Here is a 115,343-nt window from a genome sequence, read left to right as displayed (position 1 = left end):
TGGTCTTGCCGATGCCGGGCGCGCCGGTCAAGGCGTGCACCGGCACCCCGCCCTCCAGCGGCCGCAGCTCGCCGGCGATCCGGGCCAGCAGCGCCTGGTGGCCGGTGAACTCGGGCAGGTCCGGCGGTAGCTGCATGGGCAGGCGGGCGCGTTCGGCCGAGGACAGCGGGCGCACCGGGGTGGGTCCGGTCAGGCCGGGGTCGGCGCGCAGGATGCGGCGCTGCATCTCGCGTAGTTCCGCGCCGGGGTCCAGGCCCAGTTCGTCGGTGAAGCGGCGCACCGCGTCCTGGTACAGCTCCAGTGCCTCGGCCTGCCTGCCGGAGCGGTAGAGCCCCAGCATGATCAGCATCCGGGCGCGTTCCCGCAGCGGCTCCTCGATGATCAGCGGGGTGAGCGCGGAGACCGCCTCGACGTGCCTGCCCAGCTCCAGGTCGGCCGCGGCCAGGTCCTCCACCGCGGTCAGCCGCAACTGCCGCAACCGTTCGCGTTCCCGCTCGGCGTACTCCCCGCGCACCCCGGCCAGGGGCAGGCCCTGCCAGAGCGCGAGCGCGGCCCGCAGCGCGGTGGCCTCGGCCTCGAGTTCGCCGGTGCGGCGGGCCTCGCGGGCGGCGGAGAGCTGCTGCTGGAAGTCGGCCAGGTCGAGCTGACCGGGTTCGGTGGCCAGCGCGTAGCCCCCGGCCACCGACCGGATCACCGAGGCCGGCCGGGCATCGCCGAGCGCGCGGCGTAGCCGGGAGATGTAGGAGCGCACCATCCCGCCGACCGCCGGCGGCGGCTGAGCACCCCACACCGCCTCGACCAGCACATCCTGGGTGGCCACCGCGCCCTCGTGCAGCAACAGCACCCCCAGCAGCGCGCGTTGCTGCGGCGCGCCCAGATCGGTCTCGGCCCCGTCCAGCCAGGCACGCACCGGACCCAGCAACTCGAACCGCAGCCGTCTGCTCACCGCCCCCACCCTAGGCCCGATCGGCCTAGTGCCCGGCCCCGCCGCCACCGTCGACTTGGGCAAAGTGGTACGCCCAATTGGGCCAACTTGGCGTACGACTTGGGCCAACTGGGCGGCGGGGTGGGTTGGTGACCGGGTCTGGAGCTGGGCGTCAACAAGTCGTTCGCGGGGAGTGTGCACGTGGCTGGTCAGGTGGTCGGCATGACAGCGACCGAGTACACCGCCGCCGTGACCGTGACCGGCGAGGGCCGCAACGGCGGCCGCGCCGTGGCAGCCGACGGCGCCCTGGACGTCCGTTTCGCCATCCCGAAGGAGCTGGGTGGCGCGGGTGGCGCGACCAACCCCGAGCAGCTGCTCGCCGCGGGCTGGGCCTCCTGCTTCCTGGGCGCCACCCGCCGCGCCGCCACCGCCGCCAAGGTGCCGCTGAAGGATCTCGCCGTGGTGGCCGAGGTGACCCTGCACCACGACGGGGCTGGCTCGTTCACCCTCAGTGCCGCCCTGCACCTGGAGGTCACCGGCATCGACCAGGACACCGCCGAGCAACTGGGCCGGGAGGCCCACCAGATCTGCCCTTACTCGAAGGCACTCGGCCCGACCATCCCGGTGACCATCGACGCCACCGTCGCCTGAGCCGCCGCGCTCAGCCGGCCGTCGCCGCGGCCGGCTGGGCCCCGAACCGGACAACCGGCAGTCTTGTTCACTTCCGCTTTGTGGCAGATCTGGTGCGAATCGGGGTAGGGGTGGTGTAAGGCAGCCCACCCTTTGTAGGTTCCCTACAAAGCGACGGCCCCGGCATGCGCGATCCGGGACATAGGTTCGCGCGACTCGGATCCAGCAGGGTATGTACTCGGTGCAGGCGACGCTCCGGGACCCGGACGTCGCCTTCCGCACGCGCGTATTTGGGAGGCTCTGCCGGTGTTCAGTCGTGTCGCCATCGTCAACCGTGGAGAGGCCGCGATGCGGCTCATCCACGCCGTCCGGGATCTCTCGGCGGAAACCGGGAAGCGGATCGAGACGGTCGCGCTCTACACCGACGCCGACCGCAACGCGACCTTCGTCCGGGAGGCCGATCTCACCTACCCGCTCGGCCCGGCCGCGAACCGCCCCTACCTCGACCTGGCCGTGCTGGAGCGCGCGCTGGTCGAGTCCGGCGCGGACGCCGCCTGGGTCGGCTGGGGCTTCGTCGCCGAGGACCCGGCCTTCGCCGAACTCTGTGCGAAGGTCGGCGTCACCTTCGTCGGCCCCAGCGCCGAGGCCATGCGCAAACTCGGCGACAAGATCGGCGCGAAGCTGATCGCTGAGGAGGTCGGCGTGCCGGTCGCGCCGTGGAGCCGCGGCGAGGTCGCCACCCTGGAAGACGCGCTGCGCGCCGGGGACGAGATCGGCTACCCGCTGATGCTCAAGGCCACCGCGGGCGGCGGTGGGCGCGGTATCCGGATGGTCGCCTCCGGTGAGGATCTGGCCGAGGCCTACGAGCGCACCAGCCAGGAAGCGTTGCGCTCCTTCGGTTCCGGCGTGGTGTTCCTGGAACGCCTGGTCACCGGGGCGCGGCACGTGGAGGTCCAGGTCATCTCCGACGGGGAGACCGCCTGGGCGCTGGGTGTGCGCGACTGCTCGGTGCAGCGGCGCAACCAGAAGATCATCGAGGAGTCCGCCTCCCCGCTGCTGTCCCCGGCACAGACCGCCGAACTGAAGGCCTCCGCCGAGCGGCTGGCCGTGCGGGTGGGCTACCGCGGCGCCTGCACGGTGGAGTTCCTCTACCACCCCGGCGAGAAGCTGTTCGCCTTCCTGGAGGTCAACACCCGGCTCCAGGTCGAGCACCCGATCACCGAGATCACCACCGGCACCGACCTGGTCCGCCTCCAGCTGCACGTGGCCGGTGGCGGCAAGCTCGAAGGCGAGCAGCCCGCCGAACTCGGCCACGCGGTGGAGGCCCGGCTCAACGCCGAGGACCCGGACCGCGACTTCGCCCCCGCCCCCGGCCGGATCGCCCGCCTGGTGCTGCCCGCCGGACCCGGCATCCGGGTGGACACCGGCGTCAGCGAGGGCGACACCATCCCCGGTGACTTCGACTCGATGATCGCCAAGATCATCGCCTACGGCCAGGACCGCGAGCAGGCCCTCGGCCGGTTGCGCCGGGCCATGGCCGAGACCACGGTGATCATCGAGGGCGGCGCGACCAACAAGAGCTTCGTGCTCGACCTGCTCGACCAGCCCGAGGTGATCGACGCCAGCGCGGACACCGGCTGGATCGACCGGGTGCGCGCGCAGGGCCGCCTGGTCAACCACCGGCACTCCGCCATCGCACTGGCCGCCGCCGCCATCGAGGCATACCTGGACGAAGAAGAGGTCGGCCGCCAGCGGCTGCTCTCCACCGCGCACGGCGGCCGCCCGCAGGTCCAGCACGAGGCCGGTCGCCCCCTGGACCTCAAGCTGCGTGGCGTCGGCTACCGGGTCTCGGTGGCCCGCACCGGCCCGAACCGCTTCCGCGCCGGCATCTCCGGCGGCGGCGACGTGCACACCGCCGAGATCGAGGTGGAGCGCTTCGACGAGCACTTCGGCCAGATCGTGGTCAACGGCCGCCGGTTCCGGCTGGTCTCGGCCACCCACGGCCCGATCCACCTGGTCGAGGTCGACGGTGTCACGCACCGGATCAGCCGCGACGAGGGCGGCGTGGTCCGCGCCCCCGCCCCCGCGCTGGTGGTCGCCACCCCCCTGGCCGCCGGTGACGAGGTCGAGTCCGGCGCGCCGATCCTGGTGCTGGAAAGCATGAAGATGGAAATGGTGCTGCGCGCGCCGTTCCGGGCCAGGGTCCGCGAATGCCCGGTGTCGGTGGGCAGCCAGGTCGAGACCGGCACCCCGCTGCTGCGCCTGGAGCCGCTCGCCGAGGAAGGCGCCGAGGAAGCCGCCGCCGAGGAGACCGGCACGGTCGAGATCGACCTGCCCACCGAGCGCTCCGGGGTTTCCGCGGCACACCGGGCCGAGCGCGGCCTGCAGGACCTGCGCAGCCTGCTGCTGGGCTTCGACGTCGACCCGCACGACAACGGCCGGGTGCTGGCCGACTACCTGGCCGCCCGCGCCGAACTGGGCAGCAGGCCGCTGCCCGGCGAGCTGGACCTGCTCACCGTCTTCGCCGACCTCTCCGAGCTGAGCCGCAACAAGCCGGGCAACGAACTCGAGGTCGAACCGCACAGCCCGGTGCACAGCCCGCGCGAGTACTTCCACAGCTACCTGCAAAGCCTGGACGTGGAACGGGCCGGGGTCACCGAGGACTTCCAGGCCAACTTGCGCCGGGTGCTCGGCCACTACGGCGTCACCGACCTGGACCGCACCCCGGAGCTGGAGGCCGCGGTCTTCCGGATCTTCCTTGCCCAGCAACGGATGTCGGTCGACGTCGCGATCGTCTCCGAACTGCTGCGCCAGTGGCTGGCAGGCGCCGCGCCGCTGGAATCGCTGCGGGAAAGTTCCGGCCTGGCGCTGGAACACCTGGTGCAGGCCACCCAGGTGCGCTTCCCCGCGGTGTCCGACCTGGCCCGCGGCGTGGTGTTCCGCTGGTACGCCCAGCCGCTGCTGCGCCGCACCAGGGCCAAGGTCTACGCCGAGATCCGGGACGAACTGCGCCACCTGGACCGCAACCCGGACGCCGCCGACCGCGCCGAGCGGATCCAGGCCATGGTCGCCTGCTCCGAACCGCTGGTCCGGCTGATCGGCCAGCGCATCGGCCGCCCCGGCCGCGATCACGCGCCACTGCTGGAAGTCCTGACCCGCCGCTACTACGGCAACCGCGGCCTGTCCGAGGTCACCGCCACCGACACCGCGGGCTGCCGGTTCGTCACCGCCGAGCACACCGGGGACGACGGCGCGGCCCGGCTGGTCACCACCGCGGTGGACATCGCCGCGCTGCCCGAGGCCATCGCCGCCCTCGGCGGATTCGCCAACGGGGTGGCCGAGCACGCGCTGGTCGCCGACCTCTACGTCACCTGGGAGGACCAGCCGGACGCGGACGCGATGGCGGTGCGGCTGGGCGAACTGCTCGCCGCGCACCCGCCGCCGGTCGCGGTCCGCCGGATCACCACCACGGTGGCCGGCACCAGCGGCGCGGTCATGCACCACCACTTCACCTTCCGCCCCGAGGCCGACGGGTTCGCCGAGGACCGGCTGATCCGCGGACTGCACCCGCAGATCGCCCAGCGGCTGCAGCTGGAGCGGCTGCGTGAGTTCGACCTCACCCGGCTGCCCTCGGCCGATGAGGAGATCTACCTGTTCAAGGCGGTGGCCAAGAGCAACCCGGCCGACGAGCGGCTGATCGCGATGGGCCAGATCCGCGACCTCACCCCGCTGCGCGAGTCCGAGGGCCGCCTGGTCGCGCTGCCCGCGGTGGAGGACGGCGTCAACGCCTGCCTGGGCGCGATCCGCAACATCCAGGCGCAGCGCCCGCAGAACAAGCGCTTCGACACCAACCGGATCATGATGTACGTCTGGCCCTCCACCGAGCTGGCCACCGACGAGCTGAACCAGCTGGTGCAGCGGATCCTGCCGACCGCGACCGGCGCCGGGCTGGAGGAGGTCCAGTTCCTGGCCCGCCGCCGCAAGTCCAGCGGCGAGCTGACCGAGGTCTCGGTGCGGATCACCCTGGACCCTGGCAACGGCGCGCGGCTGCACGTGGGCGAGCCGGACACCGAACCGGTGCGGCCGCTGGATGACTACCGGCAGAAGGTGCTGCGCGCGGCCCGCCGCGGCAACACCTACCCGTACGAGCTGACCGACCTGCTCGCCGGGCCCACTGGCGCCTTCGTCGAGCACGACCTGGACGAGCAGGGCGTGCTGGTCCCGGTGGAGCGGCCCAAGGGCAAGAACTCCGCGGCGCTGGTGGCCGGTGTGGTGCGCACGCCGACCGAGCGGGTGCCCGAGGGCGTGACCCGGGTGCTGCTGCTGGGCGACCCGACCAAGGCACTCGGCGCGCTCTCGGAACCGGAGTGCTCGCGGATCATCGCCGCGCTGGACCTGGCCGAGCGGATGCAGGTCCCCCTCGAATGGTTCGCGCTGTCGGCCGGTGCGCGGATCTCGATGACCTCGGGCACCGAGAACATGGACTGGGTGGCCGCCGCGCTCAAGCGGATCGTGGAGTTCACCCAGGCCGGTGGCGAGATCAACATCGTGGTCGCCGGGATCACCGTGGGCGCACAGCCGTACTGGAACGCCGAAGCCACCATGCTCATGCACACCAAGGGCATCCTGGTGATGACGCCGGATTCGGCGATGGTGCTCACCGGCAAGCAGTCGCTGGACTTCTCCGGTGGCGTCTCGGCCGAGGACAACTTCGGCATCGGCGGCTACGACCGGGTGATGGGGCCCAACGGCCAGGCGCAGTACTGGGCGCCGAACCTGCCCGGCGCGCGCGATGTGCTGATGGGGCACTACGACCACACCTATGTGGTGCCGGGCGAGACCGCGCCGCGCCGGGCGGTCACCGGCGACCCGGCCAACCGGGACGTCACGCCGTACCCGCACGCGATCGTGGACAGCGAGTTCAAGACCGTCGGGGAGATCTTCTCCAGCACGCACAACCCGGACCGCAAGAAGCCGTTCGACATCCGCACCGTGATGCGGGCGCTCTCCGACCAGGACCACCCGGTGCTGGAGCGCTGGGCGGGCATGGCCGACGCGGACACCTCGGCGGTGCAGGACGTGCACATCGGCGGCTGGCCGGTCTGCCTGATCGGCATCGAGTCCAAGTCGGTGCCGCGCCGCGGTTTCCCGCCCACCGACGGCCCGGACACCTACACCGCGGGCACCCTGTTCCCGCGCTCGTCCAAGAAGACCGCGCGGGCGATCAACTCCGCCTCGGGCAACCGGCCGCTGGTGGTGCTGGCGAACCTGTCCGGCTTCGACGGCTCGCCGGAGTCCATGCGCAAGCTGCAGCTGGAGTACGGCGCGGAGATCGGCCGGGCGATCGTCAACTTCGAGGGCCCGATCGTGTTCTGCGTGATCTCCCGCTACCACGGCGGCGCGTTCGTGGTCTTCTCCAAGGCGCTCAACCCGAACATGACCGTGCTCGCCCTGGAGGGCTCCTTCGCCTCCGTGCTCGGCGGCGCGCCGGCGGCGGCCGTGGTGTTCTCCGGCGAGGTCAACAACCGCACCGCCACCGACCCGCGGGTAGTCGAGTTGCAGGCGCTGGTCTCGGCGGCCAGTGGCGCCGAACGGGCCGGGCTGACCACCCAGCTGGCCGAGGTGCGCTCCTCGGTCCGGGCGGAGAAGCTCGGCGAGGTAGCGGCGGAGTTCGACCGGGTGCACAGCATCCAGCGCGCGGTCGAGGTCGGCTCGGTGGACGCGATCATCAGCGCCGCCGAACTGCGGCCGCGGATCATCGAGGCCATCGAACACGGCATGAAGCGCTGAACCCCGTCCCGGCAGCCGACCGCGCGGTCGGCTGCCGGTGCGTAGCTTTGCGGATTTCCCCGACGACGGTCGATGTGCCAAGTTCTCGGGGTGCCCGAGACCACGGTCGTGACCACCCGGCGCCTGCTCGCCCACGCACTCGTGCAGGTGCTCACCGCGGGTGTGGTGGGCGCGGTGGGCGTGATCTTCGGCCTGTCCGTGGTGGTGGCCAGCGTGCTGGTGCTCGGCCCCGCGGGTGCGCTGGTGGGCCTGGTGGTGATCCCGGCCGGGATCGCGCTGCTCTACCTGATGGCCACGCTGACCCCCGCCGCCTCCGCGCTGACCGACACCAGAGCCGGCCGGATCTGCTGGTCGGTGCTGGTCGGCGGCGTGGGCGGGCTGGGCTGGTGGCTCAGCGTCACGGTCAGCGAGGGCGTGCTGAGCGCCGGCCGCACCGGCCTGCTGCTGGGCGGGGTGCCCTTCGCCCTGGTGGCCGGAATGCTGTTGCGCCGCTGGTACCTGTCGCTCGGGTTCCTCGCGCTGACCCTGGCCATCGCCTACGGCTTCCTGCACATCCTCGCGGCCGCCAGCCCGGAGCTGAGCGAGCCCGACCGCCGACTGGCCGCCGCCCGCCACACTCGCGCCGAACTGGCGATCACCGATCTCCCCGGCTACCACCGGACCCTGGGCGACCGCGGCTGGCAACTCACGCCCGTCGACCCGGCGGCGAACCGGCCCGAGCACCGCGTCTCGATCATCGGCAGCACGAGCTGGGATCCCGGTTCCTGCGCCACCCAGACCAGACCCGGCGGGCCGCTGCGGGAGTGTGTCGTGGAACAGCCCGGTCTGGAGTACCGGCGGGGGGAGGACTGGCATGAGTACCGGCGGGACGGCGTGCGGGCGGCGGTGCGTGGGGGGCTTGGGGTGGATCGGGGCGTGCTGCGGGAGGCGGCGTCGCGGGCTCGGGTGGTGACGGACGCGGAGATCCTGGCGTTGTTCCCGCCCGCGCCGCCGGAGCCGGAGACGGTGGTGGAGGCGGTGCGGAAGTTCGCCAGGTGGATCGCGGGGTAGCCCGTTCGTTCGCGCCGACGGATTCCGCGTCCCAGATTCGTCCGCTGCCACGAGGTGCCCGCCTCCGCCCGTGCCTAGCGTTGGTCGTGATCCAGGTCACGTCAGGGCGAAGGGCGAAGGGCGCGGATGTCGAAGCTTGCGGAGATCGACGGCTGGCTGCGGGAGCGGCTGCCGGAACTGCTGGTCGCGCACGAGGTGCCGGCGGCGAGTGTGGCGGTGCTGGCCGGGGACGCGGTGGTCGAGGCCGCGGCCGGGGTGCTGAACCAGAACACCGGGGTCGGGGCGACCACGGATTCGGTGTTCCAGATCGGGTCGATCACCAAGGTGTGGACGGCGACGCTGGTCCTGCAACTGGTGGATGACGGGCTGGTGGAGCTGGACGCGCCGGTGCGGACCTACCTGCCGGAGTTCCGGCTGGCGGCGGAGACCGCGGCGGCGCGGATCACGGTGCGGCAGTTGCTCAGCCACACGGCGGGCTTCGAGGGCGACATCATGACCGACACCGGGCGCGGGGACGACTGCGTGGCGAAGTACGTGGACCAGCTCCGGGACGTCGCGCAGGTCTTCGAGCCGGGGGAGTTGTTCGGGTACAACAACGCCGGGTACTCGGTGCTCGGGCGGATCGTGGAGGTGCTGCGCGGGAAGTGCTGGGAGGACTGCCTGCGGGAGCACCTGTTCCAGCCGCTGGGGCTGACGCACGCCGCGGCCGGGCCGTACGAGGCAATCCTGCACCGGGTCGCGGTCGGGCACCTGCGGCCGGATCCGGCGCGGCCGCAACGGGTCGCGCCGGTGTGGGGCATGTTGCGCTCCAACGGTCCGGCCGGGTCGATGCTGGCGATGACCGCCAGGGACCTGATCGCCTTCGCCCGGATGCACCTCGCCGACGGCCTCGCGGCCGATGGCGCCCGGGTGCTCTCGGCGGTGAGCGCGCGGGCGATGCGGGCGGTGCAGGTGGAGTTGCCGGAGCTGCGGGTGGTGGGTGATTCCTGGGGGCTGGGCTGGGAACTTTTCCACCGTCCACAAGGGACAGTCATTGGACACGACGGTGGGACCATCGGGCAGTCCGCGTTCCTGCGGCTGGCGCCGGAGCACGGGGTCGCGGTGGCGTTGCTGACCAACGGGGGCAATCCGTTGGGGCTGGCCGAGAACATCGTGACCCGGCTGGTGCGCGACCTCACCGGGGTGGAGCTGCCAGGGCTGCCCGAACCCGATCCGGCCCCGGCCCCGGTCGAGGCGGCGCGGTACCTGGGCAAGTACTCCTCCTCGGTGGTGGACCGGGTGGTGAGCCAGGACGCGGACGGGCGGCTGTGGCTGACCATGACGCCCAAGGGGCTGATCGCGGAAATGCAGGGCCGTGGGGAGCAGCGGAAGGAGCTGTTGCCCTGGCAGCGGGATGTGTTCCTGGTGGCCGAACCGGCCATCGGCGGGTACCTGCCGCACGCGTTTGTCGGGGATGACGGGCAGGGGCGGGCGAAGTTCCTGCACACCACCCGGGCGGATCGGCGGGTGTCGGCATGAGCGACATCGTCGAGCGGATCACCGAGGTGTTCACCGCGGCGGGCGCCCGGGGCTTCGTGCACGCCCGCGAGGTCGGGGTGGCCGGTGGGGCGGAGGTCTCGGTCGGCGCGGACGAACCGGTGGTGCTGGCCTCGGTGTTCAAGATTCCGGTGGCGGTGGCCTACGCCAGGGAGGTCGCGGCCGGACGCCTAGATGAGACCGAGCGGACCGTGGTCACCGCGCGGTACCGGATCGGCGGGATCGGCACCGCGGGCAGTGCGGACGACGTCGAGATGAGCTGGCGGGACCTGGCCCGGTTCATGATGATCATGAGTGACAACGCGGCCACCGACGTGATCTATCAGCGGGTCGGCCAGGCCGCGATCGACGCCGTGCTCAGTGATCTGGACCTGCGGCGCACCCGGCTGATCGGCGACTGCCAGGGCCTGTTCGACTCGGCGTACGCCGAACTGGACATGGACGGCCTGGACCTGGAGCAGGGATTTGCCCAGCTCCCACCGGAACTGGTCTGGAAACTGTCCATTGTGGACCCCGAGCGGACCACCTCCTCCATCCCGCGGGAGATCACCGCGCTGCTGGACGCGGTGTGGACCGATCACGCCGGACCCCCGGAAGCCTGCGAGCGGGTCCGGAAGATCATGGCGGAGCAGATCTGGCCGCACCGGCTCACCTCCGGGTTCGCCTCTGAGGTCAAGCTGGCGGCCAAAACCGGCACGCTGCCCGCGGTCCGCAACGAAGCCGGGGTGATCACCTACCCGGACGGGCGCCGCTACGCGGTCGCCGTGTTCACCCGCGCGCACACCCTCGACGAGCGGTTGCCCGCGGTGGACGCCTCGATCGGCCGGGCCGCCCGGCTCGCCGTCGACCACCTCCGCGCCGGTTGACACCCGACCCAGTCCGGGAGAAGACAATGAGATCAGTGCGCACCGCGATCGCCGTGCTCGGCATCGCCGCCCTCGGGGCCGCCGGCTGCGGCGCGCCGGGTGATTCGACCGCAGGGAACCGGAAACTGGCCGAGGGCAAGACCTTCACCATCGCCATCGCGGTGGAGCCGGGCACCCTGGACCCCGCGATCACCTCGCTGGCGGTGGCCCGCGGCGTGGGCGCCTTCCTCTACAGCAGGCTGATCACCCTCGGGCCGCGCGGCGAGTTCCTCACCGGCCTCGCGGCCAAGTGGGAGGCCGACACCAAGACCGCCAAGTTCACCCTGCGTCCCGGCATCACCTGCTCCGATGGCGCGCCGCTGACCGCGCAGGACGTGGCCGCCAACATCGCGCACATCGGCGATCCGAAGAACAACTCGCCGCTGATCGGACTCCAGGTGATGCCCGGCACCACGGCCACCGCGGACCCGGCCACCGGCACGGTGACGGTGACCAGTGGCAGGCCGGATGCCTTCCTGCTCAACAACATCGGCACCCTGCCGATCGTCTGCGGCAAGGGACTGGCCGACCGGTCCAGGCTGGCCAAGGGCGAACAGGGCTCGGGCATGTACGTGCTGTCGGAGATCGTGCCCAACGACCACTACACCCTCACCCGCCGCAAGGACTTCGCCTGGGGACCGGGGGACTGGCCGCCGAACCAGCCAGGACTGCCGGACAAGATCATCTTCCGGGTGATCCCGAACGAGGCCACCGCGGCGAACCTGTTGGCGTCCGGGCAGATCAACGCGGCCACCGTGCTCGGCCCCGACCAGCAGCGGCTGACCGCGCTCAAACTCGCGCACGCCGACCAGAAGGTGCCGATCGGGATGCTCTCCTTCAACCAGGCCGCCGGGCATCCCGGTCAGGATCCGGCGGTGCGCCGGGCCCTGATCCAGGCCGTGGACCTCAACGAGATCGGCAAGGTGCTCACCAACGGCGCGGGCAAACCCTCCCGCGGCGTGGTCACCTACGACGGACGGCCGTGCACCGGGGACAACGTCACCGGCAACCTGCCAGCCCCCGACCCGGCCGCGGCCGCCAAGGCCCTGGACGCCGCGGGCTGGCCGGCCGGACCGGACGGGATCCGCAGCAAGAACGGGAAACCGTTGGCCATCAAGGTGATCCAGCCCACCGTGCTCGGCCCGACGCTGGCCGCCGCGGCGGAACTGATGCAGCAACGCTGGCAGGCCGTCGGCGCGCGGGTGCAGATCCAGCCGGTGGACGCCGCCGGAATGAACCAGGCCCTGTTCAGCACCGGGGACTGGGAGGTGTCCATGGCACCACTGACCTTCACCCTGCCCAGCCAGCTGCTCCCGTTCTTCTCCGGCACCCGGCCACCGCAGGGCGTGAACTACGGGCACCTGGACAACAAGGAGTTCACCGATCTCTCCCGGCAGGCCGCGGCCCAGCCCGGCGCCAGCGGTTGCGCGCTGTGGGAACGGGCCGAGGCGGCGCTGGTGAAGTCCCTGGACATGGTGCCCTACTTCGATTCGGTGCGGCCCACCTTCATGAAGGGCGCCGAGTTCTACCTCGCCGAGGGCATCGAACCGACCTCGATCCGGATGTTCGCCGGATGAACCGCGACCGGAGAGGCGGAGTCCGATGACCAGTGCGACAACGGTTCCCGTGGCCGCCGGGCGGCGGCGGGGCGGCCCGTGGCTGGCCTTCGCCCGGCGGCGGGTGCCGCGCTTCCTGCTCTCGCTGTGGGTGGTGATCACCGCCGCCTTCCTGATGATCCACCTGGTCCCCGGCGACCCGGTGCGCGCGGCGCTGGGCCTGACCGCCTCACCGGAACTGGTCGCCGCCCGCCGCGCCGCGCTCGGCCTGGACCAGCCACTGCCGGTGCAGTACTGGCACTACCTCGGCAACCTGTTCCGCGGTGAGTTCGGCACCTCGATGCTCAGCGGCCTGCCGGTGTCCGAACTGATCACCGACCGGCTGCCCGCCACCGTCGAACTCGCGGTGCTGGCCTTCCTGGTGGTGCTGGTGGTGGCGGTGCCGGTGGGCGTGCTGATGGCGGTGTGCACCAAGGGCGGCCGCCGCCGGGGCGCCGAACTCGGCTTCACCACCACCAGCGTGTTCCTGGCCGCCATCCCGGAGTTCCTGCTCGCGGTGGGCCTGATGAGCCTGTTCGCGGTGCAGCTGGAGTGGCTGCCGGTGGCCGGCCGGGAGCAGGCCGGGTCGACGGTGCTGCCGGTGCTGGCCATGGCGGTCGGTCCGGCGGCGGTGCTGGCCCGGATCGTCCGGGTCGAGCTGCTCTCGGTGCTGGGCAACGACTTCATCCGCACCGCGCGGGCGAAACGGTTGCCCGCCAGGCTGATCTACCTGCGGCACGCGCTGCCCAACGCGCTCACCGCCAGTCTCACCCTGGCCGGGATGCTGCTGCCCGCCCTGGTCGCCGGGACCGTGCTGGTGGAGAACGTCTTCGCCTGGCCCGGCCTGGGTTCGACCATCGTCAGCTCGATCCAGCAGCAGGACTACCCGGCGGTGCAGGCCATCGTGCTGGTCTACGGCGCGGGCGTGCTGCTGGTGAACCTGCTGGTGGACGCGCTGTTGGCGTTGCTTGATCCCCGTTCCGAGATCCGGGAGGCATGATGCGCGCGGGTAGATCCGGCGCCCTGGCGGCGCTGCGCACCCCGGTCGGCGCGACCTCGGCCGCGCTGCTGGTCCTGCTGGTGGCCACAGCGGTGTTCGCGCCGATGCTGTGGGCCGAGCGGGCCGCCGCGGTGGACACCAACGCCCTGCAGGAAGGGGCCTCGGCGAGTCACCTGTTCGGCACGGACACGCTGGGCCGGGACATCTTCCACCGGGTCCTGGTCGCCACCCGGCTGTCCCTGGGCCTGGCCGTGCTGGCCACCCTGCTCGGCGTGCTCACCGGCGTGATCCTCGGCGCGGCGCCCACGGTCCTGCCACCCTGGGCCGGCCGCCTGGTCACCTCGGCGGTGAACATCGCGGTGGCTTTTCCCGGGCTGCTGCTGGCGCTGTTCTTCGCGGTGATCTTCGGCATCGGCACCGTGGGCGCGGTGCTGGCCATTGGTTTCGCGGTGGCGCCCAGTTTTGCCCGGCTCACGCACACCCTGACCGCCTCGGTGAGTGGACGCGGCTACATCGCGGCGGCGCGGGTGTCCGGGGTGGGCAGGCTGCGGATCCTGGTGCGGCACGTGCTGCCCAACATCGCCGAACCGCTGGTGATCAACGCGACCATCGCGGCCGGCTCGGTGCTCACCGCCTTCGCCGGACTGTCTTTCCTGGGCATCGGTGTGCAGGCCCCGGCCTACGACTGGGGCAGGCTGCTCGGCGAGGGGCTCAACCGGATCTACCTGAGCCCATGGTCGGCCCTCGGCCCGGCCCTCGCGGTGATCATCGCGGGGCTGGCGTTCAACCTGTTCGGCGAGGCCGCCGCCGCGGCGGCCGGTGGCCGGGAACGCTTGGACCACAAGGCCGTGCCACCCAAGAAGTCCACTGTGGACAGTGTCGGGCCGGCTTCGGACGGGGTGCTCGCGGTGGACAACCTGCGAGTGTCCTTCCCTGGTCCGGCCGGATGGGTCATGCCGGTGCGCGGGTTGCGGTTCACCGTCCACAGTGGAGAGATGATCGGGGTGGTCGGCGAGTCCGGTTCGGGCAAGAGCCTGACCGCGCTGGCCGTCTCCCGGCTGATCGAGTCCCCTGGCGTGGTCACCGCCGACCGCCTGGACTTTCGTGGCACGCCACTGCTGACCCGCTCCGAACGCGAGTTGCGGCCGTTGCTGGGCACCTCCCTGGCCATGGTGTTCCAGGACCCGATGACCTCCTTCAACCCCACTCAGCGGATCGGCAGGCAGCTCGCCGAGGTCGCCGAACAGCACCACGGGCAGTCCCGGCGGGCCGCGCTGGAACGGGCGGTGGACCGGTTGGACTCGGTGCGCATCCCGGACGCGGCCAAGCGGGCCAGGCAGTACCCGCACGAGTTCTCCGGCGGCATGCGGCAGCGCGCGATGATCGCGATGGGACTGATGGGCGAACCGGCCCTGGTCATCGCGGACGAGCCGACCACCGCGCTGGACGTCACCGTGCAACGGGAAGTCCTGCGGCTGCTGGCCCGGATCCGGGCCGAGCATGACGCGGCGATCCTGTTGATCAGCCACGACATCACCGTGGTCGCGCAGACCTGCAACCGGGTGCTGGTGATGTACGCCGGACGGATCGTGGAGGACCTGCCCGCCGCCGAGTTGTTCACCGCGGCCCGGCACCCCTACACCAGGGCGCTGCTGGCCGCGGTGCCCGATCTGGACACCGACCGGGACGCACCTTTGGCCGTCATCCCCGGCCGCCCGCCCGAACCCGGGGATCTCCCGGAGGGCTGCCCGTTCGCGCAGCGTTGTGCCAGTGCCGACGAGCAGTGCCGCACCGAGGAACCCGCGTTGGTCCAGCTAGGCAGCGGAAATCGCCTGGGCTGCTGGCACCCCGAAGAGTCCGAAGTAGACGGACGTGCACCGGCTAACGTCAGCGGGGGAGGGACCGAATGAGTGAGCTGGAGTTCGACCGGGTCAGCGTGCACTACGGGAGCAGGCAGGCCGGACTGCGCGCGGTGGACGAGGTCAGCCTGACCGTGGCGCCGGGTGAGATCCTCGGCCTGGTCGGCGAATCGGGCTCGGGCAAGTCCACCCTGGCCGGCACCGCGGCCGGCCTCGTCCCGGTCAGCGGCGGGCAGGTCCGCCTGGACGGCCAGGACATCCGGCGGTTACGACCGCGGGAGCGCCGGTTGCAGATGGTGTTCCAGGATCCGTACTCCTCCCTCGACCCGCGGATGCGCATTGGCGAGTCCATCATGGAGGCCATGCCCAAGGGCGCGCACGGCGGCAAAGCCGGTCGGCAGGCCGAGGTGGCCCGATTGCTGGAACTGGTGAACCTGGACCCCGGGCGCGCCGCGATGCTGCCCGCCCGGCTCTCCGGCGGGCAGCGGCAGCGGGTCGCCCTGGCCAGGGCACTGGCCGGACAGCCCAAGGTGATCATCGCCGATGAGATCACCTCCGCGCTGGACGTCTCGGTGCAGGGCGCGGTGCTCAACCTGGTCCGCGCCCTGCACCGCGAGCTGGGCCTCACCATGCTGTTCATCTCGCACAACCTCGCCGTGGTGCGCTATCTCAGCGACCGGATCGCGGTGATGCGGCACGGCCGCATCGTGGAAACCGGTCCGGCGCAACAGGTTCTCGACGACCCCCAACACCCCTACACCCGCGAACTGCTGGCCGCCGCACCGTCCCGGCACACCAGGCTGTTCGCCGAGGAGGCAACCCGATGACCGAAGACCTGCACCGGCGCAGCGTGGTCGCGGACACGCACAACGACCTGCTCTGCTCGGTCGTCGGCCGCCCGGTCGAGCGCTGGTCGCCCTACTTCCGCGAGCAGTGGCTGCCGCAACTGCGCCAGGGCGGGGTGAACCTGCAGGTGCTGCCGGTGTTCATCGACGACCTGTACCGGCCCGAGGGCGCGCTGCGGCAGACCCTGCGCATGATCGAGGCCGCGCACCGCATCGCCGAGGGCAACCCGGACGCGGTCGAGTTGTGCTGTGACGGCAACGACATCGACCACGCCCTGGGCGCGGACCGGATCGCGCTGGTGCTTGCCCTGGAGAGCGCGCCGGGCATCGGCGAGGACGTCGAACTGCTGGAAACCCTGTCCCGCCTTGGCGTGCGGATCGCCTCGCTGGCGCACTTCGGCCGCACCGCGCTGGCCGACGGCAGCGGCGAGGACCACACCGGCAGCAAACTCACCAGGGCCGGGATCGCCGCGGTGGCCGAGATGGAACGGCTCGGCATGCTCTTCGACGTCAGCCACCTCGGCGCGGCGGGCGTGGACCACGTGCTGGAACTGTCCACCCGCCCGGTGATCGCCACCCACTCCAGCGCCCGCGCCCTGCGCGATCACCACCGCAACCTCACCGACGAGCAGCTCCGGGCCATCGCCGCCAACGGGGGCGTGGTGTGCGTGAACTTCTTCGCACCCTTCCTGCACGAGACCGACTACCGGATCGACCGGCTGATCGACCACATCGAGCACATCGCCGGAGTCATGGGCGTGGACAAGGTGGGCCTGGGACCGGACTTCGTCAAGGAGGTCCTCGCCGACGTCGTCATGCCCTGCTGCGAGGCGGCCGAGGTCGAAGGCGTGCCCACCGACCAGTTCCTGCCCGGCCTGGAAGGCCCGGCCGGACTGCCGCTGGTCACCGAGGCGCTGCTGGCCCGCGGCTGGGCCGAGGACGACATCGTGAAAGTGCTGGGCGGCAACGTGCTGGCCCTGTTCCGCGCCCAACTCGGCCGCCCCACCCACTGACGAGGAGCTGTCGCACCATGAGCAAGCGAGTCACCATCGAGGACCTGTACGGGTTCGCGCTGCCGGAACAGCCCGCGGTCTCCCCGGACGGCACCCGGATCGTCTACGTGCTGCGCACCACCGACCGGGCCGCTGACCGCGATATCCGTACACTGTGGACGGTCCCGGTCGCGGGCGGCGAACCCCGGCAGCTCACCAGAGGCACCGCCGACGGGTCACCCGCCTGGTCCCCGGACGGCACCCGGATCGCCTTCCTGCGTGCCCAGGACGGACCGGCCCAGCTCTGGCTGCTGCCCGCCGACGGCGGCGAACCCGAACAGCTCACCACGCTGCCACTGGGCGCGGGCGCCCCGGTGTGGCGACCGGATGGCGGCGCGCTGGCCTTCAGCACCGCGGTGGACCTGGCCGCCACCGACGGCGAGGACGAGGCCGCCCGCACCGCCCGCGGCACCGCCCCGGTGGTGTCCGATCGCCTGGGGTACAAGGCCGACGGCACCGGACTGCTGCGCACCTACCGCAGCCACCTGCATGTCCTCGACCTGGCCACCAAGGAAGTCCGGCAGCTCAGCACGGGCGACTGGCACGCGAGCAGCGTGGCCTGGTCCCCGGACGGCGCCCGGCTGGCCTTCGCCGCCGCCCAGGACGTCGACGCCGACCTCAGCTTCCGCACCCCGGTGCACGTGCTGGCCGCTGATCAGCCTGGCGCGCAACCGGAATTGGCCGGACTGCCCACCGGCGTCGCGGGCACGGTGAGCTGGACCGCCGACGGCGCGGCACTGCTGGTGACCGGCCGCGACGACACCTCCGCCGGCCACCAGAACCTGCTCCGGGTGGACCTCGGCGGCGACGTGCACGACCTGTCCGCGCCCTTGGACCGCAACGTGATGGCCGGCCTGCCCGGCTACCCCGGCGGCACGCCGACCCTGATCGACGAGGGCCAGACGGTGCTGTTCTGCGCCAGGGACCGCGGCTACACCCACCTCTACGCCGTCGGCGTGGACGGTGGCGCCCCGCGGCTGCTGATCGGCGGTGAGCAGACGGTGTCCGGACTGTCGGTCAGCGGCGATATCGCGGCCGTCGTGCTCGGCACCCGTTCCTCCTACGCCGAGATCGCCGTGCTCAACCTGGCCACCGGCGAACTCGCGGTCCGCACCGGGCACAGCGAGTCCGCGGCCGAGCTGTTCCTGCGTGAGGAACGCGAGTTCACCATCTCCGACGGCGTGGTCGTGCACGGCTGGCTGCTGCGCGACCCCGACCGCACCGGCCCGCTGCCACTGCTGCTGGACATCCACGGCGGCCCGCACAACGCCTGGAACGGCGCGGCCGACCCAGTGCACCTCTACCACCAGGTCCTGGTCGCCCAGGGCTGGGCGGTGCTGCTGCTCAACCCGCGCGCCAGCGACGGCTACGGCGAAGCCTTCTACACCGCCGCGCTCGGCGCCTGGGGCGTGGACGACGCGCGTGATTTCCTGGAACCACTGGACGATCTGGTCGCCGAGGGCATCGCCGACCCGCGGCGGCTGGCCGTCACCGGGTACAGCTACGGCGGCTTCATGACCTGCTACCTGACCAGCCGGGACCCGCGTTTCGCCGCCGCGGTCGCCGGCGGCGTGGTCAGCGACCTCACCAGCATGGCCGGGACCTCCGACGCCGCGCACTACCTCACCGAACTGGAACTGGGCAGCACGGCCGAAGTCGGGCCGATGTCGCCGCTGACCAAGGTCGGCCAGGTGCGCACCCCAACGCTGATCCTGCACGGTGAGGCGGACGATCGCTGCCCGGTGGGCCAGGCCGAACAGTGGTTCACCGCGTTGCGCGAACAGGGCGTGCCGACCCGGCTGGTGCGCTACCCCGGCGGCGACCACCTGTTCATCCTCAACGGGAAACCCAGTCACCGGGCCGATTTCAACCAGCGGGTGGCCGACTGGGTCCGCCAGTACGCGGTCGAACCCGGCCGGCCGCGGCGCGCGCCGATCGACGCCGCGCACTGGCAGCGGCGACTGTCCGCACTGTGTAAGGAATACGGCGTTCCCGGTGCTGGACTGGGCATCCTGCGGCTGGACGGCGCCGCCGAGGTGGTCCAGGCCAGTCACGGCGTGCTCAGCACCGCCACCGGCGTGCCGGTCACCGACGATTCGGTGTTCCAGATCGGCTCGATCAGCAAGGTGTGGACCGCCACCCAGGTGCTGCGCCTGGTCGATGAGGGCAATCTGGACCTGGACGCGCCCATTGCCGACGTGCTGCCCGAATTGCGGCTGGCCGATCCGATCGCGGCCGGCAAGGTCACCATGCGGCATCTGCTCAGCCACACCAGCGGCATCGACGGCGACGTGTTCACCGACACCGGCCGCGGCGACGAATGCCTTGCGCGCTATGTCGATCTGCTCGCCGAGGTCAAGCACAACCATCCGCTGGGCGTGACCTTCTCCTACTGCAACTCCGGCTTCATCCTGGCCGGCCGGGTGATCGAGAAACTGACTGGGCTGACCTGGGACGCGGCCCTGCGCGAGCAGCTGATCGAGCCACTCGGCCTGACCCACACCGGCACCCTGCCCGAGGAAGCCCTGCTGTACCGGGCCGCGGTCGGCCACGTCGGCGAAGGCGAGGCCAAGCCCGCCCCGGCCTGGACGCTGCCGCGGTCCTGCGGACCGGCCGGGCTGATCTTCGCCAGCACCGCCGATGTGCTCACTTTCGCCCGCATGCACCTGTCCGGGGGGCTCGCCGCCGACGGCACCCGGGTGCTCTCCGCCGAGTCCGCGCTGGCCATGACCGACAAGCAGACCGAGGTGCCGGACCCGCACGTGCTCGGCGATTCCTGGGGCCTGGGCTGGATCCGGTTCGGCTGGGACGGGCACCGGCTGATCGGCCACGACGGCAACACCATCGGCCAGTCCGCGTTCCTGCGAGTGCTGCCCGAGGCCGGCATCGCGGTCACCCTGCTCACCAACGGCGGCCAGACCAGGGACCTGTTCCTGGCGCTGTACCGGGAGATCTTCGCCGAACTGGCCGGAATCACCATGCCCGCACCGCTGGAACCCGCGCCGGAACCGCCGGTGGTCAACGCCGCCCGGCACCTCGGCCGGTACGAGCGGGCAGGCCAGCTGATCGAGGTGTTCGAGGGCGATACGGGACTGCGGCTGCGGATGACGATCACCGGGCCGATGGCCGAGCTGGCCCCGGAACCACCGCGGGAGTTCGACCTGACGCCGATCACCGATTCGCTGTTCGTCTGCCGGATGCCGGGAGCCAAGGCGTGGATGTCGGTGACCTTCTACGCGCTGCCCACCGGTGAGCCGTACGTGCACCTCGGCGTGCGGGCCACTCCCAAGGTGTCCTAAGTGGACACATCAACCGGGTTCGCCATCCGGCAGCTCGACGACTTCGGCGAACTCCTTGCCGTCCAACGGTTGTACGAGCAGATCTGGCGGCCCGCGGCCGGGCAGCACCCGCCGATCACCGCCGAACTGCTGCGGGCGCTGACCAAGTCGGGCGGCTACGTCGCGGGCGCCTTCGACGGAGGGGAGCTGGTCGGCGCCTGCGCCGGGTTCTGCTCCCCGCCCGCCGAACGCTCGCTGCACAGCCACATCGCCGGGGTGGCGGCGCACCAGCGTGGCCGCGACGTGGGATACGCGCTCAAACTGGATCAGCGGGCCTGGGCGTTGCGGCACGGGATCACCGAGGTGTGCTGGACCTTCGACCCGCTGGTCCGCCGCAACGCCTACTTCAACCTGGGCAAACTCGCCGCGGGCGTGGCCGAGTACCTGCCCGACTTCTACGGCCACCTGCGCGATGACCTCAACGGCACCGGGGCCAGCGACCGGCTGCTGGTGCGCTGGCGGCTGACCGACCCCGCGGTCATCGCGGCCAGTGCCGGGCGCCGGCGGCAGGTCGACACCACCGGTGCGGCCATCGGGCTCGGCATCTCCGACTGTGGGATGCCGTTGCGCGGCAACGACTCCGGCCGCCGGACCGTGCTGGTCGCGGTGCCCGCGGACATCGAGGCGTTGCGGGTGGCCGATCCGGTGGCCGCGGCGCAGTGGCGACTGGCCGTGCGCGAGGTGCTCGGCGGGCTGCTCGCCGAAGGCGCCCGAGTTACCGGATTCGATCGAACAGGCTGGTACGTAGTGGAAAGGAACGCGGAATCGTGAAACTCCTCGGCGTGGAACTGCGGCGGATCGAACTGCCCCTGGTCGCCCCGTTCCGCACCTCCTTCGGCACCCAGACCACGCGCTCGACCCTGCTGCTGCGCGTGGTCACCGACGAGGCCGAAGGCTGGGGCGAATGCCCGGCGATGGTTGATCCGGTGTACTCGCCGGAATACCTCGACGGCTGCGTGGACGTGCTCCGCCAGTTCCTGCTCCCCGCCCTGGCCCGCCGCGAACACCTGGACGCCACCGCGGTCGCACCCGCCCTGGCCAAGTACCACGGGCACCGGATGGCCAAGGGAGCACTGGAAATGGCCGTCCTGGACGCCGAGCTGCGCGCCAGGGGAGTGCCGCTGTCCCGGGAACTGGGCGCGGTGCGGGACCGGGTGCCCTGCGGAGTGTCGGTGGGCATCATGGACTCCATCCCGGAACTCCTGGAGGCGGTTGGCGGCTACCTGGACCAGGGCTACCGGCGGATCAAACTCAAGATCGAACCCGGCTGGGACGTCGAGCCGGTGCGGGCGGTCCGCGAGCACTTCGGCGACGAATTCCCGCTCCAGGTCGACGCCAACACCGCCTACACCCTCGCCGACGCCCGCCACCTGGCCCGGCTGGACCCATTCGACCTGCTGCTGATCGAACAACCACTGCCCGAGGAACAGATCCTCGCGCACGCCCACCTGGCCAAGCTCATCCGCACCCCGGTCTGCCTGGACGAGTCGATCACCTCCGCGCAGACCGCCGCGGACGCGATCACCCTGGGCGCCTGCCAGATCGTCAACATCAAACCCGCCAGGGTCGGCGGCTACCTGGAGGCCCGCCGGATCCACGACCTCTGCGCGGCGCACGGGATCGCGGTGTGGCGCGGCGGCATGCTGGAAACCGGACTGGGCCGGGCCGCGAACGTGGCGCTGGCCGCGCTGCCCGGATTCACCCTGCCCGGCGACACCTCGGCCTCCGACCGCTACTACCGCACCGACATCACCGAACCGTTCGTGCTCCAGGACGGGCACCTCAGTGTCCCCAGCGGACCGGGCCTCGGCGTCACCCCGATCCCGGACGCCCTCGCGGCGGTCACCGTCGGGACCGAGTGGGTTCCTTTGTAGCGGAGATGGCGGACAATCAGCTGATGGGCAGCCCCCGGGCCGGACTCGGCCGCGTACTGGACGACCTCGGCAGCACCCTCGTCGACCTGGTCTGCGGCGACCCCGGCCCGGCCGGGCAGCTCGGCGGGGTGGTGATCCACGATCCGCTGGACGACCAGGGCCTGCCGCGCCAGGCCCTGGTGCTCGGCGTCGGCCTGCACACCTCGGCCGAGATCGTCACCCGGCTGGACGCGCTGGGCAGGCAGGGCGCGGCCGCGCTGGTGGTGCGTGGGCCGGTGGCGGTGGACGCGGACATCGCCGCGGCCGTGCGCCGGTCCGGGGTGGTCCTGCTCGGCCTGGCCCGCGGCGCCTCCTGGACCCAGCTCGCCGCCATGCTGCGCTCGCTCATCGCCGAGGGCGAGGTGGGCGAAGCCGGCCCGGAAACCCTCGGCGGCATGCCGTCCGGGGACCTGTTCGCGCTGGCCAACGCGGTCGCCGCGCTGCTGGACGCACCGGTGACCATCGAGGACCGCAGCTCCCGGGTACTGGCCTTCTCCGGGCGGCAGGAACAGGCCGACCCATCCCGGGTGGAGACCATCCTGGGCAGGCAGGTGCCCGCCCGGTTCGCCCAGATCCTGGCCGACCGCGGCGTGTTCCAACAGCTCTACCGCAGCGAACGGCCGGTGTTCGTGGACGCCATGCCCAGCGAGGAACCCGGCGCGCTCACCCTGCCCCGGATGGCGGTGGCCGTGCGCGCGGGCGATGAGGTCCTCGGCTCCATCTGGGCCGCGGTCCGCGAACCCTTCGCCGACGACCGCGCGCAAACCCTGTGCGACGCGGCCAAACTGGTCGCCCTGCACCTGATGCGGTTGCGCGCGGGCGCCGACGTGCAACGCAGGCTGCGCGCCGACCTGGTCAGCACCGCGATGGAAGGTGGCCCCGGCGCGGCCGAGGCGGTGCGCAGGCTGGGCCTCGCCGATCAGTCCGCGGTGGTGCTCGCCCTCGCCCTGGCCGAGTCACACGGTGACGACCCGGCCCAGCACGCCCAGCTGGTCGCCGAACGCCAGCAGATCGCCGACGCCCTGGCCATGCACCTCAGCGCCGTGCACCCACGCGCCGCCGCCGCCCTCGTCGGCGATGTCGCCTACGCGATCCTGCCGGTGCCCCAAGATGATCCGGCCGCCGAGGAGCGGGTGCACCGCATCGCCACCGACTTCCACGGCCGGGTCGGCGACCGGCTGCCCATCCTGGTCGGCATCGGCCCGCTCGCCGTGGACGGCATGGCCCTGACTCGCTCCCGCGCCGGCGCCGACCTGGTGCTGCGGGTGCTGCGGGCCGGCCGAGGCAGGCACCCGGTGGCGCGGGTCAGCGAGGTGCACAGCGAGGGCCTGCTACTCGAACTCGCCGACCTGATCGCCGAACGCGGCGACACCCTCATCGGCCCCGTCGCCCGCCTGCTGGCCTACGACCGCAAACACAACAGCGCACTGGTGGAAACCCTCAGCGCCTGGCTGGACGCCTTCGGCGACGTGGCAGCCGCCTCCGCCGCGGTCTTCGTGCACCCCAACACCTTCCGCTACCGCCTGCGCCGCCTGGCCGAGGTAGGCGACCTCGACCTCACCGACCCCGCAGCCCGCTTCGCCGCCATGCTCCAACTCCGCCTCTGGCGCGGCTAACCACCCACCGTGTTGGCCGCTAAGGGCGGCGTGTTGGCCGTTGTCGTACCCAGTCTTGGCCGAACTCGTACCACTTGGCCCAACTGGTACGCCCACTTGGGCCAAACTGGCGTACCAGTTTGGCCAACTCGCCGTCCGGAACGGCCAACACGCCGGAGGGTTCGCGCAGGAGCCGTCCGCGGCGGCGCTGCCAGGCAAGATCGGGATTGTCGGTGGTCGCCGCTACGTTCTGCGTTGTCCCCGCCACAGGGTGTGGAGACGGGTCCTCGCAGGGAGATGGTGCGTTGTCAGACTGGGAGAGGGCGAGCACTGCCCGGGTGTTACCGCCCGCGCGGCCGCGCAAGCTCGCCAAGGTGCCGTTCGTCGAGCTGGCCGACGGGCGGTTGCAGGGGGTGGTGTCCAGTGGGTCGGACATCGGCCGGGTCTACGTGTCCTCGGTGGCGGTGGGGACGTACGCGTTTTCCTGTAGCACCAACAACAACCGGCCGTGTGGCGGTGCCCGCGGGATGTTCTGCAACCACATCCAGGCGCTGATCACCGAGTCGGTGCTGCAGTACGGCGCGGTGCGGGTGGCGAGGTATCTGCGGGTGGAGGTCGCGGGCGAGGAACTCGACGCCCAGGCCATTGCCTGGGGCATGAGCGGCACCCACCCCGCACAGGCGGACAGTGCCGCGGCGGCCCAGGTGTTCAGCCGGTTCCTGCGTCATCTGGCCTATCTGGAACTGGCCCCGACCACCGCGCCGTTGCCGGAGATGCAGTGGTTCCCGGCGAGTCGGGCGGTGCCGTGATGCGGGCCGATCTGCTGGTGGAGCCGATCGCGGGGCTGGCCGAGGCACTGGCCGCGCTCGATGCGGCGGACCGGGCGCTGGTCACCGGGTTGCTGCGGCCGCAGGTCGCTGACCTGGCCGAACTCGCCGATGCCGTGGCGGGATCGCCGTTGGCGGGCCGGGTGGCCGAGGCGGCGGAGAAGGCGGTGGCCGGGGCGGCGGGGGAGGAGCACTTCCTCGCTCTCGCTGCCGCGCGGACCGCGTTGTCCGGCTCGGTGCACGACGCGTTGCTGGACCGGGTGGCCGAGGCCACCGGACGGACCGGCGGTGCGGAGTTCGAACAACAGTCCACTGTGGACTCGGTGCCGAATGTATTGCTGGCGGCCCGATCCTGGCTGTCCGATCTGGCGCGGGCCGGCTGGCGGGGGATCGACCAGGATCTGATTTCCGGTGCGGCGCCGGTCATCTCGGCCCTGCTGCCGGACCCCGCCCTGCGTCGCCTGGCCGCGCTGCTGGACGGATTCGCCGCCGAACTCGGCGCGTCCTGCCCCGGCTCGGCGCTGGAGCGCGTGCCAGCCCGCCGCTGGGGCGATCTGTGGTCGCGGGCCATGCTGCTGACGCTGTCCGTTGCCACGCCGGAGATCGGCGCCGTCACTGGCCGACTGCTGCCGCTCGGGGTGGACCTGCACGAGCACGCCACCGCGGCGCAGGCCCAGGTGCACGCGATCCTCGAACCCGCCGACGGCGGACCGGCCCGGCTGGTGCGGGCCAGCGTGTCCACGCCCAAGCCGGACACCGTGATCGGCGCCGGGATCTGGCAGCTGCTCCGCCCGCACCTGTCCCTCCTGGCAGCACTCGGCGAGGGCCGTTCGATGGACCTCACCACCATGCCGATCACCGCCGAAGGCGACCTCATCTGGCGGGACGAGCACGCCCGCACCGGCGAACCCGCCGACGCCTTCGTCACCGCGCGGGTGGCCCTGCCCACCGCGATCAACTCGCCCGCCGCACCCCTGGACCGGCATCCGGCCAGCCTGGCCGTCCCGGTGTTCCTGGAGGGCTACGCCGTCGAACGCGAGGACGACACGGTGACCTTCGTCGTCGCCGGAGCGCGGCTGAGCGTGGCCGCAGACCGGGTCCCGGCCGCCGGGCCGCTCACCCCGGCTGCGGTCGCGACCTCCACCGCCTGCCTCGGGCTGCTGCGCTGGGACGCCGGGGAATTCAGCGTTCAGCCGCTCGCCGTGGAGACCACCGCGCGCAAGAAAACCGTTGCCCTGCATGCGGGTGCGTGGGCCGGGGGTACCACGGACAAGGCCGGTGTGAAGGCCGAGAAGGCCGCCACCGAGGCCACCGCGGTGCTGCGGGAGCGCGCCGGAAGGCTGTTGCGGAAATGACTCAGACGCACGAGAACCGCCGCCAGGTCCTGTACTGGCGGCTGCTCGCCCGGCTGTTCGACCAGGATGAGCAGGCGAGTCTGGAATCGGCCAGCCTGGCCGTGGTCGAGGACATCGGCCTGCCGCCTGCCCTGCTGGACCCGCAGGTCGCGGTGGACTCGATCGTGCAGCGGCACCCGGAGCTGGCCGCGGAGTTCGACGGTCTGATGCTGCCCGCGGCCCAGGACGAACGCGATGGCGCGGCCGAGGTGCGGCGGGCGGCGCTGGTGTCCAAGGTGCTGCTCAACGTGTTCAACACCGGCACCGGCACGGTCAGCGCCGGGCAACTCTCCCGCTGGCAGGCCGACGCCGGCTGGCTGGAACGGGCGCTGGGCTGCAAGCCGGGGGAGTTGCGCGGCAACCGTTCCGGGGGCCGCGGGGTCAGCCCGACCGGCACCGGTGGCGCGCCCACCCCCGACCTCAGCACGCTGTTGCCGGAGATCGGGCCGGAACTCGGCGCGCTGGAAGGCGATCTGGTCAAGCGCATGCACCTGCGCGAGGTGCTGGCCGATCCGGTGCTGGCCGCGCGACTCACCCCGAGCATGTCGCTGATCGAACAACTGTTGCGGGACAAGGACAATCTCTCCGGAGTGGCGCTGGCCAACGCCAAGGCGCTGATCCGCCGGTTCGTCGACGAGGTGGCCGAGGTGCTGCGCACCCAGGTGCAGAAGGCCACCGTCGGCGCGCTGGACCGCTCGGTGCCGCCCAAGCGGGTCTTCCGCAACCTCGACCTCGATCGCACCATCTGGAAGAACCTGACCAACTGGAGTCCGGAGGAGGAGCGACTCTACGTCGACCGCCTCTACTACCGGCACACCGCGCGCAAAACCACGCCACAGCGGCTGATCGCGGTGGTGGACCAGTCCGGTTCCATGGTCGACTCGATGGTCAACTGCACCATTCTGGCCTCGATCTTCGCCGGACTGCCCAGGGTGGACGTGCACCTCATCGCCTACGACACCCAGGCCCTGGACCTCACCCCGTGGGTGGCGGATCCGTTCGAGACGTTGCTGCGCACCAATCTCGGCGGCGGCACCGACGGCACGGTGGCCATGACGCTGGCCCAGCCCAAGATCGCCGAACCGCGCAACACCGTGGTGGTGTGGATCTCCGACTTCTACGAGTGGCACGGCGAGCAGCTCTTCGAGAGCATGGCCGCCATCCACCGCTCCGGGGCCAAATTCATCCCGGTGGGCTCGGTGACCAGCTCCGGCCGCGGCAGCGTGAACCCGTGGTTCCGGGAGCGGTTCAAGGACCTGGGCACCCCGGTGATCTCCGGCCACATCAAGAAGCTCGTGCACGAACTCAAGACCTTCCTGACTTCCTGAAAGGCACCACGATGTCCGACCTGTTGCGCGCACCGGCCGAACTCAAGTACGCGGAGGAGCTGGACTGGCTGGAGTCCATCGACGACAGCCCCAAGCCGTTCTCCTGGCGGCTGTCCCCGAAGATGGTGCGCTTGTTCGTGCTGGGCGCCGAACGCGCCGACGGCCTGGACCGCCCGGTGGCGCAGAAGTGGTTCGGCGACCGCGGCATCGTCGAGCGGGCCATTGTCACGCTGGCCTCCGACCGCGGTCTGCTGCTCATCGGCGACCCCGGCACCGGCAAGAGCTGGCTGGCCGAACTGCTCGCCGCGGCCATCTCCCGCAACTCCACCCTGGTCGTGCAGGGCACCGCCGGGACCACCGAGGACCACATCAAGTACTCCTGGAACGTCTCCATGGTCATCGCCAAGGGCCAGTCCAGGGCCTCGATGATCCCCTCGCCGATCATGACCGCGATGGAGACCGGTCAGCTGGGCCGGTTCGAGGAACTGACCCGCTCCACCAGCGATGTGCAGGACGCGCTGATCTCCATCCTGTCCGAGAAGTACATCTCCGTGCCCGAACTGGACAGCGACAGTATTGTCTTCGCCAAGCCCGGTTTCTCCATCATCGCCACCGCCAACAGCCGGGACCGCGGCGTCAACGACCTGTCCTCCGCGCTCAAGCGCCGGTTCAACTTCGTGCGCATCCCGGTGGTGACCAACAAGAAGAGCGAGACCGAGATCGTCCGCTTCCGCACCGAGGAACTGTTGCGGCGGCACCAGATCGAGCTGGACGTGCCGCCCACCCTGCTGGATGTGCTGCTGCGCAGTTTCGCCGACCTGCGGGCCTCGGCTGCCGCGGCGGGCAGTGACGACGAGAAGCTGGAGTCCGCGCTGTCCACCGCGGAGCAGATCGGCGTGCTGGAGGACGCCATCCTGCACAGCAACTTCTTCGGCCAGCAGGCGCTGACCGCCCGCACCCTGGCCTCCTCGCTGGTCGGCTCGCTGGCCCGGCGGGAACCGGAGGATCTGGCCATCCTCAACAAGTACCTGCACGGCGTGGTCGAACCGCGCAGCAAGGACGAGGGCGGGGACTGGCCGGAGTTCCTGGAGGGCGGTCGGGACGCGATCGCCAGCCTCGCGTGAGCGCGGCGGAGGGCGGCGCGTTCGCCGCGCTGCGCGGCCAGCTCAGCGGTGCCGCGGCCGAGTTCGCCGACGGACCCGGTGCGCTGGAAGGGATCCTGCTCGGCATCGTGGACGATGTGGACCGCGCGGTGCGCGAGCCGCTGGAGATCTTCCCGGTCTGCCACCACTCCCCGGCCTCGGCCGTGGCGATGGCCCGGCGGCTGCGCGAGAAACAGCCCAAGGTGGTCTACCTGGAGCTGTGCGAGGACCTGGCCCCGCTGCTGACCGAACTGCGCAACTGCCGGCTGCCGGTGGCGGTGCAGGCATTCGCCACCGAGGTCGACGGCTTCCCGGCCGAGTGGGCGCCGCTGTCAGTGGTCGCGCCGATCACCGAGGCATCCGCGGAGTACCAGGCCATCGCCTACGCCCTGGACACCCCAGGCGTGGAACTGGTCCTGGTCGACCGCTCCGCCGACCACGTCTTCCAGTGGGAGGAAAGGGAAACACCCGCCCTCGACCCGGACGCGCCGCCTGCGGAGGAGGAAGCCGCGCTGCACGGCGACGCGATCGGCGTGGAGATCGGCGACCTGCGACCGCGCTTCGGCGAACTGGAGGAGCACCTGCTGCGGCACGGGCGGGTGCGGCACTGGTCGGAGTGGTGGCACCAGTACGTGGAACTGCCGCTGGGCGACAGCGATCACGACACCTACCGGCAGGTGATGCTGTTGATCGGCAGCCTGTTCCGGCGGCTGGCACCCGGTGATCCGCACCGGGTGCGGGTGGATGAGGACCGCGAGCGCTACATGTGGACCCGGATGCGGGAGCACTTGGCCGCCACCGGTACGGATCCCGCCGACTGCCTCTACGTCTGCGGCGCCTTCCACGCGGCCAGCCGGGTCGCGGAGTTCGGCATCGAGGGCACGGATGAGTTCGTGATCAGCCCGCCGAGCGCGAGCACCTGGCAGTACGGGCTGATCCCGTCCAGCCACGCCGCGATCGAGGCGCAGTTCGGTCTGGCCGCGGGTTCGGTGTCGATCGCGGCCACCGAATGGGCCAAGAACGTCAAGCGCACCAAGGTGCCCCCGTTCCAGCTCGACGGCCAGGTCGGTGGCAGCAAACGGAAGAAGCCCGCCACCCTGCCAAACCCGGTGCCCGCCGTCGACACCGCCGACCAGCTCACCGGCTTCCTGCGACGGCCTGCCGTGCTCGACGAGGTGGACCAGGCCGAGTTGCTGGGCTGGTCGGTGGAGATCGTCCGCGCGGCCCGCCGCAACGGCTACCTGGCCTCCACCGCGGACGCGATCTCGGTGTACGAGACCTCGATCCTGCTGGCCGGGATGCGTGATCGGGCCAAGCCGACACCGTATGACTTCCAGGACGCGGCGGTCACCTGCATCGAGAAGGACGTGGTGCCGGGCAGGCGCGATGTGCGCCGCATCGTGGAGATCATGATGGGCGGCGACCGGATCGGCCAGGTCGGCTATGACGCGCTGCCGCCACTGGCCCGCGACGTGCACGACCGCCTCGCGCCGCTCAACCTCAAGCTCCAGCAGCGTGGTGTGCAACGAGCCCTGCTCGACATCGCCGGTCAGCCCGAGCTGGAGCGGTGTTCGGATGTGCTGTGGATGCTGCGCTACCTGATGCCGCACGGCGCGGCCCGCCCGATCATGGGTCAGCGCAGCCTCGGCGAACGCCCGATCCAGGAGTCCTGGGACCTGGCCCTTGGCACCCACCAGCGGGCGCTGATCGAACTCGGCTACGAGGGCGTCAGCCTGGAACAGGTCCTGGAACAACGCCTGCGCCGCAACGCCTACCACCCTCGGGCCACCGCGGCCGACGTCCTCGAAGCCGTCGAGGACGCCACGCTGTACCTGCGCAGCCACCGCCTGGCAGGCGAACTCGGCACCCGCGCGCTGGAGGTGCTGGCCACCGAACGCACCGTGGACGGTGCCCCCGACGTCCTGCGCCGGGTCCGCCGCCTGCTCTCCTACTACCGCACCAGCCAACCGGCCCTGCCGGCCTGGATCGAGTCCTTCGTCAAGACCGGCTACGCCCACTACTGCACCCTGCTGCCGACCGCCTTCACCGATGAGGACGCGGGCGTGGACCAGGTCGCGGCCATGCTCGGCTTCCTGTTCAGCATGGAAACCCTGGCCCTGTCCCTGGGCTGCGACCGCACCCAGCTCGAACTCGCCATCGCCCAGTCCCACCCGCGGGACCCGGCCAAGGTCGCCCTGCTGTGGGCCGCCCAGGTCCAGCTCGGCACCCTGTCCCGCGCCGAGCTGCGCACCCGCTGCGACGACCTGCTGGCCAACCCCCTGGTGCTGCCCGCCTACCCCCGCTACCTCAGCGGCTTCGTACACGCCCTGGAACCGGCCCCCGGCCTGGCCGACTTCGTGGTGGAGGCCATCTCCAACGCCTTCGCCCGCCTGCCCGACCACCTGCTGCTGCCCTGGCTGCCCACCCTGATCACCACCCTGCGCGCCCGCGGCAGCCAACTGGTGCCGGTGCTGAGCCGGGAAGCGGGCCGGGTTTTCCCCGGCAGGCTGGCGGCACTGGACGAGTGGGTGCCGCCCTGGCGCGCCCAGCCGGAACCGGTACCGGTGCGGCGGTCGGCGAGTGGTCAGGGCAGCACGTTGCTGGCGGCGCATCCCGCTGCCTGCGACGTGGTGGCGAGTCTGCTGGGCTGCACGGACCCTTGGGCGGCAACGGGTTCAGCCCCGGCGGGCGCGGAGTTGATCAGCCGCCACCCGGACACGGCGGTGGCATTGGCGGAGGTGCTGGCCGCGTTGTGAGCCGGTGCGCCCTCAGCGGGCGACGAGCCGGGCGAACAAACCCCGGCGGGGGAGCAGCCAGTCGGCGATGTCGGCGACCACCGCCGGATCAACGTGCCGGGGTGATTCGTAGTCCGCCGGGGTGGACGGCCCGGACCCGGCGAAGAACAGGTGGTCGTCCGCCTCGTGCACCCGGATGACCACGTCCGCCCGGTGCGCCAGCCCCGCCCGCCAACCGGCGAGATCCTCGGCCTCGGTCACCTGGTAGTCGCGGCCGCCCTGCAGGATGAGCATCGGCTTGTCCAGGGCGGCCGCGGTGCCGACCGGGTCGTAGGCACGCAGGTCCAGCCAGTAGGAGGCAGGCCAGCCGAGCGGCAGATCGGCGGCGGGGGTGGCCGGTGACAGGTCGGGGTCGTCGATGAGCGCGGCCTGCCGGGTCAAGGACGCCAGCATGGCCGCCGAGCCGGGCCCGGGATCCAACTCGGCCAGGTAGCGCGCGACCCGGACGACCGCCCGCGGCAACGGCACCGTGTCCCCGGCCAGGATCACCAGCCCGGCCACCGAGCCCTCGGCCGCCGCGACCCGCGGCGCCGCCTTGCCGCCCCCGCTGTGCCCCAGCACAAACACCCGCGCCGGATCCACCCCCGGCTGTTGCTGGAGCAGCCGAACCGCCGCCACCGCGTGCGGCACGTACTCCTCGACCATGGTGAAGCCGGGTGCCAGCGCGGCCTGTCCGTGCACGTAGGTGACCTTGTCGAAGCGGAGCACGGCCACCCCGCGACTGGCCAGTCCCCAGGCCAGGTCCTTGAACGGCTTGTTCGGCCCGGTGGTCAGGTCCCGGTCGAACGGCCCCGCGGTGAGCATCACCACCGCCGGATGCGGACCGGACCCGCGCGGCAGGGTCAGCGTGCCGGGCACCGCCAGCGGCCCGGAGCCGACCGTGATCTCCTGCTCAGTGAACTTCCGCGGCGTGGCATAACGCGGTGGCGCCCACGCCGCGGCCGGTGGCCGGAGCACCAGATCGTGCAAGCTGCCGTCGTCGTCCACCGACAACACCACGGTGAGCCCACCGCGCGCACAGGTCACCGGGACACTCGCCCGCACCAGCCCGGCCCCCGCGGGCTCGCACACCGGGTCCCCGACCGAGACGATCGCCCCGACCTTGGCGAGCTGCCCCTCCCACCCCACCCGCAACGCCGGTGACGGTGCGGCCGCGCGCAACCGCGGCGAGAACAACTCCTCGACCTCCGCGAACCGCCCCTCCCGCGCCATCGCCACCACCGTTGTCGCCAGCACCACCGGATCCGCGCCCATGGTCATCCCCTCGTCAACCGTTCTCATCCTTTGCGAACGGTAGCACGACATGAGATCGTTCTCGGGTGGACACCCTGGAACTGCTGGCCCACCCGGTACGCCTGCGGATCGTGCACGCCATGAGCGGCGGCCGGGAACTCACCACCGCCCAGCTGTGCGCCCGCCTCCCGGACACCTCGAAAGCCATGGTCTACCGCCACGTCGACCTGCTCGCGACCGCGGGAATCCTGGAGGTGGCCGAGGAACGCCGGGTCCGCGGCGCGGTCGAACGCCGCTACCGCCTCCGCCACGACCGCGCCGCCGTCGACGCCGAAGCAGTGGCGGCAGCCACCTCCGAGGACCACCGCCGCGTGTTCGCCACGGCGATGGCTGTTTTGGTCGCCGAGTTCAACGCCTACCTGGACCGGGAGAACAGCAACCCGACGGCGGACCTGGTCGGCTACCGGCAACACGCGGTGTGGCTCAGCCGGGAGGAACTGGAAGAGATGATCGGCGAATTGCGCCGGGTGCTGCTGCCCCGGCTGACCAACCAACCGGCAGCGGACCGCGCGCAGTACCTGCTCAGCCCGATCATGTTCCCGGTTGAGCCGTCAGGGTGACGGGCGCTGGGACTCCGGTTCGAGCACGGTGGCCGCGCGATGCCGGCGCCCGGTGTGCCAGGCGATCGCGCCGCACAGCAGCGCCAGCCCCGCGACCGCCAGCAGCACATCGGTCACCGAGGACACGATCAGCGCCAGGACCACCGGGCCGGTCAGGCCGCCGAGGCGGTTGAAGAAGGACACCGTGCCGGTGGCGCGGCCGCGGCGTTGTGGGTCGGCCAGGTCGGCGGCGATGGGGAGGAAGACCGCGGCCATGGTGTTGACCGCGAACAGGGCGGCGGCCAGGACCGCGGCGGAGAGCCAGGAGACGGCTGCGGTGAGGCCGGAGGCGGTGAGGGCGAGCAGGAGGGCGGCGGTGCACAGGGCCAGGCGGACGGCCAGGGGGATGGGGCCGGTGCGGCGGTAGATCAGGGCGAGCAGCACCGCGCAGGGGACCATGACGACCGCGACCGCGGTGAGCAGGGCGTTGGCGGTGGTGAGGGTGAGGCCGCTGGCCCTGGCCAGGGAGGGGACCCAGGTGGTGAGGCCGAAGGTGAGCAGGCCGACGGTGGCGGCGTAGAGCCATTGCAGGCGGGCGCCGAAGGCGTTGCGGGCGTGGCGCTGGGGGTGGGTTTCCGGGGTGGGCTGGGTGGTGCGGTCGGGGACCAGGAAGGTGGCCAGGACCAGGAGCAGGCCGGTGGGGGCGCCGATGAGCCACAGCACCCGCCAGCCGTAGGTGGGTTCCAGCCAGAGCGCGGAGCCGGAGGCGATGAGGTAGCCGATCGCGGTGGCCACCATGGACAAACCGGCGACCACCGGGCCGCGGGCGCCGCCGGGGAACAGGTCGGCGAGCATGGTGATCAGCAGTGGGGCCAGGCCGCCGACGGCGGTGCCCATCAGGAAGCACATCACCACGTTGCCGGCGAAGGTGGGCATGCAGCCGCACATGCTGGTCGCGGTGAAGGCGAGCACGGCGATGAGGTAGGAGTTGCGGCGGCCGATCCGTTCGGCCAGGCGGGTGAACAGCAGGGCGCCGGTGGCGGTACCGGCCAGGCCGCCGACCGCGAGCAGCGAGGCTGTCTGCGGACTGATGCCGTACTCCAGGCGCATGCCGGGGATGACGAAGCCCAGGGTGGAGGTTTTGCTGATGTCGATGGCCAGTGCGGCGGTGGCCACCAGCGCGACCAAAGCCCGGCTGCGGGTTCCGGTGGCGACGCGGGCGGGTTCGCGCACCGTGCCCTGCCACACCGCGGCGGCCAGGGTGGCCAGGATTCCCGCGCCTGCCAGGAACATCTCCGGCATCTCGGCCAGTGGCATGCCGTGCAGGATGCTGTCGCCGGGGGCGGCCATCCCTGGCATGGGCATGCCGGTGGTGTCCATCAGGAACGCGCGGAAGAACCCGACGATCGAGCAGATGATGGTGGTCGCCGCACCGGCCACCATGATCGCTTGGTAGGGCCGCGTTGGCGGGGACAGCGCGACGGACATCCGGACCTCGCTCTCGCTGCTCGGCCTACTTCCTTGCCGGACAACGGTATTGCCGGGATCGGGTTTCGCCATCGCCCGTCCGCGCTAGTCCGATTGCACCGAGAAATCGGTGGCGCGTCCGGAAATAGCCCTGCAGGTCCATGTGTCCACTGTGGACATTCGAAGGTGCTGCGGCAGCCCAGGAAGTGAGCCTCAGCCGGCGGCGCGCAGCCGGGGTGTGCTCAGCTGCCCGAGCCCGTGCTCCAGCTCGGCGGCCTCGGTGCGGGCCCACCCGAGCAACCCGGCCACGTCGATCCGGTACGGCGGATCCTGCCGGTACGCCTCGATGTTCCCGGCGCCGCGCTGCAGCAGGCTGAACGCGCCGGTCCGGTTGCCGCGGGCGGCGTGGGTGGCGCCCACCGCCAGCTGCGCCAGGCCCTTCCACAGCATCCGGTGTTCCTCGGCGGAGGACTTCCAGGCGTCCTCCAGGATCTCGTGCGCGTGGAAGGGCATGCCCGCGTCAAGGAGCCGTTGCGCCTCGGTCAGCGTCACCTCCGGTGTGCGGACGACTCCCTCGGGCAGGCGCTCGATGCCGGGTGCGCCGTGCGGGAGTGGTCTGCCCAGGCCGTCCCGTGGGCGGGCGTTGCGGGCGCGGCCTTCGTCGTCGCGGTCGCGGTCGAGCTGCTGCGCACTGCCATCCGTACTCACCCGCCCATCATCCCACCGCCGGGCGCTCAGGCGCCGAAGGTGCGCCGGTAGGCCGACGGGGTGGTGCTCAGCGCGCGGCGGAAGTGCTGGCGCAGCAGCTGGCCGGTGGCGAATCCGGTGCGCTCGGCAATGCGGTCCACGGTGAGGTCGGTGGTCTCCAGGAGTTCCCTGGCCGCGGTCAGCCGCTGCTGGTTGAGCCAGCGCAGCGGGGTGAGGCCGACCTGCCGGGTGAAGTGCCGTCCGAAGGTCCGGGTGCTCATCGCGGCCCGCTCGGCGAACTGCCGCAACGTCAACGGCTCGTGCAGCCGGTGCAGCGCCCAGTCCAGCACCGAGCCCAGACTGTCGGTGTGCCCCGCGAGCGCGGCGGGCGGCGGGATGTACTGGGTCTGATCGCCGTCCCGGTGCGGGGCGATCACCATCCGCCGCCCGACCTCGGCGGCGATCGCGGTGCCGAAGTCCTTGCGCACGATGTGCAGGCACAGGTCAATCCCGGCCGCGGTGCCGCCGCTGGTGAGGATGTCGCCGTCGTCGGTGTACAGCGCGCTCTCCGCCACCCGGATGCCCGGGTACTCCCGCCGCAACCGCTCGGCGTACATCCAGTGCGTGGTCACCGTCCGGCCTTCCAGCAACCCGGCCGCGGCCAGCACGAACACCCCCGAGCACACCGCGGCCAGCCGCGCGCCGCGGCGATGGGCCCGCCGCAGCGCGTGCAGCAGCGATTCCGGCGGCCGCGAGGAGATGCCGGCCGGGACCACCACCAGATCGGCCGCCTCCAGCGCGGCCAGGCCCTCCGGCGCCTCCAGCCGCAGCCCGTCCGGGGTGCGCCGCGGCCCGGGATCGGCCTGGCACAGCGTCAACTCGTACCAGCGCGGGGTCAGATCCACCCGGTCGCAGCCGAACACCTCGCACGGCACCGCCAGCTCGAACAACCCCACCCCGCCCAGCAACGGCACCACCACCCGCAGGCGTCGCCCCCCGGTCACCAGCATGGCGCGAATCTATCGAGAGCTGACCGCCAGCACCCTTACCCCGAGGTAGCGCGGCACTCAACCTGGAGGGGGATGGGTCAAGGGGGAAAGTGTGCTGCACATGGTGAGTTTCGCTCTGCTGGGCGCGATCGAGATGTACTCGGGCAACCGCCGGATTCACCTGGGTCACGCCAAACAACGCGTGGTCCTGGCGGCCCTGCTGGCCGAGGCCGGCCGCCCGGTTCCGTTGCCAGTACTGGAAGATCGTCTCTGGGGTGACCACCGGCCACCCAGCAGCCGAGCCACCCTGTACTCCTACCTCTCCAGACTGCGCGCGATCCTGGCCGAGGCAGGTGGGGCCGCGATCGAACGCAGCACCGGCGGCTACCTGCTCGCCACCCCCGAACCCGCACTGGACCTGCACTGCTTCCAGGACCTGCTCCGCCGCGCCCGCGCCGAACCGGACCCCGACCGCGCGACCACCCGGTTCGAGCAGGCGCTCGCGCTGTGGCGGGGCGAGTTCTGCGCCGGAGTGGACCTGCCCTGGTTCAACAGCCTGCGCGACACCCTGCACGCCCAACGCCTGATCGCCGAACTGGACCACGCCGACCTCGCCCTGTGCCAGGGCCGCCACTCCGAGCTGCTGCCCGCCCTCACCGGCAGGGCCACCGCCCGCCCACTGGACGAACGCGCCGCCGCTCAACTGATGACCGCGCTCTGGCAGTCCGGCCGGGCGGCCGAGGCCCTGGAGCGCTTCGCGGTGCTGCGCACCAGGCTGGTGACCGAGCTGGGCGTGGATCCCGGTGCGCCGCTTCGGGAACTGCACTGCCGGATCCTGCGCGGCCTGGCCCCGTGGCCCGGTGAGCGCGTTGGCTGGGGCTGGCGCAGGCAACCGGCCCACACCGGCCCCAGGCAGTACGCCGGAGTTCAGTCCCGGTTGAAGTAGGCGTTCTGCTGACCCTGGCAGTCCCACTGCTCGGCGACCGCCCCGTTGGCCATGCTGCGCCCGGCGATCTGCAGGCACTTCCCGCTGTAGACGTTGCGCAGGTAGAAGTATCGCGGGTCGTTCTCCTTCTGGCGCAACTCCCAGTACGCCTCGGCCTGGCCCGCGCAGGTGTACAGCTCGGCCCTCGCGCCGTTGGCCTTGCTGGGCCCGGCGATCTTGAGGCACTGGCCGGGGTGCTCCCGGTGCTGGATCCACACGCCCTTCGCGGGGTCCAGGTTGAAGATCCAGTACGCGGCGGGTTGCGCCAGGCAGTCCCATTGCTGGACCCGGGCCCCGTTGTGCCCGGCGTTGTTGGCGGTCTCCAGGCACTTCCCGCTGTGCAGGAACTTCATGTGCGCGGTGAACGGCGGCGGCGCCGCGGCGGAGGCCGTTGTTCCGGCGCTGAGGATGACCATGGTGACTATCGCGACGAAGATCGCGATTTTGCTGTGTGTTCGCATGGGAGCACCGTGCCGGAGTCGCCATGGGCAGTTCTTGGAGAATTCTTGGATCCATTGCGGAAAGGGGATTGACCCGCGCCCGGCGGTCGGTAATGATGAACGCACACCACGAGCGAGGAGGGGACATGACCAGTATGCGGCGTCACTCCCGACGATCCTCGTCAAGCAGCACCGGCTCCCCGCCATGACGTGCACCGCGTCGTGTCCAGGGAGCCGCCCATCGGGAAACCGATAAGGGCGGCTTCTCTTATTTGGTGTGCCTGAATGTATTTCTGTTTACCCTTGTAGCTCAGTTGGACAGAGCGCCGCACTACGAATGCGGAGGTCCCAGGTTCGAGTCCTGGCAGGGGTGCGGGTAATGGAGGGCTGGCCGAGTGGTTAAGGCACCGGCTTGCTAAGCCGAGGTCCGGAGCAATCCGGCGCGCGTTCGATCCGCGCGCCCTCCGCGCGCAACAAGGAGAATTGGCCGAGTGGGAAGGCAGCCGTCTCGAAAACGGTGGTCGGCGTGATGAGCGTCGCGCAGGTTCGATCCCTGCATTCTCCGCAGCACCGCAAGCGTCGCCCCGTGGCGCAGCGGCGTGTTTCATCCCAGCCCTCATGGTCCAACGGAGAAGATGCCGCCCTCCGAAGGCGGCGATGCAGGTTCGATTCCTGCTGAGGGCACGGCCCGCCCGGTCCGGGCGGGCACCGCGCGCGGCTCGGCAGCCAGCCGGGAGTCATGATCCCGGCGCACGTGGGTCGGCACCACGGCGCGCGACCATCACGGCCAGTTCGCGGTCACCTCGCCGATGGCCTGGTCGAGAATCTCCAGTCCCAGTCCCAGTTCCTGCTCGGTGGCGGTCAGCGCCGGCGCGATCCGGAACACCCCGCCCATCCCCGGCAGCTGCACGATGTTCATGTGCAGCCCCAGTTCCAGGCACCGCTGGGTCACCGCCGCGCCGAGCGCGTCCGAGCCCTGCTTGGTCTCCCGGTCCACCACCAGTTCCAGCCCCACCAGCAACCCGCGGCCACGCACATCGCCGACCACCTGGTGCCGCTGCGCCAACTCGTGCAACCCCGCCCGCAACAGCTCGCCCAGCCGCACCGCCCGCTGGTCCAGGCCATCGCGTTCCAGCACGTCGAGCACGGTGTTGCCGACCGCGGCGACCAGCGGGTCGGAGACATGCGTGGTGAAGAACAGGTAGCCGCGGTCGTGCGCCTCCTGTTCGATCTCCGCGCTGGTGATCACCGCGGCCAGCGGCAGTCCGGCGCCCAGGGTTTTGGACAGGGTCAGGATGTCGGGGACGATGCCGTCGCGTTCGAAGGCGTACCAGGTGCCGGTGCGGCACAGGCCGGTCTGGGCTTCGTCCAGGATCAGCAGCATGCCCCGTTCGCGGCACTTCGCGCGCAGGGCGGCGAAGTAGCCGGGCGGGGGTTCGAGCACGCCGCCGGAGGACAGGATCGGTTCGACCAGGCAGGCGGCCAGGTTGCCGGTGGACTGGGCATCGATCAGGTCGAAGCCGAAGTCCAGCTGCCGCCGCCAGTCCAGGGTGCCGTCGGCGGCGAGGAAGTCCGGGCGGTAGGTGTTGGGCGCCGGGATGGCGAAGTTGCCGGGCGCGGCCGGACCGTAGCCACGGCGGCCCGCGCTGTAGGTGGCGCCGGCCGCGGCCTGGGTCATGCCGTGCCAGGACCGGGCGAAGGAGACGATCTCGTGCTTGCCGGTGACCAGTTTCGCCATGCGCAGCGCGGCCTCGTTGGACTCCGCGCCGGTGGTCAGCAGCTGCACCTTCTCCAGCGGCGCGGGCAGCGTCCCGGCCAGGCGGCGGGCCAGCTCGACCACCGGGCGGCTGAGCATGCCGCTGAACAGGTGGTCCAGGGTGCCGATCTGGCGGCGCACCGTCTCGACGATGGCCGGGTGCGAGTGGCCGAGGATCGCGCTCATCTGCCCTGAGGTGAAGTCCAGGATCCGGCGGCCATCCTCGGTGCGTAGGAAGCTGCCTTCCGCGCTGGCGATGATCTCGGGGGTGAACGTGCCGCCGTAACGCACCAGGTGGCGGTCGACGTCGGCCCAGAACTCGGTGACCGGGGTACCGGTGGTCGGAGCAGCCATGACCTCGACGCTACGACCGCCCGAGCAACGGGTCCAGCTCACAATTCCAACTGTCCTGTTCGGCGGAACCGAACAACAATGGCGGCATGCTGAACCCGTGGCGGCTGCGACTGCTGAGCCAGCTGGACACCCTGGGCACCGTGCGCGCGGTCGCCCAGGCGGCCAGCCAGAGCGCCTCCAGCGTGTCCCAGCAACTCGCCGTGCTGGAAACGGAAACCCGCACTCAGCTGCTGGAACGCACCGGCCGCCGGGTCCGGCTGACCCCGGCCGGGCAGCTGCTGGCCCGGCACGCGCGGTCGATCCTGGACCACATGGACACCGTCGAGGCCGAACTGCGCGTGCTCGGCGAGGAACCCACCGGCCTGGTCCGGCTGGGCGCCTTCCAGAGCGCCATCCACAGCCTGGCCGTGCCCGCGGCCACCCAGCTCGCCCGCACCCACCCGCACCTGGAGATCGAACTCTTGGAGCTGGAACCGCACGAGAGCATCCCGGCCCTGCGGGTCGGCGAGGTCGACCTGATCATCACCACCCCGGACTTCGTGGAGATCCCACTGGGCCCGGACGTCGACGTGGTGCCCCTGGCCGTGGACCCGGTGGTGCTGGTGGTCCCACCCGAGCAGGCCGGACACGGCCCGGTGGACCTGGCCACCTGCGCGGGCGAGCCGTGGGCCTTCGACATGCCCGGCTCCTACATGGCCAACGTGACCACCCGGCTGTGCCGCCAGGCCGGGTTCGAGCCGAGGGTGGTGTGCCGGTTCAGCAACTACCTGATGACCCTGCAGCACGTGGAGGCCGGCCTGTCGGTGGCACTGCTGCCCGCACTGGCCGTCGACCACCGCTACCGGGTCGCCACCCGCGAACTGAGCCCGGCCGTCACCCGCACCATCACCGCGGTGCTGCGCCAGGGCGCCCGGCCGCGCCCCGCGGTGAACCTGCTGCTGGAAACCATCCGCCGCCTGCCGGTGCCCGCGGGACTGTCCGGCCCCTAGCGCCATTCCTCGACGGTGACCGCATCGCCGACGGCGATTGAGCCGGGGCGGAGCACAGCCGCCTTCAGCCCGAAGCTCACCCCGTCGGGTTCCCGGCGGTAGGTGGCCAGGGTGCGCAACGGCTCGGGTCCGACCCGCGTCCCGACAGACTGGTCGACCAGGGTGACCGCGCAGCGGATGGCCAGCTCGCCAAAGCCGATCCGGGCGCCACCGACGGTCATCCGCTCCACCCGATCCTCGGTGTGCGGCTCGGGCCAGCCGCTGATGACGATGTTGGGCCGGAACCGGTCCATCGGCACCGGATCGGCCCCCCGCTCCAGGATCCGCTCGTTCAGACCATCCAAAGAGGACAGTGAGAGCACCAGCAACGCGGTCGGATCGACCCCGGTCCGACTCGCCCTGGCAGGCTCACGCACCAGCCGGACCGGCTGACCGACCACCCCGGACACCCACTCAGCGGCCTCCTCGCCCTGGTCGATCCCGGCCCCCGGCCACTTCTCCACCTCGACCGGCCGAGCCGCCCCGTCCACGTCCACATCCAGCACCAGCTCACCTGCGCCGGGCGCGCTCAACGCCAGCTTCGCGCCCTCGTGCCGCAACTGACCGCGGATCACCGCCAGTCGCGGTGTCGCACCCTGCCAGCAGGTGTCCCCGTCCGGCCCGACCACCGCGAACAGCCGGTCGTGGGCCAACCCGGTCGGCGTCACCTCGGCCCGCTCCAGGACAACCCCGGCACACCCCTTGATCGGGTACACCGCCAGCGAGTGCACGATTGCCATGCGCCCCAAGGTACTAGGGCCTCCTCCGCGGAGGAGGCCCTAGGAAGTCCTGGCAGATTGGGTTGTTCTTGAGTCGAGGCCGGCGGATGACGCTGCACGCGATCCGGGACCAGTCGATCAACCCGGCTGCGCTGGGCCAGACCAACCTCCCGCGGGGGACTGTTCGTGGGGTCCAGCGCAGAAGTGCAGGCCCAGCAGGTCGATGCCCTCAGGTGAGAGCAGCGCAGCCGCGGCGATGCCTCACTGAGGCTGCCGGCAGTGCCCGCACTGTTCGCGCAAACCAGGTTGCGCGAACAGGCAGAGGTGCCGGGGCCGTCGTTGAATCAGAGGTGGGATCTGCCTACCTTCGCAGCATGCCGTCGTTGTACTGGGACGCCGACGTGGTGATCGTGGGCGGTGGTGTCGCCGGTGCCAGCACCGCGCACGCGCTGGCCACCGTTGGCGTGTCCTCGATCGTGCTGGAACGTTCGGCCGACTTCCCCGAACTCAACCGGGGTGACGTCATCCAGCCCCTGTCGCTGGGGCTGCTCGACAAGTGGGGCGTGTTGCCGCACATCCACGGTTATCAGGTGGTGGCCTCGGGTATCCACCACCGGGTGCACGGATTCCTTGGCGAGTGGGGCTTCGCGGACCTGGAGATCGATCATCCACATCAGACGGTGTTGCGGCACACCAACATCCACCGTGCCCTGCACGCCGCCTTCGCCGGGCACGGCGATCTGGTGTCGGTGCGGCGGGGCGCGCGAGTGTCCGCGCCACTGTTCGACGACCGCGACGGCGCGCTGCGCGGGGTCACCGGCACGATCGGGGGCGAGCCGTTCCGGGCGCTCGGCCGGATCGTGGTGGCCGCCGACGGCCCCGCCTCGCGGTTGCGCCGGGCCGCCGGTATCCGGTTCGAGCAGCGGTACCGCTACGACCACGTGCACCTGATGACCACCTGCCCGCGCCCGGACGCGCCGCAGCTGGACCACCGCACCGCACGTTATGTCGGCACGGACGGGATCACCATGATCATCCCGCTCGACGGTGGCACGCAGGTGCGGGTCGCCGTGCAGCTCCCGGTGGCCGAGGAGATGGCATGGCGGGCCCTGGAACCGGGGCGGCTGTGGCGGCGGATGGTGGCCCGAGCCCCGATGCTGGCCGGTGCGCCCTCGGCGTTGGCGGGCGACCCGCACACCTACCGCGCCCACCTCGCGCACGCCGAGCGCTACGTCCAGGGCAACCTCTGCCTGGTCGGCGACGCGGCCCACGTGGTCCCGCCGACCCTGGGACAGGGCATGAACATGGCGATGCTGGACGCGGACGTGCTGGCCGCCGTGGTGCGGCGCACCCTGGACGGCGCGGCGACCCTGGATCTCTACGACCGGTTGCGCCGCCCGGCGAACGAGATCGTGCTGGCCTCCTCGCACGAACAGACCCTGGTCCAGACCGCGACCGGTCCCGAGGTGGACGAGCACGTGCTGCGGAACTACGCCTGGCTGGCCGATCCGGTGCGCCGTCGCGAGGTCGCCGAACGCGTCGCGGGCCTGCATAACAAGACGGCCGAGCAACTCGGCATCCTCAACCTGGCGGGAGACTGTCGCCGATGACCAGTACGGTCAACCACGGCGCGCTGATCGCGGCGCGCATCGACCGGCTGCCGGTGTCCAGGCTGACCGTCCGGGCGCGGCTGGTGATCGGCGCGGTCACCTTCTTCGACGGCTTCGACCAGCTGCTCATCGCCTACGCCTTGCCCGCCCTGCGGTCCGAGTACCACCTGGGCGCGGTCGCGACCACGTTCACCATCACCGTCGGCTCGGTCGGCATGCTGCTCGGCGCGCTGCTCACCGGCAGGCTGGCCGACCGCTTCGGCCGGGTGCCGGTGGTGCTGTGGTGCCTGCTGCTGTACTCCCTGAGCAGCCTGTTCGCCGCGCTCGCGCCGGGCATCGAATGGTTGCAGGCAGCCAGATTCCTGCAGGGCATCGGCATCGGCGGCGAGGTGCTGGTGGCCGCCACCTACATCAGCGAGATCATCGGCCCGCGCTCGCGCGGCAGGTTCGTGCTCGTCTACGAACTGGCTTTCGTGGCGGGGCTCGCGGCCGCCTCGCTGGTCTCCGCCTGGGTGGTGCCCGTCTTCGGCTGGCGGGTCCTGTTCGCGGTGGGCGCGCTGCCGGTGCTGCTGGCGATCGCGTTGCGGACGGTGCCCGAATCGCCCCGGTGGCTGGCCGCCCGAGGCCGCCACCAGGAGGCCGAGGCGGTCGTGGACCGGTTCGAGGCGTCGGCGCGCAGGCAGTTCGGCCCGCTGCCCGATCCCGCGGCGGCGCCGGCGCCGCCGGTCAGCGCCGGTGATTCCGCGAGCGTGCTGGATCTGTTCCGGGGCAGGTATCTGCGCCGCACGGTCGTGGTCTCGGTGCTGTGGTTCGTCTCGTTCCTGGTGAACTACGGCCTCACCTCCTGGCTGCCCACGATCTACACCAGCGTCTTCCACCTGGACGTGGGCACCTCGCTCACCTACAGCATGATCACCACTGTCGCCGGGTTCGCCGGCAGCATCCTGATCGCCGTCTCCGTCGACCGGGTGGGCAGACGAGCCGGTCTGATCACGGGATTGTCCGGCGGGGCGGTGGTGCTCACGGCGGCCGCGCTGGTCGCACCGGCGACCGGCCTGGGCGTGCTGCTGTTCGTCTCCACCGCCGCGTTCTTCGTCTTCGCGGTCAACCTGGCACTCAACCTCTACGGCCCCGAGCTGTACCCCACCCGATCGCGCGCGGCGGGCGCGAGCATCGGTGGCGTGTTCGCCCGCCTCGGCGTCATCACCGGCCCGATCATCACCGGCCTGGCGGTCGGCACCGGCGGCGGCATCACCCCGGTGTTCGCCGTGCTGGCCGTGGCCAGCGTCCTCGGCGCGCTCACCGTCGCCCTCTACGGCGTGGAAACCGCCCGCCGCCCGCTGGAAACCCTGTCTCCATGAGGACCTGATGTGGAAGGCCACTGCTGACGTCGGCTCAAGAACAACCCAATCTGCCAGGACTGCTAAGGCGCCGGGCTGTCGATCACCGAGTCGAACCGCAACCCGCTGGACCCCTGACCGCGCCCGGTGCCCCGCCGCACCCCCAGCCACACCACCACCCGCCCGTCCCGCCAGCGGGTGCGCTGGAAGGACAATGCGAGCCGGGTGCCGGTCTGGGTGACCTCCTCCTCGTTCACGAAGTACGGCTCACCCCGGTCCAGGCCCTCGCGCAACAGGTCGGTGCGCGGGCGCACCACCGCGCGCGGCTGGGCCGGGTCGGCCTGGCGGATCGCGCTGGGCAGGGCGGCCCGTTGCAGGTGGATGGAGCGGCGGGTGTTGTCCTGATGCACTGGCACGAACGGGATCCAGTGCTCCGGCACGGTGTTCATCACCTCGTAGGACACCGGGGCGAGTGGTGGTCCCGGCGGCTGGGTGGGTTGGTGGCGTTGCCGCCAGGCCACGGATTCAGCGGCGATCTCGCTGCCGCGGCGGGGTTCGCCGGTGGCCATCCGCACGGTCTGTTCCACGCCCCACACCAGGTTCGCGTTCTCATCCCGCAGCAGCACCACCTCTTCCAGGGCCGGGCCTTCGGCGATCTTGGGCACGCTGGCGGGCAGTAGCAGGCTGGTGTCGGCGGCCACCGGGTCGGCGCCGAGGGTGTCCAGGCTGAACATGGACCAGCGCCGCCAGTCCTCGTCCGGGCCGGCGTTGGCGGGCTCGACCACCGTGGCAATGCCGAACGTGTCGGTGACGGTGACGTTTTCCAGCGTGGCCAGGGATCCGGCTGGCAGGTCGCAGGGCAGCTGGTACCAGTCGTTGCCGTAGACCAGGGCGAATTCCAGGAAGATCAGCCGGGCCAGGTCGGTGCTGTCCGGGGTGACCGCGGCGAAGTTGGTGCGCCCGTCCTCCACCGCCCACCAGCGGGGCAGCGGCATCCCGGCGTAGCGCACCGGGGCCGGGAACACGGTGCGGCGGAAGGGTTGTGGCGGTCGGGTGCCGCCGAGCGGGAGGTTGGCGTCCACGGAGAAGGCGTGCCAGTCCAGGGTGCCGCCGGGGTATTCGCGGGCGGTGAGAGTCTTCTGCTGACCACCGGGCAGGGTGGTGCCGACGGCGAAGTTGTGCTCCAGATGCCTGCCGTCCCAGGCGTCCTCGCCGGTGGGCTTCAGCTCGGGCTGGATGTTGGCGGGCTGCTGGATGAGCGTGTCGAACCAGTCCCGCAGTTCCAGGCCCAGCCGGATGATGGCCTGTTTGTGCAGGGCGAGGCCGAGTAGTTCCTCGATGCCGTCGTAGGCGGTGCCGCCGCGGTACTTGATGTGGTCGTAGAGCTGGTAGCCGTCCAGGTAGCGCCCGGCCATGGCCTGCATGCTGGCCCACACCTCGGGGTGGGCCAGGCGTGGACTGTCCTTGTCCTGCAACGGATCCGGCAACGCGATCGGGTAGCGTTTGATGTACTGCGCCCGGAAGGAGGCGAGCAGTTCGCCCAGTCCCAGCGGCAGGGTGGCGAGCAGTTTGAACCAGCGGCGGCCGATGGCCAGGCGCAGGTCGAAGGAGACCCGTTCGGTGCCCGAGGTGAAGCGCAGCGCGCGTCGTTCGGCCAGTGCTTCCACCGGCAGTGGTTGTTCCGGCGGCAGTTCCACCGGGTTGCCGTCGAACGGCTTGAACCGGCTCACACTCGATGCCTGCACGGTGTAGGAGGCGGTGACCGGGGAGCCGCCGTCGGAGGCCTGGAACTCGCCGAGTTGCCACTGCCGGGTGAGCAGCCACAGCGGATCGCGGATCTCCGCGCGCAGCGCCCGGTCGAAGTCGGTGGTGCGCGGGCGGCCTTCCAGGCGGTTCCACACGCCGACGGTGGGTTCGGTGCGGGAGGTGAGGTCGCGCGGGAAGTCGAACGGCACGGGTTCAGTCATGGTCGGCCTTCCAGCGCAGGTTGGCGAGCGCGAGATCGGTGCTGATGGTGATTTGCTGCCGGGTCGCGGACATCACGGTGGCTGGCAGCAGCTGCGCGTACGCGGTGTCGTCGAGCTGGGCGGGTTCCACCGCCCGGCTGCGGGCCAGGGCGAAGGTGTCCCGGATGGCGTTGACCAGATGCGCCCGCTGCCAGTTCTGCGGCGGGTCGGTGACCACCGGCGGCGCGACGAGCAGCATGGCCTGCGGTGGCTCGGAATCGGGGCCGTCGTAGTGCACGGCGATGCCGGTGGTCTCGGTCTCGGCCGGGATCACCTCGGTCCACTCGTCCAGCAGCAGTCCGGCCCTGGTCTGGCCGAGCAGCGCGCCGGTGGCGTAGTGCGCGGTGTAGAGCACCTTGTCCTCGGTGATCGGCACCGGCTTGCCCGCACTGTCCCTTTTGAACTCCAGAGCCAGCCAGGAGTCGTTTTCCCGGTAGGGCAGTTGGATCGGGGTGAGCGCGGGTTCCCGCCAGGGCGCCATGCCGAGCAGGCCGGGGCCGCTGAACAGCACATCGCCCAGGGCGATCGCCTTTTCCCAGCGGCGGGGCTGTTCGCGCACCCTGGCCACGCCGTGCAGCCAGTCGTCCACCGGGAAACGCCGGGCTTCCAGGTGTTCGAGGAGTTCGCGGCTGTCGAAGTGGGCGTCCCGCCACTGGTCGACCAGGTCGTCGGACGGGGTGAATTCGGGCACCACCAGGACGTCCTCGCCGAGCATGGCCTTGAGCGCGTCGGTGGCGGCGGTGACCTTGTCCGGTCCGGTGATCGCGGCGTCGTAGGCCAGCAAAGCCTTGTCCGCCAAGCCGGTTCGATCCTCGATGTCCTTCTTCAGTTGGGCGGCTCTGCCCAGGAGGTCGCGGCCGAAGTCCACCACCCGTTGCTGGAACGGGGTCAGGTCCAAGCCCACCGGGTCGATCGCGGACAGCGGTGGCAGGGCGGCGATCTCGGCGAACAGGCCGCTGAGAGTGACCTTGGTGGTGTTCGCGGTGCGCGCGATGGCGTCCATTGTGGACTTGAAGGTGCCGCGGCGGTTGCCCACGGTGGTGCGCAGGGTGCGCGGCCGATCGGGGCGAGGGCTGGTGATGGTGGTGCTGAGCAGGCGTTCGGCCTGTTCCAGCAACCGGAATCGTTCCTCGTCGGTGGCCGTGGCCGGCAGTCCGTCGTACTTGGTGATCAGCGCGTCGGCTTCCTTGAGCACCAGGTCCAGGCGTTTGGCGGTGCCGTCCAGGGCGGTGAGCAGTTCGGCGAACAGCGTGCCGCGCCACAGCGTCAGCTCGCCCCAGCCACTGCGCACCAGGCCGAACCGGCCCGCGGTGCCGATCAGGTCGGCGTAGCGGATGAGGAAGGTGTCGATGTTCTTGAGCAGGTCGGCGGTTTTCGGCCCGGCGGGTGGGTAGAGCGCGCCGAGGTCGGTGCCGTAGGTGGTGGTGCTGGTGAGCAGGGCGCCCAGGGCCTTGCGCACCGCGGCCGGGCGGTCCCGCGGGATGCTGATCGCGGCGTCGGCGGCGCGGTCCACGGTGGCCACGCCCGCGCCGGGCACCAGGTCGGTGGGCCGGACCGGGCGGGCCGTGGTGAGCAGCGTGCGCAGCGCGTTGATCAGCGGGGACAGCTCGAAGAAGGTGATCCGGCCGTTGACCCGGGTGGTGAACTCGATCTTCGGCCGGACGTCCGGGCGCGGGGTGTCCGCCTTGAACACCGCACCCAGGATCCGGTCCTCCAGCTCGGATTGGGTGGCCGTCTCGCCGACCGGGCGGACTGTCCACAGTAGATCGATGGGTTGCAGGCCGAGGTCGCCCATGGACACCGCGCGGCTGTCGTTCCGCTTGCGGATCGGGTCGAACCAGGTGACCTGGGCGACCAGGTTGTCCGCCCGGGGCAGCAGGTGCGGCAGCCAGTCGTTGACCGCGGGTTCGGCCTGGGCGCGCGGGGTGGCGGACAGGCCGGGGGACAGGCCGGCCCGCAGTTGCAGGGCGAACCGGTGGGTCAGCGTGGTGCCGCTGCGCGGGGTTTCCACGATCGCGGGCTCGGGCGGGAAACCGGCCTTGGCGTAGGCGTCCAGGGTGGCGGCGGCGCGTTCGTGGTTGCCGAGCAGGGCCTGGTGGGTGCCTTCGGCCACCGCGAGGTCGGCCAGCGCGTCGTGCAGGTTGCGCAGGTTCTCCACCTCGGCGTGGATCGCGATCAGGTCTTCTCGCGGCGGATTCGGCGGCAGGCCGGTCTTGCCGAAAGGGTAGACCCGGTGCGCTGGGTTGGTGGCCCTGGTGACGGTGCGGTGCAGTTCCAGGCCGTCCACGACCACCCGGGCCTCGTGCTCGGCGAACTCCGGCGGCGCGCCGGTCGTCGGCTCGTCGAGCTTGCCGAAGCGCAACGGGAAGGCCGCGCGCAGTGATGCGAGGTACTTGTCCAGTTCGCGTTCGGGGTGGCCCTCGTGCAGGCCGCGTTCGAACCGGTAGCCCAGCAGTGCGCCCAGGGATTGGCCCTGGCGCAGGCCGTCCAGGAGTTCCAGGGCGACCCGGACCCGGTCGGAGCTGAGGTTGACCGCGAACTCGCCGCGTTCGGTGGTGCGGTTGGCCAGGTAGCCCGAGCGCAGCACCGCGGCGGTGCGGGCCTGCGCCGGGGACGGGGTGTGGATGTAGCCGCCGTTGTCGGTCGGCGACAGGTCGGGTTTGACGTTTTCCAGCCAGCCGTAGGCGCCCAGGTGGATGCCCTGTGCGGCCCCGGGCTGGGCGCGCAGTTCGGTGAGGCGTTCGGTGGCCAGGCCGAGCCGCCAGGCGTCCAGGCGGTAGGTGGCCAGGTCCAGGTGTTCGGCCAGCACCCGTTCCAACCGGGCGGTCGGGGCGGCCGCGAGGACTTCCACCGCGTCGAGTTGTTCCTTGAGCGCGGCGGTGTCGGGGTTGGTGGCCAGCACGGTGCTGATGTGTTTGGCCACGGTGATATCGGTGCTGCCGGTGATCAGCGGATCGCTGGAGTACAGGCGGCGGTACCGGCTTTCGCTGTCCAGCACACCGGTTCCGGTGGTGAAGTGCTTGACGTGCACGAACAACGGGTCCCGGTCGGCCAGGTCTTTGGGGTCGGCCACCCCGGCGCGGATGGCCAGGCGGCGGGCGGCGTCGGCGAAACCGAGTAGCACGGCGTGCCGGGCCAGGTAGTACAGCAGCGCGGCCGGTGCGGTTCCGGCGAAGCCGGTTTCGTTGCGGATCGCGGTCAGGTCGGTCTTGGCGTTGGCGGTCAGCCAGCCCAGGTAGTTGCGGCCCTCGAGGTCGTAGGCCCGGATCGGGTCCACTTCGGACAGTGGGCGGTCATCGACCAGCGGAGCCAGCAGCGGGTGCTGGCTGTCTACGAACAGGCGGCGTAGCAGGTCCGGATCCGGGTTGGTGGCACCAAGTTTGGTGAGCAGGGCCTGGATGGGCGGGGCCATCTGCAAGCGGCGCAACGCGTCCAGGATGCCCGCGCCGGCCGCGCCCAGGTTGGCCCGGTTGAACAGGTCTTCCACGCTTTGCGCGTACCGCTGGTGGTACTCGGCCGAACCCGGGTGCAAGGCCAGGATGTCCAGGAGCTTCTGGTGTGGGTCGCCGCCGGGCTTGTGCAGGTGCTGGACTTTGTCCGCGGCCACCCGGTCCCAGTCGGCGGCCGCCGCGTCCAGGACCTTCTTGAGTGCGTGGCGGTGAGTGTTGGCCGCAGGCCAGCTCAGCGCGCGGAAGTCGGTGGTGGGCACGATGCCGTAGGGCTGGCGGCCGATCTTGAGCACCGGCAGTGGGCCGCGGCCGGAGACGTTGCGGACGAAGAACTCCCTGGTCTTGGCCACCGCGTCGTCGTCGAGCAGCGGGTGCAGGGTGTGCCGCAGGAAACTGCCCCAGGTGGCGGGCCACAGCGCGATGTTGGCCGCCGTGGCCTCCTGCTGGTCGGTGCCGTCCGCGCCGGGCAGGCCGGGCAACTGGGCCAGATCGAGACCCAGCAGTGCGGCGAGTTGCGGTCCGTCCTTTGTGGACTTCCAGTCGGCGGCGGCGAAGGTGGCGCCCGCCGCGCGCCGGGCTGCCTCGGCCTGGTCGCCGGGACCGGCCGGGAGTTGCTCGGTGTTGTTGGTCGGGGTGCCCTGGGGCAGCAGGCTGAGCCCGGAGGTGCTGCGCAGTTGCCGTTGCAGCTGCTGGGTGAGGGCGGCGGCAGTGCCCGCGGCGTCCGGGTTCTCGCGCAGGCCGTACACCAGCAGGGTCGGGATCCCGGCGTCGATCCGCGCGTTGCGCGCGATCCGCACGCCCAGGCCGCGTCGGTGCGCCTCCTCGAAGTTGGTGAGCCACTTCAGCGCGTCCGGCACGTGCAGGTCGCCGGTGGTTTCGTTGATCTTCGGTTTGTCCTGGGCGCCGGGGTCGGGGCTGACCGCGAACGGGCCGAGCACCGGTTCGCTGGTCAGCTCGAAGATCTGGGTGTCGCCGTCCAGGGCGAGCACGGTGAACCGGTCCGGCAGCAGCCGCGCGGTGGCCGGGGTGGTCCAGGACTTGGCAGCGATCTTGTCCGGCGGATACGGGGCCAGCACCAGGAAGGCCACCACCACCGTGTTGTTCGGACTCAGCTCGGCACCGTCCACTCCGGACGGTCGCCGGGACCGGATCGTGTTGGCCCGGCTGGAACCGACCGCGGTGATCAGGGCGCGGTCGGCCGCCTGGATCTTCTCCCGGTCGCCGTGCGCCAGCCAGATCGCGGTCCAGTAGGTGATGGTGGGCTGGCGGTCGGGCGCGGGCACCGGCGTGGCGGTGACCACCGGCAGCACCACCGCTCCGGCGGGTGCGGTGCTCGGGCGCTCGGTTTCGTTGGCGGGCTTGCGTTCGGTGAGCAGCCAGGTGGCCCGGCCCGGCGGGATCCGCCCGGCGAGTTCGCGCCAGGCGGCCTGCTGGGCCACCGCGGAGCTGCCCGCGCGCCACAGTGCGGTCCAGTAGGCGTCCAGGGCGTCGAGTTCGGCCGGGCTGACCTTGGGCTCGAACTTGTCCACCGCCCATTCGTCCGGGTAGATCCGGATGAGCAGTTCGGTTGCGGTGAACCGGGTTTCCAGGCGGACCGGGCCGAGCAGGACCGGGTGCCGGTTACTGAGTGGCGTCGTCATCGGGCAGCATCTCCTGAGCGTGTACGGCCATCAGCACCGGGGCCTGGAAGAGGATGTAGGCGAACTCGGCGGAGCTGAGCCCGGCGTGCCAGGCGGGCAGCTGCACGTCTTCGAGGCGTTGCGGCACCTTCTCATCGTCGTCCCGCACATCGCTGAGCTGCGCCGACAGCGGCACCGTCGGGGTGGCCGACAGGTTGAGGAAACCCTTGGGCGGCACGGCGTTGTCCACGTCCGGCCAGGACAGGTCGTTCCACACCTCGACGTCCTCGGCCTTGGTCTCGTCCAGCCCGAACCGCGGATCGCCGGGCCGTTCCTTGATCACGAAGAACCAGCCGGAGCCGTCCTCGCCGGGATCGGTGGTGCGGCCTTCGGCCTCGGCCTCGGAGAGCGGGAAGCCCAGCAGGTACAGGTCCGGTTCCACCTTGGCCTCATAGATCGGCAGCCGGATCTCGGTGACCGGGCTGGGCCGGTTCGGGTCGGCCAGGTCCACCGGTTTGCGTTCCTGGTCCTTGAGGATCTCGCCGGTGACCGGATCCCGTTGCCAGCGGGCCTTGTGCGCGTAGATGGCCGCGTTCGGGTACTTCTTGAGCAGTTCGCCGCGGATGACCAGGACCAGGTTCTCCTCCTGCGGGCGGCCGAGTCCCGCGTCCCTGGCGTCGTTCTCGCCCAGCTTGGCCGTTGCCGGCCACTGGTGGATGGGCTTGATGTCGTAGGTGGCCTCCCTGGACTGGCCGGGCTGCCCGATCGGCGTCCAGAACTGGCGGAACGGGGTGCCGCGCTGGTCGGTCGGGTACTCCCGCCACAGCAGTTCCCTGGCGAGTTCGTGGTTGAGGCCGACCATGAACGCCTCGATGTAGGCCTGGTCGGTGAGCAGCAGGGTGATCGTGTTCGGCGGCACCAGCCCGAGGCTGGGCACGAACGCCTCCACGTCCAGGTCGCGCAGGGCCTGGTACATGGGCAGATCGATGCGAGGGTAGGCCAGCGCCTCGGTCAGTCGCGGGGTCTCGCCGGTCAGCCGGCCGGGCACCTTGACCGAGTCCTGCAACCGCTTGAGCACGGTGCTGTCCGATCGGATGTTGTCCAAAGTGGACTGTGCGGTGCCGGTGACGCCGAGCTGCGGGCGTTCCGGCACCCTGGCTCCGGCGAAGGACCCAGTCCAGCCTTGGTAGAGCGAGCTGATCGCCTTCTTGAAGTTCAGCGCCTCATCGCTGTCCCGGTCGCCGGGTGGGGTGGTCTCCAGGTCGTTCAGGTCGCGGAGCCTGAACTGGTTGTTCTTGGGCAGGCCCGGGACCGGGTCCGGCGGCGGGTCGTTCGGATCGGCCGCCAGCAAGGTGGGAGCGCCCTCGACGTCCTTGGGGGTGACCAGTGAGACCGGCTTGCGCTTCGGCACGGCCGCGGTCACGCCTGCCGGATCATCCATGCGCGGCAACAGTTCCTCGGCACCGGGACCCGCGGCGTCGAGCGCGCCGGGCACGGGCGGTGGGAAGAGTGTGCGCATCAGCCGGGAGGCGGGCCGGGTGGCGCGGCGCATGGCCGGGGACACCGGCGCGCCCGCGATCCGGGAGCGGGCCACCCGGAAGCCGACCGCGACCCGTTCGGCCGGGGCCGCGTCGGCGCTGTCACCTTCGGCGGTGACCCTGGTGTGCACTGGAGCGGTCCAGGTCAGCTTGCGACCCGGCCGCGGGGTGGCATCGAGGAGTTGCTCCTCCCGGGTTTCCGGCTCGAAGTGCTTTTGCTGCAAGGAGTGCCCGACCTCGCGGTGCAACTGGGCGGCCCGGATCCGGGCATTGCCTTCCAGGACCTCGCCGACCTGTTGCCAGGCCGCGGCCATGAACTCCTCCTGGCGGTCTTGCACGATCCGGGTGCCGAAGTTGGCGGCCACCCGGTAGCGCGGGTCCAGGTTGAGCGTGTGCAGCCAGTTCGGGTTGGCCGGATCCGGTACCAGTGATTCGCCGGTGCGGCCGGTGAGCAGCCGGGAGGTCAGTGCGGGCCAGCGTCCGTACAGCGGCGGGGTGATCACCGGGTCGGCGGGTTCGGGCAGTGCGGTCAGGCCCGCGTTGGCCTGCACCGGGGCGGTGGTGAGGTAGTCGTCGGCCAGGTTGATCAGCTCGGCCAGTTTTTCCTGGAACGGGTGTGGGAACGCTTCGGCCCAGCGGTCGAAGATGTCCAGGGGCCGGTCGGTTTGCAGTGCCCCGCCCAGTTTGAGCAGGCCGCGGGTGGGCGCCAGGATCGGTGGCAGGTCGTAGCCGGGGGAGCGGCTGACGTCGATGTCCCGGCGGGCGATCTTCGGATCGGCGAAGCGTGGTTCCAGGATGCGCACCAGGTACTCGAAATCGCCCGCGGTGCCGGTCTGGAAGAACCAGCGGTGGTAGTAGGGCAGCGCCCCACCGGCCCCGCCCCAGCTCGGCGCGAGCGCGTCGGCCGCGGGGAACTGGCCCAGCCCGGCCAGGCGGCCGTTCTCGAAGGCGGGGACCAGGAACGCGTGGTAGCCGGTGTTGGGCTGGAGGTGGCGTGGGCAGACCAGCCGGGAGCAGGCCAGGTCCGGGTTCTCCCGCAACACCCGCTCCAGCGCGGCCAGGGGTCCGCCCGCGGCCGGGGCGAGCACCGCTCCGGACAGGTCGCCGTTGACGTGCACGTGCGCCCAGGCGCCCAGTTCCAGTGGCGGGGGCAGGGTTTTCGCCGGATCCAGCACGGTGATCGCGGGCAGTGGCGCGCCGGGCACGGAGATCTCGGTGAACTCATCGCCCTCGCCGGGACTGCTGGCCCCGGCCAGCACCACCAGCGCCAGCCACGGCCGCACCCGCCCGGCGGTGCCGGTGTGCCGGTCCGGGCTGTACCGCCAGGGGAAGTCCTCCTCGTAGAACTCGATGTGCGCCAGGTAGTTCGGCTCGAAGTTGGTGATCCAGGGCAGTGGTTCGACCCGGGAGATGGCCCGCTGATCGATCCCGATCACATCGCCAGGCCCGTACAGCGCGATGGTGCGGGAGACCGGTTTGAAGGGCTTGGGATCGTGGGGTTTGAGTGGTTCGCCCTTGATCTCCAGCTCGACCGGGATGCTGATCCGTGCGTTGAGCACCACGGCGTCTTCGTCGATGTGCGTGGCCAGCCCGGCCCGCAGCCAGGGCAGGAAGGAGTAGCCGCTCATCACGGACCGTCCACTGTGTACACCTCGGTGACCGCGGTGAGTTCGGCGGTGCCGGGGGCGGCCGCGGTCAGCCCGGCGCGCACGACGCCGCCGGTGACCACGACCCGTTTCCCGTCGGACAGCGCCACCGCGCCCAGGTCCCAGCGGGCCTGTTCCGGGAGGCCAGCGTCGTCCCAGGCGCCGGTGGCCAGGTTGAACAGCAATGCCCTGGCGTAGCCGGTGTCCCCGCGCGCCCCGCCGGTGCCGCCCACGATGAGCACCCGGTTGCCGCTGACGGCGATCGCGCGGTGTGCGGCCCGGCCGCCGGGCATGGGCAGGGCCACCGGGGTCCAGCTGCCGCCGGTCGGGTCGAAGAGTTCGGCGGTGGCCCGGTGGAACGGGTCGAAGCCGCCGTCGGGGGTCATGCCCGGCGCGCTGCCGCCGGTGACCAGGACCTTGCCGCCGACCAGGGTGGCCTGGTGCTGGGCCCGGGGTTCGCCGAGCACGCCGGTGGTGGCGGTCCAGGTGTCGGTGTCCGGGTTGTAGACCTCGCAGTAGGCCAGCGCGGCTTCCTGGTCCCGGCGGATCGGCACCGCGCCGCCGACCACCAGCACGTGCCCGTTGGGCAGGCGCAGCGCGGCGTGGCCGGTACGCGCGTCCAGCATGGGTTTCTTGGTGGTCCAGGTCTTGTCTGCCGGATCGAACAGCTCGACCCGGTTGAGTGCTTGTTCGGAGTTGGCGGTGCGGGTGGTGCTGCCGCCGGTCACCAGTACTTTGCCGTTGCTCAGCAGTACCGCGCTGTGTCCCCAGCGCGGCCCGGCCATCTGGTTGACCACCGGTTCCCACTTGCTGCTCGTGGGGTTGTACAGCTCGGCGGTGGGCAGTCCGGCCGCCGGGAACTGGCCGCCGCCGGCGATACCGCCGATCACCAGCACCTGGCCGCCGGTGAGCGCGGTGGTGCTGTGCGCGCGCCGGGCGGTGGTCAGTTTGGCCAGCGCGGTCCAGGTCTCGGTGCCGCTGTCATAGCTGGCGGTGTCCGCGCGGGCCCCGGCGGTGGTGCCGTCCGAGCCGCCCGCGATCACCACCCGGTCCGGTTTCCCGGTCTCGGTGACCAGCACCGCGCCGTCGGTGCGGCCGTTCCAGCTGCTCGCCACGGGCGCGTCCGGCACGCTCTTCCAGGCGCCGACGGCGGCCAGGATGGGACTGGTCATGGCAGGTACTCCTTCATGCGCCCGGTCACGGGATGTAGGTCTCGGTGCCGGCGGTGATCGCGCCGCCGTGGGTGCGGCCGCCGATGATCAGGACCCGGCCGTCGCCCAGTTCCACCACGGCGGCGTCCCAGCGGCCGGTGCGCAGCGCGCCCGCGGCCACCCAGGTGTTGCTGTTCGGGTCGTAGGCGGTGACGTTGCGGAAGCCGGTGCCGCGGGCGGCCAGGCTGGTGCCGCCGATGACCAGCAGCCGCCCGGTGCGCAGCGCCACCGCCCGGTGTCCGGTGCGACCGCCGGGCAACTCGGCCTGTGGGCTCCAGGCGTTGTCGGACAAGGCTTCCACGCCGGTGAGTCCGTCCGGCCGGTACGGCGGGTCCAGGTGTGCGGGCACGTGCAGGCGGGGTGCGATCGGGTCGCCGCCGGTGACCAGCACCCGCTCGCCCAGTGCGGTGGCCTGGTGGCCGCTGCGGGGCAGGGCCAGGGCCGGTGCGGCGGACCAGGTTCCGGTGGTCAGGTCGTAGCTCTCGCAGCTGGTGCGGGCGCTGTCCGGGCCGCCGGTGTCGAAGGCGCCGCCGATCACCAGCACGGTCTGGTCCCGCACCAAGGCATGGTGGCCGGTGCGGGTGTCCAGCATGGGTTTGGCCTGGGCCCACTTGCCGTCCGCGCCGAGTAATTCCACTGTGGACAGTGTGCGGGTGTCCCGGCCGCCGGTGATCAGGGCGGAGCCGTCGGGCAACGCGGTCGCGGTGTGTCCGGCGCGGGCGCCCTGCATCGCGGGCAACGTGGTCCAGGAGCCGGAGATCGGGTCGTACAGCTCGGCGGACTTGAGCGCTTTGCCGGTGCTGTCCAGGCCGCCCGCGACCAGCACCCGGCCGGTGGCCAGGAGGGTGGTGGTGTGCTGGACGCGGGCGGTGCTCAAGGGTTTGGCGGGCAGCCAGGCGTCCGCGGCCGGGTCGAACACCGCTGCCTCGGCCACTGGGACGCCGTCCGCGCCGGTGCCGCCGACCAGCAGCACCTTGCCGTTGCCCAGCCGGACCGCGCCCGCCCCGGCCACCGCCAGGGGTGCGGCGGGGGAGTCCGACCAGGTGCCCGATGCGGCGAGTGGACCGGCGAGTTCGGCCAGCGGGATGACGTGCAGGGTGTCCGCCAGCCGCGGGTCGGCGTTGATCCACTCGGCCAGCGCGTCCCTGGCCGTGGTGAGGCTGCGGAATTCCGGTTCGCGCAGTGGCGCGCCCAGCGGCGGGAACGCCTGGGCGTTGTCGCGTTTTTTGGTGATGACGTAACGCTGGTCCTGGATCCGCACGGTGTCGGTGGCGGCGAAGGGCTGCAACTGGTTGGCCTGCTGGGCGGAGAGCGGGGAGCGGGCGGTGCTGCTGCCCGCGATCAGGTGCTCGAACACCGCCGGGCTGATGCTCACCAGCCGTTTGCGCACCGGCGTGGCCAGCGCCTCGGCCGCGGACATCCGTGCCACGCCCGGGATGCCGCGCTTCTTGTCGGTGATGATCTCCTCGTACCGCGCGCTGCGCCGCACCACCAGGGAGCTGAGCAGGTTCGCCTCGCCCGCGGCCAGTTCCAGGCCGGCGTTCTGCGTTTCGTAGGCGGGCCGGGACAGCTTCTCGGCGTCTTCCAGTTGCTGGAACTGGGCCATGGCGAACTTCTCGCCGGTGCTGGCCACCCGGCGCAACCCGCTGTTCTGCTTGGGTTCGAAGGTGAACCGGTTGCCGTCGCTGGGCGCTTGCTGGCCCACCTTGTCGATGCGCACGTCCAGGGGCAGTGCCCGTTGCCGGATGAACAGGCTGCCCAACGGGTGCAGCACCAGGTTGTCCAGGGGGTTCGCCGGATCCAGGGTGCGCAGGGTGACCAGCGCCCTGGTGCCCCCAGAAGGCAGCCGGGTTTCCCAGCCTTCGGTTTTGCTGAGTTCGGTGCCGAGCAGTTCCAGCACGGACACCGGCGGCAGCGTGGTGTCCCGTTTCTCGCCCCAGCTGATGTCGAAGTCGGCGGAGATCTCGAAGAACAGCAACGAGATCGAGCCGCGCCCGGCGGCCCGCCACGGGGCAGGGCCTTCCAGCTGGAAGCGCAGATCGATGCCGAACAGGCCCACCCCGAACGCCTTGAGGCTGACCCCGGCGGAGATGGAGATGACGAAGGAGAACGGGGAGAAGCGGAACAACGCGTCAAAGGCCAGGTGCCCGTGCAGGCCGAAATCGCTGAACCCCAGGCGTAATTCGGCTTTGGCGCCGAACTGGGCGGAGTTGCTGGTGATGGCGAAGTAGCCGGAGACCCGGATCAGCGCGGTGGGCTGGTTCAGGATGTCCACCGACAGCCGCGGCGGCACCGGGAACGGCAGCGGCGGCGGGGTGAAGGAGGGGTGGAAACCGCCCACGGTCAACACGAACTCGGGGTGGTCGCCCCAGGCCACCAGCAGGCCCATGCCACCGTCGATGGTCATGGTCAGGATGCGCGAGTCGAACAGCTGGGCGTAGAACCAGAGCCGGGACTTGTCCGGCTCGAACGCGCCGACGAAGGCCACCTGCACTTGGATCAGCGGCAATGCCTTGTGCGGCAGGATGCACTTGAGCACACCCAGGATCGCGATGGTGCCCGGCGGGATTTCCACGATCACCCCGAGCGAGACGCTGACCAGTGTGGGCGTGCCCCAGCCGATCTTGGCCATCGGGCCGATCAGGAAATGGCCTTTCTCCGGCGGGAAGAACCGGCGCAGGTCGGAGATGATCCGCGGCGCGTTGGCCACCACGTCCTGAGGGAACATCACCGATTCGATCGACCCGGTGCGCACGCCCTCGGTCAGCGCCTGCAGGTCCATGCCGCGGTTGAGCCCGATCAGCCCGCCCACCGCGAGCAGGGTGAAGCCGTAGCCCAGCTGGATCCCGCCGCCGCCGAATTCGGTGGCGATCACGATCAACAGCGAGAATCCGCTGTCGCCATCAGGGAATCGGGTGCTGATCAACCCGATCGCGTTCAGCTCGATGAACCCGGCGAACTCCAGCGACAGTGCGCCCGCGTACTCCCCGCGGTCCGGGTCGGCGTAGAGGAATCCACCGCCGGCGATCAGTCCGGCGTTCACCGAGAGCCCGATGCCGTTGGGCGCCTTGAACCGGAACCCCACATCCACCGGCCCGAGGTTGCCGCCACCGCCGGGGAACCGCACGTCCGCGATCACCCCGAGCCGTTCCACGGTCGCCTTGATCGGCCCCAGCTCGGCCTTGAACGAGCCGGACAGCTCCACCGGCGCCGCGTCGTCGGTGATGCCCACCCCGATGAACAGGGTGGTGATCTCGATCGGCCCCAGCCCGACGTTGATCGGCAGTGCCAGGTCCAGGGATCCGCTGCCTTCCAGGCGTAATCCGGTCGAGGGCGACCACAGCGCGCGCAGCTCGAACCCGGATTCGATCTTCGCGCCGCGGGTGATGGTTTTGATGAACCCGTCTGCCTTGGACAGGTCGATGACCACCCGCCCGCCTTCGAGGCGTAGCTGCACGGTCGGTTCCGCCCCGGAGCCGGCCTGCACCTGGAGGCCGAGGGCGAGCGCGAAGCGGGCGATCTCCAGCCGGGAGGCCCCGGTCTGGCCGAGCAGCACGATGGGTTCGTCGTTGGGCCGCTTGGCTTCCAGGGACACCTCGGCGTCCAGTGCGCCACCGGCGCCGGGTTCGATGGAGATGGCCAGCGGCGGGGTGATCCGGCCCTGGACCCGGCCGGTCAGCCGGGAGCGGCTGGTGAACTTCAGTGTCCACAGTGGACCGAGTTGCACGGTGTGGGTGAAGTCGGCGGTGGTCTGGGCCTGGGTGTCCAGGCGCAGCGACGGGGGAGTGCTGCCCGGGTCCACGGTCAGGGTGCTGCCTTCGGCCTGGAATCCGCGGGCGCCGCCGGGGAATTTCAGGTGCTGGAAGCCGCGGTGCTGGGCGGCCAGGTAGTTGGCCAGCCGGATGAACAGTTCGGAGCCGTCGAAGTCCGGCCTGCCGAAGCCGAGTGCCTCGCGCAGCATGGTCGCCGGATCGGTGATCAGCTTGAGTAGCCGGTCGAAGTGCAGCACCCGGTAGCGCACCGGCACCACGGTCGGATCGGCCGGGTTGGCGGGCACCGCCACCCGGTCCACGATGCCCAGCACGGAGAGCAGGTCGGCCAGGGTCTGGTTGGTGCGTTCCAGGTGGGTGACCGCGGCGTAGTCGATCAGCCGCTTGGGCAGTGCCCGAACCTCCCGGACCAGCCGTTCCTTCTGTGCCGGGGTGAGCCCGGCCGCCGCTGACACCACCGATTCCAGTGCCGGCCCGAGCGCGTCCACCGCGCTGAGCGTGGACTTGATCGCCCCGATCAGGGTCACGCCTTCGGCGAGGATCGCGGGGGCGTCGCCGGAGTTGATCGCCCCGGCCAGCCGCTGCACGATCGGCGCCAGTCCACCGGCCTGCACCACCACCGTGCCGATGGCCCCGGCCGCGGCGCCCAGTCCGCCCGGCGCCCACACGCCCAGCTCGCTCAGCAGGAACTGCTCCCTGGTCTCCGGCGCGAGCCGATCGGCCAGCGGGCGCAACGCCTCGCCGAGTTCACGGGCGAGCAGTTCCAGGGTTCCGGCGGACATCACGCCTCATTCCGGGGTAGCTGGTCGTAGTCGTCGGCGGGCACCCCGGGCACGGCGAGCACGAACTCCCGGTACTGCGCGATGTCGGCCCGCAGTTCCGGCCCGGCGAACGGGATCAGCTCGTCGAGCAGCCGGGCCAGTCCGGCCGCGACCGGTTTGCCGCCCAGCCGCGCCGGAATCGGGATCCGGTGGCACTGTTCGCTGTGCAGGGCCAGCCGCACCAGCTGCGGACCGTGCAGCCGCAGCCAGGCCACCAGCAGCCGCCGATGGAGGTGGATCAGGCGCTGGATCTCCGGCGCGTGGGTGCCGATCAGCTTGCCCAGCAACCGTCCGGCCTCGGTGTGCTCCACCCTGGCCCGCAACGCCGCCAGCAACTCGGTCACCGGTTCCTGGGCGGTGACATAGGCGGCGGTGGGCAGCACCAGCGGTTCGTCCGCCGTCAGCGTGGCGCCGATGCTGGCCTTGGCCTTGGCCACCGCCTTCTCCGCGTTGACCTTCCCCGCGCCCCAGCCGCTGTCCGGCGGCGGCGGATCCGGCACGCCGTCCGGCTTGTCGCAGGTCTCCCGGAGGAACTGGGCGATCTTGTCGTGGCCGAGGTTTCCGTTGGCCTCCAACATCAGCGCGACCACTCCGGTCACGTACGGGGCGGCCTGGCTGCTGCCGCTCTGCTCGACGTAGCGCTCCTTGCCCTTGCCCCGGGCGCCTGCCCTGGCGGAGAGGATGGCGATGCCCGGCGCGCTCACATCGGGTTTGGGGGTGGGGCGGACGTCGGTGGTGGGGCCGCGGCCGGAGAACTCACCGCGGGTGCCGGTCGGGCCGTGGTAGGCGCCGACGGTGATCACGTTGTGCGCCGTGCCCGGGTTCTCCACCGTGGTGGTCGGATCCTGCTTGTCGAACTCGAACAGGAAGTGCCGGTCCTGCCCGGTGTACATGCCCCAGACGTGGTACGGGGTACTGGCGTTCTCCAGTTGCCGCAGCACCAGTAGCCAGTTCCCGGGCAGCACGGTGCCGTTGGCGCGCGGCCGGACCTTCAACCAGATGTGCCGCTTGCCGCTGGGCAGGTTGTTGATCGTGGACGAGGCCTGGACGGCGTGCCCGGCCAGGTTCACCGCCACCGGTGGCGGGTCCGGGAACTTCCCGTCGAGGGGATCGGGACCGGTGCCGGGGAGGATCGGCGTGGCCAGGGTGGGCCCGAATCCGGGGAACCGGCCGGCGGCGCCGCCGGGCAGCGGGACGGCCAGGTCCAGGGAGATCCGGCCGGGACCGCTGTACCAGACGTGCAGTTCCAGCAGCTGGGTGTGGTTGTCCGGCACGATGATCGTGTGTTTGTTCTCGGTGCCGGCCGGCACCGTGCCCACGGTGTGCATGCCGCCGCGGGGCTGGGGGGTGCTCTTGCGGTAGAGATCATCGTCCTCGACCTTGGCGGCCTCGTTGCCCGCCGCCACCACGATCACCCGACCCTTGGTGTTCGCGACCAGCTTGTCCAGCTCCAGTTCCAGCCTGCTGGTGCCGTCATGCGGACCGTCGCTGCCGCCGATGCTCAGGTTGGCCACGGCCGGTTTGGCCGTGCTGCCAGGGGCTCGCCACGGCTGGTCCAGGATGAACCGGATGGCCTCGACGATCTCGTTGTCATCACCGAGACTGGTGCGCACGGCGACCAGCTCGGCCTGCTTGGCGATGCCCACCACGGTGTCGGCGCTGGAGGAGTCGTCCAGCTCGACCGAATTGCCCGCGGCGATGCCCATCACGTGTGAGCCGTGCCCCGAGCCGCCGTCCCGGGAGTAGAACGGGTCCACCGCACCGGTCAGCGCCGTGTTGATCTCCTGCTGGGTGTACTCCCGGCCGAACTTGATGGTCGGCGTCCAGTTCGAGCCGCCGGGCTGCACCCCGATCGAGTCCAGGCTGTAGGGATCGAAGGTGGCCGCGGCATAGATGCCGATGAAGTCGATGACCAGGGCTTGGTCCGGGAACGGGCCGCCGCTGACCTGCACGTCGGCGGCTGGGATCCGGCCGGGCTGGATCAGCTGGGCCTGCAAGGTCTCCTTGGTCAGCGGGAAGGTCAGCACATCGGTGCGGAACCCCGTCGCGGCGCCGGGCACCGTCCAGCTGATCCGCACGGTGGACCCGGGCGCGACCGGTCCGTCGCGGCCGAGGGTCTGCCGGGTGGTGATGACCTGATCAAGCAACCGCACGATCCGGGTCGGCCCGGTCGGACTGGTCCGGAACGCGGCGTGATGCACGTCGATCCCGCTGTCCACCACCCCCACCACCACACCCTTGCCGGTGTGGTCGGGCGCCGCGGCTTGCCGAGGCGGATTGCTCATCCGCGCCACCTCCCAGCTCGTGACCGAGAGTCGGGGGGCGCACGGGTGAGGTCAACCGATCGGTGGACTGACTGCCTCAAAGGGTGCCCGGCTGGACAGCGGTCACCGCCCAGGCGGCAGGTCAAGTTCGACGGTGCCGCCGGTGGTCGCGGTGACGGTGCCCGCGGTCTGCTCGGCCAGCCACTGCCGGAACGCCTCCACCCCGGCCTCGGGCACGTGCACGGTGAGCCGCACGCTGCTGCCGTACCCGACGTCGGCGATCCGGTGCCCGGCCGCGCGCAACGTGTGTTCCAGCCGCCCCGCCTCGGCGTGCGCGGCGCTGATCTCCAGGGTGCGGAACCGTCCCCGGCGCAGCGTGCCCACCGCGTCCACCGCCTCCGACACCGCCCGCCCGTAGGCCCGGACCAGCCCGCCCGCGCCGAGTTTGGTGCCGCCGAAGTACCGGGTCACCACCGCCACCACATCGGTCAGCTCCCGCCGGGCGAGGACCTCCAGCATCGGCACTCCGGCGGTGCCCGCGGGCTCCCCGTCGTCACTGGAGCGCTGCGCGCCGGAGCCGAGCCGGAACGCCGAGCAGTTGTGGCTGGCGTCCCAGTGTTCCTTGCGCACCCCGGCGACGAACTCCGTCGCGGCCTCCTCAGTCTCCACCCTGGCCAGGCTGCACCGGAACCGGGATCGCTGGATCTCGATCTCGTGCACGCCGTCACGGGCGATCACGGTGGTGGCCGGGGCGTCGGTCATGCCAGCACGGTACGCGGGGTGTCCGTGCGCTGAGTGATCAGGCGACGGCGCGCTTGAGCGGGATGCCGGGGTCGGCGAGCCGAGTGGGGTCCAGCGGCAGGTCGTTCTGCATGATCTTGCGCGCGTGCAGGATGTCCTGGGGTGCGTTGACCGCCAGGATGGCGCGCAGCCGGTCCGCGCGCAGCCAGCAGGCGCTCCAGCGTGGGTCGGTGGGTGCGCCGCGCCAGAGCGGTTCGTCGCCGGGGTCGTGGTGGCCGAGGAACTGCACCCGGTGGCCGAACTGCTCGGACCAGCCGTAGGGCACCGGATCGTAGACGCCGTCCTTGCCGTTGAGGTTCTGCCCGACCACCACCGCGGAGTTCTGCGCGTCGGCGAAGTGCTCGCAGCGCAGCAGGCGGGCGTAGCGCCGCGACTGGTAGCTGGCCACATCGCCGGCTGCGTACACGCCGTCGAGGTTGGTGCGCAGGTGCGGGTCGACCAGCACGCCGCCGTCGACCCGTACCGCCGAGCCCGCCAGCCAGTCCACCGCGGGCCGGGCGCCCACCCCGACCAGCACGGCGGTGGCCGGGAAGACCTCGCCGGTGGTGGTGATCACCGCGTCCGGTTCGACCGCGGCCACCTGCCGCCCGAGCCGCAGTTCGATTCCGTGCTCGGCGTACCAGCGGGCGAAGACCGCGCTCACCTCCGCCCCGGCCAGCTCGACCTGCGGCGCGGCGCCCGAGTCCAGCACGGTGACCCGGCAGCCCAGCGCGCGGGCGGCGGTGGCGGCCTCCGCGCCGATCCACCCGGCCCCGACGATCACCAGCTCCCCGGCCCGCGCCATCAGCCCGCGCAACCGGCAGGCGTCCGCGTGCGTGCGCAGCAGGTACGGCGTCCCGGCGCCGGGCAGCCGGATGGGGGTGGCGCCGGTGGCGATCACCAAGTGGTGGTAGGGAAAGCGGCCGCGTTCGGTGTGCACCACACCGTCGTGCAGCGCGGTCGCCGTCTCATCCAGGCGTAGCGTGATGTCCAGCCCGGTCCAGTCCACCGGCAACGTGGGCGGGGTCAGGTCGCCGTCCAGCAGGACCTGTTTGGACAGTGGGGTCCGGTCGTAGGGCGGCAGTTTTTCCCTGGACAGCACGGTGATCGGGCCCGGGTAGCCGAACTTGCGGGCCGCGACCGCGGAGTTCGCGGCCGCGACCCCGCCGCCTACGACGAGGAGCACGGTGGCAGCTCCACCCAGACCACGCCCTCGTCCACCCGCACCGGGTAGGACTGCAACGCGCAGGTCGCCGGGTTGAGGCCGCGACCACTGCGCACGTCGAACTCCCACAGGTGGTTGCCGCAGGTGAGGGTGTCGCCGTCCAGATCGCCCTCGTGCAGCGGCCAGTTCTGGTGCGGGCACTGGTTGCGGTAGGCGCACACCTCGCCGTCCAGGTTGATCAGCAGCACCTGGTGCCCGGCCAGTTCCACACCGGTCATGTCGCCCTCCCACAGCTCGTCCACCGGCAGCGCGCTGACCCACTGCCCGGCCACCTGTTCCGGGGCGCTCACCGCGGTACCGCCCGCACCCCGGCCCGTGCCCACAGCGCGGTGCGCGCGGCCGTGCAGCCCAGGGCGAGCACCTCGGCCGCGTCGGGATCCTCGGGTTCGAGCACGGTAGCCAGCGCCCGCACCGCGGCGTCGGCCAGCGGCGCCCTGGCCCGCGCCCATTCCGCGATGGCCTCGGCGGCCACGGGACTGCGGGCGTTGGCGTAGCCGACCACGGCCGCGCTCCAGCGGTCCCGCCGTGCGGAGTCGGCGGCCAGGTTTTCCAGCAGCAGCCAGGTGAGCTGGTCGCCCGCCTCCCTGGCGGCCGCGCCCAGGCCGTCGAGCAGCAGGGCGTCCAGGGTGGGCAGCAGCACCAGGTTGGCGGTGGTGAACGCCTCGCCCCAGTCGTAGGTGGCCAGCGCCTCCTCCATCGCCCGACGTGCGGGCTGCCAGGCCGGATCCGACTGCCACAGGTGCCGTTCGGTGCTGCCGAACCCGTCCAGCGGCCAGGCGGTCTGCAATTCCCTGGTGCGGTAGGCGATGTGCGAGGTGCGGCGTAGCTGGTCGGCCATAGCGAAGGAGGCCGCGTTGGTCAGGTAGGAGGTGGGGGCCAGCAGCGCGAGATAGGACTGGAGCAGCTGGGCGGCGTGGCAGTGGTAGCGGGTGGTGGTGAACAACAATCGCAGCCGCTGCCGCCACTGGGGGGACAGCGTGGCGTCGTGCCCGGCGTCGGCGAACTCCGCGAGCAGGTTGGCCACCGCGGTCTCCCGGTCGCGGGCCTCGGCGACGTAGCGGCGGTAGGTCAGCGCGTCCGGATCGCGGAAGGCGCTCCAGTCCGAGGTCTGCAACCGGGACTGGTCGCGGTAGGTGGTCAGCCACAGGTTGGCGGGGGAGGTGGGGCTCTGTTCCAGTGGGGCCGAGCGGATCCGCCGGGTGGTGTAGTTGGTTTCGTGGCTGACGATCTCGTACTCGCTGGGCTTGCGCCGGTTCTGGGCCAGCGCGCTCCAGGTGCGCAGGGGACTCATGGGTTCGCCTCTCCCGAGCTGTCCGTGCGGAAGGACCACTGCACCTCGGTGCTGCTGATGGAGATGCGCCCGGCGAAGGAGGTGGTCATCGCCTCCAGCATGCGCAGCTCGAAGTGCTGGTCCACGTGCTCGCGCAGGGTCGCCAGCCGCAACCGCAGGAACCCCGGCCCCTCCACCCGCAGGTAGGAACCCTGGTCCCGCACCACCACCTCGACCTCCGGGTTGTCCGCCACGATCGCGGCCAGCACCCGGTCGGTGTCGGCCAGCCGCAACAGCACCGGGCCCACCGGCGGGCTCACGTCTGCTCCTGGTAGGCCACCAGCAGATGGTCGAAGGCCACGATGCCACAGTCGGCCACAGTGGACTCAGCCGGTTGTGGTTTGCCTTGGTGGTACACGACTTTGGCGCGGTCCTGGGCGGGCAGCCGCAGTCCCTCGGAGTGCACGGCGATCTTGGCCGCGACCTCGGCCATGGTGTCCACTGTGGACAGCACGATCAGCAGTTGCAGGAAGTCGCCCTCGAAGATGGCGTTGACCGGCACCGGTTCGGCGGACATCAGGCCACCCCCGCCCCGGTCCGGCCGTAGGCGGGGATCCAGGACTCGCCGGTGGCGTCCGAGCCCATCGATTGGGCGTCCAAGCCCATGTAGGCCAGCACGCCCGGCAGGTCGGGTGGCTGGATCTCGCCGAAGAGCAACCGGTCGGTCAACGTGTTGAGGTTCAACGTGTCCCGGTCGTCCCACCAGTATTGGCGGCAGGCCCTGGAACAGAAGTGGTGGGTGCGGCCGTTGTGCCGCAACGACCAGTCCCGCACCAGCCGCCGCCCGTCATAGCCCCGGGTAGGGCAGAGGTTGGGCAGGTGGCAGTTGGAACATAGCCACGGCAGCGTGGTCAGCCCGCCGGCCGCGCTCACCCCGTTCTGCAGGTTGGTCGCCATGAGGTCCCATTTGGCGCCGAAGAGGTTCTGCCAGTCGGGGTACTTCTCGCGCAGCCAGTCCCGTTCGTCATCCGAGACCCCGGCGGGGCTGTTCCACCACACGGTCGGGCGCAGCAGCCAGAAGCCCAGGTGCATGCCGTGGTGCCAGGTGTCCAGGCCCTGCATGAAGTCGTCCCAGTACCAGGGGGTGCCGATGCCGTAGTCGGCCAGCGAGCGTTTGTACTGCCCGACCACCCACTCCTCGATGAACTCCCGGTAGCAGTGGGTGCGGCTGTCCAGGGGCGAGTAGTAGTCCATCACCGGCCCGGTCAATGCGGCGAAAGCCCTGGCGGCCAGCCAGAACATCTTGTGGATCAACCGTTCGGCCCGCACCGGGTCGTGTTCCAGGAGGATCTCCAGGGTGGGCCCGCCCTGCTGGGAGTGCCGGGCCTCGTCGGTCTGGATGGAGCCGACCATGTTGGAGAAGCCGATGTCCCCGGCCCGCAGCGCATCCGCGGACAGGGCCACGAACTGCAGGTTGGTGAAGCCGCTTTCCAGGGTGAAGGGCAGCTGGATGGCGACGTCGACCGCGCTGGCCGAGGAGATCATGCGGTCCAGCAGGCAGCGCATGGCGATGGTGACCCAGTTGTCGGTGTGATACGCCTTCTGCGCCCAGTCGTACTGCGGGTCCAGGTGGATGAAGGTGTGCGCCAGCGCCAGGGTGATCTGGGTGTGCCGGATCTCGTCCAGCACGCCGAAGACGGCCATGTTGCGCCAGGACCCGGACAGCCCGAACCGGGCCATCCGCAGTTCGCCGAGCGCGGCCAGGTACTCCAGTGAGGACACCCCGCCGAAGTGCATCTTGGTCGCGGACTTCCAGCCCTCGGTCAGGTCGTCATAGACCGAGGATCGGCGCATGGCCTCCATCACCGCGTAGGCCGCGGTCTCCTTCTCCGCCTGCGAGGTGGCGTAATCCCGGAAGGTGGTGTGGTAATCCTCCCGCCATCGCTCCCAGTCGGCTTCGGGCACCTCGCCGCCGCCGGAAAGCCATTCCGGGTAGATCATGTCGCGGTCGACGTAGCTGATGTCCCATTCGACATCACGCAGGATCGGGTCCCATTCCTCGCGGTTGATGACGGCCATCACCGACCTCCGTTCAGTTGACTTCGTGATAGCCGAGCTGACGCCCGAGGTCGCTGTTGCACCAGTACGCGGTGACCGCCCCGATCAATCCGTCGGCGGCCATGCGCAGGATGAACAACTGCCGGGACTCGAAACTGCGCCCCTGGCAGGGTATGTTTCCCCACGGCAATTTCTGGGTGCCCGCGAGCACCACTTTCGCCGCCACGTTCGCGGTGTGGTCGGAGACCAGGCTGCGAAGGTCGACGGTCAGGTCGGGAAAGGCCATGATGAGTCCGCTCCACAGCGGTCGGCCAATGGTGCGAACGTGCCCGTCGGCGCGCAGCACCCTGGTTTTCCCCGGTATTTCGAAAGCGGGATAGTCCAGGCGGGCGCGGGTGCCGCACAGGGCCACCATCGCCTCGGTGTCGTGCCGGGCGAAGGCGGCGAAGAACGCTTTCGCCAGGGTGCACGCGGGGGTGGTCATACCGGCACCTCGATCGGCTCGGGCAGTGCGGTGTCCTGGACGCCCAGCTCACGCAGCAGCAGGCCGTGGCACCAGCGCGCGTCCCAGGCGGTGATCCGCTCGCCGTCGTGGTCGAGGACCCAGGCGGTGCGGAACTCGATGTGCCGCCGCTGTTCGGGCGCGCCGAGGAAGGCGGCGAACTGGGTGCCGCCGATCGACAGCTCCAGCACCTCGGCGCCGTCCCCGGCGAACCCGGACCGGGGCCGTAGTCGCAGGTCGGGGAAGGCGTGCAGCAGGTGGCTCAGGAAGGCGCGGCCGACGGTGCGCACCGGCCCGTCCAGGCCGAGCGGTTCCAGGCACACCGTGGCCGCCGGGTCGAACAGGGCCAGCGCCGAGTCGAGATCGCGGTGACCGAGGTGGTGCACCAGCCTGCCGCCGAGGGTCTCGGGAAGCTGCCCACCCCTGGCCGGGGGCGCGGGGGCGGCCGGGGGTGGGCAGCCGGGCAGGCCGAGGCGGGTGAGCAGGGCATGCGCCACCGGCCCGGCCGACTCCGGGTTCTGGCCGGTCAGCAGCCCGCGATCGGTCACAACGTGCGCGATCCAGGAGCCAGGGCCCTCCTCGTACAGGGCGCCTGCCTGCTTCAGCGCGGACTCCGGCTCGGTGTCCTCGGCGGCCTCGGGCAGTTGCCTGGCCTCGTCGTTGCTGAGCGCGGTGAGCCGGTGGCCCTCGAACCACCAGTGCCCGTCCGGCCGCGGCCCGGCGGCCAGCAGCGCGGCCGGGCCCTGACCCAGCGCGCCGATCGGCCGGCCGGCCGCGTGCAGCAGCCGGAGCACCCGGCCGACCTCGGGATCCGCGCCCAGTTCGGTGCGCACCCCGCGTCCGCCGGGCAGCAGCAGCGCGTCGAAGGCCAGCACCTCGGCCTCGGTCAGCGTGGCCAGGGCGCTCGGCGCGATCAACTCCGGCGCGGCCCCGATGGCGGCCGCGGTGGCCTCGGCCGTGGTGGTGGCCTCGGCGCTGACCTGCTCGATCTCCGCGTGCACCGCCGCGGGGCCGAGTGGGTCGGCCAGCCGGGTCTCGGCGAGCACCTCGGCCAGGTCGCGGCCGGTGCGCCGGGCGATGTCCACCGCCCGGCCCAGGCGAGGCCAGGCTTCCCGCACGGGCACCCCGGCCTCGATCATCGCCGCGTGCACCGACCGGGCCGCGGGCAGGTTGAGTTCGGCCCACTGGCGCCTGGTCAGCCGCACCCATTCAGCATTCTCGCGGAATGTCCGGATCAGCGCGCGGACAAAAGCGATGTCCGCCCAATGGTGATGCCAGGCGGGTGTCAGGCTTTCCGGATCCGGCTGCGGCAGATCGCCATTCGGGGTGGCGATCGTGAAGTCGACGCCGGCCCGGCGGAAACACCGGATCGGTATCAGTAGATCGGAGGCCCAATACCCGGCGGAATCCGGGCGTGAGCCGCTGACAACGCAGAGTACTCGCGTCAACGTAGCTCCATTCTCAAGACTGTCGCGCTTGGCGAACGGTCTGGAGGTGCACGCATATTGTCGACCCGGGGCAGAACGAGACGTAACCGCCGTCAGTGGAGTGAGCCCCCTCACCCCATCAGGTGGCGGAAATGCGTTTTTATACGCCGCGTCACCAGTTGGCTAGACAACGCGGTAGCACTTCTGGGGGACCCTCGGTAGAGGTAAGATCAATAAGGCAAAGCTGCTTTTCCTGGCACGTTGATCGGGTCTAGAGTTTTCGGCGATTCCCTTGGAGGGCGAATGCGCCTGTTCGGAAAGCCAAAACCCGGCATCGTGGTCATCGGCGGCGGAGCCTGCGCCGCCTCGGCGGTCGGCACATTGCGCGAACAGGGCTACGACGGCAAGGTCACCGTGGTCAGCGATGAGGCCGAGTACCCCTACGAACGCCCGCTGCTGTCCAAGAAGTACCTGCTGGACAACGACTCCGGGTCCACCGGCATCCACACCCGGCAGCCCGGCTGGTACCAGGAGAACGAGATCGAGCTGCTCTTCGACACCCGGGTGCGCCGGATCGACCCCAAGGCCCGCCGGGTGCAGCTGGCCGGCGGGCGAGACCTGCCCTATTCCCGGCTGCTGATCGCCACCGGCGGCCGGGCCCGCCGACTGCCCGGCCCCCGCAGCGACCGACTGCTCTACCTGCGCACCAGGGCGGATGCCCAGCACCTCGGCGAGCAGCTGAAAGCAGGGCAGCACCTGGTGATCCTGGGCGCCGGGTTCATCGGCTGCGAGGTGGCCGCCGCGGCCCGGCAGCGCGGCCTGCGGGTCACCCTGATCGACATGCGCGCCGGACCGCTCAACCGGGACCTCGGTGACCGGCTCGGCGGGGTGCTGGCCGAGATCCACCGGGACAACGGGGCCGAACTGCGCACGGGGGAACGCATCCGCACGGTCACCGAGACCCCGGCCGGGCTGGTGGTGGAGACCGACAAGTCCCGGCTGGACTGCGATGTGGTGCTGGCCGCCCTGGGCATGCAGCCCAACTCCGACCCCTTCGCCGACACCGGCCTGGAGATCGCCGACGGGCTGGTGGTCGACGAGTACGGCCGGACCAACGCCGACGATGTCTTCGCCGCCGGGGATGTCGCCTCGCAGTACAACCCGACCTTCGGGCGCAGGCTGCGGGTGGAGCACTTCGACAACGCGGTCAAGGCAGGCGCCTCGGCCGCGACCAACATGATCGGCAAACCCGCGCCGTTGGTGGACCCGCTGTGGTTCTGGACGGACCAATACGGCCACAACATCCAGGCGGTCGGCCAGCTCGGCCGCGGCTGCACCGAGGTGGTCCGCGGGGAGGTGGACGAGCTGCGGTTCTCGGTGTTCTACCTGCGTGACGGCCTGGTCCGCGCGGTGCTCGCGCTCAACCGGCCGCGGGATGTGCTGCACGGGCGCAAGCTGGTGCTCAACGAGATCCCGGTCAGCGCCGAGGTCCTGGCCGACCCGGGCACCGACCTGGCCGCCCTGCTCCGGGCCCACCGTCCACCCCGTTGAGCCCCGGTGGAACTGGACACCACCCAGGTCGTCATCGCGCTGGTGGCGTTGATCGGCGGCGGGATCGTCACCGCCATCGGATCCATGCTGCGGACCAGTTTCGAGGCCAGGACCGCGGGCAGGCTGATCTACGCCGAGCTGACCCGCAACGCCGCCGCGGTCGCCTTCTTCCGCCGCTCCGGCGCCTGGCCGGCCACCGTGATCAGCTACACCGCCTGGGACCAGTGCGGCAAGGAGATCGCGCAACTGCGGGACAACAGCACCTTCGAGGCCGTGCACCGGGGCTACAACGCCTTGGAGGCCATCCAGTTCGTCGCCGCGGACACCTCCCTGGACCCGCGGCAGAAGACCGACCTGATCAACGGCGCGGTGCTGGAACTGGGCAACGGCATCCGGGCCATCGGGGCCAAGGCGCGGGTGCCGACCGCCCGGCTGGAAACCGAGATCCGGCGACTGTCCGCCCGGCCGATGACCGCCCGCTGGGAAATGGACGTGCTGGAGGTCGGCGGCGCGGTGCCGCCCGCCCTGCTGGCGGCCATCATCGACCACGCCGGCGACGCCGAGACCAGCGTCAGCCGCACGGCCAAGCCCGCCCGGAACGCCGCGAACGCCGTGCCCAGGGCCGACTGCACGGTCTACGACGCCGCCGGTGGCCAGCCACTGCCCGGCCGCGCGGTGCGGACCGCGGGCGATCCGCCGACCGGAGACCCGGCCGCGGACGAGACCTACGAGGCGCTGGTGCTGGTCGCCGAGTTCTGCCACGAGGTGCTCGGCCGCTGGTCCCTGGACGACAACGGGATGGAACTCAGCGCCGTGGTGCACCACGCGGACGGCGTGGGCAACGTGCGACTCCAGGCCGGGCGGGTGGTGGTCGGCGACGGCGACGGCCTGGTCTTCGGCCGGTTCAGCGCCGCCGCCGAAGTGGTGGCGGGGGAGCTGTGGCAGCGCATGCCCGAGATCGCCGCACTCCACCCCACCGGCCAGGCGGGCGCGCTCGGCCAGGCGCTGCGGGATGTCTTCGGCCTGCTGTGCGCGCAGTACGGCGCGGACGAGACCGCGGCGACCGCGGACTGGGTGGTGGGCAAGGGATTGCTGCTGCCCGGCGTGTACGGCGTCGGCCTGCGCTCACTGGCCGAACCGGGCACCGCCTACGACGATCCGGTGCTGGGCGCGGACGAACAGGTCGCGCACCTGGCCGAGTACCTCGCCGACGGCCCGGCCCAGCTCAACAGCGGCATCCCCGGCCACGCCTTCTACCTGACCGCCACCGAACTGGGCGGCCAGTCCTGGATGCGCGCAGGCCGGATCTGGTACGAAGCCCTCACCTCCGCCGACCTGCCCCCGGACGTCGACTTCGCCACCTTCGCCCGCCGCACGGTCGACCAGGCCGCCCGCATCTACGGCCCAGGCAGCCTGGAACACACCGCCACCACCGGCGCCTGGGACACGGTCGGCGTCCCCACCACCCCGGCCTGACCCACCCTCCCGTCCCACTTGGCCCAACTGGTACGCCCGCTTGGGCAAAACCGGCGTACCAGTTGGCCCAAGTCGGCGGGCGGGCGTTCCCGTCAGCGGGACTCGGGTGTGCCGGGCTGGTCGTGGGTGGCGCAGTGGATGCCGCCGCCACCGCCGGCGATGTTGTTGATGGCCACCGGCACGATCTCCCGGCCGGGGAAGTGGTCGCGCAGTACCTGCTGGGCGCGGTCGTCGGCCTGGCGGTCGCCGAAGCGGGGCACGATCAGCGCCTTGTTGGCCACGTAGAAGTTGACGTAGGAGATCACGCTGGTGTCCCGGTAGCCGGCCACCTGGTCCGGGTCTGGCTGGACCAGTTCGACGACTTCGAGCTTCTTGCCGTTGGCGTCGGTGGCGTCCTTGAGCACGGTCTTGGCCTGGGCGGCCGAGCGGGACCAGGAGTCCGGCGGGGTGCCGGGGGCGGCCTGGTCCAGCAGCACCGCGCCGGAGGCGGCGAAGCGGACCAGCGAGTCCACGTGCGCGTCGGTGATGTCCTCGCCGCGGACGCCGGCGAACCAGATCACCTTGCGCACGCCGAGCGCCTTCTTCAGCTCGGCCTCGATCTGGTCCCGGCTCATGCCGGGGTTGCGGTTGTCGTTGACCATCGAACTCTCGGTCACCATCAGCGTGCCCTGGCCGTCGGTCTCGAACGAGCCGCCCTCGCCGACCAGCGGGGTGGCCACCCCGGGGATGCCGTACTTGGCCAGCACCGCGGCCGCGACCTTGCCGTCCCGGTCGTGCTGCTGCTTCTTGCCCCAGCCGTTGAAGTGGAAGTCGACGCCGGAGACCTTGCCGCCCTCCTCGACGAAGACCGGCACGGTGTCCCGAGCCCACAGGTCGTCCACCGGGATCGGCACCACTTCGACGTCCTTGCCGCAGGCCCGCTGGGCGGCCTCGGCCTGCTCCGGCCGGGCCAGCAGCACCACCGGTTCGAAGCCCGCGATGGCCTGGGCCAGCCGGGCGATGTCCGCGCGCACCCCGCCCAGGTCCTCGCCCCAGATCCCGGTGGAGGCGGGCCAGGACATGAAGGTGCGGGCGTGCGGCTCCCATTCGGCGCCGAACCGGCGGGACGGGGCCGCGGCCTGTTCCGGCGTGCCACTGGGGGCGCTCGACGGGGCGGGGGCGTCCGGGTTGGAGCAGGCCGAGGCGAGGGCGAGGGCGCCCAGGCCGGTGAGGCCGTGCAGCAGGGTCCGGCGGGACATCGGGTTCGGTCGCAAGTGCTCACTCCACTGTGGGCCGGTCGGCGGGCAGCCATTTACTGAAATTTTAGTCAGTCTAGCGGAGCCGGGTGACAGCCGCGCTCAGGTGGGGTTGGCGACACAGCCCGCCCCGGTGGTCAGGCCCAGTTTCCGGCGCACCGCGTCCAGGTAGGCGCAGCCGTCCCGCTTGTTCGGCTCGACGTATCCGCCCTCGTGCCACTCGTTCCAGGCGTAGAGCGAGACGAAGTTGTCCACGGTGGACGGCCGGGTGGACTCGGCGATGTCGGTGCGCACGTTGTCCAGCAGCCGCTCGAACCCGGGCAGGTCGGCGTCGGGGTACCAGCGGAACCGCTCGCGCAGCTTGGCCGGATCGGGCCCGGGGTCGGGGATGGAGATGGCGATCCGCGGCCGCTCGTCGAAGTCCGAGGTCGCGCAGCGCAGCAGGGTTCCCGGGTAGTTGTGGAAGAAGCCGCGCTGGTTGTCGGCGTAGCGCTGGTAGGAACGGGAGTCGTCGAACTGGCCGAGGCAGTCGCTGCCGTCGAAGCCCGCCTCGGCGGGCGGCACCCCGTTCAGCGTGATCAGCACCTCCTCACCCAGTTTCTCCCTGGCCCGCGCCCGCATCGCGTCGGTGAACCGGCGGGTGTCCGCGACGTGCAGCCCGGTGGCGGTGCCGTTGCCGACGCCGCGGGCGTCGCACACGCCGATGATCGGCCTGCCGTCGTTGGCGCGCAGGTAGTTGGACTTGGTGAGGTAGCTGTCCACGATGGTGTTCGCGGCCTTGGTGATCTGTTCCAGGGGCAGCTTCAGCGACACCGGGCCGTCGGTCCAGGGGTGCAGGCAGGTGAGGATGGTGAAGTCGATATCGGTGCGGTTGCTCGCGGCCAGGTAGGCGCGCAGGCCCTCGATGTAGTTCTCCGCGCCGCCGTCGGCCGGGTTCCAGTACCAGTAGAAGCTGAAGTACCGCAGTCCGGCGCCCGCGGCCTGGGCGACCTGTTTGCGCAGGGTGTCCGGGTTGGCGTCGTCGTAGAAGCCGATGGCCGGTTCGCGGTCGGTGAAGTCCTCCTGCGGCCAGTGCCAGGCGTTGCGCGGCACCCCCGACCCGGCGAAGTCCCGCAGCCCGCCCCACCAGTCGTTGTCCCGCTGGTACACCCGTTTGACCCCGGCGATCAGGGACTGGTTGCCCTTGGCGTCGAAGGTGCCGAAGTAGATCGCCCCGGTCCGGTGGAACGCGGGCCAGACGTAACCCAGCGGCCCGTCGGTCCGGTACCCCTGCGCGAGGAAGTCGGCCTGCTTGCGGGCGGGCACCGCGCGCCACTCGGCGCCGTTGGACATCCGGTACAGCACCTCGGTCCCCGGCTGCCGGGTCGCGCCGGTGTGGCCGAGCACGCCACCCTCGGTGAACCGGCCGGAGTCGAGCAGGCTCTGCCGCTCACTGGCCGAGGCGGTCAGCAGGTACGCCGACCGGTCGGCCACCCGCAGCCGGTACAGGGGCTGACTGCCCGGAAATGCCTGCCGTCGCAGGAAACCCAGCCGGGTGTGCTGCCGGGCCATCCCGAACTGTCCTTCGGCGGCGTTGCCCTCGGCCTGGGACAACGTCCAGAACCAGCCGGCCTGTCCCGCGGTGCGGTACTCCAGCAGCGGCACCGGATCGGTGACCTTGCCCTCGGCGTTGGCCACCGCCCCCGTCGCGGCCGGGGCGGTGAGCAGGGTGGCCAGCAAACACAGCACGAGCAGGGCGCAGCGTGTGATCACGGGTGCAGCTTCCCGGCCGCCTGGGTGCCCCGCAACCCGGCCGACCGCACCCACGCTCCTCGCCACCGCGGCCCCGCCACGCTCAGCCGAGTGCCAGCCGGGGCCAGTGCGCGAGTTCGGTCAGCAACCCGCGATCGTGGGTGGCCACGACTACCGCGGCGCTGGTGCCGGCCATCGCCGCGGTGAGTTCGTCGACCAGGGCGGGGGAGAGGTGGTTGGTCGGCTCGTCGAAGATCACCAGGTCCGGGCGGGCGGCCAGGCGCAGGGCCAGGTCCAGTCGCCGTTGCTGGCCAAGGGATAGCCGGGCCACCGGGGTGCGCGCGGCCTCCCGGTCCAGCAGCCCGGAGGAGGTCGGCGAACCGGGCAGGGCCTGCCGCTCGAACAGTTGCCAGGCGGTCAGTTCCCCCGGCCAGTCCGGGACCTCCTGGGCGATCAGCTCGATCCGCGCGCCCGGCAGGTGCCGCACCTGGCCCTGGCTCGGGGCCAGCACTCCGGCGAGCAGGCCGAGCAGGGTGGACTTGCCGGTGCCGTTGCCGCCGGTGACCAGCAGCCGGTCGCCGCCGTCCAGGGTGTGGCTGACCGGCTGATCGAGCCGCCCGGTCACCCGCACCGCGTCCACCCGGACTAGCCCGGCGCCGGTGCGGGTGCGTGCTTCCGGCCAGCGCAGGGTGAGCGGCGGTTCGGGCACGGTGACCCGGTGCGCGGCCAGGGCCTCCTGCGCGCGGTTGAGCGCCTGCACCACCCCCGGCGTGCGGGACTGCCGAAGATGCCTGGGGGTGCCCTTGTCCGGCCGCCACCCCGTGCTCAACCGGGACCTGACCTGGTCCAGGGCGGTGGCCAGGCCACGCTGTTCGGCCTGCTGCTCCTCGTACTCCTGCACCCATCGCGCCCGGTCCCGGCGGCGGCCGTCCACCCAGGCCTGGTAGCCGCCTGCGTACCGGCGGGGCCTGCCGTCCTGGGTTGGGTCCAGGTCGAGGAACTCGTGTGCCACCTCGCGCAGCAGGGTGCGGTCGTGGCTGACCAGGGCCAGTCCGCCGCGGTGTGTCCGCAGCCGCTCGGCCAGGAAGGTCAGGCCGCCCGCGTCGAGGTGGTTGCTGGGCTCGTCCAGCAACAGCAGGTCGTGCCCGGCGCTGAGCAGACAGGCCAGCCGCACCCGGTAGCGCTGCCCGACCGAGAGGGTGCGCAGTTCGCGCTCCCGGTCGGGGCAGGCGTCGAGCCCGGCCAGGGCGATGTCCAGGCGGCGCTCGGCATCCCAGGCATCGAGGCGGGTGGCCGACTCCAGGGCGCGGGTGTACTGCTGCTCGGCCTCGGCGAGGCCCCGGGTGAGGCCGTCGGTGGCTTCGTCGAGGTCGCGCAACGCGGTGCGGGCGGCGTGCAGGGCTTCGTCGGTCAGCGAGCCGACCGTCTCACCCGGACCGGCGGGCAATGCCTGCTGGGACAGGCCGAAGCTGCCCGCGCGGTGCACCGAACCCCGGTCGGGGAGGCGCAGTCCGGCGAGCACGTGCAGCAGGGTGGTTTTGCCGCGCCCGTTCTCGCCGACGATGGCCAGCCGGGACCGGGTCGAGACGGTGACGGAGACGTCGGTGAGCAGCACGCGACCGCCCAGGGTGACGGAGATATCGGTGGCGCGCAGATGTGGGGAAATGGACAAGTGAATGCTCCGCAGCTCTCGGGGGAGCCGGGCAGCACAAAGTGGCGCCGCCCGGCGATGGCCGGAACGGCGGGCAGGGAGGAAGTGCTCGGTGCGCCGCCGTCAGGCGGCGATGCGGGGCGGCATCGCCGTGTTGATCGCGGCGTAGCCGGTACTGGTGCACATGACGGCGAGGTTAGTCCGCGTCCCGCTGGTGGCCAACCGAGTTTCCGGGAGTCAGGCCGCCCGCGAACGGCGTGCCGCGCCAGGGGTCGAGGGTGGGCGTCACGTACTCCACGATGGCGGGCATTTGCGGCGCGAGTGCGAGGAAAGCGATGCCGCGCAACATGCCTACGGCGTTGACGAACCTCAGCACGTCCGCGCGCAACGCCCGCAGGCCGTTGCGCTGGGCGCCGCGGTTGTAGGCCGCTTCCAGGTCGGGTCCGAGCGCGGCCAGGTCCCATTCGACCGGGCCCAGGGTGACCAGCTCGAAGTCGGCGTAGCGGTCGCCGTCCGCACCGGCGAAGATGTTGGCTGGCGGGGAATCGCCGTGGATGGGCTGCAGGTCGATCCCGGGGAACGCCTGCTCGAATGCCGTCCGCGAGCGCACCGGCGGCTCCAGCACCTGCCATTCGCGGCGAGCGCGGTCCAGGTCAGCCGCATCGAGCAGATCGGGCTGATTACCCAGCAGCGCAAGGCCTTCGGTGATGAACTCCGGTTCGGCCGCGGACAGGAACGACAGCGGGCCTGGGTAGTCGCGCAGCGCGGCGTGCAGGGCGGCGGTGCTCTCGGCGTTGGCCGCGTAGTCGGGTTCCTTGCCCCGGTCCTCCGCGACGAGCTGCCAGAACGTCATGGAGAACCCGTTGCGCTGCACGGGTTTCCGCGGCACCAGCGGACTGGGCGGGAGCACCGGGACGCCCTGGTCGGCCAGCCATCGGGTCACGTCCAGCTCCGCCTGCTGGCGGTGCGCCAGCGCGTCCAGGCCCGCGGATTCCGGCAGCACAACGGGAATCCGGGCCACCACCGGCGCCGGCGCGAGGTGGACCACGACGGAGAACAGGTCGTGCAGCACCCTGGCCTCGGTGACGGCGAGACCAAGATCCCGTCCGGCGCCCACCGCCGCGTCCACCGCGGCGGCGGTACGGCGGGTTATGTCGGACTGGGTGAGGAATGTGGTCATGACTCGATCTTCTCTGTCGGGGCAACCCATTACTCTGCCGCGGTGACACTCAGGGAGATCGACGACAGCTGGATCGGGGACAACCTCGACGACCTGCTCGCCTACTTCGAGGCGGACCCGCCCGAGTTCGGCGCGCACCGGGTGGTGGTGGCCCGCTGCGCCGACTGCGCCGGTCAGGTCTTCGTGCTGGAGACCGACGAATCCGGCACTTGCGTGCGCCGCACCTGCGCCGGCTGCGACCGCACCGTGCCCATGCTCGACTCGGCCGAGCACTGGCCGACCCTCGACGAGGAGGCCGAGGCGCGCTACTTCGTCGAGTGCGTCTGCGGCGAGGACAACTTCGAGACCGCGGTCGGGTTCACTTTCCGGGACACCACCCCGACCGCGGACGTGCACTGGATCAACATCGCGATCCGTTGCGTGGCCGACGGCAGGCTGGGCTACTGCGCGAGCTGGCGGATCAGCTACGGACCCTCACATCACCTGGTCGACTCGGTCTGACCGGGTTCGAGCAACTGCCACCAGGGCACCACCGGCGCGGGCGCGGCCACGTCCACCCGCTCACCGGGCCGCGGGATCGCCACCGCGACCTCGCGTGCCTTCGCCTCCGCCCACAGCCGGTCGACCGGCTCGGCCCAGTCCTGCACGCCCAGGGTGAAGGTCGCCCAGTGCACCGGTACCAGGAGGCCGCCGCGCAGGTCCTGGTGCGCGGTCACGCCCTCCTCCGGGGTCATGTGGATGTCCGGCCAGGTGTCCACGTACGCGCCGATCTGCACCAGGGTGGCGTCGAACGGGCCGTGCTGCGCGCCGATCTCGGCGAAGCCGGGGAAGTAGCCGGTGTCGCCGGTGTAGAAGACCCGGTGTTCGGGGCCGATCAGCGCGTAGGAGGCCCACAGCGTGTCGTCCCGTTTCAACGCCCGCCCGGAGAAGTGCTGGGCCGGGGTGGCGATGATCTCCACCCCGCCCGCGGTGACCGACTCCGACCAGTCCAGCTCGATGATCCGGTCCGCGGGCACCCGCCAGCGCCGCAGGTGCGCGCCCACGCCCAGCGGCACCACGAACGGCGCGGTCTGGGTGCGCACCAGTGCCCGCACCGTGGCCAGGTCCAGGTGGTCGTAGTGGTCGTGCGAGATGATCACCGCGTCCACCTGCGGCAATGACTCCACCGGCACCGGCGGCCGGTGCAGCCGCCGTGGTCCGCCGAAGGGCAGCGGCGAGACCCGCTCGCCCCACACCGGATCGAGCAGGATCAGCCCGCCGTCCAGCTCCACCAGCGCGCTGGAGTGCCCGTACCAAGTCAGGTGCACGCCCTGCCCGGACGGCGGCTGCGGCTCTACGAGGGGCACCGGTCCGGCCGGTTTGCGCTGCTGTTTGCCCAGCACCAGCTCGCGCAGGATCTTCGCCCGGCCCGTCGGCGCGGCCAGGGTGCGGGCGCGGTTGCGGAAGGCGCCGTCGCGGTACTGCGGGGACCGGGTCACCCGGTCGCCGCCCGCCCGGCCGCCGAACTGGGCGGGCAGTTCGCGCAGCACCCACACCAGGGCCGCGGCCAGCGCGCCGAGCAGGTATCGGATCATGCGACCGATCTTCCCGCATCGAACCTGTGGCGGCTCTCAGCAGCGCGTCCGCTGTGGACTGTCGGTGGGCGGCACTATGTTGAGCGCCGTGAACGCTGGGGAACGCATCCGGGAACTCGCTGATCAGATCGTCGCGCTGCGCGACGCCTACTACCGCGGCTCGCCGCTGGTGGCCGACGCCGAGTACGACGCGATCGAGGACGAACTGCGTGCCTTGATCGAGTCCAACCCGGAGCTGACCCCAGATCCGAATCCCCTCGATCAGGTCGGCGCGCCCACCGTGCTGCACGCCCCGGTCCGGCACTCCCGTCCGATGCTCTCCCTGGAAAAGGCCACCAAACCCGAGCAGGTGGTGGCCTTCTTCGACCGCTTCCCCGGCCAGCCGGTGGTGGTCATGCCCAAACTGGACGGGCTCTCCCTCGCCCTGGTCTATGAGGAAGGCAGGCTGGCGCGAGCGGTCACCCGCGGCGACGGCACCACCGGCGACGACGTGACCCCGCTGGTCCGCGCCCTGGTCGACGGGGTGCCCGAGCGGGTGGACGCGCCCGGCCGGGTCGAGGTGCGCGGCGAGGCGGTCATGCTGCGCTCCACCTTCGCCGCCTACAACATCGCGCACCCGGACAAACCGCTGATCAACCCGCGCAACGCGGCCGCCGGCACGTTGCGCGCCAAGGACCCGGCCACGGTGTCCGAACGGCGGCTGCGCTTCTTCGCCTTCGACCTGGACACCTCCGATGCGGACAGCGCCGCCGCCGACCTGGGCGAGGGCCTGCGCCAGCTGGGGCTCTCCGGCGCGGACATGCGGCTGTGCGCCGACGCCGAGCAGGCCCAGGCGGTGATCACCGAGATCGAAGCGGGCCGCAACGACCTGGACTACGACCTCGACGGCGCGGTGCTGCGCCTGGCCAACCGGGACGCCTACCGCGCCGCGGGCACCCGGTCCAGCTCCCCGCGCGGCGCGCTGGCGTTCAAGTTCGCCGCCGAGGAGAAGACCACCGTGCTCGCCGACGTGGTCTGGGACGTCGGCAAAACCGGCAAGATCGCCCCGGTGGCGCACCTGGAACCGGTGTTCGTCGGCGGCACCACGGTCACCAAGGCCACCCTGGCCAACCAGGAGGTCATCCGGGCCCGCGGCATCCGGATCGGCGACACCGTGCTGGTGCGCCGCGCCGGTGACGTGATCCCGTTCGTGGCCGGGGTGCTGGACGAGTCCAAGCGCACCGGCGCCGAGCGCGAGATCGTGCCGCCCACCACCTGCCCGTCCTGCGCGGAACCGCTCACCGAACAGGGCAACAGCCGGGAACTGTTCTGCACCAACGTCTCCTGCCCCGCCCAGACCGTGCGCAGGCTGATCCACTGGGCCTCCCGCGCCGCCGCCGACATCGAGGCGGTCGGTCCGAAGTGGATCGAACGCCTCGCCGAGGCCGGGCTGCTGGAGAACCCCTCGGACTTCTACACCCTCACCGAGGCGCACCTGCTGGAGTTCGACCGGATCGCCGAGGTCTCCGCGGCCCGCATGATCGACTCCATCGCCACCAGCCGCAAGGTCGGCCTGCGCCGCGCCCTGATCGGCCTGGCCATCCCGATGGCCTCCGAGGGCACCGCCACCCGCCTGTGCCGCGCCGGTTTCGGCTCCCTGGAAGAGATCGCGGACGCGGGCGAGGAACGCCTGGTCGCGGTGGAGGACATCGGCCCGAAGGTCGCCGCCTCACTGACCGAACACCTCACCCGGCTACGCCCCGAGATCGACCGCCTGCGCGAATGGGGCGTGTCCCTGGACGTGCGCGAGGAAGACCTGCCGCCCGTGGTCGCCGCCGACGCGCCCCTGGCAGGCAAGACCGTGGTGGTCACCGGCGCGATCAACGACCCGCGCTCCGGCGAGAAGGTGCCCCGCCCGGCCTTCCAGCGTCTATGCGAGAAAGCCGGCGCAACCATCGCCTCCTCGGTCTCGGCCAGCACCGATCTGCTGATCACCGGCGCCGACGTCGGCGCGAGCAAACTCGCCAAGGCGGAGAAACTCGAGGTCGAGGTCATCGACGCAGGCGAGATCTGGCAACAGCTCATCGCGGCCGGCCTGGCCTAGAGCCGTCGAGTTGGCCCAAGCGGCACGCCCAGTTGTGCCAACTCGGCGTACGACTTGGGCCAACTCGACGTGGCGGGTGCTAGGGGTGGCGGGCTTCGACAAGCCAGGCGCGCGAGTCGAAGTGCACGCCGTCGGGGGTGGTGTGTGCGTCGAGGGTGGCGCGCAAGCGGATGCGGGCCTGTTCGGCTTCGGCGGGGTCGAGGGTGTTGAGCACGTCCTGGAGTTTCAGCTGGTGGAGCACGGCGTCGTAGGCGGTGGCGCTGTCCGGGCCGTAGTAGACCGGTTCGCGCACGTCGGTGAACTTGATGTCGGCGAACCCGGCCGCGGTCAGGATGCCTTCGGTGACCGCCGGGTCGCCGAGCGAGAACGTGCTGGGACCGCTGGGGGTGGCCGGTGCGGCGGTGTAGGTCTGGCGGATCGCGGTGGCCCACTCGTTGCGGTCCTGCCCTTGCCAGACCAGCAGCACCAGCCGGGCCCCCGGCCGCAGCGCGCGACCGATGTTGGTGAACGCGGCGACCGGGTCGGCGAAGAACATCGTGCCGAACCGGCTGATGCACAGGTCAAAACGCCCCGGCGGGAACTGGTGCACCTGGGCGTCCGCCTGCTCGAAGGTGACGTTGGCCAGTCCCTGCTCGGCGCTGAGCTGACGGGCCCGCGCCAGCATCGGCACCGAGATGTCCACGCCCACCGCACTTCCGTCGACCGCGGCGCGAGCGGCCTCGCGGGTGGCCTGGCCGGTGCCGCAGCCAACGTCGAGCACGTGGTCCCCGGCGTCAACGCGGGCCGCGGCGCGCAGGAGTTCGTTGTGCCGACGCAGTTCCGCGTCATAGTCGAACAGGGTGGCCATCACCTGGTCCTCTCGATAGCGAGGTCGGCCGGCCCGTCGCGGAGCACGCCCCGCACCTGGTCCAGCGACACCGTTTCCGGCTCGAACTCCGCCAGCCACCAGGTGGCGCCCGCCGCGGCGTAGGGCGCCGGATCGGTGCCGGGTGGCAGGGGGACGGCGATGTCGTACCGGGTCATCTGCTGCTGGCGAAGATCAGTGATGGTAGTGACGATCTCGGCGAGCTGGTCCGGGTTTTCCAGATTCACCGGGAAGAAGCCGTCCTGCCGGGCCGCCCGGCGCAGCGGTTTCGCGTTGCCGGGACGTCCAGCGGCCCACACCGGCACCCCGGGCCGCTGCACCGGCGCAGGCAGGAACTCGATGCCGTCGACGGTGTAGTGCCTGCCGCGGTGGTGCACCGGCGCACCGGACCACGCGGCGGCGAGGATCTCCAGCGACTCGTCGAGCAGCTCGCCCCGCCGCCGATCGTCGAGTTCCTCCCCGGTCGCACTCAGTTCGCCCGCGAAGCGATCACTGCCCAGTCCGACGCCGAGGGTGAGGCGGCCACCGCTGAGCCGGTCCAGGGTCGCGGTTTCCTTGGCGAGTTTGGCCGGCCGGCGGCGGGCCAGCGGGGTGACCATGGGGCCGAAGCGGAGGCGTTCGGTGGCGGTGGCGATCGCGGCCAGGGTGATCCACGGGTCGGCCACCTGCCGGACCGGCGCCCGCCAGCGCAGGTGGTCCCAGACGAAGACCCCGTGCCAGCCCACTTCCTCTGCCTCCGCGGCCAGCCGGGCGATGGCCGCCGGGTCGGCGAGTTCGTCGAAGAGTGGCAGCCAGAGCGCCGAGCGCAACCCGGTCATGGCCGCCCGCCCGCGGTGTGCTGGAGCAGCGCTGGGACGAAGATGTCCCACAGCGGCCGCGGCAGATCGTGCCCGGCGCCGGCCAGGATCAGCAGCTCCGCCCCGGGAATCGCCTCGTGCACGGCGTGTCCGTGCGGGAGCGGGCACACCGGGTCGAGATCGCCGTGCACCACCAGCGTCGGCGCCGTGATCGCGGCCCACTCGCGGGAGGACCCGTCGAAGCTGATCGCGTAGTGGTTGCCCAGCATGGCCGCGAGATCGCGGGTGCGGGCCACGTCCCGCTCGACCAGCGCGCGCACGGCGGTCTCGTCGAAGTAGGGCGAGCCCCCCGAACACGCTTTCGCTGACGCGACAACGAAATCCACCACCGCACCGGGATCGGCGGGATCCGGGTTGGCGGGGATGCCGCTGCCGAGTTCGTCCGAGGACGGCGGGAGTCCGTCCGCGCCGGTGGAGGTGGAGACGAAGGTCAGCGAGGCCACCCGGTCGGGGTGATCCACGCCGAGCAGCAGCCCGATCCCGCCCGACATCGACCGGCAGACGACGTGCGCCTGCTTGATGTCCAGGGCGTCCAGGATGCCGAGCGCGTCCGCGGCCAGGTCGGGGTAGGCGTACCCCGGCCGCCCCGGCGGGTAGCTGGTGGATCGGCCGGTGTCCCGGTTGTCGTAGCGGATCACGAACCGGCCGCGGTGCGCGAGTTGTTGGCACAGCTCGGTTTCCCACCACAGCATCGAGGCAGTCGCGCCGTCGACGAGCAGGATCGCCGGGTGCGCGGGGTTGCCGAAGGTCTCCACGCACAGCTCGACATCGTTGATCTCGACGAGCTGTTCGCCGGGGGAGTGGTGATCGGTCATGAGCGTCAGGTTAGGTCCGGGAAGACATCGGTAAAAGCGATGGATACCGATCAGGTTGATCGGCCGCGGCGATGTTTATCCGGGTAGAGTGTGCCCATGTCCGACGTCGAACTGCGGCATCTCGCCGCGCTGGCCGCCGTGGTGGACGAGGGCTCGTTCGGACGGGCGGCCGCGCGGCTCGGGTACACCCAGTCCACGGTGAGCCAGCAGATCGCGGCCCTGGAGAAGGCCGTCGGCGGCGCCGTGTTCGACCGGCCGGGCGGGCCGCGACCGGTGCAGTCCACCCCGCTGGGCAAGGTGGTGCTGGCCCACGGACGCGAGTTGCTGGCGAAGGCCCTGGCGTTGGTTACGGCCGTCGACCGGTTCCAGGCCGGGGGCGGCCGGGTCGACATCGGCACCTTCCAGAGCGTGTCCAACGTGATCCTGCCGCAGGTCATCCGCGGCCTGCGGGCCGAGCAGCCCGACTGCGACATCAGGCTGTTCGAGGAGGAAGTGGACCAGCCGCAGGTGCAGGACCTGGACCTGATGTTCTTCGACGGGCGCGTCGACGGCGAGGTCGAACACCGCAAACTACTCGACGATCCCTACCTGCTGGTGGCCCGCCGCGACACCTTCCCCGACGGCCCGGTGCGCGTGGACCGGCTCGACGGCGCGCCGATGGTGGCGCACCCGCCGATCTGCGACCAGGCCCGGCTGGAACAGGTGCTCACCCGGCGCGGAGTGCGGCCGGACATCGTGTGCCGTACCGCGGGCAACGAAACCGTGCTGTCGATGGTGCGGGCCGGCATGGGGTCGGCGATCCTGCCGCGACTCATCGTGCACAGCGCCGACATCGGCGCCGATGCCTCGCTGAGTGTGCACGAGCTGAAGCCCGCGCTGCCGCCGCGCGAGATTTTCCTGCTGTGGCAGGCGAATCGCACCCGGTCGCCACTCGCACAGCGGGCGATCGAGATCGCGGTGGAGGTCGCGGATTCGCTGGACGCGGAACTGGCCTACTGAGGCCGACCCGGCCAGCTGTAGGCGTAGGTCAGGGAGAAGGTGCGGTCGATCCAGTCCCGCGTTTCCTCGCCCGGCGCCGGGCGGGTGGCTGTCGCGGCGACCGCCGCCCGGACCTCGGCCAGCGCGGCGGAACAGTCGGTGGCGCTGAGCAGTGCCCCAGCCTGGAAGGTCAGTTCCCGGACGTCCGGGTACAGCCAGGCCGGGCGGAATCCCATGGTGAGGTAGGGGCGGTCGGCGAGGTTGCCCCGGCCGATCAGCAGGCGACCGGTGAAGTCGATCGGTAGCTCCAGCCCCCGGTAGTGCCAGCTCTCGTCCTCGTCCTGGCGCGGTCGTACCCCGGCGAGTGGCGGAGGTTCCGCCGCCGACCCGAGCTGGAGTTCGCGCAGTGTCAGCCGCTGCTCGACGACTGCGTACCGGCCGACGTGGCCGTGGTAGCAGGAGGTGCTGATCGCCCGCGGTGCCATGCCGTGCGCGGCCGGGTCGAACAGGCCCGTGCCGTCCACCGCGGTCACTGCGAAACTGCCGCCCTCGATGAACACCTCATCGGGCTCCTGCGCTGTCATGCCGAGAACCCTAAGAACTCCCCGCCGTGTTGGCCGTTGTCGTACCCAGTCTTGGCCGAACTTGTACCACTTGGCCCAACTGGTACGCCCACTTGGGCCAAATTGGCGTACCAGTTGGGCCAACTCGGCGTCCACAACGGCCAACACGGCGTCCGGAACGGCCAACACGGCGGTGGGTGGGTGAGCTGTCGTTCAGCTGTCGAGGGGAGCTTGGCTCTTCCCATAGTTCTATTGATACATGTACCTTTCGAACTATGAAGGAAAGCCGGATCGAAGATGATCTGCTGGATGCGGCGGGAGTGCTGGCCCAGGCCGGGCTCGTGTCGGCCTTCGGCCATGTGTCCGCGCTGGTGGAGGACGGGTCGCTGCTCATCACCCCGCCCCGCCCGCTGGGCTCGCTCACCCCCGCCGACCGCGCGATGGTCATCGCGCCGGGCGCCACCGAACTCCCCGAGGGCACGCCGCGGGAGGCGTGGATCCACCTCGCGATCTACCGGGCCCGCCCGGATGTGCGGGCGATCTGCCGGGCCCAGCCCGAGACTGCCACCGCACTGGCCGGCGCGGACCTGCCGATCCGCCCGTTGCACGGCCAGGGCGCGTTTCTCGGCACCGAGGTGCCGGTTTTCCCCGATGTCCGCCTGGTGCGGGACCGGGACCGAGCAGAGTCACTGGCCGCGGCACTCGGCGCGTCGCCCGCACTGCTGTTGCGCGGCAACGGCGCGGTCACCGTGGGCGCGGACCTCGGTCAGGCGGTGGCCCGGATGTGGCTGCTGGAGTCCTCGGCCCGGATCAACTCCCACGCCGCGGCCGGTCGGCCGCGCCCGCTGACCCAGGACGAGCAGGACGCCTGGCTGGCCGCCGAGACCGAACTGCTCGGCCGCCTCTGGACCCACCTCCGCACCGGCTACTCGAAGGGACGACCGTGATCACGCTGCACGACATCGCCTACGTACGGTCCGGCACCGCGGACGCCGCCACCGCGGTCGGCTTCGCCGTCGACGTGGTCGGCATGGAACTCGTCGGGCACGAGGACGGGGTCTGGTACCTGCGGGCCGACCAGCGTCACCACTGCCTGGCCTTCGAGGAGGGCGAGGCGGGCGTGCTGGCCTCCGGGTTCAGCGTCGCCGACGCCGACGCGCTGGCCGACGCCGAGAACCAGCTCACCGCCGCTGGCATCACGGTGGTGCGCGGCAATGCCAAGCAGGCCAGGTCCCGGCGGGTCGAGGACTTCCTGGCCTTCGACGATCCCTTCGGCAACCGGGTCGAACTGGTCACCGGTCAGGTCCAGCTCGCCCGCCCGCCGCACTTCGGCCGCCCCGCGGGCATCACCGAGTTCGGCCACCTCTGCCTGGACGCGCCCGATGTGCGCGAGGCGTACCGGTTCTGGTCCACCCTGTTCAACATCAAGGTCTCGGACTGGATCGGGGATCTGGCCTGTCTGATGCGGTTCGACCCGGTGCACCACAAGCTGGCCGTGTTCCGCGGCAGCGAACCCGGCCTGTGCCACATCAACTTCCAGGTCGACTCGCTCGACGACGTGATGCGCAACTGGCGGTTCCTGCAGGAGCGCGGGGTGGAGATCGAGATGGGGCCGGGCCGCCACCCACAATCCACCGCGATCTTCGTCTACTTCAAGGGCCCCGAGGGCCTCACCTACGAGTACTCCTACGGCGTGCGCCGGATCGAGGAGGCGGACTGGGTGCCGAGGGTGTTCGACCCCAGCGAACCCGACGCGATCGACATGTGGCGCGGGCCGACCCAGCGCCCGTCCACCCAGGCCCAGGTACACCGCGCGCTCGACGCGTGATCCGCGGAATCCCGACGGCATAAGGAGCCCGTCTTGCCTGCTTCCACCCTGACCGGTCCCCGGGCGCGGCTAGTGATCATCGTCCTGTGCGGCCTGGCCCTCGCCTTCGACGGCTACGACCTGGTGGTCTACGGGACCACCATCCAGGCCCTGCGCGCCGAATGGGGCATCACCGCCTCGACAGCGGGGACCATTGGCAGCGCCGCCCTGGTCGGCATGCTGGTCGGCGCGCTGCTGGCCGGCACGCTCACCGACACCTGGGGCCGCCGCAAGACCTTCCTGCTCTGCGTGACCTGGTTCTCTGTGCTGACCGCCCTGTGCGCGGCGGCCCCCTCGCCCGAGGTGTTCCTGGCACTGCGGTTCCTGGCCGGGATCGGGCTGGGCGGGCTAATGCCCACCGCGGCCACCCTGACCATCGAGTACGCCGACGCCAAACACCGCACTTTCACTTACGCCGCAATGCAATCCGGCTACGCCGTCGGTGGCATCCTGGCCGCGACCCTGGCCATCCCGCTGCTGCCCACCGCGGGCTGGCGGGTGATGTACCTGGTCGGCGCCGCCCCGCTGATCCTGGTGCTGCCACTGGCGTGGCGGCACCTGCCCGAATCACTGGAATACCTGGTCTCGCACGGCAGACAGGCCGAGGCCGAGGCCCTGGCCGCGCGGCTCGGCGTGCCGGTGCCGCCGCCCGCCGAACGCCGCGCCGGTGGCCTCAGCGGGGTGAAGGCCCTCATCGAGCGGACCTACCTGCGCCGGACCGTGTTGTTCTGGCTGGCCTCCTTCTGTGCGCTGCTGCTGGTCTACGGGCTCAACACCTGGCTGCCGGAGATCATGCGCGCCTCCGGCTACCCGCTGGGTTCGGCGCTGGGCTTCCTGCTCGCGTTCAACCTGGGTTCGGTGGCCGGGGCTTTGCTGGGCGGGCGGCTCTCCGACCGGCACGGGGCGCGGCCGGTGCTGCTCGGCTCGTTCGCGCTGGCCGCGGTGTGCTCGGCGGCGCTGAGCGTCAACCCGGGGCAGACCGTGATCTATGTGCTGGTGGCGGTGTCCGGCTACGGCACGATCGGCACGATGCACATGCTCAACGCCCATGTGACCAGGTCATATCCGGCGAGCATGCGAGCGACCGGGATCGGCTGGGCACTGGGTGTCGGGCGGCTCGGCGCGATCCTCGGCCCGACCCTGGGCGGCTGGGTCCTGGACTCGGAGCTGGGCCCGGACTGGAACTTCTACCTCTTCACCGTGGTCGCCGTGCTCGGCGCCCTCGCCATCACCGCGCTGCCCCGCCGCCTCAGCGTCCCGGTCGCGGCTGAACCCACTGGAGTGACGTCGTGACCGCCACCGCATCGTGGACCGTCGAACACGCAGCCGAGGAGCTGCTCCGCCGCGAGGACACCCGCACCGACGGCGCACCGCTGAGCGACAGCTGGCCCGAACTCGATCTCGACACCGCCTACGCGATCCAGGACGAGACGCTGCGACTGCGACTGGCCCGCGGCGAGACCCTGATCGGGGTCAAGCTGGGCCTGACCTCACGGGCCAAGCAGCAGCGGATGAACGTGGACTCACCGCTGGTCGCCTGGCTCACCGACGCCATGATCCTGCCCGCGGGCGCACCAGTGCCCCGGGAACGGCTGATCCACCCACGAGCCGAACCGGAGATCGCCTTCGTCATGGGCCGCTCGCTCACCGGGCCCGGGGTGTCCGCCGCGACCGCGATCTGCGCGGTGGACCAGGTCTTCGCCGGGATCGAGATCATCGACAGCCGGTACCGGGACTTCCGCTTCACCCTGCCGGATGTGGTGGCGGACAACGCTTCCTCGGGCGCCTTCGTCACCGGCGCGCTGGGCCGCGACCCCGGCGAACTCAACCTCGCCCTGGAGGGCTGTGTGGTGGAATCCGGCGGCACGGTGGTGCACACCGCCACCGGCGCCGCCGTACAGGGCCACCCGGCCGAGGCCCTCGCCCTGGCCGCCAACACCCTCGCCCGCCGCGGCCACCGGATCGAGGCCGGCTGGCTGGTGCTCACCGGCGGCGTCACCGACGCGGTGCCGCTGCCGCCGGGCGGCTACGTCACCACCGAGTTCACCGGCCTGGGCCGGATCACGGTGGGGGGCTGAGATGCCGATCGTGCGCATCGACCTCGCCGAGGGCCGCGACCCGGACACCCTGCGCGCCTGCCTGCACGCCGTGCACGCCGCGATCCGGGACAGCCTCGGCGTCCGGGACGAACAGATCCGGGTGCTGCTCAACGAGATCCCGCCCCGGCTGTGGAGCGCGGGCGGACAGACCCTGGCCGAGAAGACCACCCACACCGAACGGGAGCAGGAGCGATGACCGAGATCAAGCATGTGATCGACGGCGCCGAGGTCGACTCGGCCGACGGCGCGGTGTTCCACGACATCGACCCCTACACCAGGGAAAGCTACGCCACCGTCGCCCTCGGCGGCGCCCGCGAGGCCGACCTCGCGGTGGACGCGGCCCGCCGCGCCTTCGACGACGGGCCTTGGCCACGGCTGTCCTTCGAACAGCGTGGCAAACTGCTGCACCGGCTCGCCGACCTGATGGAGGAGAACGGGGCCGAATTGGCCCTGGCCGACACCCAGGACATGGGCAAACCACTCACCGCGGCCATCGGCAAGGACGTGCCGCGCTCGGCGCACAACTTCCGCTTCTTCGCCGACCACGCCCGGCTGGCCGAATCCCAGCACCTGCCCTCGCCCACCGGCCACCACGTCTACAGCGAACACGCCCCCGCCGGAGTGGTGGCCGCGATCGCGCCGTGGAACTTCCCGCTGATGCTGGAAACCTGGAAGGTCGCCCCCGCGCTGGCCTGGGGCAACACCGTGGTGCTCAAACCGGCCGAGGACACCCCGCATTCGGCGTACCTGCTTGCCAAACTGGCCCTGGAGGCCGGTCTGCCGCCCGGGGTGCTCAACGTGGTGCACGGCTTCGGCCCCGACTCCGCGGGCGAGGCGCTCACCGTCAACCCGGCGGTGGACCGGATCACCTTCACCGGCGAGTCCGGCACCGGCCGGGCCATCGCCAGAGCCGCCGCGGCCAACCTCACCCCGGTCAGCTTCGAGCTGGGCGGCAAGGGCTGCAACCTGATCTTCGACGACGCCGACCTGGACAACGCGGTGACCTGGGCGATCGAGGCCGCCTTCGGCAACTCCGGTCAGGTCTGCCTGGCCGGATCCCGGCTGTACGTGCAGCGCGGGGTGTACGAGGAGTTCACCGCCCGCTTCGCCGACGCCGCCGCGGCCATGACCCTCGGCGACCCGAAGGACCCGGCCACCCGGCTCGGCCCGCTGGCCAGCGAGGAGCACTACCGCAAGGTCACCGGCTACCTCGACCCGGCGGCCACCGGCGGCGCCAAGGTGCTCGGCGGTGGCGGCGCGCCAGGCTGGTTCGTCCGCCCCAGCATCGTGCTCGACCCGCCGCGGGAGGCCCGCGTGCTGCGCGAGGAGGTGTTCGGGCCGGTGGTCACGCTCACCCCGTTCGACACCGAGGAGGAAGCGGTCGCGCTGGCCAACGACAGCCGGTATGGCCTGTCCGCCATGGTCTTCACCGACAACCTGCACCGCGCGCACCGGGTCGCGGGCAGCCTGCGCAGCGGCAACGTGTGGGTCAACTGCTTCTTCGTCCGCGACCTGCGCGCGCCCTTCGGCGGCATGGGTGACTCCGGCCTCGGCCGCGAGGGCGGGCTGTTCAGCCGCGAGTTCTTCACCGAGGCCCGGACCGTGACCATGCGGATCGACCGATGAGGATACTAAGGTCGATACATGTCGATTCAGCACGTTCTGCTGGGAGTGCTCGAGGCCAGGCCGATGAGCGGCTACGAACTCACCCAGCTCTTCAGCGCCAGCACCCGATGGGTCTGGTCGGCCCCGCAGAGCCAGATCTACCCGGCGCTCAAGACCATGGAGGCCGGTGGCCTGATCACCGGCGAGCAGCTGAAGACCGGCGGCCGGGTCCGCACGGTGTACTCGATCACCGAGCAGGGGCTGGCCGAACTGCGGCAGTGGATCGGCACCGCGCACCCCAGCCCGCCCTCCAGGGACGCCCTGGACGTGCAGGCGCTCTACTTCGACCTGGTGGAACCGGAAGCGGCCAAGCGGGTGCTGACCGAGTTCATCGCCGAGCAAGAGGCGGCGGCCGAGCACGCGACCGCGCACAGCGCCCGGCTGCTGGCCAAGGACACCGAACTGCTCAAGGAACGCCTCAGCCACCGCCCACCCGGCGAGCACGACCGGATGGCCCGGTTGAAGGCACACGTCTTCGCCGGCCAGGCGGCCGTGGCCGAGACCAGGATCGCCTGGGCCCGGGAAGGGCTGCGCTTGCTCGACGAGGCCTAGGCCCGGCAGTCGCCTGGGCCCACATCCCCAGGAGGCACCCATGAACGCCGATATCGTCAAGGCCGCCGACGCACTGGCCGAGGCCGCCCGCACCGGCATCGCCTGCCCGCCCGTGCGCTCGCTGTTCGCCGACGGCGACGTGACCGCCGCCTACGCTGTGCAGCGCACCAACGTGGCCGCCGCGGTCACCGCTGGACGGCGGATCACCGGCCGCAAGATCGGCCTCACCAACCCGGCCGTGCAACGCCAGCTCGGCGTGGACCAGCCCGACTTCGGTGCGCTCTTCGCCGACACCGAGGTCGCCGACCGCGGTGTGGTCGCACCCGGCAGGCTGTTGCAGCCCAAGGTGGAGGCGGAAGTCGCGCTGATCCTGGACCAGGATCTGCCCGGCACCGAGTACCGGCCGGAGGACATCCGCCGGGCCGTGCGGTACGTGCTGCCCGCGCTGGAGATCGTGGACAGCCGGATCGCGGGCTGGGACATCAGCTTCGTGGACACCGTGGCGGACAACGCCTCCGCCGGGCTCTACGTGCTCGGCACCCCCGTCCCGCTGGGTGAGCTGGACCTGCGCACGGTGCTGATGTCCATGCGCCGCAACGGCAAGGAGGCCTCCACCGGCATCGGCGCCAACTGCCTGGACGACCCGCTGCTTGCCGCGGCCTGGCTGGCCAACACCCTGGCCGCGCTCGGCGACCCGGTGCGCGCGGGCGATGTGGTGCTGACCGGCGCACTGGGCCCGGTGGTCAACGCGGTCCCCGGCGACCACTTCGCCGCCGAGATCACCGGCCTCGGCGGCGTGAGTGTCTACTTTGGACAGTCGGAAGGAGATCAGGCATGACCACGAAAACAGCCATCATCGGCTCCGGCAACATCGGCACCGACCTGATGATGAAAATCCGCCGGCTTTCCGGCGACCTGGAGATCACCGCGCTGGCCGGGATCGACCCGGACTCCGACGGACTGGCCAGGGCGCGCAGGCTCAAGATCGCCACCACCGCGGGCGGCATCGACGGACTGGTGGCCCTGGACGAGTTCGCCGGCATCGACCTGGTCTTCGACGCCACCTCCGCCGGCGCGCACCGCCACCACGACGAGGTGCTGCGCGGACTCGGCCGCACCCTGATCGACCTGACCCCGGCCGCCATTGGCCCCTACGTCGTCCCGGCCGTCAACCCGGAGGCGGCCGGCGGAGCGCGCAACGTCAACATGGTCACCTGCGGCGGCCAGGCCACCATCCCGATCGTGTCCGCGGTGTCCGCGGTGACCCCGGTGCACTACGCCGAGATCGTCGCCTCGATCGCCTCCCGCTCGGCCGGCCCCGGCACCCGCGCCAACATCGACGAGTTCACACAAACCACCGCCGGCGCCCTGGAACAGGTCGGCGGGGCGGCCAGGGCCAGGGCGATCATCGTGCTCAACCCCGCCGAACCACCCATGATCATGCGCGACACGGTGTACTGCCTGGTCTCCGCCTGCGACACCGCGGCGGTGGCAGCCTCGGTCGAGCACATGGTGGACAACGTGCGGCAGTACGTGCCCGGCTACCGCCTCAAGCAGCGGGTGCAGTTCGCCACCGTGGCCGCCGACGACCCACTGCGCGCCCTTGGCCCAGCAGGCGAACTGGTGCGGGTCTCGGTCTACCTCGAAGTCGAGGGCGCCGCGCACTACCTGCCCGCCTACGCCGGAAACCTGGACATCATGACCTCCGCTGCCCTGCGCACCGCGGAACGGATCGCCAGCACCCGCACGCAGGAGGTGTCCGCATGAGCACGCCGCTCTATCTCACCGATGTCACGCTGCGGGACGGCATGCACGCCGTCCGGCACCGCTACACCGTCGAGCAGGTCCGCACCATCGCTCAGCGCCTGGACGCGGCGGGCGTGACCGCCATCGAGGTCGCGCACGGCGACGGCCTGGCCGGGTCCAGCATCAACTACGGCATTGGCGCGCACACCGACTGGGAATGGATCGAGGCGGTCACCGGCGTGGTCCAGCACGCCGTGCCGACCACGCTGTTGCTGCCCGGCATCGGCACCGTGCGCGACCTCAAACAGGCGCACGCGCTCGGCATCCGCGCGGTCCGGGTGGCCACCCACTGCACCGAGGCCGATGTGGCCGCCCAGCACCTGGCCGCCGCGCGCGAGCTGGGCATGGACACCGCGGGCTTCCTGATGATGTCCCACCTGGCCGAACCCGCCGAACTCGCCCGCCAGGCCAAGCTGATGGAATCCTATGGCGCGCAGTGCGTTTACGTCACCGACTCCGGCGGCCGGCTCACCATGGACGGCGTCCGCGACCGCGTCCGCGCCTACCGCGACACCCTCGACCCGGCCACCGAGATCGGCATCCACGCCCACCACAACCTGGGCCTGGGCGTGGCGAATTCGGTGGTGGCGGTGGAATCCGGCGCCACCCGGGTGGACGCTTCCCTTGCCGGACAAGGCGCGGGCGCGGGCAACTGCCCCCTGGAAGCCTTCGTCGCGGTGGCCGACCTGACCGGCTGGCAGCACGGCTGCGACCTGTTCGCGTTGATGGACGCCGCCGACGACCTGGTCCGCCCACTCCAGGACCGCCCGGTCCGGATCGACCGGGAAACCCTCACCCTCGGCTACGCGGGCGCGTACTCCAGCTTTCTGCGGCACGCCGAAACCGCCGCCGCCCACCATGGTCTGGACACCCGGAGCATCCTGGTCGAGGTCGGCCGCCGCAGACTGGTCGGCGGCCAGGAGGACCTCATCGCCGATATCGCACTGGACCTGGTGGCGGCCCGGGATCAGCGGGTCTCCTGATCGTCGAGGCGGCTGCGGTAGGCGTGGCGCTCCGGACTGTCCGGCCGGAGCGCACGGTCATCGCGCATCAGCCTGCGGACGGCGTTGAGCAGGGGTTCGGGGGTGATCGCGGCCAGCGCGGCGAGCCCGCCGACGTAGCCGGGCACCGCGATCTCGGCCCGGCGCGAGCGCACCGAACCCAGCACGGCCCTGGCGATGTCCGCGGGCTGCACCTTGGGGATGGGCTTCATGTCCAGGCCCGCGGACAGCCCGGTGTCCACCGCCGAGGGCAGCACGGTGCTGATGCTGACCCCGCGGGCGGCGTACTCGCGCCGGGTGGCCGCGCTCAGCAAGACCACGGCGAACTTGCTCGCGTTGTACATGGCCAGGCCCGGCACCGGGAACTTCCCGGCCAGCGAGGCCACGTTGACGATGTGCCCACGGCCCCTGGCCAGCATGCCGGGCAGCACCAGGCGCATCCCGTGCACCACCCCGAACAGATTGACCTCGATCATCAACCGGTTGGTGCGCTCGTCCAGGTCGAGGAAACCACCGTTGGGCATGATCCCGGCATTGTTGACCAGCACGGCCGGTTCACCGTGCGCGGCAGCGGCCTCGGCCAGGAAGACCCGGAAGGACTCCGGATCGCCGACGTCCAGCCGGTGCGCGGTGCCGCCGAGTTCGGCGGCGGTTTCCTTGGCCAGGTCGAAGTCCAGGTCGCCGATCGCCACCCGGGCGCCGCGGCGGGCGAAGGCGCCTGCGGTCGCCCGGCCGATCCCTTGTGCGCCACCGGTGATCGCGACACAGGCCCCGGTGAGGTCGAGGGGCGGAAAGCGGGTCATGCGGCGACTCCGTTGCTGATCGCCGCGCGCACGCGGGTGGGTGTGTGCAGCCGGGAAACGTCCACTGTGGACTGTCTGCGGCGCAGGTCCATGAAGTTGGCGCCCATCGCGGCGAGTTCGGCCGGTCCGGGTTCGACCCGGATCACCCGGGTGCCCGCCGCGCGCAGCTGTCGGACCTCGCGGTCCAGGCCGCGGGTCATCCGCTTGCGCAGCAACCGTTCCAGCCGGGACAGGCCGGTGGCCGGGACCGGGTGTTCGCTGGTCATCGGGGCCAGCACGACGACCTCATCCAGTTCGAGGGGGACGAGCAGATCGGCTGAGACCGAGGAGATCGTGCCACCGTCCACGTGCTCGCGGCCCGCGATCCGGACCGGCGGGAACCAGCCGGGGATCGCCCAGGACGCAGCGATTGCCTGGCCCAGCACGGTTTCCGGCGCGGTGGGGGAGCCGAACGCGGTCCGGCTGCCAGTGGCGGCGTCGGCCGCGACGATCCAGGTGGCGGGATGGGCAACCCAGCCACCGGCCAGCTGGTCACCGAGTTCGCGCAGCCACCCGGCATCACCCCGGCCCTTGGGTAACAGCCCGGCCAATCCCGCCGTCAGATCCACCTCGCCCCGCAGTCCACTGCTGACGAGGCCACGCGCGGGCCAGCCCCACCCCGGCAACGGCGGCCGCATCCCCGGATGCCGCGCCAGATGCCCGGCGAGCACCGCATCCTCGCCCGACCCGTCCAACGCGGCCACGATGCTGTCCGCGGACCGCCCGGATCCCAGCAACGCCACCATTTCCGCCCCCGCCGAGGTGCCGAGCAACACCTCCGCGGTCCGCGCGTCCCAGTCCAGTTGCCGTTGCACCGACTGCAAAGCGATCGCCGTCCAGGCGAACCCCAGCGTGCCACCGCAGCCGATGGCCAGCCCGCGCCTAGGCATAGCTGTAGTCGTTCAACGGGAAGCGGACTGCCTCGCGTTGCGCGTTGCGGGTGGAGGTCGGCCGGAGCAGAGTGGCCTCGCCGTGCTGGTTGAAGTAGTAGCTGTTCGCGGTGGCGCACTGGCCGAGCGCGAACACCGAATCGCCGACCTTGTCCCGCATCAGCGCCAGGAACCGGTCGTTGGCCTCCTGGCTGACCTCGAACACCGTGGCGTTGCGGGCGCGCATCGCCCGGAACAGCCGATCGAGGTGCTGCATCTGGCATTCGATGGTGGTGAAGTAGGACAGTCCGCTGTAGGAGTACGGGCTGTTCAGCGAGATCAGGTTGGGAAAGCCGGGCACGGTGACGCCCTCATAGGCCTGGAACCGGTTCTCCCGCCACCACTTGCCCAGGTTTTTCCCAGCACGGCCGATGATCTCGATGGCCGGGAAGTTGACGTCCCACAGGTTGAAGCCGGTGGCCAGCAACAGCACGTCGATCTCGGTGCGGCGGCCGTCCGCGGTGACGATCGCCTGCTCCTCGACCCGCTCGATCCGGCTGGTCTCCAGGTGCACGTGCGGCCGGGTGAAGGCACGGAAGTAGGTGTTGGAGAAGGTGGGCCGCTTGCAGCCGAAGGAGTAGTCCGGGGTGAGTTTGCGACGCAGCTCCGGATCGCGGACCTGGCGGAACAGGTGCGCCCGGCAGTACCGCTCGGCAATCCGGTTGGTGATCCGCAGCCGCCGGTAGTGCACCACGCCGGAGATCATCAGCAGTTCCAGCAACACGTTGCCGACCGTCCGCACCACCCGCTGGGCAAGGGGGATCCGGGCGAACAGGCGGCGTAACCGCGGTGGGATCCGGTAGTCCGGCTTCGGGCTGACCCAGATCGGGGTGCGCTGGTACACGGTCAGGTCCGCGGCCACCTTGGCCACCTCCGGGATCAGCTGCACCGCGGTCGCGCCGGTGCCGATGATCGCCGCCCGCTTGCCGGTCAGGTCGTAGTCGTCGTCCCAGGCCGTGGTGTGGATGACCTTGCCGCCGAAGTTCTCGATGCCCTCGATGTCGGGCACCTTGGGCTGGGAGAGGAAACCGGTCGCGGTGCACAGGTAGGTCGCGGTGACGCTGTCCCCGCCCGCGATGCCGATCCGCCAGTGCGACTCGTCCTCGACCCAGTGCGCCCCGGTCACCGTCGTGCCGAAGCGCATGTGCGGCCGCAGTTCATATTTGGTCGCCACGTGCTCGGCGTACTGCTTCAGCTCCGCACCCGGCGCGAACAGCCGGGACCAGTGCGGGTTGGGCTCGAAGGAGTAGGAGTAGGTGGCCGACGGGATGTCCACGGCCAGGCCGGGATAGCGGTTCACGTGCCAGGTGCCGCCGAGGTCGTCCTCCCGTTCCAGGATGAGCAGCCTGCGGTGGCCGAGCCGGTGGAGCTGGATCGCCGCACCCATCCCGCCGAAGCCGGCTCCGACGATCACGGCGTCGTACTGGGCAGCCATAGGTGACCCTCCGTAACGGAATGTGGTGTCACTAGCGGAACGATATGTCATTCCCGGGTGGGCGGCAATAAGCTGTGACCATGACGTCCAGTGCCACGCCGGTCAGCCGCGCCGAGCGCAAGAAGCAGGAGCTGCGCCGCGAGATCATCGACGCGGCCTTCGACTGCTTTGCCGAGCGCGGCTACCACGCGACCGCGATCGCCGACATCGCCACCCGGCTGGGCATCGGGCACGGCACCTTCTACCGCTACTTCGAGAACAAGCGGGACATCGTCGACCACGTGATCACCGACCTGGTCGACCGGGTCAAGGTCGCGCTCACCGCGGAGAACGCGCCGGACGCGGTGTCCACTTTGGACGATTATCGGGCGCAGACCGCCCGGATCGGCGAGTCACTGGCGCGGATCTTCCACGAGGATCCCCGGGTGCCGCGGATGCTGCTGTTCGAGGCGGCGGGCATCGACAAGGCCATGGCCGAGCGGGTGCTGGACTTCTTCGACCTGGCCACCGCACTCACCGCCAGCTACCTCTCCCACGGTGTGCGACTGGGCTACCTGCGCACCGACCTGGACGTGGACAACACCGCCAGCGCGATCACCGGCATGATCCTGGCCTCGGCGCTGTCCTCGCTACGCAAACCCGAGGGCGAGCACCAGCGCAAACTCAGCGAGGCGGTCCGCCGCCTGATGTACGACGGCATCGCCGCCCAGCCCTGACCCACCCACCGCCGAGTTGGCCCAACTGGTACGCCGGGTTGGCCCAAGTGGGCGTGCCAGTTGGCCCAAGTGGTACGGGGATGGGTCAGAACACCACCGGCAGCGCGAACAGGCCGCGGATGATCGGACTCGGCCACCAGCGCAGCTGCTCTTCGGGTTCGGCCAGGGCCAGGTCCGGGAACCGGCGCAGCAGCGCGCCGAGCACGGTGGCGCCCTGGATCCGGGCCAGCGCCGCACCCAGGCAGGCGTGCCTGCCGCGGCCGAAGGCCAGGTGGTCCTCGGGATCGCGGTCCAGCCGGAAGGCGTCCGGATCGGCGAAGCGCTCGGCGTCCCGGTTGGCCGCCAGGATGGACAGCAGCACCGGATCGCCGGGTTGCAGGTCCTGGCCGCCCAGGCGCATCGGCTCGGTGGGGAAGCGCCAGCTGACGTTGCGCACCGGGCAGTCCCGGCGCAGCGACTCCTCCACGAAGACAGCCAGCTCGCCCTGGTCAGCGCGGATGCGGGCGGCGAGGTCCGGGTGGGTGAGCGCGGCCAGCGTCGCGCTGCCGACCAGGGCGGTGGTGGTCTCGTGCCCGGCGATCAGGATGAGGAAGGCGGTGGAGGTCAGCTCCTCGTCGGTCATCTCGCCGCGGTGCCGCTGCCGGATCATGTCGCTCATCAGGTCATCGCCCGGCTCGGCCTTCTTGTGCGCGAGCAGCGCGGCCAGGTACTCGTCGATGGCGTCGGTGGCCGCGACCAGGTCGTCCCGGTCACTGCCGTCGGAGGCGTCGATGACCGCCGCCCAGCGCTGCACCCGCGCTCGATCCTCGGCCGGGATGCCGATGAGTTCGCAGATGATCGTGGTGGAGATCGGGTAGGCCACGTCCGCCACGAGGTCGGCCCGGCCCAGCGGCGCGATCCCATCGAGGACCTGCTCGGTGACCTGCCGGACCCGGGCCTCCAACGCGCCCAGGCGTTGCGGGCTGAACTGTCCGGCGGCCAGTCGCCGCAGGTCCTGGTGCCGGGGCGGGTCGGTGTTGGTCATGTGCTGGGCCAGCGAGGGCCGGTGATCCAGCGGCAGGCCCATGCCCGACTCCCGCCACACCGGGCAGCCCCGGGCCGGGTCCTTGACCAGCCGCGGGTCGGCCAGCGCGGCGACCACGTCCGCGTACCGGGTGACCAGCCAGGCCGACAGCTCCGGCCCGAACTCCACCCGGTGCACCGGGGAGTGCTCTCGGAGCCAGTGATAGGCGGGCGCCGGGTCGCGGTCGAACCCGGGGCCGTACAGCGGTGGTGCCTCGCCGGATGTCATCTCTGCCTCCCGGCTGGGCATCGTACGTCTCCGCCCCTGACGAAAGCCTTACCGCGAACCCAAAACCCACCGGTGTGTTGGCCGTTGTCGTACCCAGTCTTGGCCGAACTGGGTGGAGGCGTTCAGCTGATCGGTGGGGTGGGTCAGCCGATTGGTGGGGTGGTGGGTTCAGCCGGTGGTTCCGGACATGGGCTGATGTGTGCGGTGGCGCCGGATTGGGAGTCTGACGGCCTCCGAACCGGAACGGGAGTCACAGATGGCAAGCAGGACAAATCCGCCCGAGGGCGCAGGGGTGAGCAGGCGTGGGCTGCTCGTGGGGGCCGGGGCGGTGGCGGTCACCGCGCTGGGCGCCGGGGCGGTCAGCGCGCAGGCGGCCGGGACGGCGGCGGACTTCGGGCCGGTGACCGTGCGACCCGGTGATCTCCGCTACGAGAACCTGCTGCGCGGCAACAACTTCCGCTTCGTGAACAGCCCGGACGAGATCCGGGTGGTCGCCTCCACCGAGCAGGTGGTGCGGGCGGTGGGTGAGGCGGTGCGCGCGGGCAAGCGGGTCGCGGTGCGCAGTGGCGGACACTGCTTCGAGAATCTCACCGCCGACCCGGCGGTGCGCGTGCTGCTGGACCTCTCGCCCATGGACGAGGTCACCTACGACCCCGCCCGGCGGGCCTTCTCCGTGCAACCGGGAGCCACCCTCGGGCAGGTGTACCGGCGGCTGCTCACCGGCTGGGGCGTGACCATCCCCGGCGGCGGCTGCCCGGAGGTCGGCGCGGGCGGGCACTTCGCCGGTGGCGGATACGGGCCGCTGTCCCGGCGGTACGGCTCGGTGGTGGACCACCTGTACGCGGTCGAGGTGGTGGTCGTGGACAAGGACGGCACCGCCCGCGCGGTGGTCGCCACCCGCGAACCCGACGACCCGAACCGAGACCTGTGGTGGGCGCACACCGGTGGTGGCGGCGGCAACTTCGGCGTGGTCACCCGGTTCTGGCTGCGCTCACCCGGTGCCACCGGCACCGACCCGGCCAAACTCCTGCCCGCCTCACCCCAGCAGATGCGGCAACACGTCCTCATCTGGCCCTGGGCCGCGATGACCGAGCGGCAGCTCACCGGGCTGCTGCGCAACTTCGGCCGCTGGCACGAGCGGAACAGCGCACCGGGCCGTCCGCAGAACGGGTTGTACGGCGTGCTGCAGGCCGGGCACAAGGCGAGCGGCAGTGTGCTGCTGGCGGTGCAGGCTGACGCGGACCTGCCCGGCGTGGACGCGATGATGACCGAGTTGATCACCGCGGTCACCGCGGGCCTTGACCTGCCCACCCCGCTGGTGGACCTGCGCCGCAGCCTGCCCTGGCTGCACCGGATGACCTGGCCGGGCAGCGGCGAACCGGGCGACGTGATCGTCCGGCGATACAAGATCAAGGCCGGCTACTTGCGCCGCTCGTTCACCGAGTCCCAGCTCGCCACCATCCACCGCCACCTGATCAACGACAGCGGCGGCCCGCACGCCGGCATGCTGCTGATCAGCTACGGCGGCCAGGCCAACGCGGTCGCGCCGGGGGCCACCGCAATCGCCCAGCGGGACGTGATCATGAAGGCGGTCTACCAGACGATCTGGCGCGACGACACCGAGGACAAGGCCAACCTCAAGTGGGTGCGCGAGTTCTACCGGGACGTCTACATCGAGACCGGCGGCGTGCCCGTGCCCGGCCCGGTCAACGACGGCTCCTACATCAACTACGCCGACGCCGACCTGGCCGACCCGGTCTGGAACACCTCGGGCGTGTCCGCGCAGACGCTGTACTACAAGGACAACTACCCGCGGCTACGCCGGATCAAGGCCAAGTGGGACCCACGTAACGTCTTCCGGCACTCGCTGTCGGTCGAAGCTGGCTAGATTGTCCACAGTGGCCGGGGGAGGAGAACGCGGATGAGCGAGCCAGTGCCGCGGTGGTCCCTGGTGACCTCCGCCGGACCGTACGCGTTGCTGGCCTTCCTCGCCGTGATCACGGTGCCGATCAAGCACAAGATCGGCGAATCCCCGGTCCCGGACCTCCTCGTGTGCGCCCTGCTGGCGGCCTGGATGCTGGGCATGTTCACCCTGCGCCCGGCCTGGCGCACGAACGCGCCGAGGATGGCGGTGTTCGTGGCCGGGGTGGTGCTGTGCTCGCTGTTCCTGGTGGTCAGCTCGCCCTGGTTCGGGTTCCTCAGTCCCGTCGGCTACCTCTACGCGCTGCGGCTGCTGCGCTGGCCGTGGCAACTGGCCGGCGTGGCTGGGGTGGCGGTGGCCGCGGGCACCGCGCAGGCTTCCGGCGTGGACAAGAGCACCGCGTTCGGCGTGCTCATCTACCTCGCCGTGCTGGCCGCCAACGTGCTGCCCATGTGCGGTTACGCCGCGTTCGCCCGGCGGGCCGCCCGCAAGGAGGAGGAGCGGGAGCACGCCCTGGGCGAGGCCCGCGAGGCCAACCGTCGACTCGCGGCCTCGCTGGCGGAGAACGCGGCCCTGCACGAGCAGCTGCTCACTCAGGCCCGCGACGCCGGGGTCCGGGAGGAACGGCAGCGGATGGCCAGGGAGATCCACGACACCCTGGCCCAGGGGCTGACCGGCATCATCAGCCAGCTCCGCGCGGCCGACACCACGGACCCGGCAGCCTGCCGCAAACACGTTGCCGCGGCGGACAAACTCGCTCGGGAGAGCCTGACCGAGGCCCGCCGCTCAGTGCACGCGCTGCGCCCCGAACCACTGCGCGTGGCCAGGCTGAGCGAGGCACTGGCCGGGGTCGCGCAGCGCTGGTCCGCACTGCACGAGATCCCGGTCCGGGTCACCACCACCGGCGCGGCGCGGCCGATCCGGCCCGAGGCGGAGGCCGCGCTGCTCCGGATCGCGCAGGAAGCCCTGGCCAACGTGGCCCAGCACGCGCGAGCGGGCCGGGTCGGCCTGACCCTGTCCTACCTGGAACAGGAAGCCGCCCTGGACATCCGGGACGACGGCGACGGTTTTGACCCGGCCCGCATCGAGGACCCGCGACCCGATCGCGGCGGCTTCGGCCTGATCGCGATGCGGCAGCGGGTGACCGAGCTGTCCGGCACCCTGCAGGTGGAATCCGAACCGGGCCTGGGCACCGGGATCTCGGCCCGGGTGCCCTTGGAACTGGCGGAGGTGTGCGCGTGAACAAGCCGATCGGACTGCTGGTCGTCGACGATCACCCGGTGGTCCGGGACGGGCTGACCGGCATGTTCGCCCGCGACCCGGAGTTCGCGGTGCTCGGCGAGGCCGCGGACGGGGCCGAGGCGGTCCGGCTGGCCCGGCGGCTGCGCCCGGACGTGATCCTGATGGACCTGCGGATGCCCGGCCTGGACGGGGTCAGCGCGATCCGGGAACTGGCCGGGCAGGCGCCGGAGTGCCGGGTGCTGGTGCTCACCACCTACGACACCGACAGCTACGTGCTCCCGGCGATCGAGGCCGGCGCCACCGGCTACCTGCTCAAGGACGCGCCCCGGGACGAGCTGCTGCGCGCGGTGCGGGCCGCGGCCAGGGGCGAGCCGGTGCTCGCGCCCTCGGTGGCCGCGCTGCTGATGAACCGGGTGCGCAAACCCGCGCCCGGACCGCTGAGCCCGCGTGAGGTAGAGGTCCTGGAACTGGTGGCGGGCGGGGCCACCAATCGGGCGGCGGCGGCCGAGTTGTTCCTCACCGAGGCCACCGTCAAATCCCACCTGCTCAACATCTACGCCAAGCTCGGGGTGAACGACCGTGCCGCCGCCATCACCGAGGCGTTCCACCGCGGCCTGTTGGTTCCACGCAAGCAGGACTGACCCGGTCGGCAGTCCCGCGATAGACCACCGCGAGGTTGCCCGCGCTGTCCTGCCCGACCTCGGCGTCCACCTCGAAGACCTCGCGCAGCAGCCGTGCGGTCAGCACCTCTTGCGGCGCACCGGCCGCGACCAGCTTGCCCTGGTGCAGCAGCACGAGCTGGTCGCAGAAGCGGGCCGCAAGGGACAGGTCGTGCAGGGCGACCAGCACGGTCTGTTCGGTGCGCGCGAGGAGGTCCAGGAGTTCCAGCTGGTGCCGGATGTCCAGGTGGTTGGTCGGCTCGTCGAGCAGGATCGCCCACGGCTGCTGGGCCAGCGCGCGGGCGATGTGCGCGCGCTGCCGTTCACCGCCGGAGAGGGTCTGCCAGTGCCGGTCGCGCAGCTCGATGAGATCCAGCCGGTCCAGGGCGGCCTCGACGACGGCGTGATCGTGCGCGCCCGGCGCCCGCCAGCCCGGCCGGAACGGGGTGCGGCCCAGGGCGACCACCTCGGCCACCCGCAGATCGCTGTCGGTGTCCCCGGCCTGTTCCACGAAAGCCAGCTGCTGGGCGATCTTGCGCGGTGTCCAGCCGCCGATGTCCTTGCCGTCAAAGCGGATCACACCCGCGGTGGGCTTGCGCAGCCCGGCGACACAGCGCAGCAGCGAGGACTTCCCTGAGCCATTCGGGCCGATGAGGCCCACGGTCTGTCCGGAGTGGACGGTGAAGTCCACGTTGTCCACAATGGTCTTGCCCGGCACCGACCAGGACACCGAGTGCACGCCGATCCTCACAGCTCACCCCGCCTGCGCAGCACCAGCAGGAACAACGGCACGCCGACCAGCGCGGTGAACACCCCCACCGGCACCTCCCTTGGCGCGAAGGCGATCCGGGCCAGCGCGTCGGTCCAGACCAGGAACACCGCCCCGGCCACCGCGGTCACCGGCAGCAGCACCCGGTGCGTCGGCCCGACCAGGAACCGCACCCCGTGCGGCACGATCAGGCCGACGAAACCGATCGCGCCGACCGAGGCCACCGCCACCGAGGTCAGCAACGCGGTGGCCACCAGCAGCACCAGGCGGGTGGTCCGCACGTTCACCCCCAGTGAGGCCGCGGTGTCCGAGCCGAAGGAGAAGCCGTCCAACGCGGTGGCGCACAACCAGATCACCACCATCCCGATGACACCGGCGATGGCGCAGATCAGCACCGCTTCCCAGCGCGCCGAGGCCATCGACCCGAGCAGCCAGTAGGTGATCGCCCTGGTGGTGTCGGCATCGGCGGAGGCCATCAGGATCAGCGAGGTGATCGCGGCGAACAGCTGCCCGACCAGCACACCGGTGAGCACGATCCGCACCGGGTGCATCCCGCTGCGGCGCAACAACAACAGCATCAACCCGAAGGACAGCAGCGCGCCCGCGAGCGCGCCGCCGGTCACCCCGAGCGCACCGGCGCCGAAGCCGAGCACGACCACGGCGACCGCACCCGCGGAGGCCCCGTTGGACACGCCCAGCAGGTACGGATCGGCCAGCGCGTTGCGGGTCACGCCCTGCAGCGCGGCCCCGCACACCGCCAGCGCCGCGCCGACCAGCGCGGCCAGCAGCACCCGCGGCACCCGCAGCTCCCAGATCAGCGAGTCCAGCAGCCGGGGCAACGGCGTCACCGGCAGACCGAGCCGGACGCCGAGGGTCCGCCCGATCTCGGCAAAACCCACGCCGCTGACGCCGATCCGGACCGCGAGCCCCATCGAGACGATCAGCACCACGATCCCGAGCAGGAGCACCGCGGTGGTGGACCAGCCCGATCGGCCGCGCGGCCGGGGGAGTGGCGGTTCCGGGCGGGAGCGGGCGGCGGGGTGCAGCAGGTCCGGCTCAGACACCGAGTGCCTTCAAGCCCTCGCCCAGCAGCCGCAGCGTGTTCGCGCTGCGCACGGTCGGGTCGAGTTCGATGCCGGGCACCTCGATGATCCGGTTCTGCCGCACCGCGGTCAGCTGGGACACCACCGGGTGCTCGCGCATCATCTTGAGCTTCTCCGCGGCGCTGTCACCCGGCGCGCCGCGGTCGGAGAGGTCGCCGACCACGATCACGGTGGGATCGCGTTTGGCGATCTCCTCCCACGACATCTCCGGCCACTCCTCGTTGATGTCGTCAAAAGCGTTGGGCGCGTTCAGGATCCGGCTCATGTCGCTGGGCATCCCGTTGTGCCCCGCGACATAGGGCAGGCCCTTGAACACCGAGTACACGTACACCACGGTCGGCTTGCCGGGCCGGCCCGCGCGCACCGCCCCGGCCTGCTGCACCACCTCGCGTTGCTTGGCGGTCAGCGCGGCGGCCCGGTCGGCCACGCCGAAGACCTTGCCGTAGTTCTCGTAGTCGCGGAACAGCCGCTCGAACGGGGTCAGGCCCGGCTCGTGCTCCGGGCAGTCCACCGCGCTGACATAGGACGGCAGCCCCAGCGCCTGCAACTCCGCGCGGGTGCCCGCCTTGTCCTTGGTGAAGTTGCTCGCGAAGGAACTCACCACCAGGTCCGGCGCGGCCGCGCGCAACTGCTCGCCGGAGAGCGCCTTGGGGTTGAGCACCGGGATCTTGTCGTAGGCCGCCTGGTACTCGGGCAGAATCCTCCCTGCCCGGTACGCGGTGCCCGCCATCCGCTCGCCCAGCCCCAGTGCGAGCAGCGTCTCGGTGGAGGACTGCTCCAGCGTCACGGCCCGCTGCGGGGAGTGCTCGAAGCGCAGCTGCTGCCCACAACTGGACACGGTGACCGCGGCCTGACCTGCGGACGGAGCGTTGGCGGGCGCTGCGCACGAGGCCACCGCGACCACGGCGGCGAGTGCGCAGCCCAGGCGGGCGCGGTGGGACAAGCTGACCTCCAGCTGGACTGATGCGAGGATCTTGCAACAGCAACTAAGTTGCGATAGACACCGTAGTACATTGACAACGATTTCCAATAGGGCGAGGAGAGCAACCTGTCCACCGTGCTCCGGGACCGGGCCTTCCTGCGGCTGTGGACCGGCACCACCGCGTCCGGACTGGCCACTTGGGCGCTGCCCTTCATCCTCGGCCTGGCCGTGCTCGACCGGAGTCTGACCGCGGTCGGACTCGGCGTGCTGCTGGCCGCGCGGACCGTCGGCTTCCTGATCGCCGTGCCCCTGGGCGGCGTGCTCGCCGACCGGCATTCCCGGCGCGGCGTGGTGCTGGTCTCCGGCCTGCTCGCGGCCGCCGCCACCCCGGTGATCGCCTGGGGCCTGGGCGATTCCCTCGTGCTCACCGCGACCGCCGCGGCCCTGGTCGGCGCGGGCCAGGGCGCCTGCCGACCCGCCTTCCAGGCACTGACCGCGGAGGTCGTCGACCCCGATCAGCGGCAGCAGGCCAACGCCGCGATGACCCTGGCGGTCCGGGTCAGCACCCTGCTCGGACCGGGGCTGACCGCGTTGCTGGCCACCGTGCTGGACCTGTCCGCCCTGCTCTGGGGCACCGCGCTGCTGTGGCTGGTCGCCGCCCTGCTCCCACCCCGGGGCGCGGCGGGAACGCCGACGGAGCGCACCCACCTGGTCCGCGAGTTCGCCGACGGCCTGCGCGAGGCCCGCAGGCACCCCTGGTTCCTGGCCGGCCTGGGCGCGCTGACCGCGGTGATCGCGACTGGCTACTCGGCCACCGGCGTCGCACTGCCGCTGATCAGCCGGGACCGCTACGGCTCCGAGCTGGTGCTGGCCTCGGCGCTCACCGGGTACACCGCGGGCGCGCTGGCCGGCGCACTGATCATCGCCCGCTGGCGGCCCCGCTCCCAGGGCTGGGCCGCGCTGGCCGGATTGGCCCTGTACGGCCTGGCCCCACTGAGCCTGATCGCCGACGTGCACCCCGCGGTCGTGATCGCCGCCTACGTCGTCACCGGAGTGGGAATCGAGTTGTTCAACGTGCCCTGGTTCACCGCGACCCAGCGCGAGGTCGACCCCCGCCTGCTCGCCCGGGTGTCCTCAGTGGACTTCCTGTTCTCCTACGGCCTCGCCCCGGTCGGCCTGGCCCTGATCGCCCCGGCCATCGAGGCTTTCGGCGTGACCGCGGTGCTCGCCGGCTGCGCGCTCGTCTGCTTCGCCGCCCCCGCCCTGGCCGCCCTGGCCCCCACCGCCCGGAGGTTCGCCCGATGACCACGCTCGGCATTGTGCCGCAACGCCACGACGTCAACGCCGTGACCGAAGCCCGCACCGCTCTGGCCACCGACGGCGCGGTCCTGCTCACCGGCCTGCCCGCCACCGCCGACGCACTCGTCGTCGCGGCCGCGAGCGTGCTCGGCCCGCGCCTGCGCCGGCTGTTCCCACTGCGTGAACGCCCAAGCCAGGACGGCGGCCCGGTGGACCTGCACGCGGACAGCTTCAACCTGGTCGTGGACCTCGCGGGCATCCCCACCCCGCGCCGCGACCCGGACGAGGATTTTGTGTTCGTGCAATGTGTTCAGCCCGCACCCAGCGGCGGTGACTCCTTCCTCGCCGACGCCTACTGCTTCGTCGACGAGCACGCCGAGCCGGAGCTGCGCGAGTTCCTCACCACCGTCGACGTGGACCTCTACGGCAAGTGGGGCGCCATCCGCGGCGTGCCCGCGCTGCCCAGGGTGGCCCGGCACGTCGAGTACACCCGCACCGGCCGCCGGATCGTGCGCCGCACCGACGGCGCCGTGCCCCTGCACCGCGATCCGGGCGCCGAGCACGCCGACCGGATGCTGGCCGCCTTCACCGAAGCCGTGCAACAGATCCAGCCCGGACTGCCGAGGTTCCGCCCCACGGCAGGAGAGATCCTGGTGGTGGACAACTACCGCTGCTGGCACGGCCGGGACCCGCACCCCGGCGACCGCCTGGTCCGCATCCTGACCGTGCGTACCGCCGACGCCCGCTGATCACCCAGCCAGGGCCGCGAGTAGTTCGCCCAGGTCTTCCAGGGCCGCGGCCCGGCCCTCGGTCAGGTGCACCCCGGCGGTGTTGAGCACCACCTCGTCTGCCCCGGCCGCCCGGTACCGGTCCAGGCCCTCGGCGATCTCGGCCACCGTGCCGGTCACGAAGGTCCCCGAGGACACCAGGGCCCGCGCGCTCAACGGGACCTGCGACGGGTGCACCCGCAACCCGGCCCGCCGCAACATGTCCGTGTAGTGCGGGGCGGCCAGGTGCTCGCGGGATCCGTTGAGCGCCACCAGGTGTGGATCGCGCCCGGGCCGCCGCACCGCGACCTGCACCACCGTCACCACCCGCGGCGCCGCCCGCCCGGCCGCCCCGGCCGCGGCGCGCAGTTCCGGCAGCAGCACCTCGCCCAGGTAGGACGGCGGGGTGAGCCAGGTGATCGCGGCATCGGCCAGCTCACCGGCCACCCGGGCCATGCCGGGCCGCAACACCCCCAGCCCCAGGGACACCGGCGGATGCTCGAACTCCGGCAGCCCGCCGCGCATCGTGTCGTAGCGGCCGTCGTGGTGCACGGGTTTGCCGTCCAGGAGGCCGCGCAGGATGGTGAGCTGGTCGCGGGCCGCGGTCAGCGGACTGCCGTAGGGCCGCCCGCGCAGCGCCGCCACCAGCTCCGGGGTGCCGGTGCCCAGGCCCAGCACCACGTCATGCCCGGTGAGCCGAGCCAGCGAGCGGGCCTGCAACGCCGTCTCGTACGGGTGGCGCAGGGCGGTGAGGGTGACGCTGGTGCCGACCGGCACCCGCAGGCCGCGCCCGGCCAGGTAGGCGAAGCCCTGGAAGGTCTCCAGGGCCAGCGACTGGCCCTGCCACAACCGGTGCGCGCCGGTGTCGACGAGCAGTTGGGCGTAGGCGGGCAGGTGTTCGGGCTCGTGCGGCATGACCGGCACCATCAGCGAGAGTTTCATCCGGGCCCGACCACCTCGGCGGCCGGTTCCGGCTGGTATCCGGCGGCCTGCAGGTTGAACAGGTAGGCGTAGTGCCCGTCCTGGCGCATCAACTCGGCGTGCGTGCCCTGTTCGATCAGCCGGCCGCCCTCGATGACGATGATCCGGTCCGCGATGCGCACGGTGGAGAACCGGTGCGCCACCAGCAAACTCGTGGAGGTGCTGGCGATGGTGCGGAAGCGGCCGAAGATCTCCGCCTCCGCCTCGGCGTCGATGGCCGCGGTCGGCTCGTCCAGCACCACCACCGGCGCGCCGCGCATGAACGCCCGCGCCAGGGCCACCTTCTGCCACTGCCCGCCGGAGAGCTGGCTGCCGTGCTCGAAATGCCTGCCCAGCATGGCGTCATAGCCATCCGGCAGAGTGTCCACAATGGAATCCGCGCCACTGGCCCCGGCGGCCGCGCGGACCCGGCCGGTGTCGTCGAGGTGTTCCACCGCGCCGAACCCGATGTTGTGCCGCACGCTCATCTCGTAGCGGATGTAGTCCTGGAAGATCACTCCCAGGTTGCGGCGCAGGTCGGTCAGGTCGTACTCCTGGATCGGCACCCCGTCGATCAGGATCTCCCCGCCGGTCGGCTCGTACAGCCGGGTCAGCAGCTTCACCAGGGTGGTCTTGCCCGCCCCGTTCTGGCCGACCAGCGCCACGCAGTTCCCGGCGGGCAGGGTGAAACTGACCCGATCGAGGACCTGTTCGGTGGTGCCGGGGTAGGTGAAGCTGACCTCCCGGAACTCGATTCCCGTGCTCAGCCGCGCGGGGAATTTCCGTTGCCCGCCCCGGATCTGTCGCTCCGGCAGGTCGAACAGCTCGAACAGGTTGCTCACGAACAGCTTGTTCTGGAACAGCATCGCCAGCCCGACCAGCAGCGCGTGCCCCGACCCCTGCACCACACCGATCGCCTGCAGATAACCCGCGAGCTGACCGATCTCGCCGGTGCGCGTGGTGGCCAGCATCGCGTAGATCAGCGCCCCGCCCGCGGCCAGCACGCTGATCAGGCCGAGCAGTCCGAAGGCCAGTGACTGCCTGCGGTTGAGCGAGCGGTCCACCTTGAGGAAGCGCTGCACCAGTTCCCGGTACCGGCCGATGAAGAAGTCGCCGAGCTGGAACAGCCGGACTTCCTTGAAGGTGTGGTCGGTGGTGGTGAGGAACTGGAAGTACATCAGCCGCCGCCGGTCCGCGGCCCGGTCGTACTCGATCTCGTACATTTTCTTGCCGTACCACATCTGCGCCAGCGCGGAGGGGATCGGCGCCAGCAGGATCAGCAGCGCGATCCACGGGTGCCAGGAGAACAGCACCGCGGAGACCGACACGATGGTGATCAGCTCGCGGGCGAAGTTGAGCGTGTCGGCGAAAAGCTGGTGGACGTTGGACCCGCTGCTCTCCTGGAAGGCCCGCTGCAACTTGTCGTAGGACTCGGCGTTCTCGTAGTCCTGCAGATCCATCCGGGTGCCCTTGCGCATCACCTGCTCACCGACCGCGGTGGCCAGGTGCAGGCGCAGCACCGCGTCCAGGTACTGGTGCCACACCCCGAACAGGTGCGCGGCGACACTGACCCCCACGATCAGCAGGCCCACCAACAAAATCCGCCCGGTGAACCCGTCGGTGCTGCCCGCGGCGACCGCGTCGGCCACCGACTGCACCGCGCTCGCGGTGAGCTGGAGCTGCACCGCGGGCACCACCGACACCGCGAAGGTCACCAGGATCAGCGCGCTCACCCGCACCGGGCTCAGCCGCCACAGCATGGCCGCGATGCGCAGCCAGTCGTTGTCCCGCAACCGCTTTGTCCCCGGCATCTCAGGACTCCCCTCGGAGGTGCGCCGGGCGACCGCCGACCGCGCGCAGGATGTGCCGCCACAGCGCGTAGCAGTGCTGCTCCCGCGGCAGGTCCACCGGCAGCAACCGGTTGATCTGCATGTGCGCCAGGCTGCCCAGCACAGTGGATTCGGTGCCCCACAACGTGTCCGCGCCCATCGCCGCGTGGACCGCCGACGCCGCCGCGGCCACCGCCCCGGCCTGCGGGGCGAGGATCTCGTTGATCAGGTCGTGGTGCGCCCGGCCCTGCTCGTGCGGCCGGAAATCCCACGGCAGCACCAGTTCACCGAGGTAGTCGCGGTGGGCGTGGAACTCCTTGCGCACTGCCTCGGTCTCGGCCACCGGCGGGATCAGCGCCGGACGCTCGTTCGGCGCCAGGCCCCACTGCCGGTAGAGCGTGTCCACCACGGCGATCGCCACGAACTCCGGGCGCAGCTTGGGTTCGCTCCGCTGCAACAGGGCGACAAGGTCGGCGGTGACGTCGCTGTTGACGGTGAAGAGGTCCTCCACCGCCTCGAAGGTCCGCGGCCCGCCGTAGCGCTCGATCTCCGGCAGGTAGGTCGCCACCCCGGTGTCGAAGGCCAGGTCACTGTCCACCACCTCGCGGCCCCAGGCCATCAGCTGGTGCAGCACCTCGGTGGCCGCGCCCGGTTCGCCTGCCCGGCAGCGGATCCGCAGGTGTGGCTGGGGATCGGCGTAACGCAGATAGAACCAGCGGTCGATCAGACCTTGTTCGCGCAGGGCTGCGATGTGTTGCCGCAGCGGTCCGGCGATGATCTCATCGTGCCTGCTGAAGGCCGCGTACACCTTGAGGTAGGCCCATTCCTCGCCGGGCAGGTGCCGTCGCCGCAGACTGCGGCTGGCGCCGACCTCGGTGATCGACTCCAGCCTGCCGGAGAGCGGCACCGGGCTGCGCGCGGTGTCCGCGGCCGAATGCGCCACCACCGGCACCACGATCTCCTCCAGGTACTTCGCACCGTCCACATCGGACAGCCACAGGTCGTCGAAGGCGGGCAGCATCTCGTGCAGCACCGCCTGGCCGCGCCCGTCCCGGAAGTCACCGGCCAGCTCGTCCAGACCCAGCGGGTGATCCAGGTCGAGCAGCAGCCGGTTGTCCTCATCGACCAGGTAGACGTACCGCGGCACCCGCCAGCGCTGCCGCCATTCCCTGACCGCGGCCGGGAAATCCCCGGTGACATCCTCGCCGCGCAGCGTCCACTGCGCCGGCCGCAGCACCACGTTGCCGCGGGTGACCCTGGGCAGGAACGGCAGGTTCTCCAGTGGGCCCCAACGGAAACCGGTGGGCATGGCGTAACCGTCCTGGGAGACCTCCAGCACAAACCGGGCCGCGTTGGGCCCCAGGTGCGGGCCGAGCATGTGCCCCTGCGAGACCACCACCTCCCGGCCCAGGGTGCGCGACCACAGGTAGAACCGGTTCCCGGCCACGCCCACGTGCAGGTCGGCCAGGCTGATGGTGCGTTCGGAGCGGGCCGAGGGCGTGGCGTTGACCGGCACCTCGTACTCGTGCAGCAAGGGCCGGAACGCCACGTTGGCCGCCCGCCCGGAGGTGGGCAGGAAGCACAGTTCGGCGTGCACCGCCTCGGGTTGCAGGCTGGTCATCCGCCGGGTGTGCTCGCGCAGGTGGTCCAGGGCGTCCTCGCCGAGCAGGTCGAAGAAGCGCCCTGCGGTGCGCCCGCCGTAGGCCAGGCTGAGTTCGCGCAGCACCAGCCGCCACTGCCCGTCGTCCACCCGGCCGTCCGGGTCGGTGAGCTGGAGTTGCGCGTAGACATCCAGCGCGGGGTAGAGGCCCAGCGCGGGTTTCTCGGTGGCCGGGGCGATCCGGTCCAGCCAGGCGTCGGTGAGTTCCACCGAGATCTCGCCGGACCACCAGGCCTGCGCGGCGAACTCGGTCAGCAGCCGGTCATAGTCCACTGTGGACGGTTCGGGAGTGTTGTGCGGCACCGGGGTGGACCGCGGTGGTTCGAGGTAGTTGTACGGCGCGTCCAGGCCGGTGTCCGGGCTGAGCACCTCCAGCACCGGGACCAGGGCCTGATCGCCGTAGCGCTCGACGAAGGCGTCCCGGTACTGCACCAGGTGGTGGTTGTGCCCCGGCAGCGCGGCGGCCAGCCGCATCAGGCAGTCCATCGCCCCGGCCACGGCCTGCCCGACCGCCCGGCCGAGCCCGGACTCGCGCAGGTCCAGCGCGGAGTCCAGCTGGAAGGAGTCGCCCTCGTGTCCTGGCACCAGCGCGCGCTGGGCGGCCCGCAACTCCCGCAGCGGCGCGGCGTCGCTCGCGGCGGCGGCCCGGTGGGTGAGGTCGACGATCTCGCGCAGTGCCTCGCTCGTGGCCGCGGCGGCCTCGATCCCGGTGAGCCGCTTGGCCAAGTGCTGTTCCGGGAACGGACTGGACTGCGGCGGGCGCAGGTCGCTGATGAGGAAGTTCAGTTCCCGCAACTGTTCCACCAGCCCGGCGACCCGGTCCGCGGCCACCTCCGGGAACTCCTGGGCGAGTCCGGCGACCAGCGTGTCGGCCGTGGTCGGGGTGGCGGCCAGCCGCAGCACCGCGGTGACCGCGGGAGTAGCCCGTACCCGCACGGCGCGGTTGTCGCCGCTGCCGTAGATGTCGGCGTAGGGCAGCACCAGCCGGTCCCCGCTCAGGTGCGCGGCGGCGTTGCGGACCAGCCGCAACTGCGGGCGCAGCACCGGATCCTGTTCCAGGTCCTTGATCAGCGCCAGCAGCCAGCCCATATCGGCCCGCACCCGGGCTCGCTGCACCGCGGGCGCGCCGAGCCGGAGC

Annotated in this window: 87 protein-coding genes and 4 tRNA genes (2 of these 91 running past the window's edge); 49 read left to right on the top strand and 42 right to left on the bottom strand. The window is 71.3% G+C overall.

What is annotated here, in order from left to right; genetic code table 11:
- Positions 1 to 946, bottom strand: partial view of a BTAD domain-containing putative transcriptional regulator gene (locus MZC64_RS14635; RefSeq protein ID WP_247756631.1) — the start only. The gene continues 974 nt to the left of window position 1, outside the view; only the first 946 of its 1,920 coding nucleotides appear in the window; the start codon lies at positions 944 to 946; its stop codon lies beyond the left edge, outside the window.
- A 201-nt stretch (positions 947 to 1,147) separates the two neighbouring features.
- On the opposite strand from MZC64_RS14635, the gene MZC64_RS14630 reads away from it, so the two are divergent.
- The 19 genes from MZC64_RS14630 to MZC64_RS14540 all read left to right on the top strand — a co-directional run bounded on the left by MZC64_RS14630 (position 1,148) and on the right by MZC64_RS14540 (position 31,480).
- Complete coding sequence (locus tag MZC64_RS14630; protein WP_247756632.1) at positions 1,148 to 1,576, top strand: Ohr family peroxiredoxin; 429 nt, start codon at positions 1,148 to 1,150, stop codon at positions 1,574 to 1,576.
- 285 nt (positions 1,577 to 1,861) lie between these two features.
- Positions 1,862 to 7,345, top strand: coding sequence for a biotin carboxylase N-terminal domain-containing protein (locus tag MZC64_RS14625; protein ID WP_247756633.1), 5,484 nt, complete (start codon positions 1,862 to 1,864; stop codon positions 7,343 to 7,345).
- A gap of 90 nt (positions 7,346 to 7,435) precedes the next feature.
- On the top strand, positions 7,436 to 8,395 hold the full coding sequence (locus tag MZC64_RS14620) for a hypothetical protein (protein ID WP_247756634.1): 960 nt from the start codon (positions 7,436 to 7,438) through the stop codon (positions 8,393 to 8,395).
- A gap of 126 nt (positions 8,396 to 8,521) precedes the next feature.
- Positions 8,522 to 9,913: a serine hydrolase gene (locus MZC64_RS14615; RefSeq protein ID WP_247756635.1), complete on the top strand. Its 1,392-nt coding sequence runs from the start codon at positions 8,522 to 8,524 to the stop codon at positions 9,911 to 9,913.
- Positions 9,910 to 10,797, top strand: a complete 888-nt coding sequence (locus MZC64_RS14610; protein ID WP_247756636.1) for a serine hydrolase — start codon at positions 9,910 to 9,912, stop codon at positions 10,795 to 10,797. The genes MZC64_RS14615 and MZC64_RS14610 overlap by 4 nt, the downstream gene beginning before the upstream one ends.
- A 26-nt stretch (positions 10,798 to 10,823) precedes the next feature.
- Positions 10,824 to 12,413 (top strand): ABC transporter substrate-binding protein, encoded by a 1,590-nt coding sequence (locus MZC64_RS14605; protein WP_247756637.1) that lies wholly within the window; start codon positions 10,824 to 10,826, stop codon positions 12,411 to 12,413.
- 25 nt (positions 12,414 to 12,438) lie between these two features.
- Entirely contained in the window at positions 12,439 to 13,431 is a 993-nt protein-coding gene (locus MZC64_RS14600; RefSeq protein WP_247756638.1) for an ABC transporter permease, read from the top strand.
- A complete protein-coding gene (locus MZC64_RS14595) occupies positions 13,431 to 15,341 on the top strand; it encodes a dipeptide/oligopeptide/nickel ABC transporter permease/ATP-binding protein (RefSeq protein WP_374205726.1) in 1,911 nt (636 codons plus the stop codon). Before MZC64_RS14600 ends, MZC64_RS14595 begins: the two co-directional genes overlap by 1 nt.
- A complete protein-coding gene (locus MZC64_RS14590) occupies positions 15,338 to 16,117 on the top strand; it encodes an ABC transporter ATP-binding protein (RefSeq protein WP_374205725.1) in 780 nt (259 codons plus the stop codon). The genes MZC64_RS14595 and MZC64_RS14590 overlap by 4 nt, the downstream gene beginning before the upstream one ends.
- The gene (locus tag MZC64_RS14585) at positions 16,114 to 17,148 is read left to right on the top strand and encodes a dipeptidase (RefSeq protein ID WP_247756640.1); all 1,035 of its coding nucleotides are present in this window, start codon (positions 16,114 to 16,116) and stop codon (positions 17,146 to 17,148) included. Before MZC64_RS14590 ends, MZC64_RS14585 begins: the two co-directional genes overlap by 4 nt.
- Positions 17,149 to 17,165: 17 nt before the next feature.
- Entirely contained in the window at positions 17,166 to 20,486 is a 3,321-nt protein-coding gene (locus tag MZC64_RS14580; protein WP_247756641.1) for a serine hydrolase, read from the top strand.
- The gene (locus MZC64_RS14575; RefSeq protein WP_247756642.1) at positions 20,487 to 21,296 is read left to right on the top strand and encodes a GNAT family N-acetyltransferase; all 810 of its coding nucleotides are present in this window, start codon (positions 20,487 to 20,489) and stop codon (positions 21,294 to 21,296) included.
- Positions 21,293 to 22,399, top strand: coding sequence for an o-succinylbenzoate synthase (menC, locus tag MZC64_RS14570; RefSeq protein WP_247756643.1), 1,107 nt, complete (start codon positions 21,293 to 21,295; stop codon positions 22,397 to 22,399). The genes MZC64_RS14575 and menC overlap by 4 nt, the downstream gene beginning before the upstream one ends.
- Positions 22,400 to 22,422: 23 nt before the next feature.
- On the top strand, positions 22,423 to 24,054 hold the full coding sequence (locus tag MZC64_RS14565; RefSeq protein WP_247756644.1) for a CdaR family transcriptional regulator: 1,632 nt from the start codon (positions 22,423 to 22,425) through the stop codon (positions 24,052 to 24,054).
- 284 nt (positions 24,055 to 24,338) lie between these two features.
- Positions 24,339 to 24,842 (top strand): hypothetical protein, encoded by a 504-nt coding sequence (locus MZC64_RS14560; protein WP_247756645.1) that lies wholly within the window; start codon positions 24,339 to 24,341, stop codon positions 24,840 to 24,842.
- On the top strand, positions 24,842 to 26,215 hold the full coding sequence (locus tag MZC64_RS14555; protein ID WP_247756646.1) for a hypothetical protein: 1,374 nt from the start codon (positions 24,842 to 24,844) through the stop codon (positions 26,213 to 26,215). The genes MZC64_RS14560 and MZC64_RS14555 overlap by 1 nt, the downstream gene beginning before the upstream one ends.
- On the top strand, positions 26,212 to 27,582 hold the full coding sequence (locus MZC64_RS14550) for a VWA domain-containing protein (protein WP_247756647.1): 1,371 nt from the start codon (positions 26,212 to 26,214) through the stop codon (positions 27,580 to 27,582). Before MZC64_RS14555 ends, MZC64_RS14550 begins: the two co-directional genes overlap by 4 nt.
- An 11-nt stretch (positions 27,583 to 27,593) precedes the next feature.
- The gene (locus MZC64_RS14545) at positions 27,594 to 28,706 is read left to right on the top strand and encodes an AAA family ATPase (RefSeq protein WP_247756648.1); all 1,113 of its coding nucleotides are present in this window, start codon (positions 27,594 to 27,596) and stop codon (positions 28,704 to 28,706) included.
- On the top strand, positions 28,703 to 31,480 hold the full coding sequence (locus tag MZC64_RS14540; RefSeq protein WP_247756649.1) for a DUF5682 family protein: 2,778 nt from the start codon (positions 28,703 to 28,705) through the stop codon (positions 31,478 to 31,480). The genes MZC64_RS14545 and MZC64_RS14540 overlap by 4 nt, the downstream gene beginning before the upstream one ends.
- A 12-nt stretch (positions 31,481 to 31,492) precedes the next feature.
- Here MZC64_RS14540 and MZC64_RS14535 read toward each other — a convergent pair whose 3' ends face one another.
- Positions 31,493 to 32,800 (bottom strand): hypothetical protein, encoded by a 1,308-nt coding sequence (locus tag MZC64_RS14535; protein WP_247756650.1) that lies wholly within the window; start codon positions 32,798 to 32,800, stop codon positions 31,493 to 31,495.
- A gap of 38 nt (positions 32,801 to 32,838) precedes the next feature.
- Between MZC64_RS14535 and MZC64_RS14530 the strand changes: the two genes are divergently transcribed.
- Complete coding sequence (locus MZC64_RS14530) at positions 32,839 to 33,372, top strand: helix-turn-helix domain-containing protein (RefSeq protein ID WP_247756651.1); 534 nt, start codon at positions 32,839 to 32,841, stop codon at positions 33,370 to 33,372.
- Here MZC64_RS14530 and MZC64_RS14525 read toward each other — a convergent pair.
- The 3 genes from MZC64_RS14525 to MZC64_RS14515 form a co-directional block, all read right to left on the bottom strand.
- Positions 33,364 to 34,839: an MFS transporter gene (locus MZC64_RS14525; protein WP_247797701.1), complete on the bottom strand. Its 1,476-nt coding sequence runs from the start codon at positions 34,837 to 34,839 to the stop codon at positions 33,364 to 33,366. The genes MZC64_RS14530 and MZC64_RS14525 overlap by 9 nt on opposite strands.
- A 192-nt stretch (positions 34,840 to 35,031) precedes the next feature.
- Complete coding sequence (locus MZC64_RS14520; protein ID WP_247756653.1) at positions 35,032 to 35,526, bottom strand: DUF309 domain-containing protein; 495 nt, start codon at positions 35,524 to 35,526, stop codon at positions 35,032 to 35,034.
- A gap of 26 nt (positions 35,527 to 35,552) precedes the next feature.
- Complete coding sequence (locus MZC64_RS14515; protein ID WP_247756654.1) at positions 35,553 to 36,515, bottom strand: helix-turn-helix domain-containing protein; 963 nt, start codon at positions 36,513 to 36,515, stop codon at positions 35,553 to 35,555.
- Between the two features lie 100 nt (positions 36,516 to 36,615).
- Between MZC64_RS14515 and MZC64_RS14510 the strand changes: the two genes are divergently transcribed.
- Positions 36,616 to 37,440, top strand: coding sequence for an AfsR/SARP family transcriptional regulator (locus tag MZC64_RS14510; RefSeq protein WP_247756655.1), 825 nt, complete (start codon positions 36,616 to 36,618; stop codon positions 37,438 to 37,440).
- Here MZC64_RS14510 and MZC64_RS14505 read toward each other — a convergent pair.
- On the bottom strand, positions 37,422 to 37,940 hold the full coding sequence (locus tag MZC64_RS14505) for an RICIN domain-containing protein (protein ID WP_247756656.1): 519 nt from the start codon (positions 37,938 to 37,940) through the stop codon (positions 37,422 to 37,424). The two genes, MZC64_RS14510 and MZC64_RS14505, sit on opposite strands and share 19 nt — an antisense overlap.
- A 278-nt stretch (positions 37,941 to 38,218) precedes the next feature.
- Between MZC64_RS14505 and MZC64_RS14500 the strand changes: the two genes are divergently transcribed.
- From MZC64_RS14500 to MZC64_RS14485, 4 genes are all read left to right on the top strand, one after another.
- A tRNA-Arg gene (locus MZC64_RS14500) sits at positions 38,219 to 38,292 on the top strand.
- Positions 38,293 to 38,300: 8 nt separating this feature from the next.
- Positions 38,301 to 38,386 (top strand) — tRNA-Ser (locus tag MZC64_RS14495).
- A 10-nt stretch (positions 38,387 to 38,396) separates the two neighbouring features.
- Positions 38,397 to 38,484: transfer RNA gene (locus MZC64_RS14490), tRNA-Ser, on the top strand.
- Between the two features lie 47 nt (positions 38,485 to 38,531).
- Positions 38,532 to 38,603 (top strand) — tRNA-Arg (locus tag MZC64_RS14485).
- A gap of 97 nt (positions 38,604 to 38,700) precedes the next feature.
- Here the strand turns inward: MZC64_RS14485 and MZC64_RS14480 are convergent.
- Entirely contained in the window at positions 38,701 to 40,029 is a 1,329-nt protein-coding gene (locus tag MZC64_RS14480; protein ID WP_247756657.1) for an aspartate aminotransferase family protein, read from the bottom strand.
- 86 nt (positions 40,030 to 40,115) lie between these two features.
- Between MZC64_RS14480 and MZC64_RS14475 the strand changes: the two genes are divergently transcribed.
- Positions 40,116 to 41,018: a LysR substrate-binding domain-containing protein gene (locus tag MZC64_RS14475; protein ID WP_247756658.1), complete on the top strand. Its 903-nt coding sequence runs from the start codon at positions 40,116 to 40,118 to the stop codon at positions 41,016 to 41,018.
- Here the strand turns inward: MZC64_RS14475 and MZC64_RS14470 are convergent.
- The gene (locus MZC64_RS14470) at positions 41,015 to 41,797 is read right to left on the bottom strand and encodes an MOSC domain-containing protein (RefSeq protein ID WP_247756659.1); all 783 of its coding nucleotides are present in this window, start codon (positions 41,795 to 41,797) and stop codon (positions 41,015 to 41,017) included. The two genes, MZC64_RS14475 and MZC64_RS14470, sit on opposite strands and share 4 nt — an antisense overlap.
- A 353-nt stretch (positions 41,798 to 42,150) precedes the next feature.
- Here MZC64_RS14470 and MZC64_RS14465 point away from each other — a divergent pair, with 353 nt between their 5' ends.
- Positions 42,151 to 43,386 (top strand): NAD(P)/FAD-dependent oxidoreductase, encoded by a 1,236-nt coding sequence (locus MZC64_RS14465; RefSeq protein WP_247756660.1) that lies wholly within the window; start codon positions 42,151 to 42,153, stop codon positions 43,384 to 43,386.
- The gene (locus tag MZC64_RS14460) at positions 43,383 to 44,747 is read left to right on the top strand and encodes an MFS transporter (protein ID WP_247756661.1); all 1,365 of its coding nucleotides are present in this window, start codon (positions 43,383 to 43,385) and stop codon (positions 44,745 to 44,747) included. Before MZC64_RS14465 ends, MZC64_RS14460 begins: the two co-directional genes overlap by 4 nt.
- A 62-nt stretch (positions 44,748 to 44,809) precedes the next feature.
- Here the strand turns inward: MZC64_RS14460 and MZC64_RS14455 are convergent, their stop codons facing one another.
- From MZC64_RS14455 to MZC64_RS14385, 15 genes are all read right to left on the bottom strand, one after another.
- Positions 44,810 to 46,693 carry a hypothetical protein gene (locus tag MZC64_RS14455; protein ID WP_247756662.1) on the bottom strand — a complete coding sequence of 628 codons (1,884 nt, stop codon included), beginning with the start codon at positions 46,691 to 46,693 and terminating at the stop codon, positions 44,810 to 44,812.
- Positions 46,686 to 51,821, bottom strand: a complete 5,136-nt coding sequence (locus MZC64_RS14450; protein ID WP_247756663.1) for a hypothetical protein — start codon at positions 51,819 to 51,821, stop codon at positions 46,686 to 46,688. Before MZC64_RS14450 ends, MZC64_RS14455 begins: the two co-directional genes overlap by 8 nt.
- Positions 51,802 to 54,966: a hypothetical protein gene (locus tag MZC64_RS14445; protein ID WP_247756664.1), complete on the bottom strand. Its 3,165-nt coding sequence runs from the start codon at positions 54,964 to 54,966 to the stop codon at positions 51,802 to 51,804. The genes MZC64_RS14450 and MZC64_RS14445 overlap by 20 nt, the downstream gene beginning before the upstream one ends.
- Complete coding sequence (locus tag MZC64_RS14440; RefSeq protein ID WP_247756665.1) at positions 54,966 to 56,156, bottom strand: kelch repeat-containing protein; 1,191 nt, start codon at positions 56,154 to 56,156, stop codon at positions 54,966 to 54,968. Before MZC64_RS14440 ends, MZC64_RS14445 begins: the two co-directional genes overlap by 1 nt.
- 25 nt (positions 56,157 to 56,181) lie before the next feature.
- Positions 56,182 to 60,747: a kelch repeat-containing protein gene (locus MZC64_RS14435; protein ID WP_247756666.1), complete on the bottom strand. Its 4,566-nt coding sequence runs from the start codon at positions 60,745 to 60,747 to the stop codon at positions 56,182 to 56,184.
- Entirely contained in the window at positions 60,747 to 63,071 is a 2,325-nt protein-coding gene (locus MZC64_RS14430; protein ID WP_247756667.1) for a S8 family serine peptidase, read from the bottom strand. Before MZC64_RS14430 ends, MZC64_RS14435 begins: the two co-directional genes overlap by 1 nt.
- A 102-nt stretch (positions 63,072 to 63,173) precedes the next feature.
- Positions 63,174 to 63,812 (bottom strand): YigZ family protein, encoded by a 639-nt coding sequence (locus MZC64_RS14425; RefSeq protein ID WP_247756668.1) that lies wholly within the window; start codon positions 63,810 to 63,812, stop codon positions 63,174 to 63,176.
- A gap of 37 nt (positions 63,813 to 63,849) precedes the next feature.
- Positions 63,850 to 65,016, bottom strand: coding sequence for an FAD-dependent oxidoreductase (locus MZC64_RS14420; RefSeq protein ID WP_247756669.1), 1,167 nt, complete (start codon positions 65,014 to 65,016; stop codon positions 63,850 to 63,852).
- Complete coding sequence (locus MZC64_RS14415; RefSeq protein ID WP_247756670.1) at positions 65,001 to 65,345, bottom strand: Rieske (2Fe-2S) protein; 345 nt, start codon at positions 65,343 to 65,345, stop codon at positions 65,001 to 65,003. The genes MZC64_RS14420 and MZC64_RS14415 overlap by 16 nt, the downstream gene beginning before the upstream one ends.
- Entirely contained in the window at positions 65,342 to 66,346 is a 1,005-nt protein-coding gene (locus tag MZC64_RS14410; RefSeq protein ID WP_247756671.1) for a toluene hydroxylase, read from the bottom strand. Before MZC64_RS14410 ends, MZC64_RS14415 begins: the two co-directional genes overlap by 4 nt.
- Positions 66,343 to 66,645, bottom strand: a complete 303-nt coding sequence (locus MZC64_RS14405) for an MmoB/DmpM family protein (protein ID WP_247756672.1) — start codon at positions 66,643 to 66,645, stop codon at positions 66,343 to 66,345. Before MZC64_RS14405 ends, MZC64_RS14410 begins: the two co-directional genes overlap by 4 nt.
- Positions 66,642 to 66,902: a toluene-4-monooxygenase system B family protein gene (locus MZC64_RS14400; protein WP_247756673.1), complete on the bottom strand. Its 261-nt coding sequence runs from the start codon at positions 66,900 to 66,902 to the stop codon at positions 66,642 to 66,644. Before MZC64_RS14400 ends, MZC64_RS14405 begins: the two co-directional genes overlap by 4 nt.
- Entirely contained in the window at positions 66,902 to 68,404 is a 1,503-nt protein-coding gene (locus MZC64_RS14395) for a toluene monooxygenase (RefSeq protein WP_247756674.1), read from the bottom strand. The genes MZC64_RS14400 and MZC64_RS14395 overlap by 1 nt, the downstream gene beginning before the upstream one ends.
- A 13-nt stretch (positions 68,405 to 68,417) precedes the next feature.
- Positions 68,418 to 68,867 carry an ester cyclase gene (locus MZC64_RS14390; protein ID WP_247756675.1) on the bottom strand — a complete coding sequence of 150 codons (450 nt, stop codon included), beginning with the start codon at positions 68,865 to 68,867 and terminating at the stop codon, positions 68,418 to 68,420.
- Complete coding sequence (locus tag MZC64_RS14385; protein ID WP_247756676.1) at positions 68,864 to 70,090, bottom strand: DJ-1/PfpI family protein; 1,227 nt, start codon at positions 70,088 to 70,090, stop codon at positions 68,864 to 68,866. The genes MZC64_RS14390 and MZC64_RS14385 overlap by 4 nt, the downstream gene beginning before the upstream one ends.
- 525 nt (positions 70,091 to 70,615) lie before the next feature.
- On the opposite strand from MZC64_RS14385, the gene MZC64_RS14380 reads away from it, so the two are divergent.
- Both MZC64_RS14380 and MZC64_RS14375 read left to right on the top strand, forming a co-directional pair.
- Positions 70,616 to 71,863 (top strand): NAD(P)/FAD-dependent oxidoreductase, encoded by a 1,248-nt coding sequence (locus tag MZC64_RS14380; RefSeq protein ID WP_247756677.1) that lies wholly within the window; start codon positions 70,616 to 70,618, stop codon positions 71,861 to 71,863.
- Between the two features lie 6 nt (positions 71,864 to 71,869).
- Positions 71,870 to 73,339, top strand: coding sequence for a M4 family metallopeptidase (locus MZC64_RS14375; RefSeq protein WP_247756678.1), 1,470 nt, complete (start codon positions 71,870 to 71,872; stop codon positions 73,337 to 73,339).
- A gap of 92 nt (positions 73,340 to 73,431) precedes the next feature.
- Here MZC64_RS14375 and MZC64_RS14370 read toward each other — a convergent pair whose 3' ends face one another.
- The 4 genes from MZC64_RS14370 to MZC64_RS14355 all read right to left on the bottom strand — a co-directional run bounded on the left by MZC64_RS14370 (position 73,432) and on the right by MZC64_RS14355 (position 79,136).
- Entirely contained in the window at positions 73,432 to 74,592 is a 1,161-nt protein-coding gene (locus tag MZC64_RS14370; RefSeq protein WP_247756679.1) for an agmatine deiminase family protein, read from the bottom strand.
- 84 nt (positions 74,593 to 74,676) lie between these two features.
- On the bottom strand, positions 74,677 to 76,326 hold the full coding sequence (locus MZC64_RS48655) for a glycoside hydrolase family 99-like domain-containing protein (RefSeq protein ID WP_247756680.1): 1,650 nt from the start codon (positions 76,324 to 76,326) through the stop codon (positions 74,677 to 74,679).
- A gap of 82 nt (positions 76,327 to 76,408) precedes the next feature.
- Complete coding sequence (locus MZC64_RS14360; protein ID WP_374205744.1) at positions 76,409 to 77,983, bottom strand: ATP-binding cassette domain-containing protein; 1,575 nt, start codon at positions 77,981 to 77,983, stop codon at positions 76,409 to 76,411.
- 169 nt (positions 77,984 to 78,152) lie between these two features.
- Positions 78,153 to 79,136, bottom strand: coding sequence for a phosphotransferase (locus MZC64_RS14355; protein ID WP_247756682.1), 984 nt, complete (start codon positions 79,134 to 79,136; stop codon positions 78,153 to 78,155).
- A 42-nt stretch (positions 79,137 to 79,178) separates the two neighbouring features.
- Here MZC64_RS14355 and MZC64_RS14350 point away from each other — a divergent pair, with 42 nt between their 5' ends.
- Positions 79,179 to 79,637, top strand: coding sequence for a hypothetical protein (locus MZC64_RS14350; protein WP_247756683.1), 459 nt, complete (start codon positions 79,179 to 79,181; stop codon positions 79,635 to 79,637).
- Here the strand turns inward: MZC64_RS14350 and MZC64_RS14345 are convergent.
- On the bottom strand, positions 79,616 to 80,710 hold the full coding sequence (locus MZC64_RS14345; RefSeq protein WP_247756684.1) for an MBL fold metallo-hydrolase: 1,095 nt from the start codon (positions 80,708 to 80,710) through the stop codon (positions 79,616 to 79,618). The two genes, MZC64_RS14350 and MZC64_RS14345, sit on opposite strands and share 22 nt — an antisense overlap.
- A gap of 88 nt (positions 80,711 to 80,798) precedes the next feature.
- Between MZC64_RS14345 and ligA the strand changes: the two genes are divergently transcribed.
- Positions 80,799 to 82,793 carry an NAD-dependent DNA ligase LigA gene (ligA, locus tag MZC64_RS14340; RefSeq protein WP_247756685.1) on the top strand — a complete coding sequence of 665 codons (1,995 nt, stop codon included), beginning with the start codon at positions 80,799 to 80,801 and terminating at the stop codon, positions 82,791 to 82,793.
- 79 nt (positions 82,794 to 82,872) lie between these two features.
- Here ligA and MZC64_RS14335 read toward each other — a convergent pair whose 3' ends face one another.
- The 3 genes from MZC64_RS14335 to MZC64_RS14325 are packed head-to-tail and all read right to left on the bottom strand — an operon-like array spanning position 82,873 to position 85,330.
- Positions 82,873 to 83,640, bottom strand: a complete 768-nt coding sequence (locus tag MZC64_RS14335; RefSeq protein WP_247756686.1) for a class I SAM-dependent methyltransferase — start codon at positions 83,638 to 83,640, stop codon at positions 82,873 to 82,875.
- The gene (locus MZC64_RS14330; RefSeq protein ID WP_247756687.1) at positions 83,640 to 84,476 is read right to left on the bottom strand and encodes an LLM class flavin-dependent oxidoreductase; all 837 of its coding nucleotides are present in this window, start codon (positions 84,474 to 84,476) and stop codon (positions 83,640 to 83,642) included. The genes MZC64_RS14335 and MZC64_RS14330 overlap by 1 nt, the downstream gene beginning before the upstream one ends.
- Positions 84,473 to 85,330 carry an alpha/beta fold hydrolase gene (locus MZC64_RS14325; protein WP_247756688.1) on the bottom strand — a complete coding sequence of 286 codons (858 nt, stop codon included), beginning with the start codon at positions 85,328 to 85,330 and terminating at the stop codon, positions 84,473 to 84,475. Before MZC64_RS14325 ends, MZC64_RS14330 begins: the two co-directional genes overlap by 4 nt.
- A gap of 96 nt (positions 85,331 to 85,426) precedes the next feature.
- On the opposite strand from MZC64_RS14325, the gene MZC64_RS14320 reads away from it, so the two are divergent.
- Complete coding sequence (locus MZC64_RS14320) at positions 85,427 to 86,329, top strand: LysR family transcriptional regulator (protein WP_247756689.1); 903 nt, start codon at positions 85,427 to 85,429, stop codon at positions 86,327 to 86,329.
- On the opposite strand, the gene MZC64_RS14315 is transcribed toward MZC64_RS14320, so the two are convergent.
- Positions 86,323 to 86,892 carry a hypothetical protein gene (locus MZC64_RS14315; protein ID WP_247756690.1) on the bottom strand — a complete coding sequence of 190 codons (570 nt, stop codon included), beginning with the start codon at positions 86,890 to 86,892 and terminating at the stop codon, positions 86,323 to 86,325. The two genes, MZC64_RS14320 and MZC64_RS14315, sit on opposite strands and share 7 nt — an antisense overlap.
- Before the next feature lie 254 nt (positions 86,893 to 87,146).
- Here MZC64_RS14315 and MZC64_RS14310 point away from each other — a divergent pair, with 254 nt between their 5' ends.
- From MZC64_RS14310 to dmpG, 10 genes are read left to right on the top strand one after another with little or no spacing between them, the layout of a single operon-like run.
- Positions 87,147 to 87,818: a class II aldolase/adducin family protein gene (locus tag MZC64_RS14310; protein WP_247756691.1), complete on the top strand. Its 672-nt coding sequence runs from the start codon at positions 87,147 to 87,149 to the stop codon at positions 87,816 to 87,818.
- Positions 87,815 to 88,699, top strand: a complete 885-nt coding sequence (locus MZC64_RS14305) for a VOC family protein (RefSeq protein ID WP_247756692.1) — start codon at positions 87,815 to 87,817, stop codon at positions 88,697 to 88,699. Before MZC64_RS14310 ends, MZC64_RS14305 begins: the two co-directional genes overlap by 4 nt.
- A 33-nt stretch (positions 88,700 to 88,732) precedes the next feature.
- The gene (locus MZC64_RS14300) at positions 88,733 to 90,031 is read left to right on the top strand and encodes an aromatic acid/H+ symport family MFS transporter (RefSeq protein WP_247756693.1); all 1,299 of its coding nucleotides are present in this window, start codon (positions 88,733 to 88,735) and stop codon (positions 90,029 to 90,031) included.
- Positions 90,028 to 90,816 (top strand): 2-keto-4-pentenoate hydratase, encoded by a 789-nt coding sequence (locus MZC64_RS14295; RefSeq protein ID WP_374205721.1) that lies wholly within the window; start codon positions 90,028 to 90,030, stop codon positions 90,814 to 90,816. The genes MZC64_RS14300 and MZC64_RS14295 overlap by 4 nt, the downstream gene beginning before the upstream one ends.
- A 1-nt stretch (position 90,817) precedes the next feature.
- Positions 90,818 to 91,033 (top strand): tautomerase family protein, encoded by a 216-nt coding sequence (locus MZC64_RS14290; RefSeq protein ID WP_247756694.1) that lies wholly within the window; start codon positions 90,818 to 90,820, stop codon positions 91,031 to 91,033.
- Complete coding sequence (locus MZC64_RS14285) at positions 91,030 to 92,463, top strand: aldehyde dehydrogenase (RefSeq protein WP_247756695.1); 1,434 nt, start codon at positions 91,030 to 91,032, stop codon at positions 92,461 to 92,463. The genes MZC64_RS14290 and MZC64_RS14285 overlap by 4 nt, the downstream gene beginning before the upstream one ends.
- Positions 92,464 to 92,481: 18 nt before the next feature.
- The gene (locus MZC64_RS14280) at positions 92,482 to 93,054 is read left to right on the top strand and encodes a PadR family transcriptional regulator (RefSeq protein WP_247756696.1); all 573 of its coding nucleotides are present in this window, start codon (positions 92,482 to 92,484) and stop codon (positions 93,052 to 93,054) included.
- A 40-nt stretch (positions 93,055 to 93,094) separates the two neighbouring features.
- Positions 93,095 to 93,892 carry a 2-keto-4-pentenoate hydratase gene (locus tag MZC64_RS14275; protein WP_247756697.1) on the top strand — a complete coding sequence of 266 codons (798 nt, stop codon included), beginning with the start codon at positions 93,095 to 93,097 and terminating at the stop codon, positions 93,890 to 93,892.
- A complete protein-coding gene (locus MZC64_RS14270) occupies positions 93,889 to 94,821 on the top strand; it encodes an acetaldehyde dehydrogenase (acetylating) (protein ID WP_247756698.1) in 933 nt (310 codons plus the stop codon). The genes MZC64_RS14275 and MZC64_RS14270 overlap by 4 nt, the downstream gene beginning before the upstream one ends.
- Positions 94,818 to 95,843 carry a 4-hydroxy-2-oxovalerate aldolase gene (gene dmpG, locus MZC64_RS14265; RefSeq protein ID WP_247756699.1) on the top strand — a complete coding sequence of 342 codons (1,026 nt, stop codon included), beginning with the start codon at positions 94,818 to 94,820 and terminating at the stop codon, positions 95,841 to 95,843. Before MZC64_RS14270 ends, dmpG begins: the two co-directional genes overlap by 4 nt.
- Here the strand turns inward: dmpG and MZC64_RS14260 are convergent.
- Genes MZC64_RS14260 through MZC64_RS14250 form a run of 3 tightly spaced genes read right to left on the bottom strand, consistent with a single transcriptional unit; the run spans position 95,828 to position 99,067 of the window.
- Positions 95,828 to 96,664, bottom strand: a complete 837-nt coding sequence (locus tag MZC64_RS14260; RefSeq protein ID WP_247756700.1) for an SDR family oxidoreductase — start codon at positions 96,662 to 96,664, stop codon at positions 95,828 to 95,830. The genes dmpG and MZC64_RS14260 overlap by 16 nt on opposite strands.
- Positions 96,661 to 97,593 (bottom strand): patatin-like phospholipase family protein, encoded by a 933-nt coding sequence (locus MZC64_RS14255; protein WP_247756701.1) that lies wholly within the window; start codon positions 97,591 to 97,593, stop codon positions 96,661 to 96,663. The genes MZC64_RS14260 and MZC64_RS14255 overlap by 4 nt, the downstream gene beginning before the upstream one ends.
- Positions 97,586 to 99,067, bottom strand: coding sequence for an NAD(P)/FAD-dependent oxidoreductase (locus tag MZC64_RS14250; protein ID WP_247756702.1), 1,482 nt, complete (start codon positions 99,065 to 99,067; stop codon positions 97,586 to 97,588). The genes MZC64_RS14255 and MZC64_RS14250 overlap by 8 nt, the downstream gene beginning before the upstream one ends.
- Before the next feature lie 80 nt (positions 99,068 to 99,147).
- Here MZC64_RS14250 and MZC64_RS14245 point away from each other — a divergent pair, with 80 nt between their 5' ends.
- Positions 99,148 to 99,783, top strand: coding sequence for a TetR/AcrR family transcriptional regulator (locus MZC64_RS14245; protein ID WP_247756703.1), 636 nt, complete (start codon positions 99,148 to 99,150; stop codon positions 99,781 to 99,783).
- Between the two features lie 85 nt (positions 99,784 to 99,868).
- Here the strand turns inward: MZC64_RS14245 and MZC64_RS14240 are convergent, their stop codons facing one another.
- Positions 99,869 to 101,074, bottom strand: coding sequence for a cytochrome P450 (locus MZC64_RS14240; RefSeq protein WP_247756704.1), 1,206 nt, complete (start codon positions 101,072 to 101,074; stop codon positions 99,869 to 99,871).
- Between the two features lie 256 nt (positions 101,075 to 101,330).
- Here MZC64_RS14240 and MZC64_RS14235 point away from each other — a divergent pair, with 256 nt between their 5' ends.
- The 3 genes from MZC64_RS14235 to MZC64_RS14225 are packed head-to-tail and all read left to right on the top strand — an operon-like array spanning position 101,331 to position 104,878.
- Positions 101,331 to 102,962: an FAD-binding oxidoreductase gene (locus MZC64_RS14235; RefSeq protein ID WP_247756705.1), complete on the top strand. Its 1,632-nt coding sequence runs from the start codon at positions 101,331 to 101,333 to the stop codon at positions 102,960 to 102,962.
- A 33-nt stretch (positions 102,963 to 102,995) separates the two neighbouring features.
- Entirely contained in the window at positions 102,996 to 104,237 is a 1,242-nt protein-coding gene (locus MZC64_RS14230; protein WP_247756706.1) for a sensor histidine kinase, read from the top strand.
- Positions 104,234 to 104,878, top strand: a complete 645-nt coding sequence (locus MZC64_RS14225) for a response regulator transcription factor (RefSeq protein WP_308301004.1) — start codon at positions 104,234 to 104,236, stop codon at positions 104,876 to 104,878. The genes MZC64_RS14230 and MZC64_RS14225 overlap by 4 nt, the downstream gene beginning before the upstream one ends.
- On the opposite strand, the gene MZC64_RS14220 is transcribed toward MZC64_RS14225, so the two are convergent.
- Genes MZC64_RS14220 through MZC64_RS14210 form a run of 3 tightly spaced genes read right to left on the bottom strand, consistent with a single transcriptional unit; the run spans position 104,829 to position 107,711 of the window.
- Entirely contained in the window at positions 104,829 to 105,647 is an 819-nt protein-coding gene (locus MZC64_RS14220; RefSeq protein WP_247756707.1) for an ABC transporter ATP-binding protein, read from the bottom strand. The two genes, MZC64_RS14225 and MZC64_RS14220, sit on opposite strands and share 50 nt — an antisense overlap.
- Positions 105,644 to 106,729, bottom strand: a complete 1,086-nt coding sequence (locus tag MZC64_RS14215; protein WP_247756708.1) for an iron ABC transporter permease — start codon at positions 106,727 to 106,729, stop codon at positions 105,644 to 105,646. Before MZC64_RS14215 ends, MZC64_RS14220 begins: the two co-directional genes overlap by 4 nt.
- Positions 106,722 to 107,711, bottom strand: coding sequence for an ABC transporter substrate-binding protein (locus MZC64_RS14210; RefSeq protein WP_247756709.1), 990 nt, complete (start codon positions 107,709 to 107,711; stop codon positions 106,722 to 106,724). The genes MZC64_RS14215 and MZC64_RS14210 overlap by 8 nt, the downstream gene beginning before the upstream one ends.
- Positions 107,712 to 107,825: 114 nt before the next feature.
- On the opposite strand from MZC64_RS14210, the gene MZC64_RS14205 reads away from it, so the two are divergent.
- On the top strand, positions 107,826 to 108,995 hold the full coding sequence (locus MZC64_RS14205) for an MFS transporter (protein WP_247756710.1): 1,170 nt from the start codon (positions 107,826 to 107,828) through the stop codon (positions 108,993 to 108,995).
- Positions 108,992 to 109,738: a TauD/TfdA family dioxygenase gene (locus MZC64_RS14200; RefSeq protein WP_247756711.1), complete on the top strand. Its 747-nt coding sequence runs from the start codon at positions 108,992 to 108,994 to the stop codon at positions 109,736 to 109,738. Before MZC64_RS14205 ends, MZC64_RS14200 begins: the two co-directional genes overlap by 4 nt.
- Here MZC64_RS14200 and MZC64_RS14195 read toward each other — a convergent pair whose 3' ends face one another.
- The 3 genes in view from MZC64_RS14195 to MZC64_RS14185 are tightly spaced (at most 1 nt apart) and all read right to left on the bottom strand, a layout consistent with a single transcriptional unit that may run on beyond the window.
- Positions 109,739 to 110,698, bottom strand: a complete 960-nt coding sequence (locus MZC64_RS14195) for an LLM class flavin-dependent oxidoreductase (RefSeq protein ID WP_247756712.1) — start codon at positions 110,696 to 110,698, stop codon at positions 109,739 to 109,741.
- Positions 110,695 to 112,527 carry an ABC transporter ATP-binding protein gene (locus tag MZC64_RS14190; protein ID WP_247756713.1) on the bottom strand — a complete coding sequence of 611 codons (1,833 nt, stop codon included), beginning with the start codon at positions 112,525 to 112,527 and terminating at the stop codon, positions 110,695 to 110,697. Before MZC64_RS14190 ends, MZC64_RS14195 begins: the two co-directional genes overlap by 4 nt.
- Before the next feature lies 1 nt (position 112,528).
- Positions 112,529 to 115,343 carry the 3' portion of a lantibiotic dehydratase gene (locus tag MZC64_RS14185; RefSeq protein WP_247756714.1) on the bottom strand. It continues 353 nt past the right edge of the window, so only the last 2,815 of its 3,168 coding nucleotides appear in the window; its start codon lies off the right edge, out of view — the gene reads right to left on this strand; its stop codon occupies positions 112,529 to 112,531.

Source organism: Crossiella sp. S99.2 (assembly GCF_023094165.1).
Lineage (GTDB): Bacteria > Actinomycetota > Actinomycetes > Mycobacteriales > Pseudonocardiaceae > Crossiella.
Note: the sequence above shows the minus strand (reverse complement) of the source record. Positions and strands in the feature narration are given on the sequence as shown.

Excerpts from the sequence above, each read along its gene's own strand:
- MZC64_RS14630 (WP_247756632.1), top strand. The coding sequence starts at position 1,148 with ATGACAGCGACCGAGTACACCGCCGCCGTGACCGTGACCGGCGAGGGC.
- MZC64_RS14615 (WP_247756635.1), top strand. The coding sequence starts at position 8,522 with ATGTCGAAGCTTGCGGAGATCGACGGCTGGCTGCGGGAGCGGCTGCCG.
- MZC64_RS14610 (WP_247756636.1), top strand. The coding sequence starts at position 9,910 with ATGAGCGACATCGTCGAGCGGATCACCGAGGTGTTCACCGCGGCGGGC.
- MZC64_RS14605 (WP_247756637.1), top strand. The coding sequence starts at position 10,824 with ATGAGATCAGTGCGCACCGCGATCGCCGTGCTCGGCATCGCCGCCCTC.
- MZC64_RS14600 (WP_247756638.1), top strand. The coding sequence starts at position 12,439 with ATGACCAGTGCGACAACGGTTCCCGTGGCCGCCGGGCGGCGGCGGGGC.
- MZC64_RS14595 (WP_374205726.1), top strand. The coding sequence starts at position 13,431 with ATGCGCGCGGGTAGATCCGGCGCCCTGGCGGCGCTGCGCACCCCGGTC.
- MZC64_RS14590 (WP_374205725.1), top strand. The coding sequence starts at position 15,338 with ATGAGTGAGCTGGAGTTCGACCGGGTCAGCGTGCACTACGGGAGCAGG.
- MZC64_RS14585 (WP_247756640.1), top strand. The coding sequence starts at position 16,114 with ATGACCGAAGACCTGCACCGGCGCAGCGTGGTCGCGGACACGCACAAC.
- MZC64_RS14580 (WP_247756641.1), top strand. The coding sequence starts at position 17,166 with ATGAGCAAGCGAGTCACCATCGAGGACCTGTACGGGTTCGCGCTGCCG.
- MZC64_RS14565 (WP_247756644.1), top strand. The coding sequence starts at position 22,423 with ATGGGCAGCCCCCGGGCCGGACTCGGCCGCGTACTGGACGACCTCGGC.
- MZC64_RS14555 (WP_247756646.1), top strand. The coding sequence starts at position 24,842 with ATGCGGGCCGATCTGCTGGTGGAGCCGATCGCGGGGCTGGCCGAGGCA.
- MZC64_RS14550 (WP_247756647.1), top strand. The coding sequence starts at position 26,212 with ATGACTCAGACGCACGAGAACCGCCGCCAGGTCCTGTACTGGCGGCTG.
- MZC64_RS14545 (WP_247756648.1), top strand. The coding sequence starts at position 27,594 with ATGTCCGACCTGTTGCGCGCACCGGCCGAACTCAAGTACGCGGAGGAG.
- MZC64_RS14535 (WP_247756650.1), bottom strand. The coding sequence starts at position 32,800 with ATGAGAACGGTTGACGAGGGGATGACCATGGGCGCGGATCCGGTGGTG.
- MZC64_RS14525 (WP_247797701.1), bottom strand. The coding sequence starts at position 34,839 with ATGTCCGTCGCGCTGTCCCCGCCAACGCGGCCCTACCAAGCGATCATG.
- MZC64_RS14515 (WP_247756654.1), bottom strand. The coding sequence starts at position 36,515 with ATGCTGGTGACCGGGGGGCGACGCCTGCGGGTGGTGGTGCCGTTGCTG.
- MZC64_RS14510 (WP_247756655.1), top strand. The coding sequence starts at position 36,616 with ATGGTGAGTTTCGCTCTGCTGGGCGCGATCGAGATGTACTCGGGCAAC.
- MZC64_RS14505 (WP_247756656.1), bottom strand. The coding sequence starts at position 37,940 with ATGCGAACACACAGCAAAATCGCGATCTTCGTCGCGATAGTCACCATG.
- MZC64_RS14480 (WP_247756657.1), bottom strand. The coding sequence starts at position 40,029 with ATGGCTGCTCCGACCACCGGTACCCCGGTCACCGAGTTCTGGGCCGAC.
- MZC64_RS14475 (WP_247756658.1), top strand. The coding sequence starts at position 40,116 with ATGCTGAACCCGTGGCGGCTGCGACTGCTGAGCCAGCTGGACACCCTG.
- MZC64_RS14470 (WP_247756659.1), bottom strand. The coding sequence starts at position 41,797 with ATGGCAATCGTGCACTCGCTGGCGGTGTACCCGATCAAGGGGTGTGCC.
- MZC64_RS14465 (WP_247756660.1), top strand. The coding sequence starts at position 42,151 with ATGCCGTCGTTGTACTGGGACGCCGACGTGGTGATCGTGGGCGGTGGT.
- MZC64_RS14460 (WP_247756661.1), top strand. The coding sequence starts at position 43,383 with ATGACCAGTACGGTCAACCACGGCGCGCTGATCGCGGCGCGCATCGAC.
- MZC64_RS14455 (WP_247756662.1), bottom strand. The coding sequence starts at position 46,693 with ATGACTGAACCCGTGCCGTTCGACTTCCCGCGCGACCTCACCTCCCGC.
- MZC64_RS14450 (WP_247756663.1), bottom strand. The coding sequence starts at position 51,821 with ATGACGACGCCACTCAGTAACCGGCACCCGGTCCTGCTCGGCCCGGTC.
- MZC64_RS14445 (WP_247756664.1), bottom strand. The coding sequence starts at position 54,966 with ATGAGCGGCTACTCCTTCCTGCCCTGGCTGCGGGCCGGGCTGGCCACG.
- MZC64_RS14440 (WP_247756665.1), bottom strand. The coding sequence starts at position 56,156 with ATGACCAGTCCCATCCTGGCCGCCGTCGGCGCCTGGAAGAGCGTGCCG.
- MZC64_RS14435 (WP_247756666.1), bottom strand. The coding sequence starts at position 60,747 with ATGTCCGCCGGAACCCTGGAACTGCTCGCCCGTGAACTCGGCGAGGCG.
- MZC64_RS14430 (WP_247756667.1), bottom strand. The coding sequence starts at position 63,071 with ATGAGCAATCCGCCTCGGCAAGCCGCGGCGCCCGACCACACCGGCAAG.
- MZC64_RS14425 (WP_247756668.1), bottom strand. The coding sequence starts at position 63,812 with ATGACCGACGCCCCGGCCACCACCGTGATCGCCCGTGACGGCGTGCAC.
- MZC64_RS14410 (WP_247756671.1), bottom strand. The coding sequence starts at position 66,346 with ATGAGTCCCCTGCGCACCTGGAGCGCGCTGGCCCAGAACCGGCGCAAG.
- MZC64_RS14400 (WP_247756673.1), bottom strand. The coding sequence starts at position 66,902 with ATGTCCGCCGAACCGGTGCCGGTCAACGCCATCTTCGAGGGCGACTTC.
- MZC64_RS14395 (WP_247756674.1), bottom strand. The coding sequence starts at position 68,404 with ATGGCCGTCATCAACCGCGAGGAATGGGACCCGATCCTGCGTGATGTC.
- MZC64_RS14390 (WP_247756675.1), bottom strand. The coding sequence starts at position 68,867 with ATGACCACCCCCGCGTGCACCCTGGCGAAAGCGTTCTTCGCCGCCTTC.
- MZC64_RS14380 (WP_247756677.1), top strand. The coding sequence starts at position 70,616 with ATGCGCCTGTTCGGAAAGCCAAAACCCGGCATCGTGGTCATCGGCGGC.
- MZC64_RS14355 (WP_247756682.1), bottom strand. The coding sequence starts at position 79,136 with ATGACCACATTCCTCACCCAGTCCGACATAACCCGCCGTACCGCCGCC.
- MZC64_RS14345 (WP_247756684.1), bottom strand. The coding sequence starts at position 80,710 with ATGATCCGATACCTGCTCGGCGCGCTGGCCGCGGCCCTGGTGTGGGTG.
- MZC64_RS14335 (WP_247756686.1), bottom strand. The coding sequence starts at position 83,640 with ATGGCCACCCTGTTCGACTATGACGCGGAACTGCGTCGGCACAACGAA.
- MZC64_RS14330 (WP_247756687.1), bottom strand. The coding sequence starts at position 84,476 with ATGACCGGGTTGCGCTCGGCGCTCTGGCTGCCACTCTTCGACGAACTC.
- MZC64_RS14325 (WP_247756688.1), bottom strand. The coding sequence starts at position 85,330 with ATGACCGATCACCACTCCCCCGGCGAACAGCTCGTCGAGATCAACGAT.
- MZC64_RS14320 (WP_247756689.1), top strand. The coding sequence starts at position 85,427 with ATGTCCGACGTCGAACTGCGGCATCTCGCCGCGCTGGCCGCCGTGGTG.
- MZC64_RS14315 (WP_247756690.1), bottom strand. The coding sequence starts at position 86,892 with ATGACAGCGCAGGAGCCCGATGAGGTGTTCATCGAGGGCGGCAGTTTC.
- MZC64_RS14310 (WP_247756691.1), top strand. The coding sequence starts at position 87,147 with ATGAAGGAAAGCCGGATCGAAGATGATCTGCTGGATGCGGCGGGAGTG.
- MZC64_RS14290 (WP_247756694.1), top strand. The coding sequence starts at position 90,818 with ATGCCGATCGTGCGCATCGACCTCGCCGAGGGCCGCGACCCGGACACC.
- MZC64_RS14285 (WP_247756695.1), top strand. The coding sequence starts at position 91,030 with ATGACCGAGATCAAGCATGTGATCGACGGCGCCGAGGTCGACTCGGCC.
- MZC64_RS14280 (WP_247756696.1), top strand. The coding sequence starts at position 92,482 with ATGTCGATTCAGCACGTTCTGCTGGGAGTGCTCGAGGCCAGGCCGATG.
- MZC64_RS14275 (WP_247756697.1), top strand. The coding sequence starts at position 93,095 with ATGAACGCCGATATCGTCAAGGCCGCCGACGCACTGGCCGAGGCCGCC.
- MZC64_RS14270 (WP_247756698.1), top strand. The coding sequence starts at position 93,889 with ATGACCACGAAAACAGCCATCATCGGCTCCGGCAACATCGGCACCGAC.
- dmpG (WP_247756699.1), top strand. The coding sequence starts at position 94,818 with ATGAGCACGCCGCTCTATCTCACCGATGTCACGCTGCGGGACGGCATG.
- MZC64_RS14260 (WP_247756700.1), bottom strand. The coding sequence starts at position 96,664 with ATGACCCGCTTTCCGCCCCTCGACCTCACCGGGGCCTGTGTCGCGATC.
- MZC64_RS14255 (WP_247756701.1), bottom strand. The coding sequence starts at position 97,593 with ATGCCTAGGCGCGGGCTGGCCATCGGCTGCGGTGGCACGCTGGGGTTC.
- MZC64_RS14250 (WP_247756702.1), bottom strand. The coding sequence starts at position 99,067 with ATGGCTGCCCAGTACGACGCCGTGATCGTCGGAGCCGGCTTCGGCGGG.
- MZC64_RS14245 (WP_247756703.1), top strand. The coding sequence starts at position 99,148 with ATGACGTCCAGTGCCACGCCGGTCAGCCGCGCCGAGCGCAAGAAGCAG.
- MZC64_RS14240 (WP_247756704.1), bottom strand. The coding sequence starts at position 101,074 with ATGACATCCGGCGAGGCACCACCGCTGTACGGCCCCGGGTTCGACCGC.
- MZC64_RS14235 (WP_247756705.1), top strand. The coding sequence starts at position 101,331 with ATGGCAAGCAGGACAAATCCGCCCGAGGGCGCAGGGGTGAGCAGGCGT.
- MZC64_RS14230 (WP_247756706.1), top strand. The coding sequence starts at position 102,996 with ATGAGCGAGCCAGTGCCGCGGTGGTCCCTGGTGACCTCCGCCGGACCG.
- MZC64_RS14200 (WP_247756711.1), top strand. The coding sequence starts at position 108,992 with ATGACCACGCTCGGCATTGTGCCGCAACGCCACGACGTCAACGCCGTG.
- MZC64_RS14195 (WP_247756712.1), bottom strand. The coding sequence starts at position 110,698 with ATGAAACTCTCGCTGATGGTGCCGGTCATGCCGCACGAGCCCGAACAC.
- MZC64_RS14190 (WP_247756713.1), bottom strand. The coding sequence starts at position 112,527 with ATGCCGGGGACAAAGCGGTTGCGGGACAACGACTGGCTGCGCATCGCG.